115 protein-coding genes (1 of these 115 only partly in view) are annotated in these 109,449 nt (G+C 73.2%); 40 read left to right on the top strand and 75 right to left on the bottom strand.

What is annotated here, in order from left to right; translation table 11 throughout:
• A protein-coding gene (locus ACFQ11_RS05150; protein ID WP_378296653.1) for a pyridoxal phosphate-dependent aminotransferase crosses the window boundary here: on the bottom strand, positions 1–693 show its 5' portion. 468 nt of this gene lie to the left of the window's left edge; 693 of the gene's 1,161 nt are visible here — the first part of the coding sequence; it begins with the start codon at positions 691–693; its stop codon lies beyond the left edge, outside the window.
• 95 nt (positions 694–788) lie between these two features.
• Between ACFQ11_RS05150 and ACFQ11_RS05145 the strand changes: the two genes are divergently transcribed.
• The 3 genes from ACFQ11_RS05145 (at position 789) to ACFQ11_RS05135 (ending at position 2,549) form a co-directional block, all read left to right on the top strand.
• Complete coding sequence (locus ACFQ11_RS05145) at positions 789–1,307, top strand: helix-turn-helix domain-containing protein (protein ID WP_378296652.1); 519 nt, start codon at positions 789–791, stop codon at positions 1,305–1,307.
• 96 nt (positions 1,308–1,403) lie between these two features.
• Positions 1,404–1,949, top strand: coding sequence for a putative immunity protein (locus ACFQ11_RS05140; protein WP_378296651.1), 546 nt, complete (start codon positions 1,404–1,406; stop codon positions 1,947–1,949).
• Positions 1,950–2,120: 171 nt separating this feature from the next.
• Positions 2,121–2,549, top strand: coding sequence for a VOC family protein (locus tag ACFQ11_RS05135; protein WP_449193544.1), 429 nt, complete (start codon positions 2,121–2,123; stop codon positions 2,547–2,549).
• Positions 2,550–3,080: 531 nt separating this feature from the next.
• Here the strand turns inward: ACFQ11_RS05135 and ACFQ11_RS05130 are convergent.
• Together ACFQ11_RS05130 and ACFQ11_RS05125 are read right to left on the bottom strand one after the other, a co-directional pair.
• Positions 3,081–3,245 (bottom strand): DUF397 domain-containing protein, encoded by a 165-nt coding sequence (locus ACFQ11_RS05130; RefSeq protein WP_378296698.1) that lies wholly within the window; start codon positions 3,243–3,245, stop codon positions 3,081–3,083.
• Between the two features lie 8 nt (positions 3,246–3,253).
• Positions 3,254–4,027 carry a helix-turn-helix domain-containing protein gene (locus ACFQ11_RS05125; protein WP_378296648.1) on the bottom strand — a complete coding sequence of 258 codons (774 nt, stop codon included), beginning with the start codon at positions 4,025–4,027 and terminating at the stop codon, positions 3,254–3,256.
• A gap of 146 nt (positions 4,028–4,173) precedes the next feature.
• On the opposite strand from ACFQ11_RS05125, the gene ACFQ11_RS05120 reads away from it, so the two are divergent.
• On the top strand, positions 4,174–4,572 hold the full coding sequence (locus ACFQ11_RS05120; protein WP_378296646.1) for an ATP-binding protein: 399 nt from the start codon (positions 4,174–4,176) through the stop codon (positions 4,570–4,572).
• Positions 4,569–4,775: a hypothetical protein gene (locus ACFQ11_RS05115; RefSeq protein WP_378296645.1), complete on the top strand. Its 207-nt coding sequence runs from the start codon at positions 4,569–4,571 to the stop codon at positions 4,773–4,775. The genes ACFQ11_RS05120 and ACFQ11_RS05115 overlap by 4 nt, the downstream gene beginning before the upstream one ends.
• Before the next feature lie 161 nt (positions 4,776–4,936).
• On the opposite strand, the gene ACFQ11_RS05110 is transcribed toward ACFQ11_RS05115, so the two are convergent.
• The 14 genes from ACFQ11_RS05110 to ACFQ11_RS05045 all read right to left on the bottom strand — a co-directional run bounded on the left by ACFQ11_RS05110 (position 4,937) and on the right by ACFQ11_RS05045 (position 19,891).
• On the bottom strand, positions 4,937–5,725 hold the full coding sequence (locus tag ACFQ11_RS05110) for a MaoC/PaaZ C-terminal domain-containing protein (protein ID WP_378296644.1): 789 nt from the start codon (positions 5,723–5,725) through the stop codon (positions 4,937–4,939).
• A complete protein-coding gene (locus ACFQ11_RS05105; protein ID WP_378296643.1) occupies positions 5,722–6,897 on the bottom strand; it encodes a lipid-transfer protein in 1,176 nt (391 codons plus the stop codon). The genes ACFQ11_RS05110 and ACFQ11_RS05105 overlap by 4 nt, the downstream gene beginning before the upstream one ends.
• Entirely contained in the window at positions 6,894–7,292 is a 399-nt protein-coding gene (locus ACFQ11_RS05100; protein ID WP_378296642.1) for a MaoC family dehydratase, read from the bottom strand. Before ACFQ11_RS05100 ends, ACFQ11_RS05105 begins: the two co-directional genes overlap by 4 nt.
• 56 nt (positions 7,293–7,348) lie before the next feature.
• Positions 7,349–8,404, bottom strand: coding sequence for an acyl-CoA dehydrogenase family protein (locus ACFQ11_RS05095; RefSeq protein WP_378296641.1), 1,056 nt, complete (start codon positions 8,402–8,404; stop codon positions 7,349–7,351).
• The gene (locus tag ACFQ11_RS05090; RefSeq protein WP_378296640.1) at positions 8,404–9,390 is read right to left on the bottom strand and encodes a bifunctional MaoC family dehydratase N-terminal/OB-fold nucleic acid binding domain-containing protein; all 987 of its coding nucleotides are present in this window, start codon (positions 9,388–9,390) and stop codon (positions 8,404–8,406) included. The genes ACFQ11_RS05095 and ACFQ11_RS05090 overlap by 1 nt, the downstream gene beginning before the upstream one ends.
• Positions 9,387–10,550, bottom strand: a complete 1,164-nt coding sequence (locus ACFQ11_RS05085; RefSeq protein ID WP_378296639.1) for an acyl-CoA dehydrogenase family protein — start codon at positions 10,548–10,550, stop codon at positions 9,387–9,389. Before ACFQ11_RS05085 ends, ACFQ11_RS05090 begins: the two co-directional genes overlap by 4 nt.
• A 13-nt stretch (positions 10,551–10,563) precedes the next feature.
• Positions 10,564–12,252, bottom strand: coding sequence for a steroid-22-oyl-CoA synthetase (casI, locus tag ACFQ11_RS05080; protein WP_378296638.1), 1,689 nt, complete (start codon positions 12,250–12,252; stop codon positions 10,564–10,566).
• Positions 12,245–13,444, bottom strand: coding sequence for an NADH:flavin oxidoreductase (locus ACFQ11_RS05075; RefSeq protein WP_378296637.1), 1,200 nt, complete (start codon positions 13,442–13,444; stop codon positions 12,245–12,247). The genes casI and ACFQ11_RS05075 overlap by 8 nt, the downstream gene beginning before the upstream one ends.
• Before the next feature lie 116 nt (positions 13,445–13,560).
• Complete coding sequence (locus tag ACFQ11_RS05070) at positions 13,561–13,908, bottom strand: hypothetical protein (RefSeq protein ID WP_378296636.1); 348 nt, start codon at positions 13,906–13,908, stop codon at positions 13,561–13,563.
• A gap of 7 nt (positions 13,909–13,915) precedes the next feature.
• Entirely contained in the window at positions 13,916–14,617 is a 702-nt protein-coding gene (locus ACFQ11_RS05065) for an ABC transporter ATP-binding protein (protein WP_378296635.1), read from the bottom strand.
• Positions 14,614–15,363 (bottom strand): ABC transporter ATP-binding protein, encoded by a 750-nt coding sequence (locus ACFQ11_RS05060; protein ID WP_378296634.1) that lies wholly within the window; start codon positions 15,361–15,363, stop codon positions 14,614–14,616. Before ACFQ11_RS05060 ends, ACFQ11_RS05065 begins: the two co-directional genes overlap by 4 nt.
• Positions 15,350–17,584, bottom strand: a complete 2,235-nt coding sequence (locus tag ACFQ11_RS05055; RefSeq protein WP_378296633.1) for a branched-chain amino acid ABC transporter permease — start codon at positions 17,582–17,584, stop codon at positions 15,350–15,352. Before ACFQ11_RS05055 ends, ACFQ11_RS05060 begins: the two co-directional genes overlap by 14 nt.
• Positions 17,585–17,639: 55 nt before the next feature.
• Positions 17,640–19,052 (bottom strand): ABC transporter substrate-binding protein, encoded by a 1,413-nt coding sequence (locus ACFQ11_RS05050; RefSeq protein WP_378296632.1) that lies wholly within the window; start codon positions 19,050–19,052, stop codon positions 17,640–17,642.
• Between the two features lie 77 nt (positions 19,053–19,129).
• Positions 19,130–19,891 carry an SDR family NAD(P)-dependent oxidoreductase gene (locus tag ACFQ11_RS05045; protein ID WP_378296631.1) on the bottom strand — a complete coding sequence of 254 codons (762 nt, stop codon included), beginning with the start codon at positions 19,889–19,891 and terminating at the stop codon, positions 19,130–19,132.
• A 257-nt stretch (positions 19,892–20,148) separates the two neighbouring features.
• On the opposite strand from ACFQ11_RS05045, the gene casG reads away from it, so the two are divergent.
• Positions 20,149–21,777 (top strand): steroid-24-oyl-CoA synthetase, encoded by a 1,629-nt coding sequence (casG, locus tag ACFQ11_RS05040; RefSeq protein WP_378296630.1) that lies wholly within the window; start codon positions 20,149–20,151, stop codon positions 21,775–21,777.
• A 9-nt stretch (positions 21,778–21,786) separates the two neighbouring features.
• On the opposite strand, the gene ACFQ11_RS05035 is transcribed toward casG, so the two are convergent.
• Positions 21,787–22,563 (bottom strand): AraC family transcriptional regulator, encoded by a 777-nt coding sequence (locus tag ACFQ11_RS05035; RefSeq protein WP_378296629.1) that lies wholly within the window; start codon positions 22,561–22,563, stop codon positions 21,787–21,789.
• A 64-nt stretch (positions 22,564–22,627) separates the two neighbouring features.
• On the opposite strand from ACFQ11_RS05035, the gene ACFQ11_RS05030 reads away from it, so the two are divergent.
• On the top strand, positions 22,628–23,311 hold the full coding sequence (locus ACFQ11_RS05030; protein WP_378296628.1) for a TIGR03086 family metal-binding protein: 684 nt from the start codon (positions 22,628–22,630) through the stop codon (positions 23,309–23,311).
• Here ACFQ11_RS05030 and ACFQ11_RS05025 read toward each other — a convergent pair.
• On the bottom strand, positions 23,286–24,077 hold the full coding sequence (locus tag ACFQ11_RS05025; RefSeq protein ID WP_378296627.1) for an ABC transporter permease subunit: 792 nt from the start codon (positions 24,075–24,077) through the stop codon (positions 23,286–23,288). The two genes, ACFQ11_RS05030 and ACFQ11_RS05025, sit on opposite strands and share 26 nt — an antisense overlap.
• A gap of 23 nt (positions 24,078–24,100) precedes the next feature.
• On the bottom strand, positions 24,101–25,003 hold the full coding sequence (locus tag ACFQ11_RS05020; protein ID WP_378296626.1) for an ABC transporter ATP-binding protein: 903 nt from the start codon (positions 25,001–25,003) through the stop codon (positions 24,101–24,103).
• Positions 25,004–25,090: 87 nt separating this feature from the next.
• On the opposite strand from ACFQ11_RS05020, the gene ACFQ11_RS05015 reads away from it, so the two are divergent.
• Together ACFQ11_RS05015 and ACFQ11_RS05010 are read left to right on the top strand one after the other, a co-directional pair.
• The gene (locus ACFQ11_RS05015) at positions 25,091–25,543 is read left to right on the top strand and encodes a GbsR/MarR family transcriptional regulator (protein WP_378296625.1); all 453 of its coding nucleotides are present in this window, start codon (positions 25,091–25,093) and stop codon (positions 25,541–25,543) included.
• 115 nt (positions 25,544–25,658) lie between these two features.
• Positions 25,659–26,759: a serine hydrolase domain-containing protein gene (locus ACFQ11_RS05010; protein WP_378296624.1), complete on the top strand. Its 1,101-nt coding sequence runs from the start codon at positions 25,659–25,661 to the stop codon at positions 26,757–26,759.
• Here ACFQ11_RS05010 and ACFQ11_RS05005 read toward each other — a convergent pair.
• The 3 genes from ACFQ11_RS05005 to ACFQ11_RS04995 all read right to left on the bottom strand — a co-directional run bounded on the left by ACFQ11_RS05005 (position 26,756) and on the right by ACFQ11_RS04995 (position 29,756).
• Positions 26,756–28,138 (bottom strand): family 2B encapsulin nanocompartment shell protein, encoded by a 1,383-nt coding sequence (locus tag ACFQ11_RS05005; protein WP_378296623.1) that lies wholly within the window; start codon positions 28,136–28,138, stop codon positions 26,756–26,758. The two genes, ACFQ11_RS05010 and ACFQ11_RS05005, sit on opposite strands and share 4 nt — an antisense overlap.
• A 128-nt stretch (positions 28,139–28,266) precedes the next feature.
• A complete protein-coding gene (locus tag ACFQ11_RS05000; protein ID WP_378296622.1) occupies positions 28,267–29,022 on the bottom strand; it encodes a DedA family protein in 756 nt (251 codons plus the stop codon).
• 206 nt (positions 29,023–29,228) lie between these two features.
• Positions 29,229–29,756, bottom strand: a complete 528-nt coding sequence (locus ACFQ11_RS04995) for a winged helix-turn-helix transcriptional regulator (protein WP_378296621.1) — start codon at positions 29,754–29,756, stop codon at positions 29,229–29,231.
• Between the two features lie 79 nt (positions 29,757–29,835).
• Between ACFQ11_RS04995 and ACFQ11_RS04990 the strand changes: the two genes are divergently transcribed.
• Positions 29,836–30,585 (top strand): class I SAM-dependent methyltransferase, encoded by a 750-nt coding sequence (locus tag ACFQ11_RS04990; protein WP_378296620.1) that lies wholly within the window; start codon positions 29,836–29,838, stop codon positions 30,583–30,585.
• A 170-nt stretch (positions 30,586–30,755) separates the two neighbouring features.
• Here ACFQ11_RS04990 and ACFQ11_RS04985 read toward each other — a convergent pair whose 3' ends face one another.
• The gene (locus ACFQ11_RS04985; protein ID WP_378296619.1) at positions 30,756–31,424 is read right to left on the bottom strand and encodes a TetR/AcrR family transcriptional regulator; all 669 of its coding nucleotides are present in this window, start codon (positions 31,422–31,424) and stop codon (positions 30,756–30,758) included.
• Positions 31,425–31,508: 84 nt separating this feature from the next.
• Here ACFQ11_RS04985 and ACFQ11_RS04980 point away from each other — a divergent pair, with 84 nt between their 5' ends.
• From ACFQ11_RS04980 to ACFQ11_RS04965, 4 genes are all read left to right on the top strand, one after another.
• Positions 31,509–31,799: a hypothetical protein gene (locus ACFQ11_RS04980; protein WP_378296618.1), complete on the top strand. Its 291-nt coding sequence runs from the start codon at positions 31,509–31,511 to the stop codon at positions 31,797–31,799.
• Positions 31,757–32,197 (top strand): hypothetical protein, encoded by a 441-nt coding sequence (locus ACFQ11_RS04975; protein ID WP_378296617.1) that lies wholly within the window; start codon positions 31,757–31,759, stop codon positions 32,195–32,197. Before ACFQ11_RS04980 ends, ACFQ11_RS04975 begins: the two co-directional genes overlap by 43 nt.
• Positions 32,194–33,003, top strand: coding sequence for an SDR family oxidoreductase (locus tag ACFQ11_RS04970; RefSeq protein ID WP_378296616.1), 810 nt, complete (start codon positions 32,194–32,196; stop codon positions 33,001–33,003). Before ACFQ11_RS04975 ends, ACFQ11_RS04970 begins: the two co-directional genes overlap by 4 nt.
• 110 nt (positions 33,004–33,113) lie before the next feature.
• A complete protein-coding gene (locus ACFQ11_RS04965) occupies positions 33,114–34,448 on the top strand; it encodes a cytochrome P450 (protein ID WP_378296697.1) in 1,335 nt (444 codons plus the stop codon).
• Here the strand turns inward: ACFQ11_RS04965 and ACFQ11_RS04960 are convergent.
• Complete coding sequence (locus tag ACFQ11_RS04960) at positions 34,396–35,397, bottom strand: LysR substrate-binding domain-containing protein (RefSeq protein ID WP_378296615.1); 1,002 nt, start codon at positions 35,395–35,397, stop codon at positions 34,396–34,398. The two genes, ACFQ11_RS04965 and ACFQ11_RS04960, sit on opposite strands and share 53 nt — an antisense overlap.
• A 71-nt stretch (positions 35,398–35,468) precedes the next feature.
• Here ACFQ11_RS04960 and ACFQ11_RS04955 point away from each other — a divergent pair, with 71 nt between their 5' ends.
• Positions 35,469–36,461, top strand: coding sequence for a YeiH family protein (locus ACFQ11_RS04955; RefSeq protein ID WP_378296614.1), 993 nt, complete (start codon positions 35,469–35,471; stop codon positions 36,459–36,461).
• Between the two features lie 145 nt (positions 36,462–36,606).
• Here ACFQ11_RS04955 and ACFQ11_RS04950 read toward each other — a convergent pair whose 3' ends face one another.
• Positions 36,607–38,001, bottom strand: a complete 1,395-nt coding sequence (locus ACFQ11_RS04950) for an MFS transporter (RefSeq protein WP_378296613.1) — start codon at positions 37,999–38,001, stop codon at positions 36,607–36,609.
• A 92-nt stretch (positions 38,002–38,093) separates the two neighbouring features.
• On the opposite strand from ACFQ11_RS04950, the gene ACFQ11_RS04945 reads away from it, so the two are divergent.
• Positions 38,094–38,672 (top strand): TetR/AcrR family transcriptional regulator, encoded by a 579-nt coding sequence (locus ACFQ11_RS04945; RefSeq protein ID WP_378296612.1) that lies wholly within the window; start codon positions 38,094–38,096, stop codon positions 38,670–38,672.
• Here the strand turns inward: ACFQ11_RS04945 and ACFQ11_RS04940 are convergent.
• From ACFQ11_RS04940 to ACFQ11_RS04930, 3 genes are read right to left on the bottom strand one after another with little or no spacing between them, the layout of a single operon-like run.
• Positions 38,669–38,899, bottom strand: a complete 231-nt coding sequence (locus ACFQ11_RS04940; protein ID WP_378296610.1) for a hypothetical protein — start codon at positions 38,897–38,899, stop codon at positions 38,669–38,671. The genes ACFQ11_RS04945 and ACFQ11_RS04940 overlap by 4 nt on opposite strands.
• Positions 38,896–39,474, bottom strand: a complete 579-nt coding sequence (locus ACFQ11_RS04935) for a sugar O-acetyltransferase (protein ID WP_378296609.1) — start codon at positions 39,472–39,474, stop codon at positions 38,896–38,898. The genes ACFQ11_RS04940 and ACFQ11_RS04935 overlap by 4 nt, the downstream gene beginning before the upstream one ends.
• 9 nt (positions 39,475–39,483) lie before the next feature.
• Complete coding sequence (locus tag ACFQ11_RS04930; protein ID WP_378296608.1) at positions 39,484–40,074, bottom strand: TetR/AcrR family transcriptional regulator; 591 nt, start codon at positions 40,072–40,074, stop codon at positions 39,484–39,486.
• An 86-nt stretch (positions 40,075–40,160) separates the two neighbouring features.
• Here ACFQ11_RS04930 and ACFQ11_RS04925 point away from each other — a divergent pair, with 86 nt between their 5' ends.
• Positions 40,161–40,562 (top strand): nuclear transport factor 2 family protein, encoded by a 402-nt coding sequence (locus tag ACFQ11_RS04925; protein WP_378296606.1) that lies wholly within the window; start codon positions 40,161–40,163, stop codon positions 40,560–40,562.
• Positions 40,563–40,595: 33 nt separating this feature from the next.
• On the opposite strand, the gene ACFQ11_RS04920 is transcribed toward ACFQ11_RS04925, so the two are convergent.
• Entirely contained in the window at positions 40,596–41,357 is a 762-nt protein-coding gene (locus ACFQ11_RS04920) for a DUF899 family protein (RefSeq protein WP_378296605.1), read from the bottom strand.
• A gap of 143 nt (positions 41,358–41,500) precedes the next feature.
• Here ACFQ11_RS04920 and ACFQ11_RS04915 point away from each other — a divergent pair, with 143 nt between their 5' ends.
• From ACFQ11_RS04915 to ACFQ11_RS04900, 4 genes are all read left to right on the top strand, one after another.
• Positions 41,501–42,025, top strand: a complete 525-nt coding sequence (locus tag ACFQ11_RS04915; RefSeq protein WP_378296604.1) for a GNAT family N-acetyltransferase — start codon at positions 41,501–41,503, stop codon at positions 42,023–42,025.
• A gap of 23 nt (positions 42,026–42,048) precedes the next feature.
• Positions 42,049–42,858 carry a twin-arginine translocation signal domain-containing protein gene (locus ACFQ11_RS04910; protein ID WP_378296603.1) on the top strand — a complete coding sequence of 270 codons (810 nt, stop codon included), beginning with the start codon at positions 42,049–42,051 and terminating at the stop codon, positions 42,856–42,858.
• A 149-nt stretch (positions 42,859–43,007) separates the two neighbouring features.
• Entirely contained in the window at positions 43,008–43,766 is a 759-nt protein-coding gene (locus ACFQ11_RS04905) for a class I SAM-dependent methyltransferase (RefSeq protein WP_378296601.1), read from the top strand.
• Positions 43,767–43,815: 49 nt separating this feature from the next.
• Positions 43,816–44,181, top strand: coding sequence for a hypothetical protein (locus tag ACFQ11_RS04900; RefSeq protein WP_378296599.1), 366 nt, complete (start codon positions 43,816–43,818; stop codon positions 44,179–44,181).
• Positions 44,182–44,214: 33 nt separating this feature from the next.
• Here ACFQ11_RS04900 and ACFQ11_RS04895 read toward each other — a convergent pair whose 3' ends face one another.
• From ACFQ11_RS04895 to ACFQ11_RS04885, 3 genes are read right to left on the bottom strand one after another with little or no spacing between them, the layout of a single operon-like run.
• On the bottom strand, positions 44,215–44,826 hold the full coding sequence (locus tag ACFQ11_RS04895; protein ID WP_378296598.1) for a PaaI family thioesterase: 612 nt from the start codon (positions 44,824–44,826) through the stop codon (positions 44,215–44,217).
• Positions 44,823–47,000 (bottom strand): acyl-CoA dehydrogenase, encoded by a 2,178-nt coding sequence (locus ACFQ11_RS04890; RefSeq protein ID WP_378296597.1) that lies wholly within the window; start codon positions 46,998–47,000, stop codon positions 44,823–44,825. The genes ACFQ11_RS04895 and ACFQ11_RS04890 overlap by 4 nt, the downstream gene beginning before the upstream one ends.
• A gap of 2 nt (positions 47,001–47,002) precedes the next feature.
• Positions 47,003–48,163 carry a steroid 3-ketoacyl-CoA thiolase gene (locus ACFQ11_RS04885; RefSeq protein WP_378296596.1) on the bottom strand — a complete coding sequence of 387 codons (1,161 nt, stop codon included), beginning with the start codon at positions 48,161–48,163 and terminating at the stop codon, positions 47,003–47,005.
• Between the two features lie 198 nt (positions 48,164–48,361).
• On the opposite strand from ACFQ11_RS04885, the gene ACFQ11_RS04880 reads away from it, so the two are divergent.
• Positions 48,362–49,285 carry a 3-oxoacyl-ACP reductase gene (locus ACFQ11_RS04880; RefSeq protein ID WP_378296595.1) on the top strand — a complete coding sequence of 308 codons (924 nt, stop codon included), beginning with the start codon at positions 48,362–48,364 and terminating at the stop codon, positions 49,283–49,285.
• A 97-nt stretch (positions 49,286–49,382) separates the two neighbouring features.
• Here ACFQ11_RS04880 and ACFQ11_RS04875 read toward each other — a convergent pair whose 3' ends face one another.
• The 3 genes from ACFQ11_RS04875 to ACFQ11_RS04865 all read right to left on the bottom strand — a co-directional run bounded on the left by ACFQ11_RS04875 (position 49,383) and on the right by ACFQ11_RS04865 (position 51,626).
• Positions 49,383–50,174: an SDR family oxidoreductase gene (locus ACFQ11_RS04875; protein ID WP_378296594.1), complete on the bottom strand. Its 792-nt coding sequence runs from the start codon at positions 50,172–50,174 to the stop codon at positions 49,383–49,385.
• Positions 50,175–50,185: 11 nt separating this feature from the next.
• A complete protein-coding gene (locus ACFQ11_RS04870) occupies positions 50,186–50,935 on the bottom strand; it encodes an SDR family NAD(P)-dependent oxidoreductase (RefSeq protein ID WP_378296593.1) in 750 nt (249 codons plus the stop codon).
• 61 nt (positions 50,936–50,996) lie between these two features.
• Positions 50,997–51,626 (bottom strand): TetR family transcriptional regulator, encoded by a 630-nt coding sequence (locus ACFQ11_RS04865; protein ID WP_378296592.1) that lies wholly within the window; start codon positions 51,624–51,626, stop codon positions 50,997–50,999.
• A gap of 152 nt (positions 51,627–51,778) precedes the next feature.
• Here ACFQ11_RS04865 and ACFQ11_RS04860 point away from each other — a divergent pair, with 152 nt between their 5' ends.
• Complete coding sequence (locus ACFQ11_RS04860; protein ID WP_378296590.1) at positions 51,779–53,296, top strand: FAD-dependent oxidoreductase; 1,518 nt, start codon at positions 51,779–51,781, stop codon at positions 53,294–53,296.
• Positions 53,297–53,298: 2 nt separating this feature from the next.
• Complete coding sequence (locus ACFQ11_RS04855) at positions 53,299–54,471, top strand: serine aminopeptidase domain-containing protein (RefSeq protein WP_378296589.1); 1,173 nt, start codon at positions 53,299–53,301, stop codon at positions 54,469–54,471.
• Positions 54,472–54,582: 111 nt separating this feature from the next.
• Here ACFQ11_RS04855 and ACFQ11_RS04850 read toward each other — a convergent pair whose 3' ends face one another.
• From ACFQ11_RS04850 to hsaA, 4 genes are all read right to left on the bottom strand, one after another.
• Positions 54,583–55,788, bottom strand: coding sequence for a phospholipase D-like domain-containing protein (locus tag ACFQ11_RS04850; protein ID WP_378296588.1), 1,206 nt, complete (start codon positions 55,786–55,788; stop codon positions 54,583–54,585).
• 29 nt (positions 55,789–55,817) lie between these two features.
• Positions 55,818–56,060, bottom strand: a complete 243-nt coding sequence (locus ACFQ11_RS04845; RefSeq protein WP_378296587.1) for a DUF6411 family protein — start codon at positions 56,058–56,060, stop codon at positions 55,818–55,820.
• 90 nt (positions 56,061–56,150) lie between these two features.
• Positions 56,151–57,020 carry an alpha/beta fold hydrolase gene (locus tag ACFQ11_RS04840; protein ID WP_378296696.1) on the bottom strand — a complete coding sequence of 290 codons (870 nt, stop codon included), beginning with the start codon at positions 57,018–57,020 and terminating at the stop codon, positions 56,151–56,153.
• Positions 57,021–57,100: 80 nt separating this feature from the next.
• Positions 57,101–58,267: a 3-hydroxy-9,10-secoandrosta-1,3,5(10)-triene-9,17-dione monooxygenase oxygenase subunit gene (gene hsaA / locus ACFQ11_RS04835; protein ID WP_378296586.1), complete on the bottom strand. Its 1,167-nt coding sequence runs from the start codon at positions 58,265–58,267 to the stop codon at positions 57,101–57,103.
• A 159-nt stretch (positions 58,268–58,426) separates the two neighbouring features.
• On the opposite strand from hsaA, the gene ACFQ11_RS04830 reads away from it, so the two are divergent.
• The 5 genes from ACFQ11_RS04830 (at position 58,427) to ACFQ11_RS04810 (ending at position 62,018) form a co-directional block, all read left to right on the top strand.
• Entirely contained in the window at positions 58,427–59,587 is a 1,161-nt protein-coding gene (locus ACFQ11_RS04830) for a Rieske 2Fe-2S domain-containing protein (RefSeq protein ID WP_378296584.1), read from the top strand.
• Positions 59,584–59,826 (top strand): ferredoxin, encoded by a 243-nt coding sequence (locus ACFQ11_RS04825; protein WP_378296583.1) that lies wholly within the window; start codon positions 59,584–59,586, stop codon positions 59,824–59,826. Before ACFQ11_RS04830 ends, ACFQ11_RS04825 begins: the two co-directional genes overlap by 4 nt.
• On the top strand, positions 59,819–60,631 hold the full coding sequence (locus tag ACFQ11_RS04820; RefSeq protein ID WP_378296582.1) for an SDR family NAD(P)-dependent oxidoreductase: 813 nt from the start codon (positions 59,819–59,821) through the stop codon (positions 60,629–60,631). Before ACFQ11_RS04825 ends, ACFQ11_RS04820 begins: the two co-directional genes overlap by 8 nt.
• Positions 60,628–61,422: an SDR family NAD(P)-dependent oxidoreductase gene (locus ACFQ11_RS04815; RefSeq protein WP_378296580.1), complete on the top strand. Its 795-nt coding sequence runs from the start codon at positions 60,628–60,630 to the stop codon at positions 61,420–61,422. The genes ACFQ11_RS04820 and ACFQ11_RS04815 overlap by 4 nt, the downstream gene beginning before the upstream one ends.
• Positions 61,423–61,532: 110 nt before the next feature.
• Positions 61,533–62,018 carry an RICIN domain-containing protein gene (locus ACFQ11_RS04810; RefSeq protein ID WP_378296579.1) on the top strand — a complete coding sequence of 162 codons (486 nt, stop codon included), beginning with the start codon at positions 61,533–61,535 and terminating at the stop codon, positions 62,016–62,018.
• Positions 62,019–62,021: 3 nt separating this feature from the next.
• On the opposite strand, the gene ACFQ11_RS04805 is transcribed toward ACFQ11_RS04810, so the two are convergent.
• From ACFQ11_RS04805 to ACFQ11_RS04745, 13 genes are all read right to left on the bottom strand, one after another.
• Positions 62,022–63,665, bottom strand: coding sequence for an AMP-binding protein (locus ACFQ11_RS04805; RefSeq protein WP_378296578.1), 1,644 nt, complete (start codon positions 63,663–63,665; stop codon positions 62,022–62,024).
• A gap of 244 nt (positions 63,666–63,909) precedes the next feature.
• Entirely contained in the window at positions 63,910–64,701 is a 792-nt protein-coding gene (locus ACFQ11_RS04800; protein ID WP_378296577.1) for an ABC transporter permease, read from the bottom strand.
• The gene (locus ACFQ11_RS04795) at positions 64,698–65,639 is read right to left on the bottom strand and encodes an ATP-binding cassette domain-containing protein (protein ID WP_378296576.1); all 942 of its coding nucleotides are present in this window, start codon (positions 65,637–65,639) and stop codon (positions 64,698–64,700) included. The genes ACFQ11_RS04800 and ACFQ11_RS04795 overlap by 4 nt, the downstream gene beginning before the upstream one ends.
• Before the next feature lie 587 nt (positions 65,640–66,226).
• Complete coding sequence (locus ACFQ11_RS04790; protein ID WP_378296575.1) at positions 66,227–67,108, bottom strand: DUF4097 family beta strand repeat-containing protein; 882 nt, start codon at positions 67,106–67,108, stop codon at positions 66,227–66,229.
• Positions 67,109–67,112: 4 nt separating this feature from the next.
• Positions 67,113–67,664, bottom strand: coding sequence for a hypothetical protein (locus ACFQ11_RS04785; RefSeq protein WP_378296574.1), 552 nt, complete (start codon positions 67,662–67,664; stop codon positions 67,113–67,115).
• 275 nt (positions 67,665–67,939) lie between these two features.
• Complete coding sequence (locus ACFQ11_RS04780; protein WP_378296573.1) at positions 67,940–68,398, bottom strand: nuclear transport factor 2 family protein; 459 nt, start codon at positions 68,396–68,398, stop codon at positions 67,940–67,942.
• Entirely contained in the window at positions 68,395–69,273 is an 879-nt protein-coding gene (locus tag ACFQ11_RS04775) for an LLM class F420-dependent oxidoreductase (RefSeq protein ID WP_378296572.1), read from the bottom strand. The genes ACFQ11_RS04780 and ACFQ11_RS04775 overlap by 4 nt, the downstream gene beginning before the upstream one ends.
• Positions 69,270–70,751: an FAD-dependent oxidoreductase gene (locus tag ACFQ11_RS04770; RefSeq protein ID WP_378296571.1), complete on the bottom strand. Its 1,482-nt coding sequence runs from the start codon at positions 70,749–70,751 to the stop codon at positions 69,270–69,272. The genes ACFQ11_RS04775 and ACFQ11_RS04770 overlap by 4 nt, the downstream gene beginning before the upstream one ends.
• A 4-nt stretch (positions 70,752–70,755) precedes the next feature.
• On the bottom strand, positions 70,756–71,673 hold the full coding sequence (locus ACFQ11_RS04765; RefSeq protein ID WP_378296570.1) for a VOC family protein: 918 nt from the start codon (positions 71,671–71,673) through the stop codon (positions 70,756–70,758).
• 133 nt (positions 71,674–71,806) lie between these two features.
• Positions 71,807–72,991, bottom strand: coding sequence for an acyl-CoA dehydrogenase family protein (locus ACFQ11_RS04760; RefSeq protein WP_378296568.1), 1,185 nt, complete (start codon positions 72,989–72,991; stop codon positions 71,807–71,809).
• Between the two features lie 44 nt (positions 72,992–73,035).
• Entirely contained in the window at positions 73,036–74,064 is a 1,029-nt protein-coding gene (locus tag ACFQ11_RS04755; RefSeq protein ID WP_378296567.1) for a 2Fe-2S iron-sulfur cluster-binding protein, read from the bottom strand.
• A complete protein-coding gene (locus ACFQ11_RS04750; RefSeq protein ID WP_378296566.1) occupies positions 74,061–75,773 on the bottom strand; it encodes an FAD-binding protein in 1,713 nt (570 codons plus the stop codon). The genes ACFQ11_RS04755 and ACFQ11_RS04750 overlap by 4 nt, the downstream gene beginning before the upstream one ends.
• A complete protein-coding gene (locus tag ACFQ11_RS04745; RefSeq protein WP_378296565.1) occupies positions 75,770–76,711 on the bottom strand; it encodes an alpha/beta fold hydrolase in 942 nt (313 codons plus the stop codon). The genes ACFQ11_RS04750 and ACFQ11_RS04745 overlap by 4 nt, the downstream gene beginning before the upstream one ends.
• 211 nt (positions 76,712–76,922) lie before the next feature.
• Between ACFQ11_RS04745 and ACFQ11_RS04740 the strand changes: the two genes are divergently transcribed.
• Positions 76,923–77,513, top strand: a complete 591-nt coding sequence (locus tag ACFQ11_RS04740) for a flavin reductase family protein (protein ID WP_378296564.1) — start codon at positions 76,923–76,925, stop codon at positions 77,511–77,513.
• 17 nt (positions 77,514–77,530) lie between these two features.
• On the opposite strand, the gene ACFQ11_RS04735 is transcribed toward ACFQ11_RS04740, so the two are convergent.
• Positions 77,531–78,439, bottom strand: a complete 909-nt coding sequence (locus tag ACFQ11_RS04735) for an IclR family transcriptional regulator (RefSeq protein ID WP_378296563.1) — start codon at positions 78,437–78,439, stop codon at positions 77,531–77,533.
• A gap of 179 nt (positions 78,440–78,618) precedes the next feature.
• Here ACFQ11_RS04735 and ACFQ11_RS04730 point away from each other — a divergent pair, with 179 nt between their 5' ends.
• Both ACFQ11_RS04730 and ACFQ11_RS04725 read left to right on the top strand, forming a co-directional pair.
• On the top strand, positions 78,619–79,488 hold the full coding sequence (locus ACFQ11_RS04730; RefSeq protein WP_378296561.1) for a TIGR03619 family F420-dependent LLM class oxidoreductase: 870 nt from the start codon (positions 78,619–78,621) through the stop codon (positions 79,486–79,488).
• The gene (locus ACFQ11_RS04725; RefSeq protein ID WP_378296560.1) at positions 79,485–80,000 is read left to right on the top strand and encodes a nuclear transport factor 2 family protein; all 516 of its coding nucleotides are present in this window, start codon (positions 79,485–79,487) and stop codon (positions 79,998–80,000) included. The genes ACFQ11_RS04730 and ACFQ11_RS04725 overlap by 4 nt, the downstream gene beginning before the upstream one ends.
• Here the strand turns inward: ACFQ11_RS04725 and ACFQ11_RS04720 are convergent.
• The 13 genes from ACFQ11_RS04720 to ACFQ11_RS04660 all read right to left on the bottom strand — a co-directional run bounded on the left by ACFQ11_RS04720 (position 79,990) and on the right by ACFQ11_RS04660 (position 93,126).
• The gene (locus ACFQ11_RS04720) at positions 79,990–80,793 is read right to left on the bottom strand and encodes a maleylpyruvate isomerase family mycothiol-dependent enzyme (protein WP_378296559.1); all 804 of its coding nucleotides are present in this window, start codon (positions 80,791–80,793) and stop codon (positions 79,990–79,992) included. The genes ACFQ11_RS04725 and ACFQ11_RS04720 overlap by 11 nt on opposite strands.
• A gap of 150 nt (positions 80,794–80,943) precedes the next feature.
• Positions 80,944–83,004 carry an elongation factor G gene (gene fusA / locus ACFQ11_RS04715; RefSeq protein ID WP_378296558.1) on the bottom strand — a complete coding sequence of 687 codons (2,061 nt, stop codon included), beginning with the start codon at positions 83,002–83,004 and terminating at the stop codon, positions 80,944–80,946.
• A gap of 149 nt (positions 83,005–83,153) precedes the next feature.
• Positions 83,154–83,804: a GntR family transcriptional regulator gene (locus ACFQ11_RS04710; RefSeq protein WP_378296557.1), complete on the bottom strand. Its 651-nt coding sequence runs from the start codon at positions 83,802–83,804 to the stop codon at positions 83,154–83,156.
• Positions 83,805–83,926: 122 nt separating this feature from the next.
• Positions 83,927–84,886, bottom strand: a complete 960-nt coding sequence (locus tag ACFQ11_RS04705; protein WP_378296556.1) for a catechol 2,3-dioxygenase — start codon at positions 84,884–84,886, stop codon at positions 83,927–83,929.
• On the bottom strand, positions 84,876–85,988 hold the full coding sequence (locus ACFQ11_RS04700) for a 4-oxalomesaconate tautomerase (protein ID WP_378296555.1): 1,113 nt from the start codon (positions 85,986–85,988) through the stop codon (positions 84,876–84,878). The genes ACFQ11_RS04705 and ACFQ11_RS04700 overlap by 11 nt, the downstream gene beginning before the upstream one ends.
• Positions 85,985–86,710: a 4-carboxy-4-hydroxy-2-oxoadipate aldolase/oxaloacetate decarboxylase gene (locus ACFQ11_RS04695; protein ID WP_378296553.1), complete on the bottom strand. Its 726-nt coding sequence runs from the start codon at positions 86,708–86,710 to the stop codon at positions 85,985–85,987. The genes ACFQ11_RS04700 and ACFQ11_RS04695 overlap by 4 nt, the downstream gene beginning before the upstream one ends.
• On the bottom strand, positions 86,707–87,447 hold the full coding sequence (locus ACFQ11_RS04690; protein ID WP_378296552.1) for a PIG-L deacetylase family protein: 741 nt from the start codon (positions 87,445–87,447) through the stop codon (positions 86,707–86,709). Before ACFQ11_RS04690 ends, ACFQ11_RS04695 begins: the two co-directional genes overlap by 4 nt.
• Before the next feature lie 39 nt (positions 87,448–87,486).
• The gene (locus ACFQ11_RS04685; RefSeq protein ID WP_378296551.1) at positions 87,487–88,572 is read right to left on the bottom strand and encodes an FUSC family protein; all 1,086 of its coding nucleotides are present in this window, start codon (positions 88,570–88,572) and stop codon (positions 87,487–87,489) included.
• 68 nt (positions 88,573–88,640) lie between these two features.
• Positions 88,641–89,435 (bottom strand): VOC family protein, encoded by a 795-nt coding sequence (locus ACFQ11_RS04680; protein ID WP_378296550.1) that lies wholly within the window; start codon positions 89,433–89,435, stop codon positions 88,641–88,643.
• Between the two features lie 9 nt (positions 89,436–89,444).
• Entirely contained in the window at positions 89,445–90,239 is a 795-nt protein-coding gene (locus tag ACFQ11_RS04675; RefSeq protein ID WP_378296549.1) for a VOC family protein, read from the bottom strand.
• Between the two features lie 78 nt (positions 90,240–90,317).
• A complete protein-coding gene (locus tag ACFQ11_RS04670; protein ID WP_378296548.1) occupies positions 90,318–91,127 on the bottom strand; it encodes a VOC family protein in 810 nt (269 codons plus the stop codon).
• A 64-nt stretch (positions 91,128–91,191) separates the two neighbouring features.
• Positions 91,192–92,463, bottom strand: a complete 1,272-nt coding sequence (locus tag ACFQ11_RS04665; RefSeq protein WP_378296547.1) for an alpha/beta hydrolase — start codon at positions 92,461–92,463, stop codon at positions 91,192–91,194.
• A gap of 174 nt (positions 92,464–92,637) precedes the next feature.
• Entirely contained in the window at positions 92,638–93,126 is a 489-nt protein-coding gene (locus tag ACFQ11_RS04660) for a winged helix-turn-helix transcriptional regulator (RefSeq protein ID WP_378296546.1), read from the bottom strand.
• Positions 93,127–93,220: 94 nt separating this feature from the next.
• Here ACFQ11_RS04660 and ACFQ11_RS04655 point away from each other — a divergent pair, with 94 nt between their 5' ends.
• Positions 93,221–94,684 (top strand): MFS transporter, encoded by a 1,464-nt coding sequence (locus ACFQ11_RS04655; protein ID WP_378296545.1) that lies wholly within the window; start codon positions 93,221–93,223, stop codon positions 94,682–94,684.
• 24 nt (positions 94,685–94,708) lie between these two features.
• Here ACFQ11_RS04655 and ACFQ11_RS04650 read toward each other — a convergent pair whose 3' ends face one another.
• From ACFQ11_RS04650 to ACFQ11_RS04640, 3 genes are all read right to left on the bottom strand, one after another.
• On the bottom strand, positions 94,709–95,440 hold the full coding sequence (locus ACFQ11_RS04650) for a DUF4097 family beta strand repeat-containing protein (RefSeq protein ID WP_378296544.1): 732 nt from the start codon (positions 95,438–95,440) through the stop codon (positions 94,709–94,711).
• A gap of 98 nt (positions 95,441–95,538) precedes the next feature.
• A complete protein-coding gene (locus ACFQ11_RS04645) occupies positions 95,539–96,507 on the bottom strand; it encodes a TIGR03557 family F420-dependent LLM class oxidoreductase (RefSeq protein WP_378296543.1) in 969 nt (322 codons plus the stop codon).
• A 44-nt stretch (positions 96,508–96,551) separates the two neighbouring features.
• Positions 96,552–97,088 (bottom strand): ferritin-like domain-containing protein, encoded by a 537-nt coding sequence (locus tag ACFQ11_RS04640; protein WP_378296542.1) that lies wholly within the window; start codon positions 97,086–97,088, stop codon positions 96,552–96,554.
• A gap of 244 nt (positions 97,089–97,332) precedes the next feature.
• Here ACFQ11_RS04640 and ACFQ11_RS04635 point away from each other — a divergent pair, with 244 nt between their 5' ends.
• The 4 genes from ACFQ11_RS04635 (at position 97,333) to ACFQ11_RS04620 (ending at position 100,550) form a co-directional block, all read left to right on the top strand.
• Complete coding sequence (locus tag ACFQ11_RS04635; protein WP_378296541.1) at positions 97,333–97,626, top strand: hypothetical protein; 294 nt, start codon at positions 97,333–97,335, stop codon at positions 97,624–97,626.
• Positions 97,627–97,760: 134 nt separating this feature from the next.
• Positions 97,761–97,970: a hypothetical protein gene (locus ACFQ11_RS04630; RefSeq protein WP_378296539.1), complete on the top strand. Its 210-nt coding sequence runs from the start codon at positions 97,761–97,763 to the stop codon at positions 97,968–97,970.
• Entirely contained in the window at positions 97,967–99,337 is a 1,371-nt protein-coding gene (locus ACFQ11_RS04625; RefSeq protein WP_378296538.1) for a zinc metalloprotease, read from the top strand. The genes ACFQ11_RS04630 and ACFQ11_RS04625 overlap by 4 nt, the downstream gene beginning before the upstream one ends.
• A gap of 202 nt (positions 99,338–99,539) precedes the next feature.
• Entirely contained in the window at positions 99,540–100,550 is a 1,011-nt protein-coding gene (locus tag ACFQ11_RS04620; protein ID WP_378296537.1) for an alpha/beta hydrolase, read from the top strand.
• A 55-nt stretch (positions 100,551–100,605) separates the two neighbouring features.
• Here ACFQ11_RS04620 and ACFQ11_RS04615 read toward each other — a convergent pair whose 3' ends face one another.
• A complete protein-coding gene (locus tag ACFQ11_RS04615; protein WP_378296535.1) occupies positions 100,606–101,826 on the bottom strand; it encodes a PP2C family protein-serine/threonine phosphatase in 1,221 nt (406 codons plus the stop codon).
• Between the two features lie 257 nt (positions 101,827–102,083).
• Between ACFQ11_RS04615 and ACFQ11_RS04610 the strand changes: the two genes are divergently transcribed.
• The 3 genes from ACFQ11_RS04610 to ACFQ11_RS04600 all read left to right on the top strand — a co-directional run bounded on the left by ACFQ11_RS04610 (position 102,084) and on the right by ACFQ11_RS04600 (position 105,744).
• A complete protein-coding gene (locus ACFQ11_RS04610) occupies positions 102,084–102,944 on the top strand; it encodes a HalD/BesD family halogenase (protein WP_378296534.1) in 861 nt (286 codons plus the stop codon).
• A gap of 64 nt (positions 102,945–103,008) precedes the next feature.
• Positions 103,009–103,818, top strand: coding sequence for a class I SAM-dependent methyltransferase (locus tag ACFQ11_RS04605; protein WP_378296533.1), 810 nt, complete (start codon positions 103,009–103,011; stop codon positions 103,816–103,818).
• A 144-nt stretch (positions 103,819–103,962) separates the two neighbouring features.
• A complete protein-coding gene (locus tag ACFQ11_RS04600) occupies positions 103,963–105,744 on the top strand; it encodes a choline/carnitine O-acyltransferase (RefSeq protein WP_378296532.1) in 1,782 nt (593 codons plus the stop codon).
• A gap of 42 nt (positions 105,745–105,786) precedes the next feature.
• Here ACFQ11_RS04600 and ACFQ11_RS04595 read toward each other — a convergent pair whose 3' ends face one another.
• The 4 genes from ACFQ11_RS04595 to ACFQ11_RS04580 form a co-directional block, all read right to left on the bottom strand.
• A complete protein-coding gene (locus ACFQ11_RS04595) occupies positions 105,787–106,362 on the bottom strand; it encodes an antibiotic biosynthesis monooxygenase (RefSeq protein WP_378296531.1) in 576 nt (191 codons plus the stop codon).
• A gap of 161 nt (positions 106,363–106,523) precedes the next feature.
• Positions 106,524–107,729, bottom strand: coding sequence for an ABC transporter permease (locus ACFQ11_RS04590; RefSeq protein WP_378296530.1), 1,206 nt, complete (start codon positions 107,727–107,729; stop codon positions 106,524–106,526).
• Entirely contained in the window at positions 107,729–108,412 is a 684-nt protein-coding gene (locus ACFQ11_RS04585) for an ABC transporter ATP-binding protein (RefSeq protein ID WP_378296528.1), read from the bottom strand. Before ACFQ11_RS04585 ends, ACFQ11_RS04590 begins: the two co-directional genes overlap by 1 nt.
• Positions 108,409–109,449: peptidoglycan-binding protein (locus ACFQ11_RS04580; protein WP_378296526.1), on the bottom strand; the 1,041-nt coding region annotated here is incomplete at its 5' end. The genes ACFQ11_RS04580 and ACFQ11_RS04585, both read right to left, overlap by 4 nt.

The following is a 109,449-nucleotide window of genomic DNA, read 5'->3' as shown; positions in this document are numbered from 1 at the left end:
CACGGTGATCGTCCGGTCGGCGAGGCCGGGGTGGGCGGCCGGGTGGTCCGGGGCCCGCCCGTCGAAGCGGATCCGCTCCATCGCGGCGTCGTACAGCACCCAGCAGCCGTGCGCGTGCACCGCCGGGGCGAGCGCGTCCCAGTGCGTCCCGTCCAGGACGCCGCCGGTGGGCATGGACGGCGCCATCACCAGGACGGCGGCCGTGCGCGGCCCGACGGCGCCCGCGAGCTCCGCCGGGTCGACGCTCCAGCCGTCCGGGCCGGGGACCGACCGCACGTGCCGCGGCACGCCGCCCGCCAGCCGGATCCGGTTGACGAGCCCCGCGTAGACGGGATCGCAGACCACGACCTCGTCGCCGGGCTCGACCGTCGCGAGCAGCACGTTCAGCACGCCGTTGAGGCCGCCCGCCACGCTCACGCACTCGGTGGCCGGGTCGTGGGCGCGTCCGGAGATCCGCCCGACGTGCGCGGCCGCCGCCTCCCGCAGGGACAGGTGCCCCTGGAACGGCAGGTAGCTGTTGGCGTCGTCGTCGTCGATCGCCGCGCGCGTGACGTCCAGCGCCACCCGCGGCGGACGGACGTCGGTGTCGAGGTTCTCCAGCCGGAGCAGCTCGGGGTCGGCGGCGGCGTCGGCCGCGTCCCCCACCCGATCCACGCCGATCCCCGGGATGTGACGCAGCCGCGACACGCTCACGATGCCCTCCCTCTCGCCGCCGTTCCGTAAACAGAACGTTCCGTATGTGGAACACTAGGTCGGCGTCGTGGGCGCGGTCAATCGGCAGGAGGGGCATGGACCCGGCTCGTCAGGTGGGGCGGCGGCTGCGGGATCTGCGCGCCGGCCGGGGGCTGTCGCTGTCGGAGCTGGCCCGGCGGTCCGGGATCGGCAAGGGGACGCTGTCGGAACTGGAGGCGGGCCGCCGCAACCCCACGCTCGAGACCCTGTACGCGCTCACCTCCGCGCTCGGCCTCCCGCTCAGCGCCGTCCTCACCGTCCCGATGAGCGCCCCGATCAGCGGTGACGCGGTCGAAGCCGTCCTCACCGAGCGTTTCGAGGACGACGCGGCGGTCAGCGAGGTGCACCGGATCAGGATCCTCGGCGGGACGGTCCAGGAGTCGGCCGCGCACACCCCGGGGAGCACCGAGCACATCGTCGTCCTGGCGGGCACGGCGCGGGTCGGCGCGTCCTCGGCACCCGTCACCGTGGGGCCGGGCGGGCACGCGCAGTGGCCTGCGGACGTCCCGCACCTGTACGCGGCGCCGGACGAGACCGTGGAGGCGATCCTGGTCGTGCGGTACCCGGTGTTTTAAGGTTCCTCGGCGTCAAGGCCGTGAAATCGCGCCGAAGTCTATACCGGCGGTTCAACGATACGGTCGAAGTGACTTCGTCCCCTCTGCGGAAGGCCGATGGCCATGGCGGATGACGCCGCGACGATCGAACTCACCATGACCGAACTCCGCGAGGTCGCGGGCTACTCGGTGGCGTGCGCCGGCCCCGCCCTGCCGATCTTCGAGCGGGAACGTCCCGGGGACGGACGCCCGCGCGCCGCGCTCGACGCCGCACGGGCGTTCGCGGAGGGGGCGGAACGCACCAAGGTCCTGCGCGACACCGCGTGGGCGGCCCACCGCGCGGCCCAGGACGCCCGCGAGGCGGGGCGGACGGCGGCGAGCGAGGCCGCCCGCGCGGCCCTCGCCGCGGCCAGTGCGGCATACCTGCACCCGCTGGCGAAGGCCACGCAGGTCAAGCACATACTCGGTGCCGCCGCCCACACCGCGCGGGCGCTGGAACTCGCCGCCGGAGACGACCCGACCGTGGGAGCCGAGCACTTAGCGAAGGCGCGGGACCTCGCTCGTCCCGTCCTGGCGGACGTCCTCCGCCGCTACCCGGCGGCGCCACCGGGCGGGGCGCGGCCCGGCGAGCTGATGCGTCGGCTCGACGCGGCACTGCGCTGACCGCCCTCCCGGCGGGTCCATACCGCAAGACCGTCCCCTGAGCAGGCGCACAGACGGATTCGGGGAACTTCGCACGCTCGGCATGTCGAGAATGGGGCGTCGGCTGCGTCCTTGCTGTAGCAGCGGCCACGAGGGCCGCACGACGAGGAAGGAATCACCATGACGGTCCGGATGGACAACGTCCTCATCAACGTCGAGGACCTCGAGGCGGCCATCGCGTTCTTCGCCGAACTCGGACTGGAGGTGGAGGGTCGTGCCCAGGTCGAGGGGGATTGGGCCGGCCGTGTCGTCGGTCTGGAGAACGTGCGCGCCGACATCGTGATGATGCGGGCCCCGGACGGCAGCGGACGGGTCGAGCTGTCGAAGTTCCACACGCCATCGGCGATCGCCGCCGAGCCCCGCAACGCCCCCTCGAACACGCTCGGCATCCGACGCATCATGTTCGCCGTCGACGACCTCGACGACGTCATCGCCCGCCTCCGCCCCCACGGCGCCGAACTCGTCGGCGAGGTCGCGCGGTACGAGGACGTCCACCGGCTCTGCTTCGTCCGCGGCCCCGAAGGCATCATCCTCGGCCTGTCCGAACACCTCGGCTCCTGAGCCCCACCTCGCGCCGGAGCGGAACGTCCGGGACATCCGGGCGGCGGTGGCCCGGCCGATCGTCCCCCGGCCAGGGGCGGGCGGCTGGACACGGTGGACGTGCGCGTCCTCGGGTGCGCGGTGAGCATCAAGCTTGAGACGGCGAACCCGGTCCGCAGCTTCAAGGCTCCCGCGGCACCGAGCCGGCCGTCCTGGACGACCTCCTCCTGGTCGCCGACGACGCCGTCCTGGTGCGCGAGCCGTCGATCATCGACGCCATGCGTCTGCTGTTCGACCACGCGGGCCTCGTGGTCGAGCCGTCCGCCGCGCTCGGCATCGCGGCGATCCTCGAAGACCGCGCCCGCGAAACCGGCTGCCAATACCACCATCAGCAGCCGAGTCCAGCGCACTGTGAGCTACATCGCGCAATCGTAAGTGGCCCTCAGCCCTGCTGCACCGCGTACTGCGCGAGGCCGCGCGTTTGGTCGGGCATCAAGGACTGGACACACAACGCCCCGGCTCATCGAGCCGGGGCATGCGAGGGGGACGGAGTCAGCGCTTCAGGTCGGCCACCAGCGCCGCGAACGCCTCGCGGGGGACGACGACCCTCGGCCCGTCCGGATCCTTGCTGTCACGCACGGCGATGTTTCCGAGGACGTCCGCAACCTCCACGCAGTCACCCCCCTGAGCAGTGCTGTGTTTCGACTTACGCCACACAACGTTGATCACTTCATGTCCTCCATGTAACGCGAGATCATGTCCCGCGAGGCGCTGGCGGGCAAGGCTTCCTGGCCGATCGTTTCCCACCGTATGGCGTAGGAGAGCACCTCGGCAGATGTCGGGACGAGGCGCCCTCCGCCGGGCGCCTCCACGAACGCCACGTCGCAAGCGTCCGTGGTCATGAGCTTGAACGAACCGTCCATCCCCAGGTGGCCGCCCGCAGCGGTGGGCACGATTCGAATCGAAGCATTGGGCAGCATCGACACGTTGAGCAGGTGCTCGAGCTGCGCCCGCATGACCGCCCGGCCTCCGACCGGTACGGCTAGAGCCGGCTCCCACAGCAGCACCCACAAGATCGGCGGCTCTGATCGCCGAAGTATCTCCTGGCGTTGGAGGCGCGCTTCTACGAGCGACTCGATGTTGGGATCTCTACCACCGAGCAGGTTGGCGTGTACATACTCTGGCGTCTGGAGCAATCCGGGCACCCAGGCGAGTTCCCAGATCTTGATCACGCGCGCTCTGGCTTCAATGTCGACATGTTGCCGAAACCACTCAGGATCATGCCCCTTGCTGGCATACCAGACAAGCCGCCGAAAGTGGCCGCCCGTTTCCCAGGTCTGATCGAGAATTACCGCCTGCACCTCGGTCAGCCGGGCCTCGTTGAGCTCCAGCCTGGAAATGGAAGAGCGGCTCACATTGAGCAGCCGGGCGACCGCATGCCCGGACTGACCATGCCGAAGACGATAGAAGCGCAGGTCATGAGCAATCCAGGCCCACATCGAGGACATCGGATCTGGCGATGGAGTGGTCGGCATTGATCATTCTCCGCTTCCCAAGCTTTACCAGGATTCCCACGGAATACCGCCACACTACCGCCGCTGAGCGATTCTTTGTCGTGTTTCCCACAACACGAGAGGCGGGCACGATGACACTCACAACGCCAGCGCCCGAGGTTCCCACGCTGGTTCTGGAAGCGGACGAGCGGGCGCCGTCGGTGGCGCGGAAGTTCGTGGCGGAACAAATGCATGAATGGGGCATACGCGACGACTTCACCGCTCGGCTCGTGGTGTGCGAACTCGTCACCAACGGCTACCGGCACGGGGAGGGGCCGATCGTCGTGCGGGTGTTCCAGGACGAACGGGACGGGCTCGTGGTGATCGAGGTGTGGGACGGGGGTGCGGGACGTCCCGTGGTGCGGCCCCCGAACTACGCGGGGACGTCGGGGCGGGGACTGCTGCTGATGTCCGAACTCGTCCCCGCGTGGGGCGTCCGTGAACTGAACGAGGGCGGCAAGATCACGTGGGCGAAGCTTCCCGCGGAGTGAGCGACGGGCTGCTGCTCGTCTTCCTCCGGCACCTGCTCCCCGAGTGGACGATCACGCGCGACGTCCACGGGGTCTGGCGGGCCACGGGACGGACGCACGTCGCGGCCTCGTCCGTCGAAGGGCTGGTGGAGACGATCCGTGCGGCGGATCCCGGTGGTTGCGCGCGCGCCGTCCGGTGGCTCACCGAACCGTCCGGAAGGTGATGGACACCCGCCGTGCCACGGGCACCGTAGTCGTATCGGTGCCCGTAGTGCTGGACGCGCCGCCGCAGCGTCGACGGCCAGGGTGCGGCGTCGACGGCGGCGACCAACCGACGCTCGACGGGCCCGTCCAGCCATCGGTCCGGCGATAGGTCCCCGCCCGGTCAGCCGAAGGCGGCGCGGCCTCCCGAAAGCACCGTGCGGCCCTCGACCGCGGCCTCGAACAGCACGGCGTCGTCCTGTTCCCACGTCTCGATCGTCAGCTCGTCGCCGGGGAAGACCGGGGCGGCGAAGCGGCCGTCGAGTTCGGTCAGGCCGGCCGGGTGGGCCTCGTGGGCCTCGGCGATGGGCAGCGTGACCGCGGCGAGGGTGCACAGGCCGTGCATGAACGGGCGGGGCATCCCGGCCGCCTTGGCCGCCTCGGGGTCGATGTGCATGTGGTGCCGGTCGCCGAGCAGCCGGTAGAGCGCCGCCTGGTTCGGGGACGTCCGCAGGGTGAGGGTGCGGTCGGGGTCACCGGACGGGCGCCGCCGGGACGACGGGCCCCGTTCGCCGCCGAAGCCGCCCGCGCCGGGCGCGAAGATCGACCAGGTGGCGTCGAAGTACTCGCTCTCGACGACGACCTCGAAGACCGCGGCGCGGCCCTTGTCCCAGACCTCGCCGACGCGGGCCGTCATCGCGACGGTGCCCGCGGACGGCAGCGGCTTGCGGACGCGCAGGCGCTGCGAGCCGTGGACGGCCGTGGTCATGTCGAACGCACCCGCGGGGCCGAGTTCGTCCGGCGCCCACTGCGCGAGGGTCAGCGCGAACGTGGGGAGGACGCGCAGGTCCTTCTCGAACACCAGGTCGAGGGCGCTCGCGGGGGCGCCGACGGAGAGGGCGTAGAGGATCGCGCGGGTCTCGTCGTAGGTCGCCTCGCGGGTGCCGAGGGTCCGGCCGCGCCAGTCGCTCATCCGTCCGCTCCGAGGATCAGGCCGCTGGTCGGGACGCCGGTGCCGGCGGTGACCAGGACGTGGTGGACGTCGCCGGGCTGGTTCGGCGACGTTCCGCGCAGGAGCCGCACGCCTTCGGCGATGCCGTTCATGCCGTGAATGTACGCCTCGCCGAGCTGGCCGCCGTGGGTGTTGACCGGTAGGCGGGAACCGACTTCGAGGTTGCCGTCGGCGATGAAGTCCTTCGCCTCGCCCTTCGCGCAGAAGCCGAGCTCTTCGAGCTGGGGCAGGACGAGCGGCGTGAAATGGTCGTAGAGGATCGCGGCCTGGATGTCGGACGGCGTCAGCTTGCTCTGCGCGTACAACTGGCGGCCCACGAGTCCCATTTCGGGGATGCCGGAGATCTCGGACCGGTAGTAGCTCGTCATCATGTGCTGGTCGTTGCCCGAGCCCTGCGCGGCGCCCCAGATGAGGGCGGGCCGGTGCGGGAGGTCGCGGGCCCGCTGGGCGGACACGACGACGATGGCCTGACCGCCGTCGCTCTCCTGGCAGCAGTCGAGGAGGCGGAGGGGTTCGGCGATCCACCGGGACGCCTGATGGTCCTCGAGGGTGATGGGGCGCTCGTAGAACCAGGCGGCGGGGTTCTTCGCGGCGTGCTTGCGGTCGACGACGGCGACGCGGCCGAAGTCTTCGCTGGTGGCGCCGTACTCGTGCATGTAGCGGCGGGCGAACATCGCGACCCACTGGGCGGGGGTGTTGAGCCCGAACGGGGTCATCCACGAGTACGCGGCGCGGTCGGCGCTGACGTCCATCGGGCGGTCGGCCTGGCCGAGCCCGTAGCGGACGCCGGAGCGTTCGTTGAACGCGCGGTAGCAGACGACGACGTCGGCGACGCCGGTGGCGACGGCCATCGCGGCCTGCTGGACGGTCGCGCAGGCGGCGCCGCCGCCGTGGCCGATGCGGGAGAAGAACTTCAGCTCGCCGATGCCGAGGTTGCGGGCGATGTGGATCTCGGAGCTGGTGTCGGCGGTGAACGTGACCATGCCGTCCACGTCGGACGGCTGGAGGCCGGCGTCGGTGATCGCGGCGAGGACGGCCTCGCAGGCGAGGCGCAGTTCGCTGCGGCCCGACTCCTTGGAGAACTCGGTGGCGCCGATGCCCGCGACGGCGGCGGCTCCGGGCAGCACGCTCATGCCTTCTTCCCTTGCAGTCGGACGACGACCGTGCCGGTCACGTGGGGGCCGAGCGCGTTGACGCCCTTGACGGCGATCTCCACGTCATCGCCGTTCCTGGCGGTGACGGTGCCGGTGAGCCGCATGGTGTCGCCCGGGTAGTTGGGCACGCCGAGGCGGATGCGGATCGCCGTGACCCGGCAGGACGGCCCGGCCCAGGCGGTGACGTAGCGGTCGACGAGCCCGTTCGTCGTGAGGATGTTCATGAAGACGTCCTTCGAGCCGCGTTCGGCGGCGAGGGACGGGTCGTGGTGGACGTCCTGGTAGTCGCGGCTCGCGATGGCGGTCGCGACGATCATCGTGCGGGTGAGCGGGATGTCCAGGGGCGGCAGCTCGTCGCCGACGGACACGTTCACGGCGTCCGATTTCACTGCGTCCGATTTCACAGCGTCCGAATTCACTGCGTCCGATTTCATAGGGCGGCTCCGAGGAGTGCGAGGTCGGCGGAGGCGCCGCCGAGGGTGCCGGAGATCTGCTTGCCCCACAGGAAGTACCGGTGGATCGGGTAGTCGACGTCGACGCCGATGCCGCCGTGCAGGTGCTGGGTGCGGTGCACGACGTTGAGGCCGCCCTCGTCCGACCACCACTTCGCGACGAGCGTGGCCTGGTCGGCGTCCTCGCCCGCGGTGACGAGGGAGATCGCGTGCCAGAGGCAGACGCGGAGGGCGTCGATCTCGATGTAGGAGTCGGCGAGCTGGTGCTGGACTGCCTGGAAGGTGCCGAGCGGGCGGCCGAACTGCTCGCGTCCCGCCAGGTAGTCCGCGGTCATCCGCAGGGCGCCTTCGGCGACGCCGAGCTGGACGGCGGCCAGGGCGATACGGGTCAGCCGCAGCGCGGTGGCGAGGGCGCCGTCGCCGAGGCGTTCCGCCGGGGCGGCGTCGAGGGTGACGGTGCCCGCGACGTCGTGCGTGGTGGTGCGGGTGTTCTCCCAGGCGGCGCCGGGCGCGTCGGTGTCGGCGGCGAACAGCGCGGGGCCGTCCGGTCCGGTCGCGGAGACGAGCATGCGCCGCGCGGCGGACGCCGACGGCACGACGGCCTTCGTGCCCGTGAGCCGCCAGCCGTCCCCGTCCGGGACGGCCCGGCAGGACGGTTCGGACGGCTCGCGCAGCCCGAACTCCTCGAGCGCGAGCGTGTACCGGAGGGTGCCGTCCGCGATCTCCTGCGGGCAGGTGCCGTGCTCGGCGAGGGTGAGGCCCGCGACGAGCGCGGGCCAGAGCGGGACGGGCGCGACCGTGCGGCCCTGCTCCTCGAGGAGGATCGCGAGGCCGGAGACGCCGAGGCCCGCGCCGCCCGCCGACTCGGGGAGCGCGACGCCGAGCAGGCCCGCGGCGGCGAGTTCCTTCCAGAGCGGTTCGTCGACGCCGGTCGTCTCCGCGGCGCGGAGCCGTTCGGGGGTCGTGTGGTCGGTGAGGATCTGCCGGGCCAGGTCCCGGACCGCTTCCAGTTCCTCGCCAAGGGTGAAGTCCATCAGCTCTCCTTCGGGCGGAAGATCGGCAGGGACAGGTCGGGGTCGGCGTCGAGCCAGTCGAGGACGACGGGCATGCCGATCTCGACGTCCTCGGGGGCGACGCCCGTCATGTTCGCGATGAGGCGGGTGCCCTCGGCCAGCTCGATGACGGCGACGACGAGCGGGTAGTCGAACGCGGGGTGCCGCGGGTGGTGGTTGACGGTGAACGTGTAGACGTGCCCGTCGCCGGACGATTCGACGGTGTCCCACTCGAACGAGCCGCACTGCGGGCAGGCGGGTCCGGGCGGGTGCCGGAGGGACTTGCATTCGGCGCACCGCTGGACGACGAGGCGGTGCTCGCGGGCGGCCTCGAACCAGAAGGCGTTGTCGGGGTTGATCGCGGGGCGCGGGCGCAGCGGCTTCGGGGGCTTCTTCTCGGCCGGCCGGAACCGGAGCGTCCGCCACCGCTGCGTCGCGACGACCTCGCCGGACGCGTCCCGGTACGTCTTGACCGTGCTGATGAACCGGCCGGTGCCGAGGGCGGTCGTCTTCTCGGGGGAGATCGACTCGACGCGCTCCTCGACGCCGACGTGGTCGCCGGGCGCGAGCTCGCGGACGAACTCGAAGTCGGAGTCGGTCGCGACGACGGACGTGTAGCCGCCTTCGGCGAGCAGGTCGACGAGGTCGTCGAACGGCGAGCGGGACGCGTCCGGGCGGACGGACGCCGCGTAGCCGCGCATCGTCCACGCCTGGACCATCGAGGCGGGCGCGACGATGCCGTCGCGCCCGGTGGCGCGGGCCGCCTCGTCGTCGAGGTAGATCGGGTTGCCGTCCTCCATGGCCTCCACCCAGTGGCGGATCATGGGGACGTTCACGGGGTCCGGGCCGGGGCGGAGCGGGAGGAGCTCGCGGCCGACGAACGCCTGGAGGCGGGCTTCGTAGTCGTGGGCGGTGTCGTCGTGGGCGGTGTCGTCGTGGGCCATGTCGTCGTGGGCGGTGTCGCTCATGCGCGCTTCCCCCGGGGCAGGCCGAGGCCCTGGACGGCGACCATGTCCCGCAGGACCTCGTTGACGCCGCCGCCGAACGTGTTGACGATGCCCTGCCGGGAGAGCTGCTCGATCTGCCCGTGCAGCACGGCGCCCGGCGATTCGGGACGGATCCGGCCCGCGGCGCCGAGCACGTTCGTGAGCGTGCGTTGGACGTCGATGTGCGTCTCCGTCCCGTACGCCTTCGCCGCCCCGGCCTGCGCGCCGGTGAGGGTGCCGTGCTCCACGGCCATCGTCATCTTCCAGTTCATCAGCCGCATCGCCTCCAGCCTCGCGTGGGTGCGGGCGAGGTCGCGGCGGACCCACGGGACGTCGATGACGCCCTCCTCGCGGGCCCACGCGGCGACGTCCTCCCAGAGGCGGATCATCCGGCCGCCGAGCGCGGCGAGGCCGATGCGCTCGTGGTTGAGCTGGGTGGTGATGAGCCCCCAGCCGCCGTCGACGTCGCCGACGACGGACGAGGCGGGGACGCGCACGCCGTTGTAGTACGTCGCGGTGACGATCATCCCGCCGACGCACTGGATGGGGCTCCACGAGAACCCGTCGGCGTCGGTCGGCACGATCAGGATCGAGATGCCCTTGTGCTTCGGGGCGTCGGGGTTCGTGCGGGCGGCGAGCCACACGTGGTCGGCGGTGTTCGCGCCGCTGGTGAACACCTTGCCGCCGTCGACGACGTACGCGTCGCCGTCGCGGACGGCGCGGGTGCGCAGGGACGCGAGGTCGGTGCCGGCGTCGGGCTCGGTGTAGCCGATCGCGAAGACGACGTCGCCCGCCAGGATGCCGGGGAGGTACTTCTTCTTCTGCTCGTCGGTGCCGAACCGCATCAGGGTGGGGCCGACGGTGTTGACGGTGACGAACGGGAACGGGAGCCCGGCGCGCTGCACCTCGTCGAAGAAGACGTACTGCTCGGCGGTCGAGCGGCCCTGGCCGCCGTACTCGGTCGGCCAGCCGTAGCCGAGCCAGCCGTCGTCGCCGAGCCTCTTGACGATCTCGCGGAACCGGTCGCCGCCGACGCCCTCCTCGCCGGCGCGGCGGCGGACGTCCGGAGGCAGCAGGTTCGCGAAGTACGCGCGGAGTTCGGCCCGCAGTTTCCGATGTTCGGCGGTTTCGCGCAGGTCCATGGCGCTCTCTTTCTCAGGGGAGGAAGCGGCGGCGGCCGTTGGCGACGAACTCCTCGCGCAGTGCCGTCCTGTCGTCGTCGGTCATCGGGGCGTAGGAGGGGGCGCCGCGCCCGGTCCAGCGGTAGACGGGGTCGGTGGTGCGCCAGCCCTCGAGCTGCATCTCCTTCTTGCGCAGCTTCCCGGACCCGGTGGTCGGCAGGGCGTGCGAGACGCGCACGAACCGGGGCGCGCCCTTCGTGCCGAGGTCGTCCTGCGCGGCGAGGAACGCGGCGAAGTCGAGGTCCTCGAACGCGACGCCGTCGGGGATCTCGATCGCGGCCATCACCTGGTCGCCGGAGCGCGGGTCGGGGACGCCGAACGCGACCGCGTCGACGATCTTCGGGTGGCGGCGGACGACGAGCTGGGTGAGCAGCGCGGAGATGTTCTCGGAGTCGACGCGGATCCAGTCGCCGGAGCGGCCGCCGAAGTACAGGAAGCCGTCGCCGTCGACGTAGCCGAGGTCGCCGGTCCAGTACCAGCCGTGCCGGACGCGTTCGGCGTCGGCCTCCGGGTTCTTGTAGTAGCCCTCGAACTTCGCGGCGCCGTGCACGTCGACGATCTCGCCGACGGCCTGCTCTGCGTTGAGGACGCGCCCGTGCTCGTCCAGGACGGCCGGGGCGCACGTCTCGCGGGTCTCCGGGTTGACGATGCGGACGCCGTCGTGGGCGGGCCTGCCCAACGCGGCCGGCGGGGTGCCGGGCACCCGCTTGATCATCCCGGCGCCCTCGCTGGAGCCGTAGCCCTCGACGAGGCGGGCGCCGAAGCGGCGGTGGAACTCGGCCTTGTCCTCGGGGGACGCCTCGGTGCCGAACCCGTGCGTGAGCGTGTTGTCCGCGTCGTCCGGCTTCTCCGGGGTCGCGAGGACGTAGCCGATGGCCTTGCCGACGTAGGTGAAGAACGTCGCGCCGTAGAACCGGACGTCCGGGAGGAAGCCGGACGCGGAGAACTTCGGCGTCAGGCACACGCACCCCCCGGCGGCGAGCGTCGGCGCCCAGAGCGCCATGAGCGCGTTGCCGTGGAACAGCGGCATCGGGCAGTACGAGATCTCGTCGCGCCCGACGTCGTACTTGGCGGCGTTGTCGCGGCCGAGTTCGGCGAGCCGCCCCTGCGAGCAGCGGGCCGCCTTGGACGCCCCCGTGGTCCCGGACGTGAACAGCAGGAGCATCTGGGTGGCCGGGGTGACGGACGGGTCCGCCTCGGGCTCGCACGCGTGCGCCGCGACCCGGGACGCGTACGCGTCGTCGTCGACCAGGAGGAACCGGTCGCGGGGGACGCCGATGTCGAGGCCGTCGAGCAGCTTCGCGCCCGACGCGTCGGTCACGACGAGTTGCAGGTCGGTGTGCCGGACCTCCCGCTCCAGGTAGGAGCCGGTGCGGGTCGGGTTGACGCCGACGATGGTGGCGCCGCTCAGCGCGGCGGCCCCGAGCCACAGGACGTACTCGGGCACGTTGTCGAGCAGGACGCCGATGTGGAACGGGCGGTCGTCCAGGCGCAGCGAGCGGGCGAGCGCCGCGCGGGCCGCGCCGTCCCGGACCACCTCGTCCCACGTCCACGTCCGGTCGCGGCTGCGCAGGCCGGGGCGGTCGTCGCCCAGCCGCGCGAGCAGCAGCCCGGCGATCGTCTCGGTGCGCCCCGCGACCTCGGGCGGCGTCCCCTCAGACACGCGCGCTCCCCCAGGCGGGCTCGGTGGACAGGACGCAGTGGGTGCCGCCGTAGATCGCGGTCATGCACTTGTTGCAGTGGATGCACAGCGACTCGGTCGCGGGCTCCTCCTTGATCCGGTTGATCAGGTCGGGTTCGCGGAGCAGCGCGCGGGCCATCGCGACGAACTCGAAGCCCTCCGCCATGGCGACGTCCATGGACGCCTTGTCCGTGACCCCGCCGAGCAGGATCATCGGCAGCTTCACGGCGGCGCGGATCTGCCGGGCGTCCTTGAGGAGGTACAGGTCCTCGTAGGGGTAGGACTTCAGGAAGTGCTTCCCGACGAGCTTGATGCCGAGCTTCGTCGGCTGCTTCATGACCGACGCGAACTCGTGCAGCGGCGCGTCGCCCTTGAACAGGTACATCGGGTTCAGCAGGGAACTGCCGGCGGTCATCTGGAGGGCGTCGACCGAGCCGTCCTCCTCCAGCCAGCGCGCCACCCGGATGGCCTCGTCGAGCCAGAACCCGCCGGGCACGCCGTCGTCCATGTTCAGCTTCGCGGTGATCGCGATGCGGTCGCCGACGGCGTCGCGGACGGCGCGGCCGATGTCGCGCGCGAGCCGGGCGCGGTTCTCGAGCGAGCCGCCGTACTCGTCCTTGCGGTGGTTCACCTTCGGGCTGAGGAACGCGCTGGTCAGGTAGTTGTGCCCCATGTGGATCTCGACGGAGTCGAACCCGGCCTCGATCGCCTTCTTGCCCGCGTGGCCGTGCGCCTTCACGATCCGGTCCAGGTCCGCGCGGGTGGCGGCCTTGGCGACGGTCTGGGTCGTCATGTGGAAGTGGCGGCTCGGCGCGAGCGCGGGCAGCCGGTTGCTCTTGGGGTTGGCGACCGGCCCGGCGTGGCCGATCTGCGCCTGGACGGCCGCGCCTTCGGCGTGCACGGCGTCGGTCAGCCTGCGCAGGCCCGGCAGCGCCTCGTCCCGCCAGTGGATCTGCCGCCGGTCGGTGCGGCCCTCCGGCGCGACCGCGCAGTACGCGACCGTCGTCATCCCGACGCCGCCCCGGGCGTGCCGCACATGGAAGTCGATCAGCGCGTCGGTGACCTGGCCGTCCTTGGTGAGGCCCTCGTAGGTCGCGGCCTTCACGATGCGGTTGCGGAGCGTGACGGGTCCCAGCTTCCCGGGGGCGAGCACGTCGGGAACTTGCGATGTCATCAGATCCTCCGTCACCACGTGATGCAACTGGCTCGAACGTAATGAGCGGGATGCCCGGACGGTCCGGGCATCCCGCTCACTGGGAGCGACGGGCGCCGCCGCGCGGCCTCGCCGGGTCAGCCCTTGAGGGCGGCGGCGAGCTGGTCGGCGCGGGCCTGCGACTCGACGAGCTGGCGCAGCAGCCACAGCCGCAGGACGCGCGCGAGCGCGGCGGCGACGTACAGCGCGGCGCCGAGGACGGTCACGCCCACGAAACCGGTCGCCATGATGTGCAGCGACCCGACGTTGCGGATGTCGTCCTGCGCGAGCGAGATGTTGTAACAGACGAACGCGCCGACCACCCCGGTGATCATCAGCAGCGCGCCGGCGATGCGCAGCGCGCCGTCGTGGCGGGACCGGTCGGTCCTCAGCCGCTCGTCCGCCACGTCCTTCTTGAACTGCTCGCGTCGTTCCTCGGTGAGCATGGTTCCGTCAACCTCCCAGGTAGTCGCTGGACAGCCGGTCTTCGATGTCGGCGGGCGCGCCGGCCGCGACGACCCGCCCGTGGAGCATGAGCGCGGCGGTGTCGGCGATCGGCAGCACCGCGCGGGCGAACTGCTCGGCGACCAGCACCGACAGGCCGCCCTCGACCAGTTCGGCGACCGTCTCGTACATCCGCGAGACGATCATGGGCGCGAGGCCCATGGACAGCTCGTCGAGCAGCAGCACCGCCGGTTCGGTGCCGAGGGCGCGCGACAGCGCGAGCATCTGCTGCTCGCCGCCGGACATGGACCCGGCGAGCTGGTCGCGCCGCTTCGCCAGGATCGGGAAGCGGGCGAACGCCTTCTCCTCGACGTCCTCGCGGCGGGCGCCCGTCCCGGTGGCGGCCCACAGGTTCTCCCGGACGGTCAGGTTCGGGAAGACGCCACGGCCTTCCGGGATCGAGCAGACGCCGAGCCGCGCCGCCCGCTGCGCGGTGACGCCGTTCATCTTCCGGCCCGCGAACCGCAGCTCCCCCCGGGTCGGCGCGTGCAGGCCGCCGCACACGCGCATGGTGGTGGACTTCCCGCCGCCGTTGGGGCCGAGCAGCGCGAGCAGCGAGCCCGGGCGGAGCGCCAGGTCCACCCCGTGCAGGACCTCGATGGCGCCGTAGGCGGCGTGGACGCCGCGCAGTTCGAGCAGCGGCTCGGTCACGCTGCTTCCTCCGTCCCGATGTAGGCGGCGATGACCTCGGGCGACTCCTTGATCTCGGCCGGGGTGCCGGACGCGATCAGGGCACCGTAGTCGAGGACGTGGATCGTCGAGCACAGCTTCATCACGAGCGGCAGGTCGTGCTCGACGAGGCAGATCGCGAGCCCCTCGGCGGCGAGGCCGGTGAGCATCTCCGCGAACGCCTCGGTCTCCTGTTCCGTCTGCCCGGACGCGGGCTCGTCCAGCAGCAGGACGCGCGGGGACGTCATCAGCGCGCGCGCCACCTCGACCACGCGGGCCCGGCCGATCGGGATGTCCGACACGTCCCGGCCGGCGATGTCGGTCAGGCCGGTGCGTTCCAGGATGCGGTCGGTCTCCGCTTCGAGGTCGAACCGCCCGCGGCGTCCGCTGCCGCGCCGGATGTCCCCGGCGACGCGCACGTTGTCGCGCACGGACAGCGACAGGAACAGCTCGAGCCGCTGGAACGTGCGCGCCATGCCGCGCCGCGCGCGCTTCGCCGGGGGCAGTTCGGTGATGTCGGCGCCGTCCAGCAGCACCTGACCGGACGCCGGCTTCTGCAGGCCCGTGACGGTGTTGAACAACGTCGTCTTTCCCGCGCCGTTCGGGCCGATCAGCCCGGTGATCCGCCCTTCGGCGACGGTGAGGCCGACGTCGTCCACGGCGGTGTTGCCGCCGAACCGGACGGTGACGCCCCGTGTTTCGAGCAGCGGTGCTTCACGCGGTGACACCGGCGCCTCCCTTCAACGTTCCGGCGGTGACCGGCAGCCCGAGTTCCTGGTCCAGGCGCGCGCGCAGGTCGTCGGTGTAGGGCTCGTCCACGCCGAGCAGTTCGAGCGGCGTCCCCCGCTTGCGTCCCTCCTCCAGGTACGCGCGGCCGACGACCGGCAGGAGCATGACCACGCAGAGGGCGATGAGCGAGAACGTCCACGAACCGATCACGCCGGTCACGGCGAGGACGTACAGGACGGCCCCGAACGCGGCCGCCCCGTAGAGGAGCGGCTTCGCGCCGCGCATCGCCCGGTAGCCCTCGACGACGTCGTGGACGACCCCGCTGGGGTTCCGGCCGACGCCCATCCCGACCAGCGCCGTCAGCACCATGACGAGATGGCCGAGCGCGGTGAAGATGTCCGCGGGCCCCTCGTGCTCGAGCGCGAGGTCGCCGAACGTCCCCACCAGCACGGCGCCGCCGACGCCCGCCATCAGCCCGCCGAACAGGGCGCCGCTGATGTAGCCGATGCCCGCGACGACGACGAGCATCAGCAGGCTGAGGCTCACGGTGAAGGCGAAGTTCTCCTGCGCGACGGTGCCGGTCGCGGCCGACATCAGGATGCCGCCGAGCCCCGCGATCGCCGCGGAGATCATGAAGACGCCGAGCTTGAGCCGGACGAGGTTCTGCCCGAGCATCGCCGTCGCCGCCGGGCTGTCCTTCATCGCCGCGAGCCGCCGCCCGTACCCGCCGGCGCGCAGGGCCGCGAGGCCGAGCGCGATCAGCGCGAACAGGACGGTCGCCGTCATCAGGAACGTGGTGCCGTCCCGCAGGTCGACCGGGCCGAGCCTCGGCGGCGGGACGACGAGGGAACCGCCGGGGAACAGCGTGAACTTCACCCCGAACAGCTCGTGCTGCGTGGTGTCGCGCAGCACCATGTTCGACAGGAACACCCCGAACGCCATCGTCGCCAGCGCCAGGTACAGGCCGCGCAGGCGCAGCGCCGGGAGGGCGATCAGCCCGCCGACGACGGCCGCGGCGAGCACGCCCAGCAGCACGCCCTCCACCCCGAGCCGCGCCGCGAGGCCGCTGCCCCGCACCCCGACGTGGAACGCCACGATCGTGGCGACCGCCCCGAACGCCAGCGGCGCGAGGTTCAGCTCGCCCGCGTAGCCGGTGAGGACGGTCAGCGACAGCGCGATGATCGCGAACGACATGCCGAGCGCGAGCGTCGAGACCCCGCCGTCCGACAGCAGCAGGCTGTAGAGGTAGACGACCGCGACCAGCACGGCGCCCCACACCGCCGCCGAGCGCACCGTCGGCGGGCGGTACCGCTCCCGGGTCCGGACGGCCGCGCCCCGCAGCCGGTCCTGCGGCAGCACGACCAGCACGACGAACAGCAGGATCATCGGCAGCGACACCCGCAGGTTGCCCGCGAACGTCCCGGCGGACGGCAGGTACGCGAGGACGTAGTTGGCCGCGAGGCCGAGGACGATCGCGCCCGCGAACGTCCGGGGGATGCTGCGCAGCCGCCCGAACATCGCCGCCGCGAACGCGTCGATCACCAGCAGGGTCAGCATGTTCGCGTCCAGGCCGCCGCCGCTGATCGGGACGATCAGGACGCCCGCGAGGACGGCCAGCGTGGACCCGAGGGCCCACGCGAGCATCGCCGCGCGTTCGGGGTCGTGCCCGTTGAGCCGCACGAGGTCGGGGTCGTCGACGGACGCGCGCATCACCACGCCCGTCCGGCTGCGGGTGAACAGGAGCCGCAGCCCGACCGCGATCGCCACGGCCGCGGCCAGGCACACGATCTCGTGCCAGCGGACCACCACCCCGGCGACGGTGATCTTGGCGCCGCCGCCGAAGAACATGTCGACGGTGTACGCCTCGTCCGGGTTCCACGCCCACTGGGCGAGATAGACCGTTCCAAGGAGCACCGCCACCGTCACGATGATCTTCGTGACCTCGGCGGTGCCGCGCAGCCCCTTCATGATCACCGCGTGCAGCGCGGCGCCCATCGCCGGGCCGACCACCCCCACCACGACGACCAGCGCGAGCCAGACCGGCCAGCCCCACCGGCTGGTGAACTGCCAGTAGAGGAACGTTCCGAACATCGCTTGCGCGCCGTGGGCGAAGTTGAAGATGCCCGAGGTGTTGTAGGTGAGGACGAGCCCCGAGGCCGCGATGAAGTACACCGCGCCCAGGACGAGCCCCAGGATCGTGTACGTCAGGAACGTCGTCATGCGCGCGTCCCTCCCGTGGGTCGTGCCCCGCGCGCGCACCGGGCAAGGGTGCGCCTCACGAGGTCTGCGGCTTGATGACGTCGTCCGTCAGGAACTTCGTGGAGATCCGGTCGTCGTTCAGCTCGGTGCCCCACGTCTTGGCGTCGGTCTCCACCACGTAGTCGTCGCCGCAGGAGAACTCGCCGGTCTCCTTCGGGAATGCCTGCTCCCACTCGTCGCCGGTCAGCTTCACGACCAGCGCGCAGCTCGCGGGCTTGTTGGCGCCCGGGTCGGTCGGGGCGTGCAGGCCGCCGCCCGTCCACTCGTGCACCTTCGACAGCTCGTTGACCATGCACTGCCGGGTCAGGTCGGACCCGCACTCGTCGGCGGCCGTCGCCCACAGCAGGAACGACGACGTCGCCTGCATGCCCAGCAGCGCGATCTTGCCGTTCTTCGCCTTGACGATGTCCATGTACTGCTCGACCGCGGGCACCTCGCCGGCGTTCTCGAACGGCTGGAAGATCATGCCCGCGTGCAGGCCGTCCCCCGCGCCCGAGCCCTTGTTCCACTCGGAGACCTTGGTGCTGTACCAGGTCGCCTCCATCAGGTACTTCGGCTCGGCGCCCGCCCGCTTCACCGACTCCAGCAGGCTGAACTGGCCCGGGTCGGGGCTGTCGGACGACCACAGGTACCCGGCGCCGCACTCCTTGATCTTCTGCGCGAACGGCATGTAGCCGCTCTCGCCCGCGTCGTTCAGCCGGACGCCGCACTCCAGCGGCTCCACGCCGATCTGCTTCATCGCCGACTTGACCTTGTTCGTCCCGGTCGTCACCGCGGGCGACGTCGACAGCAGCACGTCCGTCTCGTCCTCGAAGTCCGGCCACATCTCCTGCGCGATGCGCAGCGCCCCGATGTTCATCCGGTCCACCGGGTACGGGACGGCCTCGAACTTCATCGGGCCCATCGCCGCGTTCGGGCCCACCGTGAACCCGGCGACCGTCGGCAGCTTGCACGCCACCCGGTACTGCTCGGCGGCGTCGTCCATCGCGAAGCCCTGCCCGACGAGCATGAAGTCCTGCTCGCAGGACTCCTGCATCACCTTCGCGGCGTGCATGTAGGCGCCGTCGTACTGGTTGCCCTTGATCTTGCGGCCGTTGATGCCGCCCTGCTCGTTGCACCAGTCGATCAGCGCGGAGACGGCGTCGCCCATCTCCTTCGACAGGCCCGGCGCGGACGCGAAGCCCCGGTCGTCGCCGTAGCCGATCGTGATGGCGTCGTCGGTGACGCCCTGGTCCGTGGCGCCCTTCGCGTCGCCCGGCCCGCAGGGCGACGGCAGCGTCCCGAACTTCTCGGCGGACGCGGCGGCCTGCCCGCCGGCGTCCGCGCCGCCCTGGATCAGCGCGGTCCCGGACCGCTCACTGGTACAGGACGCCACCAGCGCCACGGCGAGGGCACCCGCCGCGAGGCGTCCGATCTTGTCGACCTTCATCCGGTCGGTCTCCTTTGGAGTGGGTGGGGGTGGTGATGGCGGGGGGCGAAGTCGTGCGCCCGGCGGCGCCGCCGGGATCAGCCGAAGAACGCCTGGCCGCCGTCCAGCGGGATCGTCGCGCCGGTCAGGTAGCGCAGGCCGGGCTGGACGAGCGCCAGCACCGCCCGGCCGATGTCCTGCTCGCAGTCGCCGATGTAGCCGAGCGGGATCGTCTTGCGGAACTCCTCGGCGGCCTCGGGGAACGCGTCGGCCCACCCCTTCAGGCCGGGCGAGAGGGCGTGCGGCGCGATCGAGTTCGCGCGGATGCCGTCCGGGCCCCACTCGGCCGCGGCCGTCCTGGTCAGCGAGCGGAGCGCCTGCTTGGCCGCCGCGTACGCGCCGTACGTCGACGGGTCCCAGCGGACCATCGCCGACGTCACGAGGTTGACGATGCTGCCGCCGCCGCGCGCCTTCATGTGCGGGTGGCACGCCTTCATGAACGCGAACGCCGCGAACGGGCCGGTGCGGAAGCCCTTCTGGAAGTCGGCGTCGCTCATCTCGAGCAGCGGCCCGAACTTCCCCGAGTAGGCGTTGTTGACCAGGATGTCGACGCCGCCGAGCTTCTCCGCGATCGCGTCGACCAGGCCGGGGACGGCGTCGAGGTCGGCGACGTCGCAGGCGAACGGCTCGGCGCGCGCGCCGCGTTCCCGCACGAGCCCGCACGTCGTCTCCAGCTTGGCCGCCGTCCGTCCGAGCACCGCGATCGCGGCGCCCTCGGACGCGAGTGCCAAGGCGATGCCCTGCCCCACGCCCTGCCCGGCGCCCGTCACGATCGCGACCTTGTCGTCGAGGGTTCCCATGCTGCGCTCCCGCGGTTCGATGACCCTGGTGGTGCCTGCGCCGGTCCGATGCGTTGACCAGGCGACTCGCGGTCCCGGCGAGCCGCGGCCCTGGTAGCGGCCATCGTGATGTGACGCGGCCCACGCGGTCCCCCCAGTCCCGCTCACCGGGAACCGCGTTCGCGCCCGCCCCGACGCGCCGGTCCCGCTCAGCGGAATGGCCTGGTGCCTCCGCCCGGGCGGATGAGAATCTTCGGCCACGCGAGCGAGGAGGACCCATGACGACGGCGATGGAGATCGTGCAGCGGCTGACCGGCCCCGGCGGCGAGTTCGAGCTCCGCGAGGAGGAGGTGCTGGGCTCCCGGCTGCCGGTCTTCACCGGACGGGCCCGCCACCTCGGCGCCGTCCTCGCCGCGTCCGCCGCGTTCGGCGACCGGGACTACATCGTCACCGCGACCCGCCGGATCTCGTTCGCCGAGCACGCGGCGCGGGCCGCGTCCCTCGCGAAGGCGCTGCGGGACGACCACGGCGTGCGGCCCGGCGACCGCGTCGCGATCAACGCCGCGAACTCCCCCGAGTGGATCCTCGCGTTCTGGGGCGTGCTCGCCGCGGGCGGCATCGTCGTCGCCTACAACGCCTGGTGGACGCCCGCCGAGATCGAGTACGCGCTCGGCCACACCGAGCCGGTCCTGGTCATCGCCGACGCCGAGCGCGCCGCCCGGACGACCGGGGCGCGGGTGCTGACCGTCGAGGACGACGTCCCCGCGCTGGCCGCCCGGTACCCGGACGCGACCCCCGAGACGCTGGGCGTGCCGGAACCCGCCGAGGACGACCCGGCGGTCATCCTCTACACGAGCGGGACGTCGGGCCGCCCGAAGGGCGCCGTGCACACGCACCGCAACCTCACGTCGGTGATCGAGTACCACCGGTTCAACGACGCGCTGATGCGCGCGATGGGCGCCCCCGGCGACCCCGCCGACCGCCGCTACCTGCTCGTCCTCCCGCTGTTCCACATCGCGAGCCTGCACAACCTGGCCGTCCCGCGGCTGGCCACCGGCTCCGCGGTGATCATGCACGAGGGGCGGTTCGACGTGGACGCCGTCCTCGGGCTGATCGAGCGCGAGCGGGTGACGAACTGGGGCGCGGTGCCGACGATGGCGCACCGGATCGTCGAGCACGGCGCCGCGACGAAGTACGACCTGTCGTCGCTGACCGCGTTCTCGCTGGCCACGGCCCCGTCGTCGCCCGCGTTCAAGGACCGGCTGCGGGCGGTGTTCCCGCCGGCGAAGGACGCGCTGGTCGACAGCTACGGGCTCACCGAGTCGTGCACCGGCGTCTCCATCGCGACGCCCGCCGACCTCGCCGAGGCCCCCGGGACGCTCGGCCGTCCGGTCATCGGCGTCCGGCTGGAGATCCGCGACCCGGACGGCAACGCGCTGCCGGAGGGCGTCGAGGGCGAGGTGTGCGTCCGCAGCGCCTACAACATGCTCGGCTACTGGAAGGACCGGGCGGCCACCGACCAGGCGATCCGCGCGGACCGGTGGCTGCACACCGGCGACATCGGGATGCTGGAGGACGGGCGGCTGCGGCTCACCACCCGCCGCTCCGACCTGATCCTGCGCGGCGGCGAGAACGTGTACCCGGCGGAGATCGAGAACGTCCTCGCCGAGTACCCGGGCGTGCGCGAGTGCGTCGTCCTGGGCGTCCCGCACGCCGACCTCGGCCAGGAGGTCATGGCCGTGGTCGTCTTCGCGGAGCGGGTCCCGGCGCAGGACGAGATCGCGGCGTTCGCCCGCGAGCGGCTCGCCTACTTCAAGGTGCCGTCGCGGTGGCGCCTCACGACCGAGCCGCTGCCCCGGAACGCGACGGGCAAGGTCGTCCGCCGCGAGGTCGAGACGTCCGGCTGACCCCGGCGGTCAGCGGGCGTAGCGGGCGGGGGGCTCTCCGACCGCCGCGGTGAAGTCGCGGACCAGGTGCGCCTGGTCGTAGTAGCCCAGCTCACCGGCCAGGGCGGCCCAGTCGACCGGGTCGCCCCGGTCCGCGCGCGTCGCGGCCTCGTGCAGGCGCGCCCGCCGCAGCACCCACTTCGGGCTCGCCCCCACGTACTCGGCGAAGAGCCGCTGGAGCGTCCGGGGCGAGACGTGCAGCAGTTCGGCGGCCTGCCCGACGCGGAACACGGCCGGGGACGCGGTGAGCCTCTCGACCATCTCGGCGACCTCGGCGGCGACCGGGTCGGGTTCGGGCAGCCGGGGCAGCAGGAACTCCCCGGCCAGCTTCGCCATGAGGTCGGTGTCGGTCGTGCCCAGGATCTCGCGGTTCGCGGCGCCGACCTCGGGGCCGAAGAACTCCGCGGCCGGGAACCGGCCGTCTGCCAGCTCGCTCACCGGCCGCCCGGCGAACGGCCGGAAGCACCCCGGCCGGAACTTCACGCCGAGGACCTGCCCCTCCCCCTCCAGGCGGCGGACGAACAGGTCGCGGTCGACGCCGTAGACGAGCGGCTCCGGGTCCTCGAACACCAGGTGGACGCTCGGATGCGACAGCACCTTCGTGTCGTGGGGCTCCGGGGTGCGCCACCGGACGTGCCAGTAGTGCTCCACGACCTCCCGCAGGCCCGCGCCGGGCGGCCGCCGCCGCAGATCGACGATGGACGCCTGCTTGTGCGGGTACAGCACGCCCCGCCCGAACTCGCCCATGTGCCCAGGATATTGGCGGTTTTCTCCAAGAGGCGGCCGCCCGCCCGCACATACGGTCGAACACATGAACGACAAGGACACCGAGCGCTTCCACGCGTACATGAAGGAGTGCGCGGCCGAGGCCGCGCGCGTCGCGCGGGCCGTCGCCGCCGCCGGCCCGGACCGGCTCGGCGACCCGACCCCGTGCGCCGACTACGACCTGCGGGCCCTGGTGAACCACTGGGTGCTCTACACCTCCCACGGCCTGGAGCACCGGGCGCTGCGCGAGCCGCTCCCCGAGGAGCTGACCCGGCGGGACTTCACCGCCGGCACGGCCTGGGCCGAGGAGTACGCCGCGCAGCTCGACCGCGCCGTCGCGGCCTGGGCGGACCCGGCCGTCTGGGAGGGCGACGTGGACTTCGGGGGCGGTTCCGCGCCCGCCGTCGACGTCGCGTCCATGGTCGTCAAGGAGATGGCCGTGCACGGGTGGGACGCCGCCCGCGGCATCGGGGCGGAGATCGTCCTGTCGCCCGAGGCCGGGGAGTTCGTCCTCGGCGTGGTCGAGGAGCACGGCGAGATCTACCGCGAGTACGGCGGGTTCGCCGACCCGGTCGCGGTGCCCGCGGACGCGTCCGCGTTCGAGCGCGCGCTCGGCGCGTCCGGCCGGGACCCGCGCTGGAGCGCCGGGCGGCGGGCGGGGCCTGGGGGTCAGCAGGGGCCGGAGGGTCAGCGAGGCCGGGGGGTCAGCGGGCGAGGTCGCGGCGGGTGAAGCGCCACGCGCCCGCCGCCATGACCAGCAGCGTCACCCCGGCGAGGACGGCCGCGTCCACCGGCTGGAAGCCGTTCCGCAGCGGCTCCCCGCCGATGTAGTAGTGGAACGGCGTCAGGTACCGGAGCCAGTCCGCGCCGATCTGCGGGGCGAACCCGTTGATCGCGTAGGCGGCGACGCCGATGCCCGCCGTGATGCCGAAGACCGGTGCCCGGCCCTTGCCCGTGGCGGCGCCGATGCCGGTGGCGAGGCCGCCGAACAGCAGCGTGAGCAGGGCCAGGTTGACGGCCTGCGCCGCGAACTCGCCCGCGCTCACCGAGCCCAGGTCGGCGCTCGTCCGGACCGCCAGCAGCCCGGCGAGGACGGCCGCCGCGATCACGACCGCGCCCGCGGCGAGCGCCGCGAACCGCTGGAGCAGCAGCCGGGTCCGGCCGACCGGGTGCGCGAGCAGCAGGTCGAGGTGCCCGCTCTCCTCGTCGGCGGAGATCATCCGGGCGCCGGTCGCGGCGCCGTAGAACATCGCGAGCAGCGGGACGAGCAGGCCGAACACCGGGCCCTGCAGGTATCCGGCGGCCGATGTCGTGTCCTCGAAGCCGAACCCGCTCATCGCGTCCGGCACCGAGGCGGCGGTGTCCGCCGTCATCTGCGGGTAGAACGCCGCGTACATCATCGCGAGCAGACCCGTGACCAGCGCCCACACGGCGAAGATCCGCCGGTTGTCGTAGAGGGTCTTGGAGAAGATCGAGCGGCTGAACGCGTCGGCCATGGTGGTCATCGTCGTCGTGCCTTTCAGGCCGCGGGGGCGGCTTCGCCCCGCGTGTAGTAGGTGTGGAAGAGCTCCTCGAGGTCCTGCGAGTCGGCGCGCAGGCCGACGACCGTGTGCCGGGCCGCCGCCTTGACGAGCGCGTCCGGCGAACCGTCGACGTCGCAGGTGAGGACCGTCCCGTCCACCTGGAGGCCGGTGACGCCGGGCAGCGCGAACTCCTCGGCGGGCACCGGGTCGGCGAACGTGATCCGGACCCGCAGGTACGAGCGGGCGCGCAGGTCGGCGACCGTGTCGAGGGCGACGAGGCGGCCCTCGCGGATGATCGCGACGCGGTCGGCGACGGCCTCGACCTCGCTCATCACGTGGCTCGACATGAACACCGTGCGGCCGTCCGCGCGGGCCTCGGCGACCATCTCGAGGAACGTCTGCTGCACCAGCGGGTCGAGGCCGGACGTGGGCTCGTCCAGGATCAGCAGCTCGGGGTCGTGCATGAACGCCTGGATCAGGCCGACCTTCTGCCGGTTGCCCTTCGACAGGCTCTTCACGCGGGCGCCGAGGTCGAGGCCGAGGCGGTCGGCGAGGCCGGTGATCCGCGCTGCGGGGACGCCGCCGCGCAGGTTGCCGAGGAAGGTCAGGCACTCGCCGGCCTTCTGCCTGCCGTCCACGACGAAGTCGCCCGCCAGGTAGCCGGTGCGGCGGTGCAGCTCGACGGCGTCCGCGCGCGGGTCGAGGCCGAGCACCCGCGCCGTCCCGGACGTCGGGCGGATCAGGTCCAGCAGCAGGCGGATGGTCGTCGACTTTCCCGCGCCGTTCGGGCCGAGATAGCCGAAGACCTCCCCCGCGCCGACCCGCAGGGTCAGCCCGTCCAGGCCGCGCCGGGTGCCGTAGGTCTTGGTCAGCCGGTCGATGTCGATCACCGTGTCCATGCCGTAGACGGTAGCATTATTTTCAGAGATTTCTGAAGACTCAGAGGTGTTAAGGTTTCGTATACACCGAGCAGAAGGGGGACGACCTTGGCGGACACCACGGAGGCGGCGGAACGGCTCGCCCTGGTCCTGACGCAGGGCGGCCTGCAGAAGTCGACCGCGCGGGTGCTGGCCGCGTTCATGTTCGCCGACAGCGACAGCGTCACCGCGGGCGAGCTCGCCGACCGGCTCGGCATCAGCTCCGGCTCGGTGTCCGGCGCCGTCAAGATGCTGTCGACCGTCGGGCTGATCGAGCGCGCACCGGCCCCCGGCAGCCGCCGCGAGCACTACCGCATGCGCGAGGGCGCCTGGGCGACCCTCATGTCGTCCCAGAACGGCATGGTGCAGGCCATGCTCGAGGCCGCCGACCGCGGCATCGAGGCCGCCGGCGAGGACACCCCCGCCGCGCGCCGCCTGCACGAGATGCGCGACTTCTACGGCTACATGTTCCGCGAACTGCCCGCGCTCATCGACCGCTGGCGCGCCGAACGCGACGTCTGACACCGGCCGCGCGGCACCGCCCCCGGGGAGCCAGACCGGATCCGGTACCCGCGCGGGACGACCGTCCGCACCGGGTGTTCCTAGCGTGATGATCTCCCGAACGACAGGAGACACCATGCTGCGCAGGACGATCGCCGCGACCGCCCTCGCCGGGCTGGCGGCGGCCGGAACCGCGGTGCCCGCCGCGGCCGGCGAGGACCGCCCCCGGCTCCGGCGGCTGCTGCACACGCTCACCACCGACGACGGGGCGCCCGGCGCGCTCGCCGCGATCCGGGACCGGCACGGACGGACGGTGCTCACCAGCGGCGTCGCGGACGTGCGGACCGGCGCCCCGATGCCGCGCCGCGCCCACTGGCGGATCGGCAGCGTCACCAAGTCGTTCACCGCGACCACCGTGCTGCTGCTCGTCGAGGACGGGCGCGTCGACCTCGACGCGCCCGTCGAGCGGTACCTGCCCGGACTGGTGCGCGGCAACGGCAACGACGGGCGGGACATCACCGTCCGGCAGCTGCTCCAGCACACCAGCGGCCTGCCGGACTTCCTCGAGCACCTCGGCATCGGCCGCGTCGTCGAGAACCCCCTCGAACAGCACGACCGCGCCGACCTGCTCGCCCTCGCGCTCGCCCACCCGCCGGAGTTCGCGCCCGGCACCGGCTGGTCCTACTCCAACACCGGCTACCTCCTCGCCGGGCTCATCGTCGAGGCCGTCACCGGCGACCCGCTCGCCGACGTGGTCGAACGGCGCGTCCTCGAGCCGCTGCGGCTGGACGGCACCCGCGCCCCCGGCGACGCGACCGGCCTGCCGCGGCCGCACCCCCGCGGGTACGTCCGCATGGACGGCGCGCTGCTCGACCGGACGCGGCTGAACACCTCCCCCGCGTGGGCGGGCGGCGACCTGGTGTCCGACGCGTCCGACCTCGACCGGTTCTACGCCGCGCTGCTCGGCGGCCGGGTGCTGCGGCCCGAGACGCTGCGCGAGATGAAGCGGACGACCGAGGTCAGCCCGGACTACGGCCTCGGCCTGCGGCGTTTCCCGAGGTCGTGCGGCGCGGCCGGCTGGGGGCACGCCGGCGACATCATCGGCTTCAGCACCGTCACCGGCGCGACCGGCGACGGCCGCACCGCGACCGTCATGGTGAACGTCAAACCGGGCCTGAGCGACGCCGGGGAGCAGCGCGTCAAGGACGCCTTCGACGCGGCCCTCTGCGACGACTAGCGGGCGGTCTCGACGTCGTGCAGGACGCCGAGGGCGTCGGGGACGAGGACGGCCGCCGAGAAGTGGACGCCGACCAGGTACGAGCTGATCGCGCGGTCGTCGACGCCCTTGAACCGGACCGACAGCCCCGGCTCGCGCTCGTCCGGGATGCCGGTCTTGTGGAGGCCGATGACGCCCTGGTCGTCCTCACCGGTGCGCATCGCGATGATCGAGCTGACCCCGGTGCGGCTCACCGGGATCTTGTCGCACGGCAGCAGCGGCACGTTCCGCCAGGCCGTCGCCCGGACGCCGTCCACCTCGGTCTGCGCCGGGTAGACGCCCCGGCGGGTGCACTCGCGCAGGAACGCGGCGATGCCCTTCGGGTGCGCGAGCAGCACCCGCGTCCCGCGCCGCCGCGCGAGCAGGTCGTCCAGGTCGGCGGGCGACGGCGGGCCGCCGCGGGTGGTGAGGCGCTGCCGCGGGTCGGCGTTGTGCAGGAGGCCGAAGTCGCGGTTGTTGACCATCTCGTGCTCCTGGCGTTCCCGCAGCGCCTCGATCGTCAGCCGGAGCTGCTGCTCCACCTGGTCCATCGGCCTGCTGTAGAGGTCGTCCACGCGGGTGTGCACCCGCAGCACCGTCTGCGCCAGGCTCAGCGGATACTCGCGCGGCTCCGCCTCGTACTCGACGAACGTGCCCGGCAGCCGCGCCTCCCCCGCGTGCCCGGACGCGACCTCGACGGACGCCTCACCGCGCTTGTTCACCTTCGGCGGCCCCGACTCCCGGAACCGCGCGAGCTGCTCCTGCAACGCCGCCGAGTTCCGCGTCACCTCCGCGAACGCCTCCCGGGTCAGCGACAGCACCGTGCAGCCCGTCGCCGCCTTCGCGGTCGCGCCCCACACGGCGTCCTCGTCGGTGAGGGCCTCGGCGCCGAAGTACTCCCCGCCGGCCAGCGCGCCCAGCCGCGCGGGCGTCCCGTACGCGCCGTCCCCCAGCCGGACGACCTTCCCGTGCACGATCAGGTGCACCCGGTCGGCCGGGCGCCCCGCCTCCGCGATCACGTCACCGGCCGCGTACTCCGCCTGCACGCACCGTCCCGCGAGCACCTCCAGCACCCGCGCGTCCGCGAACCCGCGCAGCGGCGCCAGCTCGGCGAGCTCCGACGGGATCACCCGGACCTGCGCGCCCGTGTTGACGAACGTCACCCGCCCGTCCGCCACCTGGTACGCGAGCCGCCGGTTCACCCGGTACGTCCCGCCCGACACCTGCACCCACGGCAGGACCCGCAGCAGCCACCGGGACGAGACGCCCTGCATCTGCGGGCGCGTCTTGGTGGTCGTCGCGAGGTTCCGCGCGGCGTCCGTCCCCAGGCTGAGCCGCGTGTCGGGTGCACCGTTCGTCATCGGTCGCCTTCCGTCGCATCACCATGTGCCACGGAGAAGCTACGCTGCGCGTTCGCGGGGGCTCTATGGCCGACCGGCGCGGGCAGGCGCACCCGCGGGACACCCACATGTCACCGCGGGGACGGCCGTCAGGCGGACGCGGCGTCCGAGCACGGCACCTCCACGGCCGCGACCGATTCCGCACCCGGCTCGCGGGCCGGCTCGGCGGTCGGTTCGCGGGCCGGTTCGCGGGCCTCGGCGCCGGCCCGGTCGGGGGCCGGTTCCGGGGCCCCGGCGCGGCGAGCGCGGCGGCGGAACAGGAGCACCGCGGCGGCGAGGGCCGCCGCCAGGCCGAACAGGACCCAGGCGCCCCATCCGAGGAGTTGCTCCAGGCGGGACGCGGAGGCGCCCGCGAACGCGCCGAGGCTGACGAACACCCCCGACCACAGCAGCGACCCGGCGAGCGACGCGAGCAGGAACCGGCGGTACGGGACCTTCGCGACCCCGGCCGCGGCGGGCGTGAGCGTCCGCACCACCGGGACGAGCCGGGTGACGAACACGGCGGCGGCGCCGTACCGGCGGAGGGCCGCCGTCGACCGGTCCCAGTGCCGGACGCCGAGCCGCCGCACCGCGCGCGTCTCCCGCATCCGCTCGCCGTGCGATCGTCCGAGCCAGTAGCCGACGTGATCGCCCGCCGTCACGCCCAGCGCGACGACGAGCAGCATCACCGGGTAGCGGGCCGGGTCGGCGGCCGCGGCGCCGAGGATCAGGACGGCCGTCTCCCCCGGGACGACCGACCCGAGCCCCAGGCCGGACTCGGCGAACGCCAGCACCCCCGCCACCGCCAGCAGCAGCGGAAAGGGCAGGTCGCTCAGCCCCCGCACCCACTCGGTGATCCATTCCATTCGTCCCATCGTCCGCGAAGTCCGGCTTGCCGGAATCGGCCGGGAAGACGATGTTCCGCCTCGGCCGGAAGGCGGACCGCCCCCTCCCCGCCCCCGACCAAAGGCGGGGTTGCGGGTCTCCGGCACCACCCTCCAGAACTACGCCCCGGACTCCGGCACGCCCGCCCCGGCCACGGCACGGCGCAGCCGTCCTGCGGCCGGACGGTTCAGGTGCGAGGCGGTCGGGGTTCCTCGGCCGCGCGGGACAGAAGGAGGGGGCCGAGGACGCGCGTCGCGGGACCGATGCGGCCGCCGGGGCCGGGGCGCTGGTCGGTGTTGTCCACGGTGAGCGGCTCCCCGCAGTGGAAGCAGGCGAGCACGGGCGTGGCGTCGTGCCCGCAGTCGCGGTGGCGGACGCGCGCGGGCGGGCCCGCCTCGCCCGCGTACCAGCGGTCGCCCCAGTTCATCAGCGCGAGCAGGACCGGGTAGAGCTCCTTGCCCTTCTCGGTCGGCCGGTAGTGCGCGCGGGGCGGGTGGTCCTGGTACTGCTCGCGGGTCAGGACGTCCTCCTCGACGAGGCGCGCGAGCCGTGCGGCGAGGACCTTGCGGGAGATGCCGAGGTCGCGGGCGAGGTCGTCGAACCGGGTGATCCCGAGCAGGACGTCGCGCATGATCAGCGCGGTCCAGGCGTCCCCGAACAGGTCGGTCGCGCGGGCGATCGAGCAGGCGGCGTCGGACAGCGGGGTGCGGGTCATGCCCCGCAGGCTACCCGAAGTTCCTTGAGGGAACTCAGTGGGTATCCTGAGGGAACTCACGATGGAGAGGACGCCCGGCATGGGAACCGCACCGCTCATCGAACTCGACTCGACCCGCCCCGGCGCCGTCGACGGGCGCCGCCTGCGCGCCGTCGCCTTCCAGGACGTGCGCATGGCCTACCTCGCGGAGCACAGGCTCGCGCGGGGCCGCGCGCTCGTCCTCGGCGGCGGCACCGGGGAACTGCCGCACGGCATGGCGCGCGCCGGCATGGACGTGACGGCGCTCGACCCGTCCCCGGCCGCGACCCGCATCGCCGAGGCCGCCGCCGGGGACCTGGCCGTCGTGCACCGCACCGCGCGCGCCGAGGACTCCGACGTACCGCCCGCGTCCTTCGACCTCGTGTACGCGGCCGACACCTTCGAGATCACCGGCGACCTCGACCGCGTCGTCGAACTGGCCGCCCGCGCCCTGCGGCCCGGCGGCGCGCTCGCGTACGACACCGTCAACCGGACCGTCCCGGCGAAGCTCGTCTACCTCGGCGCCTTCCAGCGCCTCCCGTGGACCCGCATCATGCCGCCCGGCCGCTACGCGAGCGCCCGGCTGCGGCGCCCGTCCGACGTCGCCGCCGTCCTGTCCCGGCACGGCCTGCACCCCGAGGACGTCTGCGGCTTCAAGCCCGCGAGCGCGATCGGCCTCGTGAAGACCGTGCTGTCCCGCCGCCGCGGCGCCATCGGGGACGCCGAGGTCGCGGCGATGGCCGGGTTCGTCCTGGATCCGGACGGCCCCCCGGTCGTCACCTACCTCGGCCACGCCCGCAAGCCCGCCTGACCGTCACCGGCGGCGCCCGAGCGCCTTGGCGCGCCCGTGCGCCCACCCCGCGAGCAGGACCCCGGCGAGGGTCGCGACGAGGCGGGCGCGTCCGTGGCCGCCCGCCCCCTCAACGGGCGCGACGTTCTCGGCCGTCCCGGGCCCCGCCTCGGACGGGCCGGGCGCCGCCGCTACGAGCTGCGGTGGCGGGCGTGTTCGGCGGCGCCGTTCCCCGTGATGAGCCACAGGGTGGTGAGGTCGTCGATGAGGGTGTCGAGGGGCACGTCGAGGGTGCCGTTGACCCAGGCGAGGATGGTCTCGGCGGTGCCTCCGACGACGAACGGGGGCGCGACGCGGGCGAGGCTGTCGACCGCGAGTTCGACGCCGTGGATGGTGCGGGCGTGATCGACGAGGATCCGGGTCAGGCCCTGCACGACGGCGGTGCGGTGCCGCAGGACCTCCGGCGGCCCGGCGGTGGCGCCGAACAGGACCCGGGCCTTGCGGGGGTCGTCGGCCAGAGCGTGCACGACGGCGCCGATGCTGGCGCGGGCCTGGTCGCGCAGCGGGCGGTCGGCGGACGCGGCGAAGGCGGTGACGGCGGCGTGGCCGACCTCCTCGGCGATCTGGTCGAGCGCGGCCGAGGCGAGCTCGTCGAGGCTGGTGAAGCTCTCGTAGAAGTAGCGCTTGTTGAGCCCGGCCGCGGTGCACAGGTGGGCGACGGTCGCCGACCGCCATTCACCGGCCGCCATGGAGGTGAGGGCCACGTCGATGAGCCGCAGACGCCGTTCGGTCTTGCGTTCGTCCCCGGACCGCCCCCCGTAGGCGCGCGGCCGAGCCGTCTCGTATGCCACGTGGTCCATGCTCGCATCCGGCGGGCCCGGCCTTGACAGCTCCGGATCCTTATCTGGTACAAAAAAGTACCAGATAAGGACCTGGAGGTTCGCATGACCGCTGGACGTGTCCCCGCCGCCGTGCCCCGCCCGGGCGGCGCGGCCGTGGCGTCGGGTGATCCGCTGCTGGACGAGTTGCGGGGGCTCGCGGCCGACTCGCCGTCCCGTGCCCGCGTCGCGGGATGGGAGTACCTGCGGGAACTGTCGCGCAAGGACGACAGGGCCGCGATCTCCGCGCTGTTCGCCCGCGGCCTTCCCCGGGAGAGATCGACGGGAGGCTGGAAGGGCTCATCGTGGGCCGGTTGTTCGGAGTGCCGGAGGCCGCGCTCGCGAACCCGCTCATAGCGATCAACCCGACCTGGACGGGCAAGACCTTCGACGCGGCGTCCGGGAAGGGCTTCAACCGGCTGGTGCCGCTGGCCCGGTACGCGATGCGGGTGGTCGCCCCCGCCTACGGCGGGCTGCGCAGGGTCGGCGACGCGATGGAGGGGTTCGTTTTCACCTACGCGCCGGGCACCGGACTGATCGAGCCCCGCATCCCCGTCGTGGCGCTGGACTACGGCGTCCCGGAGTACCGCAACCCCAGCGTGCGCACGTTCCCGATCAAACGCACCCGCGACGAGCTCGTCGAGCTGCTGCCGGGCCTGTATCTGGGCCGTGCGCTGCTGACGATGCGCGGCGGCGAGATCCGCACCATCGCCCACTTCGCCCTGCGCGAGCCGGTCGCCGGGCTGCGGGCATGATCGCCCTGGACGGCGCGGTCGTGTGCGTGACCGGCGGCGCCCGGGGGATCGGCCGCGCCACCGCCGCCCTGCTGGCCGCGCGGGGCGCCCGGGTGTGGATCGGTGACGTGGACGCCGCCGCGACCGCCGCGACCGCCGCCGACCTCGGCGTCACCGGCCACCACCTGGACGTCACCGACCCGTCGTCCTTCCGCGCCTTCCTGGACGCCGCCCGGACCGACGGGCCGATCGACATGCTGGTCAACAATGCCGGGATCATGCGGCTGGGGCCCTTCGCCGACCAGGCGCTGGCCGGCCACCACCGCGAGATCGCCGTCAATCTGACCGGGGTCGTCAACGGTGTGCATCTCGTCCTGCCCGCGATGATCGCACGCGGGCGCGGCCATATCGTGAACGTGGCGTCCATGGCGGGCAAGGTGACCACTCCGGGGATCGCGGTCTACTGCGCCACCAAGGTCGCGGTGGTGGCGCTGTCGCGGGCGGTGCGCGCGGAACTGCGCGGTACCGGGGTCACCCTCACCACGATCCTGCCCGCGGCGACCCGGACCGAGCCGACCGCGGGCGTGTCCCTGGATCTGCAGCCGATCCTGACCCCCGAGGACGTCGCCGAAGCGATCGTCGCCAGCGCCCGGCACCGCCGCCGCGAGGTCACCGTGCCGCGCTGGCTCGCCCCCGTCGGCGTGCTGGAGCAGGCCCTCCCCGAACCCGCTCTGGAGACCCTCAAACGGGTCGTCACCCGCCACCGTCCACCCGGTGACCACGACGCGGACCTGCGCAAGCCCTACCTCGACCGCGCCGGGCCCTGACCGGGGACCGCCCGGCCGGGACGGAGGCCGGTTTCCGCCCCCCGATGGAGGACGGCCCGACCGGAACCCGGGCCATCGACGATGCACGCGAACAAGGAGCGGCCATGCCGATGCCGATGACCGACCCCGCCCACATCGACCTCAGTGATCTGCGGTTCTGGGGCAGGCCGCTCGCCGAACGGGACGCGGCGTTCCGCGACCTGCGGGGCCGTCCCGGCCTCACGCGGTACGCGCTGCCCAAGGTGCCGTTCCTGCGGCGGAGCCCCGGCTACTGGGCGGTGGTGAGGCACGCCGACATCGTGGAGATCAGCCGGCGCCCCGAGGTGTTCAGCAGCGAGCCCAGCGCCACCAGCCCGACCGACATGCCCGCCTGGATGGGCAGGTACTTCACCTCGATGATCGACATGGACGACCCGCGGCACGCCAAGATCCGCCGGGTCGTCGCCCGCGCCTTCAGCCCCAGGATGCTCGCGAAGACCGAGGACGACATCGCCCGCCGCGCCACCCGCATCGTCGACGAACTCATCGCGCGGGGACCGTGCGACTTCGTCGCCAACGCCGCCGTCCGGCTTCCGGTCGAGGTCATCTGCGACATGCTCGGCATCCCGGCCCGCCACCACCGGCGGGTGGTCGCGCTCACCGACATCATCGTCGGCTACACCGATCCCGAGTACGTCGGCACCGCCGTGGCCTATGACCGGGACACCCTCGCCGTGAGCCGGGCGGGGACCGTCCGGATGCTCGGCACCGTCGCCCGGGCGGGCTGGGAACTGCACCGCCTCGCCGCCCGGATCGGCCGTCGGCGCCGCGACCGCCCCACCGGCGACCTGACCTCGGCCCTGGTCAACGCCGACATCGACGGGGAGCGGCTGTCACCGCGCGAGTTCGCCGCGTTCTTCCTGCTCCTGGTCGTCGCGGGGAACGAGACCACCCGCACCGCCCTGGCCCACGGCCTGAAGCTTCTCACCGACCACCCCGACCAGCGCGCCCTGCTCCTGGCCGACTTCGACCGGCGCATCGGCGGCGCGGTCGAAGAGATCGTCCGGATCAGCACGCCGGTCATCTTCATGCGCCGGAACGTCACCCGCGACCACGAACTCGGCGGGCACCGGTTCCGCAGGGGCGACAAGGTCATGCTGTTCTACGGGTCCGGCAACCGCGACGAGACGGTCTTCCCCGACCCCGACCGCTTCGACATCACCCGCTCCCCCAACCCCCACCTCGGATTCGGCGGTCCCGGCCCGCACTTCTGCCTCGGCGCCAACCTCGCCCGCCGCGAGATCACCGTCATGTTCCGCGAACTGTTCACCCGCCTCCCCGACATCACCGCCGGTGAACCCGACCGGCTCCTGTCCGGATTCATCAACGGCTACAAACGCCTGCCCTGCACCTTCACCCCGCCCCGGGCGGCTCAGATCCCCGCCCCGCTGGAGAGCGGCCGGTGACCGATCGGTCCGCCCCGGGGCACGGTTCGCTCTGACGGCCTGCGCCGGACCGGCGGGGGCGGCGGGCCCGGGCGAGGAGGGCGGCGGCGGGGCCGGTGGGGGTGGTGCCGGTGCGCCAGACCGCGCGGAGGGAACGTTCCAGCGTCATGCCCTCGATGGGGATCTCGGCGAGGGTTCCGGCGGCGAGGTCGGGGCCGACGACGAGTTCGCTGATCAGGGCGGGTCCGGCGCCGGCGGCGACGGCGTTGCGGACGGCCGTGCCGGAGCCGAGTTCGAGCAGCGGCGGGGCGAGTTCGAGGCCGCGGGCGGCCATCGCCGAGACGGCGGCCTCCCGGGTGCCGGAGCCCGCCTCGCGGCTGATCAGCGGGGTCGCGGCGACCTCGGCGGGCGGGACCGGACGGGCGCGGCGGGCCCAGCGGTGGCCGGGCGGCGCGACCAGGACGAGCCGGTCCCCCGCGACGGCGCGGCTGCGCAGGCCGGACGGGCGGCCGGGCGACTCGATGAAGCCGATGTCGACGTCGCCGTGCCGCGCGAGTTCGCAGACGCGGGACGAGTTCGTGACCTGCATGCCCACGTGGAGTTCGGGGTCGTCGCGGCGGAGGTCGCCGATCCAGGCAGGCAGGAGGTGCTCGGCGACGGTGAGGCTGGCGGCGACCGTGAGGCGTCCGCTGCGTTCGCGGCGGAGGGCCTCGGCGCCGTCGGTGAGCGCGGTGAGGTCGTCCAGGACGCGCCGCGCCCACCCGGTCACGAGGCGGCCGGCGGGGGTGAGGGCGGAGCCGCGGCGGGTGCGCTCGACGAGGCGCAGGCCGAGGCGGCGTTCGAGGCGCGACAGCCGCTTGCCGGCGGACGGCTGGCTGACGCGCAGTTCGGCCGCCGCGGCGGTGAGGCTGCCGTGCTCGGCGACCAGGACGAGCAGCCGCAGCGATTCGACGTCCGGCGGCGCGGTCATGCCCCCAGGTTATGACGTGAGGTCGAACCGGCCGGTACCGGGATCGTCCGGACGGGCGGAGGCTCGACCGCATGGACGGCGAGCGAATGCGTGGCTGGTGGGGGTCCGCGGGGCCGGGGGTGTCGGTGGCGGCGACCGGTGCGGGCGCGGCGCTGGTGCTCGGCGGGTTCGTGCCCGCGGTGAGCGCGCTGACGATCGCGGTGCTGCTGGGCGTCCTCACCGGCGGGGTCCTGCCGGGCGTGACGGCGCACGGCCTGGAGTGGGCCGCGCGCAGGTGCCTCAGGCTCGGGGTGGTGCTGCTCGGGTTGCAGCTCAGCCTCGCGGAGGTGCTGCGGCTCGGCCCCGGGATGCTCGCCGTCGTGGTGGTGACGGTCGCGGCGGGGTTCGCCGGGACGATCGCGCTCGGGCGGCTCGTCGGGGTGTCGCGGGGGCTCGGGCTGATGGTCGCGACGGGGTTCTCGATCTGCGGGGCGTCGGCGATCGCGGCGATGGACGGGGTGACGCGGACCGAGCGGGAGGACGTCGCGGGCGGTGTCGCGCTCGTGACCATCTACGGGAGCGCGGCGATCCTGCTCGTCCCGTTCCTCGGCACCCGGGTGTTCGGCCTGGACGGCGAGGCGCTCGGGATGTGGGCGGGGCTGAGCGTGCACGAGGTCGCGCAGGTGGTGGCGGCCGCGTCGCCCGCGGGCGCGGCGGCGGTGGGGACGGCCGTGGTCGTGAAGCTCACCCGCGTGGTGCTGCTCGCGCCGATGGTCGCGGGGATGGGCGTCCTGGAGCGGCGGTCGGGGGCCGCGGCGGCGCGGCCGCCGATCGTGCCGCTGTTCGTCGCCGGGTTCCTGGCGGCGATGGTCCTGCGCTCCGCGAACGTCCTGCCCGAGGCCGCCCTCGCGGGCGCGAGCGACGTCTCGACGGTGCTGCTGGCCGCCGCGATGTTCGGGCTCGGGACGTCCGTGCGGATCGGGACGCTGCTGCGGACGGGACGGCGCGGCCTCCTGCTCGGCGCCCTGTCGACGGCCCTCGTGGGCGGCGTGTCGCTCGGCGCGCTGACCGTCCTCGGCGCGTGATCGCCCGGCGCGCCGTCCGGCCGCAGCCGGGTCGGCGCGTGGAGGGAGCGGCGGAGCCGGTCGCCCGGTATGGACGACCGGCTCCGCTTCCTCACGGCGACGGTGCTTCCCGGCATCCCTGCCCCGCCCGCGGCTTCGCGCTCGCCTACGCGGGCTCGGGCGCGCGGCCCGGGGTCAGGGCGAGGGCGGCGGCCGCGCCGACGGCGGCGGCCACGGCGGCGAGGGTGAACGCCTGCGTGAAGCCGTCCAGGGTCGTTCCGGCGAGGCTCGCGGCGGCGACGCTGGAGACGACGGCGGCGCCGAACGACGCGCCGAACTCGTGGAACGAGCTCACGATGCCCGAGGCGATCCCGGCCTCGTGGGGCGCGACGCGTCCGAGCGCGGTCGCCGAGGCGACGACGAACAGGGCGCCGGTGCCCGCCGCCGCGACCGACACGCCGCCGACGACGACGGCGGGGTGCAGCGAGACCGCGGGGGCCGCCAGGCCGGCCGCCGCGACCAGCAGCCCCGCGACGGCCGGTGCGCGGCCGCCCCACCGGCCGATGACCCGCCCGGTCGCGTTGGCGCCGAGCATCGTCGCCAGCGCGACCGGCAGGAACAGCAGGCCCGTCCGGAGGGCGCCGTAGTCCCGGGCGTGCTGGAAGTAGAACGTGCCCAGGAAGAACACCGCGATCATCAGGGCCGTCGCCGTGAAGATGAGGAACGCGCCCGTCGCGACCGGGCGCCGCACCAGGAGACGGACGTCCATCAGCGGCGACGCGGCCCGCCGCTGCCAGAGCACGAAAGCGGTGTACCCGGCGGCGGCCGCGAGGACCAGCCATCCGGTGCGCGCGGTGAGCCAGCCGTCCTCCCCGGCGGCGATGAGCGCGTAGATCAGCGCGGCCGAGGACGCCGTGACCAGGACGGCGCCCGGCACGTCGACGCGGCCCCGTGCGGCCGCCGGGGGCTGCGCGGGGAGCAGGACGGCGAGGGCCGCGGCGATCACCAGGCCGATCGGGACGTTGACGTAGAAGACCCACGCCCAGCCGGGACCCGCGGTGAGCAGGCCGCCGAGCAGGACGCCGAGGGCCGCCCCGCCGCCGCCGAGCGCGGACCACACGCCGAGGGCCTTGTTGCGCTCGTCCCCGTCGAACAGCGCCACCACCAGGGAGAGCGCGGCGGGCGACAGCAGCGCCGCGCCGGCGCCCTGCGCGACGCGCCCGGCCAGCAGCACGGCGGCCGACCCGGCGAGGCCGGTGACGAGGGACGCGACGGTGAACAGCAGGAGCCCGGCGAGCACGACGCGCTTGGCGCCGACCAGGTCCGCGATGCGCCCGCCGAGCAGCATCAGCCCGCCGAACGTGAGGGTGTAGGCGCTGACCGTCCAGGTCAGGGTCTCGCGGCCGACGCCCAGGTCGGTCTCGATGTGGGGCAGCGCGATCGCCACGACCGTGACGTCGAGGATCAGCATGAGCTGCGCCACCCCGAGGAACCCGAGCACGCGCCACCGTGCCGGGTGCGGCGAGGTCGGGTGCGGCGATATCGCCGGCGACTGGGTCATCGGGTCCTCCCGGAGCAATAACTCGTACATCTGAATACGAGTTCTGCTCGCCACCATAACTCATACATCGCTGTACGGGTTAGAATGTCTTCATGGTCACACCCTCCGCCCGCCCGCGGCGCCGGGCCGACGCCGAGCGCAACATCGCCCGCATCGTGTCCGCCGCCCGGACCCTGCTGAGCTCCGACCCGAACGCGAGCACGGACGACATCGCCCGTGCGGCGGGCGTCGGGCGGATGACGCTGTACGGGCACTTCCGCACCCGCGCCGACCTGGTCGAGGCCGCGCTCACCGACGCCCTGCGGGACGGCGAAGCGGTCCTGTCGGCCGTCGACCTGTCGGGGGACCCGTGCGCGGCGATCGGCAGGCTGCTGGCGTCGAGCTGGGAACTCGTGGCCGAGTCGGCGGCGCTGCTGGCCGCCGCGGAAGGGGTGCTCCCGGCGGGCCGGGTGCGCGAGCTGCACGACCCGCCCGCCCGGCGCATGGCCGAGCTCGTCCGCCGGGGCCGCGACGAGGGCGTGATGCGCACCGACCTGCCCGAGGCCTGGCTGGCGAACGTCGTCCACTACATCGTGCACGGCGCGGCCGACGAGGTGCGCGCGGGACGCCTCGCCGCCGAGGACGCCGCGGACGCGGTGACGAAGTCGGTCCTGTCCGTCCTGACGGGCTAGCCCCGCAGTCGGCCGCCGCCACGTACCGCGATCCCCGCGGGCCGGGACGCTACCCGCACGTCCACAGCGTGCCGAGGCCGTGCCGCCCGGTCGGGATCGCGGAGGCGCCGGGCGGGCGCGGCGTCGAGGATCTCCCGCAGCGTCCCGTCGTCGACGTCCTCGCCGGTGAACCATCGCGTCGCGCGCACCGCACGGAGCGCGGCGAGCGGGTCGGGCCGGTCCGTCACAGCGAGCGGACCACCCTCGCCGGGGTGCCCACGGCGACGACGTCCGGCGGGACGTCCTTCGTGACGACCGCCCCGGCGCCGATCACGCTGTTCGCGCCGATCGTCACCCCGGCGAGGACGATCGCGCCGCCGCCGATCCACACGTTGTCCCCGATCACGATCGGCGCGGCGCCCTCGATCTTCGCCCGCCGCTGCGCGGGGTCGAGCGGGTGCGTGGGGGTGAGCAACTGGACGTTCGGGCCGATCTGGACGTCGGCGCCGATCGTGATCGGCGCGACGTCCAGCGCGGTCAGCCCGTAGTTCGCGAACGTGCCGGAGCCGACGGTGATGTACGAGCCGTAGTCGACGTACAGCGGCGGCCGGATGTGCGCGTCGGGGGCGATCGAGCCGAGCAGCTCCTCGAGGACGGGCCGGGCGGCGTCCCGGTCGGTGGCGTACACCTCGCCGTACCGGTGCGCCAGCGCGATCGCGCGCCTGGACGCGGCCTCCAGCTCGGGGTCGTCGGCGATGTACGGGTCGCCGGCCAGCATGCGCTCACGGTTGCTGCGGGCGTCCCCGGCGAAATGCTCGATCATGCGGCGAGCCTAGGCGCCGCGTGCACCGAGGAGGCGCAGCAGGCTGGTGCGGAGCACCTCGTCCGCCTCCGCGCCGGGCAGGCGTCCGGCGTCCCGTTCCGCGCTCGCGGCGTGGCTCAGCCGGATGACGGCCGCGACGAGCCAGTCGACCGGGAGCCGGTCGTCGAACTCGCCCATCTGCCGGCCGCGCCGGATGATGCGCCGGAGCCGGTCGGCGATCTCGGTGTGGCGTTCCGCGTCCTCGTGCGGGTCGGCGGGCAGCTCGCTGATCTGCCGCATCAGGACGGGGTAGCGCCCGGCCGTCCGGGCGCCCGCGTCGAGGAGCCGCAGCAGCGCCTCGGCGGCCGGTCCCGCGTCGAGGTCGGCGGCGTCCATTTCCGCGACGGTCTCCGCGGTGAGCCGGTCGAGGACCGCCGAGAGCAGCCGCTCCCGAGTGGGGAAATGGGCGTAAACGGTCTGGCGGGAGACGCCTGCCGCCGCGGCGATGACCGCGACGCCGGCGCCGGGCCGGGCGTTCAGCACCTGGACGGCCGCGTCCAGGATGGCCGTCCGGCTGCGCCGGGCGTCGGCGCGGCGGTTACGGTCCGGGGACGCCGTCATCTCTTACACCTTGTCAAAATTGTCGGCCGACACATATCGTACAACGTGTAAGAGTTTACGGCCGAGCCTCACGCGGCGGGAGTGCCATGCGTCCATTCAGCGACACCGACCCCAAAGAGTTCATCGCGGACTTCTTCACCTCCATGACCGAGGACCTCCTACACGACGACGAGGATCCGGCGGTGATCATCGACCGCTACCACACCCCGGACGTCGTCGAGGTCGCCGACGGCCACCACATGGACCGGGACAAGCTCATCGCGCACACCCGCCCGGTGCGCAAGCACCGGCCCGAACATCGCATCGAAGTACACGAAGCGCTGCTGAACGGCGACCAGATCGCCGCCCGGTACACACTGCACGTCCGGCAGCGCCAGAAGGACCTCCACATCGAGGTGTACTTCTTCGGAACCTTCACCCCCGACGGCCGCCTCCACCGCGCGCACATGCTCACCCGCACAGTCCCCAGCCCGGACAAGACGGCCTGACCACCCGGCCAGAGAACGGGCCGCGGCAGGCGGTCAGTGCCACGGCCCGTGGCGGCCGAGGGTTTCCACGGGGGTCGCACCGGGGCGCGTCCACTGCGGCACCGGGCGGCTGGTCTCGCCCCAGGTGGCGTTACCGTCCGCGTCCGAGCGCCAGTACCAGCACGGGACGTCCCCCTCCGGCCAGCCCTCCGGATTGTCCTGCCACGCCTCGCCGCGGCCGTAGGGCGTCATGTCGAGCAGGGCCATGGAGCCGTTGACGGGCTCGGTGCCGCGACCCGTCGTGGAGTAGGTGAGGAACGTGCGGTCGCCGTCGCGCAGGAAACTGGTGGCGTACCCCATGACGCCGCCGACCGGCTCGTCCACGCCCCGCACCGAGTACCAGGGCTCGGTGTAGCCCATGAAGTCGACGTAGGAGGCCACCTCCTCCCACCGGCCGGTCGTCAGCACGGCGTACGAGACGCCGCGGGCGTTGAGGTAGACGGCGTCCTTCATGTGCCACACCGTGGTGGTGCAGCCCTCGCACTGCCCCTGCGGGGGCGCGTCGTCGTACCACATGTGCTTGTAGACGACGAGTTCCTCGCGGCCCTGGAACAGGTCGATGAACGGCACCGGGCCGTCGGGCCCGACGATCTCGACCGTCCCGTCGAACTCCACCATCGGCAGCCGCCGGCGCGCGGCGGCGATCGCGTCCCCCTCGCGGGTGTGGGCCTTCTCCCGGGCCAGCAGCTCGTCCCGGGCCGCCTGCCAGGTGGCCAGGTCGACGACGGGCGGACGCCCGGGCAGGTCGTCGGTCATGGTGTCCTCCGTGATCTCTCGTACGGGTGCTCGACGGGACAGACCTACCCCGCGCCCCGGACTCATCGCGGCCGGCGAGTCGACGGCCCCGGCGATCGGGGAGAGACTCGGTTCCGAGCGGCCCCGACCGGAGAGGAGCGCGGATGACCGCCGTCGTGGTGGAGCTGTCCGCCCGCGACCTGACGCACGCCGACCTGGAGTCCTGCGCGTGGGCCGGATCACCCGTCCACCTCGCCTCCGTGGCGAGGCAACTGGACCGGGCCCGGCTCGGCGAGGTCGACTACCTGGCGGTCTGCCCGCCGTCCGGCCTGCCCGTGGCGATCGGCGGAGTCGACTACCGGGCCCGGGAAGGCGTCGGCACGCTGTGGCAGCTCACCGTTCACCCGGCGCTGCGCTCGTGCGGGATCGGCACGTTCCTCGTCCACGCCGCCGAGGGAAGGGTGCGGGCCCGCGGTCTCCGCCGGGCCGAACTCAGCGTGGAGGAGACCAACCCCCGCGCCCGGGCGCTGTACGACCGCCTGGGCTACGTCGCTTCCGGCCGCCGTCCCGAGTCGTGGGACGAGCTCGCCCCGGACGGTTCCGTCCGCCACTACGAGACGGTCTGCACGGTGATGAGCAAAGACCTCGAAAGCGGCGTTCCCCGGCGCTGGACCCACGAAAGTGACTAGCTTCGGATCATGGGGACGACCGCATGAAAGAGGTGACACGACGGGGCTTCCTGGTCACGGCGGGGGCGCTGGCGGCCGGTGGGGGCGTCGCCGCGCTGGTCGAAGCCGGTGTCCTGCCGGGCAGGGAACGCGCGGCGCGGGCCCTGGGCCGGTGCGGCGAGCTGCCCGCTCCACCACCGCGCCCGCCGGGGCCGGTGGAGGAGCACACCCTGCGCGCGGGCGGCGAGACCGTCCGCGCGGTGATCGGCCGTCCGCCCGGCGCCCGTCCCGGCCCGCCGCTGCCGGTCGCCGTCCTGCTGCACGGCGGCGGCGGGAACGCGCGCACCCCCTTCGACGTGTACGCGATCCAGAACTACCTGGCCGACGCCGTGGCGGAGGGCACGCCGCCCTTCGCCGTGGCCTCCGTGGACCGCTGGTTCCTCGACGGCCTCGTCACGGACCGCCTGCTCCCGTTCCTCGCCGATCGGGGACTGGCGACCGGACGCTTCGGCCTGCTCGGCTGGTCGATGGGCGGGGACGGCGCCCTGCGCCTGGCGGCGGAGCAGGGCCGCGCGCGGGTGGCCGCGGTGGTGGCGACGTCACCCGCCGTCGACGACACGGACGCCCGGTCGTACGCGCGGCGGCTGACCGGCATCCCGGTGTGGGCCGGATGCGGCGACCACGACTCCTTCGCCGAGCCGACCGAGGAACTCCTCGCGACCCTGCGCGACGCGGGCGAGCGCCCGCAGGGCGGGATCTACCCGGGCTGCCACGACGCGGCGTTCCGCCGCAGGATGCTCCCCCGCCAACTCCCGTTCCTGGGCCACCGCCTGGCCGGCGGGACGGACGACTGACCGCCCACCGTCACCCCCCGAACTCGCCCCGCTTCCCCGGGACGAGAAGGACGGCGAACGCCGCACGGTCGAGCGCAAGGTGCCCCGCCTCCGGCGCCTTGAGGAGCGGCCGCGCGGAAATCGGTTGCGGCCGTGGGGATGATGGGCGGATGCGCGAGTTCGATGATCTGGTCGCGGAGGCGGAGGCGGCGCCCGTCGAGGGGTGGGACTTCTCGTGGTTCGAGGGACGGGCCACCGAGGAGCGGCCCTCGTGGGGGTACCAGCGGTCGATGAGCGCCCGGCTGGCCGGGGTGGACGCCGCGCTGGACGTGCAGACGGGCGGGGGCGAGGTGCTCGCGGGGGCGGAGTCGTTCCCGCGGACGATGGTGGCCACGGAGGGGTGGCCGCCGAACGTCGCGAGGGCCACGCGGCTGCTGCATCCGCGCGGGGTCGTCGTGGTGGCGGATCCGGACGAGCCGCCGCTGCCGTTCGCCGACGGGGCGTTCGACCTGGTGACGAGCCGGCATCCGGCGACGGTGTGGTGGGACGAGATCGCGCGGGTGCTGCGGCCGGGCGGGACGTACTTCGCGCAGCACGTCGGGCCCGGGACGGTGTGGGAGCTGGTCGAGTACTTCCTCGGCCCGCAGCCGGACGCGAAGCGCAGGCGGCACCCGGACGTCGAGCGGGCCGACGCCGAGGCGGCGGGGCTGAAGGTGGTCGATCTGCGGATGGAGCGGCTCCGGATGGAGTTCTTCGACGTGGGCGCGGTCGTCCACTTCCTGCGGAAGGTCGTGTGGACGGTCCCGGGGTTCACGGTCGAGAAGTACCGGGAGCGGCTGCGGGAACTCGACGCGGGCATCCGCGCCGAGGGCCCGTTCGTCGCCCATTCCACGCGCGCCCTGTTCGAGGCCCGCAAGCCCGGCGGCTGACGCGGGGCCGCCGTCTCGTTCCCGCACAGGCCCTGTAGCGTCCGGTGGCATGGTCTTCCCTCCGCTGAGACGGCTGGGCGTGCTCGTGCTGCTGCCCTTGTGGGCCACGGCCGCATGTGGGTCGGGGCACGTGAACGCGACCGTCGATTGCGAGCGCCGTTTCGGCCTCTCCCCGACACATCCGTGCACGGTGACGTTCGAGCGGGGGCACGGTCCGGCCAGCGCCTCCGTCGTGGGCGCCGAGATCGAACTGCTCGACGTCGCGGGCGATCACGTCGTCATCCGCGTCGACGGGCGCGAGCGCCGTGTTCTGGTGGAGCAGGGAGAGCCGCAGGAGTTCGGCCTGCATTACTCCGTCGAGGCGCTCACCGACGACGCGGTCGTTCTCAAGGTCAGAGACCTCCCGGTGCTCTGACGCGGCTCCGGGCGGGTGCTCGGAGCCGTTCGGTCAGCGGGGGCGGGGCGGGTACTTGGCGATGAAGAGGCCCTCGGCGGTGACGCAGTCGCGGCCGTCGTGGCGGATGGCGCCGACCGTGCGGATCTTGCGGCCGTCCACCGAGACCTGGCGGGCGGAGATGGTGAGCGGCTCGAACAGCGGCGTCAGGCGGTGGTAGCGCAGGGTCAGCTCGGCGGTCATGCCCGAGACGCCCGCCCAGCCGTTCGCGACGCCGAGGGTGTGGTCGAGCAGGAGGGACGAGACGCCGCCGTGGACGCTCGACGGGGGTCCCTGGTACGGGAGGTCGAGGGTGGTCGTGGCCTCGATGCCGCCGTCGTCCGCGGGCTCGTACTCCAGGGGCGGGGCGATGGGGTTCTCGGGGCCGGTGGCCGGGTCGTGGCGGGTGTTGCCGTCGCCCCGCCACATGTCGACGAGCCGGTCCTCCAGCTCGGGCGCCGCGGCCTCGAGGTCGTCGGCGACGGCGTTGAGGCGGTCGGCGACGTCCGCCATGTCGGCGGCCGAGATGTCCCCGGCGCGGACGAGCGCGGCGATGACGCGGCGCGCGGCGGCGGAGGCGGCGTCGACGCCGCGGCGGCGGGCGGACGCCTGCAGGTCGATCGTCACGCGGGCCTCCCCGTGGGCTGCGGGTCGCGGGGCAGGCCGAGGATGCGTTCGCCGATGATGTTCAGCTGGACGTCCGTGGTGCCTCCGGCGATCGACATGTTGCGCGAGTTCAGGAACATCCAGGTGGGGTCCTGCATGCCGCCGGGGCCCTCGCCGGTGAGGGCGTCCGGGCCGATCCAGTCGACGGCCGTCTCCCAGACCTGCTGGATGTGCTCGACGCCGATGAGCTTGCCGATGGACGACTCGGCGCCCGGCTGCCCGCCGGCGAGCGAGCGCAGGGTGGTGCGGAGGCCGAACAGGCTGCTCGACTGGGCGTCGCAGAGGATGCCGCCGAGGGTGGCGAGGCGCTCGGCGCGGCCCTCGGGATCGTCCGTCCGGACGAGTTCGAGCAGGGCCTCGCCGCCGCTGCCGAGGGACGAGTCGTTGGACAGCGACACGCGCTCGTTCGCGAGGGTGGTGCGGGCGAGCCTCCAGCCGTCGCCGGGACGTCCGACGAGGAGGTCGTCCGGGACGAAGACGCCGTCGAGGAACACCTCGTTGAACAGGGTGTCGCCGGTGAGCTCCCGGAGGGGGCGGACGTCGATGCCGGGCGATGTCATGTCGAGGAGGAAGTACGACAACCCCTTGTGCTTGGGGACGGACGCGTCGGTGCGGGCGAGCAGGATGCCCCAGCCGGCCTCGCGGGCCATGGACGTCCACACCTTCTGCCCGCTGATCCTCCAGCCGCCGTCGACCTTCTCGGCGCGGGTGGTGAGCGCGGCGAGGTCGGACCCGGCGCCGGGTTCGCTGAACAGCTGGCACCAGCGGACGTCGCCGCGCAGGGACGGCGGCAGGAAGCGTTCGTGCTGCGCGGGCGAGCCGTGCGCGATGAGCGTCGGCACCACCCAGTTGCCGATGATCATGTCGTGCGCACGCAGGCCGGCGGCGCGCATCTCCTCGGCGATGACGAGCTGGGCGACGGCGTCCGCGCCCTTGCCCCAGGGGGCCGGGAGGTGCGGGGCCGTGTAGCCGTGGTCCGCGAGGTAGTCGATCCGGTCCTTGCCGGTGAGGGCCTTCGCCGGTTCGAGTTCGGCGCGGATCCCGGCGCGGACGGTCGCGGCCTCGGGCGGGAGCTCGACGGACAGTTCGCGGCGGACGCCGTCGAGGGTGAGGTGCGCGACGCGGCGGCGCCAGTCGTCGGTGGAGCCGAGCAGGACGCGGAGCGTCTGCGTCCGCCGCAGGTACAGGCTCGCGTCGTGCTCCCACGTGAAGCCGATGCCGCCGAGCGTCTGGATGCAGTCCTTCGCGGTGGTGAAGGCGGCGTGCGGGGAGGTGGCCCCGGCGACGGCGGCGGCGAGGGACGCCTCGCGGGCGCCGGCGGTGTCGTGGGCGCGGGCGGCGTCCCACGCGCACGCGCGGGCCTGTTCGGCGTGCGCGAGCATGCGGGCGCAGCGGTGCTTGACGCCCTGGAACTGGCCGATCGGACGACCGAACTGCTCGCGGACCTTCGCGTACTCGGCGGCGGTCGCGGTCGCCCAGTCGGCGAGGCCGGACGATTCGGCGGCGAACAGGACGGCCGCGAGGTCGAGCACGGTGCGAGCGTCGATGCCGAGCGTCGCGTCCGGGACGGCGCCGTCCGCGTGCAGGCGGCCGAGGCGGCGGGTCAGGTCGTGGCTCGGGAGCTCCTCGGCGGACGCGCCCGACAGGACGGCCCACACCGTGCGGTCGCCGTCGCGGGCGGGGACGACGAGGACGTCCGCGAGGTGCGCGCCCATGATCGGCTCGGACGTCCCGTGCAGCGTCCCGCCGGCGCGCAGTTCGAGCCCGCCGGGGCGGAGGCCGACGGCGCCGATCGCCGCGCCGGACGCGAGTCCCGCGAGGTGGTCGCGGTGGCCCGCGCGGTGCAGGACGGCGCTCGCGAGGACGGTCGGGAGGAACGGCCCGGGGGTCATCGCGCGGCCGAGCTCCTCGAGGACGACGGCGAGTTCGAGCAGCCCGTACCCGGCGCCGCCGAGGTCCTCGGGCAGGTGCAGGCCGAGGAGGCCCTGGGCGGCGAGGTCGTCCCAGAACGGCGGGACCTGCTCGCGATCGGCGTCCACGGCGGCGCGCACGGCGGGCTGCGTCACCCGCCGGGCGGTGAAGGCGCGCACGGCGTCGCGGAGGTCGCGGTGCTCCTCGGTCAGTCCGATGGTCATGCTCAGATCCGTTCGATGATGGTGGCGGTGGAGTGCGCGCCGCCCGCGCACATGGTGACGAGGGCCGTGGCCCGGTCGGAACGTTCCAGCTCGCAGACGGCCTGCGTGATCAGCCGGGCGCCAGTGGAGCCGACGGCGTGCCCGAGGGCGATGGCGCCGCCGTTGACGTTGACGCGGTCCAGGTCGGCGCCGAGGACGCCCGCCCACGACAGCACGACCGACGCGAACGCCTCGTTGATCTCGACGAGGTCGATGTCGGACAGCTTCATGCCCGCGCGGCCGAGGACGTCGCGGGTGGAGTCGATGGGGCCGTCCAGGTGGTAGTGCGGGTCGGAGCCGACCATGGTGGACGCGACGATCCGGGCGCGGGGCCGCAGGCCGAGTTCGGCGGCGCGCTCGCGGGACATCAGCAGGACGGCGGCGGCGCCGTCGCTGATCTGCGAGGAGTTGCCCGCGGTGTGGATCCCGTCCGGGACGACCGGGTTCAGGGCGGCGAGCTTCTCCGGGGACGTGTCGCGCAGGCCCTGGTCGCGGGTGACGGTGGCGGTCTCGCCGGTCGGGCCCTCCTTCGTCATGACGGGCGCGTCGATCTCGATGATCTGGCCGGCGAAGCGGTCCTCGGCCCAGGCGCGGGCGGCCCGCCGCTGGGACTCGAGGCCGAGCGCGTCGGCGTCCGCGCGGGTGATCCCCCGGTTCCTCGCGATGCGCTCGGCGGCGGTGAACTGGTCGGGGTAGTCGAAGTCCCAGCCGTCCGGCATGGGGCTGCCGGTCTCGGGGGTGAGGGCCTGGCCGAGGAAGACGCGGCTCATCGCCTCGACGCCGCAGCCGACGCCGGTGTGGATCGTTCCCGCGGCGATCAGCCCGGCGACGAGGTGGACGGCCTGCTGGGACGAGCCGCACGCGCAGTCGATGCTGGTGCAGGCGGTCGTGTACGGGAGGCCCGCGTACAGCCAGGCGTTGCGGGTGACGTTGTTCGCCTGCTCCCCCGCCTGGGTGACGCAGCCGCCGACGACCTGCCCGACCGTGGCGGGGTCGACGCCGAGCCGGTCGAGCAGCCCCTTCTGGGTCGCGCCGAGGAGCTGCGCCGGGTGCAGTCCCGACAGGGCGCCGTGCCGCTTGCCGACCGGGGTGCGGGCGGCGTCGACGATGACGGCTTCAGGCATGGGGGGCTTCCTTCCTGACCGGTGAGAACGCGGCAAAGTTAGAATTGATTCTCGACCCCGGGCAAGATCGGTCCCACTGAGTGGTTCGCTGCGGTCGGAGCGGAGATTCCCGGCCCGCTGAGCGGGACCGGGACCCCCGGAAAAATAGAATTCGTACTAACTTCCGTCGCGTCATCGTGAACACCGACGGGAGCACCGATGAACGCTGACCTCACCCTGGCGGAGCGCACCGCCGTCGTCACCGGCGCGGGCGCCGGGCTGGGCCGCAGCGAGGCCCTCGCGCTGGCCGGGCAGGGCGCGGCCGTCGTCGTCAACGACATCGGCCCGGCCGCCGAGGACGTCGCCGCCGAGATCCGCGCGGCGGGCGGCCGGGCCGTCGCCGTGGCCGGGGACGTCGGCGACTGGACGCTCGGCGAGAAGCTGGTGCAGACGGCCGTGGAGACGTTCGGGAGCCTGGACGTCGTCGTCAACAACGCCGGCGTCCTGCGCGACAAGATGCTGTTCAACCTGTCCGAGTCCGACTGGGACGACGTGATCCGCGTGCACCTGAAGGGGCACGCGGCCGTGTCCCGTGCGGCCGCCGTGCACTGGCGGGCCGCGAGCAAGGCCGCGGGCGGCCCCGTGTACGGACGGGTGATCAACACGGCGTCCGAGGCGTTCCTGTTCGGCTCCGCCGGGCAGCCGAACTACTCGGCGGCGAAGGCCGGGATCGTCGCGCTGACCCTGTCCACCGCGCAGGGCCTCGCCCGGTACGGGGTGCGGGCGAACGCGATCTGCCCGCGTGCGCGCACGGCGATGACCGAGGCGTCGTTCGGCGAGGGCACCGCACCCGGCGGCCTGGACGCCATGGCGCCCGAGCGCGTCGGGACGTTCGTCGGCTACCTCGCGTCCCCGGCCGCCGAGAAGATCAGCGGGCAGGTGTTCGTCGTGTACGGCGACATGGTCGCGCTGATGGCCGCGCCGACCGTCGAGCGGAAGTTCACGGCGGAGAACGGGGTGTTCTCCCCCGATGAGTTCGCCGCGCAGGTCACCCCGTACTTCGACGACCGCGACCCGCGCCGCACGTACGCCGCGTGGGACGTCGCCGCGCTCGACACGACGGGGACCAATCAGCCCCGGTGACCACCGGACCGGCGGCCGCCCCCGCATCGCGCGGACGGGGGCGGCCGTTCGCGTTCCCGCACACGCCGGTCAGTACACGCCGGTCAGTGCACGCCCGTCAGTACACGTCCGGCCCGCGCAGCGACGCCTCCGCGCCGCCGTCCACGTAGACGACCTGGCCCGCCATGTGCGAGTTCGCCGGGGAGATCAGCCAGGCGATCGCCTCCGCGATGACCTCCGGGCCGGCGTACCCGTTGAGCGGCATCGGGACGGCCCGGTCCATCACCGCGCGCATCTTCGGGTCGGCGAACAGCGGCTCGCTCATCGGCGTCCGGACGACGCCCGGCGCGACCGCGTTCAGCGGGACGCCCGCACCCGCCCACTCCGGCGAGACCGACGCGGCGCGCAGCCAGCGGGCCAGCGCCGACTTCGACGACGGGTACAGCCGGTTGCCCTCGCCGCGCTCGATCACCTTCGCCGCCGCCGCGAGCGCCGCGGGCTCGTCGCCGTCCAGGCAGGCCCGCAGGACGTCCTCGTCCAGCGGCTGGGTCCCGGAGATCGACCCGACGGCGGCGGCGCGGGGCCGCTCGGCGCGGGCGAGCGCGGGGCGCAGGCCGTCCAGCAGGGCGACGGCGCCGAAGTGGTTGACGGTGACGGTCAGCGGCGTCGGGCCGGACACGCCCGCGCACGCCACGACGCCGTCGAGCGTCCCGCCCGCCCGGTCGAGGACGCCGGCGACGGCGGCGTCCCGTCCCTCGGGGGTGCCGAGGTCGGCGCACACGTCGGCGTCGCGCAGGTCGACGCCGATCACCGTGTCGCCGCGCTCGCGCAGCATCTCCGCGAGGGTCCGGCCGATGCCGGAGGCGGTGCCGCTGATCGCGACCGTGCGTCCCGTGCTCGTTGCGGCCATGGGGGTCTCCTTCACATGTGGGAGCCGCCGTCGACCCGCAGGTCGACGCCGGTCTGGTAGGCGGCGTCGGACGAGCCCGCGTACGCGATCACCGCGGCGATCTGCTCGGCCCGGCCCGGCCCGAACGGGGGCGCGAGACGCCCGAAGTACGTCGGGTCGACGCCCTCGGGGAACATGCCGGGCGCCCTGGTCAGCGGCGTGTCGACGCCGCCCGGCGAGATCGACAGCACCCGGATCCGGCGCGGGCTCAGCTCGGCGGCGAGGCTCAGCGAGAACGACAGCACCGCCCCCTTCGACGCCGAATACGCCGACATGTACGGGTTGCCCTGCACCGCCGACAGGGACGCGACGTTGACGATCGCGCCCGTCCCGTCCGGCAGGTGCGGCGCGGCCTCGCGGCAGAACAGCGCGGTCCCGACCACGTTCACCTGGAACAGGCGGGTGAGGTCGGCGACGGTGAGGTCGGCGAGCGGCGTCGTCTTGTGGATCCCCGCGACGTTCACCAGGACGTCGATGCCGCCGAGCGTCCCGGCCGCGTCCCGGACGGCGTCGATCACCGCGGGCTCGTCGGTGACGTCGGCGACGCGCGTCGCGATCGTCCCGGGGCCGGTGATCGCGGCGGCCGTCCCGGCGAGACCGTCCGCGGAGAGGTCCACCCCGTACAGGCGGGCGCCCTCGCTCGCGAGGCGGATCGCGGTGGCCCGGCCGATGCCCGACGCGGCCCCGGTGAGCAGGACTTTCACCCCGTCATAGCGCTTCATGATCGCACGGTAGCGACGGCCCGGACGGGACGGCCGGTGCGGTCCCGGCCATCGGGAGCGGTCAGCCGGACGCGCCGGGACCGGACGCGTTGGAGCGGGGCGCGAGCAGCAGCCGGCACGCCATCCGGATGTCGCTCTCCACGTCCGCCATGGACGCGCGCCCGTTCAGGCTCATCTGCAGCACCCCGTACCAGCACTGCATGAGCAGCCGCACGAGCCGGACGTCCTGCGCCGTCGGCACCTCGATGCCGGTGGCCAGCAGCACGATCTCCTGGAACGTGGTGTCGATCTTGGCGGTGTCGATGACGGTCGCGACGTTCGCGCTGTTCGCCGCGTGCAGCATCGACGCCGACAGCAGCGGCTGCGCCATCAGGGTGCGGCTGGCGGCGACCAGCAGGTCGGCGACCGCGTCCTCCGGGTCGACGCCGGGCGGGGGCGGGCCGACGCCCTCCCCGAACCGGTCGACCTGCGCGGCCATCACCGCGGTGAACAGGTGCACCTTCGAGGGGAAGTAGCGATAGAGGGTGCCGATGGCCACCCCGGCCGCCTTGGCGACCTCGTGCATCTGGACGCGTTCGAGGGGCTTCTCGCCGCCGATGCGCATGGCGGCGCGCAGGATGCGCTGCCGCCGGTCGTGCTGCTCCGGCGAGCTGGGCTCGGCCGACAGCCTGGCCGACGCGATCCTCGCCACGATCTCCCCCTCCGACTCCTGTCCTGCCACGACCATATCTAGCCGTCCGGCGAGGTCCGCCGCAGATTGATACCGCTCAGTGGGACGAGGGGGTCCGCCCGGCCGTGGCGCCCGCTTACGTTTGCCGCCCGAACTCGCGAAGGGGACGTCACGTGGGCGAATGGACCGACGAGTACGACGTGGTGGTGGCCGGCTCGGGCGCCGGGGCGCTGGCCGGGGCGCTCGCCGCGGCCGCGGGCGGGCGGCGCACGGCCGTCCTGGAGAAGACGGGGCTGCTGGGCGGGACGACCGCCTACTCGGGCGCGTCGATCTGGCTGCCGGGCACCCGGGTGCAGGAACGCGCCGGAGTCGGCGACGACACGACCGAGTCGGCGCGGGCCTACCTCACGGCGCTGCTCGGCGACGGCCCCGCCGCGCTGCGCGAGGCGTTCCTCGAGGCCGCGCCGCAGGTCGTCGAGTTCCTGGAGGGCGACCCCGACATCGAGTTCGAATGGCAGGCGTTCCCCGAGTACTACGACGCGCCCGGCCGCACCGCGATGGGCCGCTCGATCGTGCCGCTGCCCGTGCCCGCCGAACGGCTCGGCGAGCTCGCGGCGCTCGTCCGTCCGCCGGTCGACCGGGACCGCGCGGGGCTGTCGCACGACCCGTCCGAGCCGCTGGTGCAGGGCCGCGCGCTGATCGGGCGGCTGCTGCTGGCGTTCGCGAACACCGGGCGCGGCGACGTCCGGACCCGGACGGCGCTGACCTCGCTCATCGTCGAGGACGGGCGGGTCGTGGGCGTCGCGGCGGAGTCGGCGGACGGGCCGGTGCGGCTGCGCGCCCGGCACGGCGTGCTGCTGGCGGCGGGCGGGTTCGAGTCGTCCGCCGGCCTGCGGGCCGAGCGCGCGGTGGCGGGCTCGGCGGAGTGGACGATGGGCCCGGACGGCGCGAACACCGGCGACGCGATCACCGCGGCGGTCGCCGCCGGGGCCGCGACCGGCAACCTGAACGAGGCGTGGTTCTGCCCGGGCATCCTCAACCCGGACGGGCGGGCCGCGTTCACGCTCGGGTTCCACGGCGGCCTCATCGTCGACGGGACGGGCCTCCGGTTCGCCAACGAGTCGCTCCCCTACGACCGGATGGGCCGCGAGATGGCCGCCGCGCGGGGTCCCCTGCACCTGATCTTCGACGCGAAGACCGAGGCCGCCCCGGCCATCGTGATCCCCGCCGTCGCCCCCGAGGAGCACCTCGCCGCCGGCACCTGGGTGAAGGCCGACACCCTCGACGAGCTCGCCGCGAAGATCGGCGTGCCCGGCACGGCCCTCGCCTCGACCGTCGAGCGGTTCAACGGGTTCGCGGCCAAGGGCGTCGACGAGGACTTCCACCGCGGCGAGGACCTCTACGACCGGTTCTTCACCGGCGGCGGGCCCGGCCTCGTCGCCGTCGACGAGGGGCCCTTCTACGCGGCGCGGATGGTGGTCAGCGACCTCGGCACCAAGGGCGGGCTCCGCATCGACCCCGACGCCCGCGTGCTCGACGCGGCGGACCGCCCGATCCCCGGCCTGTACGCGGCGGGCAACACCACGGCGTCCTTCACCGGCCCGGTCTACCCCGGGCCGGGCGTCCCGATCGCCACCGGGATGGCGTTCGCGTACCGGGCCGTGCGGCACATGGCGTCCGAGGAGAAGTGACCATGACATCGATCAGGACGCGGGCCGCCGGGCTCGCCGCCGCCGTGGCGTGCGCCGCGACGTTCGGGACGGCCGTGCCCGCGCAGGCGGACGTCCCGCCCGGTCACCGCGGCCGCCTCCTGGCCGCGGGCCCGGTCGCGGGCACCGCGGCGCTGCCGAGCGCCGCCGCCAACCGCACGGTCACGTACACGTCGGAGGGCGCGAACGGCCGGCCGATCACCGTGACCGGCACCGTCGCGATCCCCCCGGGGACGCCGCCGCGCGACGGCTGGCCGGTGCTGAGCTGGGCGCACGGCACGACCGGGACCGCCGACGTCTGCGCCCCCTCCGCCGACACCGCGGACGGCCCCGCGCACGACTACCTCGCGGTCACCGAGCGGTACCTCGACCGGTGGGTCGCGCAGGGGTACGCGGTCGTGCAGACCGACTACGAGGGCCTCGGCACCCCCGGCGGGCACCCGTACATGCACGGCCGCAGCGAGGCGAACGCCGTCGTCGACATCGTCCGCGCCGCCCGCGACCTCGACCGCCGCATCGGCCGTGACTGGTACGTCGCCGGGCACAGCCAGGGCGGGCACGCGGCGCTGTTCACGGCCGCCGCCGACCGGACGCCCCGCGACGTGCGGCTCCGGGGAGCGCTCGCGCTCGCCCCCGGCTCGCAGACGAGCGCGACCCCCGAGTACGTCCGGGCCGGGCTTCCGGGCGCCCGGGCGGCGATGCCGTTTCTGTTCGTCCTGCTCACCGGCGCCGAGGCCGCCGAGCCGTCGATCGTCCCCGAGGACCTGCTGACCGACGGGGCCCTCCCGATGCTGGAGGCGGCGCGCACGTCCGCGTGCACCTACGGGCTCCGGCGGATGGCCGAGGGCTTCGACCCCGCGAAGGTCTTCAGGCCCGACGCCGACCTGCGCCCGCTCGTCGCGTACCTGCGCTCGCAGGAGCCCGCGGGCCTGCACCTGCGCGTGCCGACGCTCGTCCTGCAGGGCACCGCCGACACGCTGGTCTCACCGGAGGCGACGAAGCTGCTGCTCGGCGACCTCTGCGAGCGGTACGGCACGATCGCCCACCGCGAGTACGAGGGCGCCGACCACCGCGCGCTGCTCGACGCGTCGTTCACCGACGGCCTGCGGTACGTCGAGGGCCTCCGCAAGGGCGAAAGCCCGCCCAGCGACTGCTGACCGCCCGCGACCGCGCCGCCCGTCCCTCCTGGGACCGGGCGGCGCGGTCGCGTTTCGCGACGGCAGGGCGTCCGATCTCGCTCGTCCGTAGGGGCCGGGCGCTTCGGACGGTCACAGGAAGCGGCGGACGGGAAGGATCGAGGCTTCCTTCGCGCGGTGCAGGACGGGGCGGTGACGCCAGCGGACGGGGTCGATGCGCTCGCTGACCGCCAGGTCTTCGGTGAAATGGTCGTCGAGGCGGGCGGTCACGGCGGAGTCGATCGCGGCGAGCATGATCTCCTCGTCGTGGTCGAGGGACCGCCGGTTGAAGTTGGTGGAGCCGATCAGGGACGCGATGCCGTCCATCGTGATGACCTTGGTGTGCATCATGGTGGGCCGGTACTGCCAGATCTGCACGCCGGCGTCCAGGAGAGCGGCGTAGTGGTACTGGCCGGCGAGCCTGCTGACGCGCTTGTCGGCGTGCGGGCCCGGCAGCAGGATCTGGACCGTGACGCCGCGGCGGGCGGTACGGCACAGCAGGTCGGCGAAATAGGCGTCGGGCGCGAAGTAGGCGGTGGCCAGCCGGACGCGGCGCCGCGCCAGTTCCAGCACGACCCGGATCAGGGTCTGCATGTCCTGCCAGCCCATGCCGGCCGAGCCCCGCACCACCTGGACGACGGCGTCACCGCATTCGTCCTGCGCGCAGAAGCGGTCGCGGTCATCGAACAGGTCGACGTCGCACTCCGCCCAGTTCTGCGCGAACCCCGCGGCGATGCCGTCCACGGCGGGGCCGCGCACGCGCACGTGGGTGTCGCGCCACTCGTCGACGTTGCGGGCGTCGCCCTTCCACTCGTCGGCGATGCCCACCCCGCCCGTGAAGGCCGTGTGCTCGTCGATGATCAGCGCCTTGCGGTGGCAGCGGTGGTTCTGCTTGAACGGCGACAGGTACGGCGGCCTGCGGAACCAGGCCACGGTGACGCCCGCCTCCTCCATCACGTCCAGCAGCTCCCGCTCGATCGGGTGACTGCCGAAGCCGTCCAGCAGCAGCCGCACCCGCACCCCGGCGCGGGCGCGGTCGGCCAGCGCGTGGGCGAACCGGCGGGCGATGTCGCCCCGCCAGTACACGTACGTCATCATGTCGACGGTGTGCTCGGCGGACGCGATGGCGGCCAGCATCGCCGGGAAGATCTCGTCGCCGTTGCGCAGCGGCTCCACCGCGTTGCCCTCGGTCGCGGCGACGCCGAGCAGCCGCTCCAGCCGCCGCCGCAGCCGCACGCCTTCCGCGGCCGGGTCCCCGGCCGCGGAACGCTCGGCCCGGTCGGGGGTGATCGACGTCATGCGTCCTCCCGCATCATCGGCGTCCGCGATCAGAACGGGGACCGGAAACGCGCGCGGCGCCCCGCGGACCCGCTGCGGCCGACGGCCCGCGACGAGGACCGGAACGGCTTGCTCAGCAGGCGCCCGAGCGGGCCCGGCGCCGAGGACCCCGCCCGCGATCCGAAGCCCAGCGCCCGCTGGGTGCCCCGCTGCGGATGCCGCGAGAGCCTCGGCAGCAGGAACGCCAGGACCAGCAGCACCGCACAAACGCCCACAATGGCAACGACCGCCATGTTCTCGCCCCTTCCGGAGATTGCGTCAACGTCTGGCGACGCTTTACCCCGGACAGAGGCGGACATTCCGCCACGTTGACCACAGCCCCGTCACCGGTCGCGGCGGCCGAGGAACCCGCCGATCGCGGCGGCCACCTCGCTCGGCGCCTCCTCGGCCATGTGGTGGCCCGAATCGATGGGGCCGCCGCGGACGTCCTCCGCCCAGGCGCGCCAGATCTTCACCGGATCGCCGTACAGATCCTCGAGGTCGTCCCGGCGGGACCACAGCACGAGCGTCGGGCACCGTACGCGGCGGCCTGCGGCGCGGTCCGCCTCGTCGTGCCGGCGGTCGACGCCCAGGCCCGCCCGGTAGTCCTCCAGCATCCCGTGCACGGTCGCCGGATCGTGGATCGCGGCCCGGAAGTCGTCCCATGCCTCGGGGGCCATGTGCTCGCCGGTCGTGGCGTACCACGCGTCGGGATCCGCGTTGATGATCCGCTCGGCGGGCTTGCCGGTCTGGCCGAAGAACCACCAGTGCCACCAGGCCGCGGCGAAGCGGGCGTCGCAGCGCTCCAGATGCTCGACGACCGGCAGCCCGTCCATCGCCACCAGCGCGGTGACCGCACCGGGATGGTCCATCGCGGTGCGGAACGCCACCAGCGCGCCGCGGTCGTGACCGGCCACCGCGAAGGTGTCGTGCCCGAGTACGCGCATCAGCGCGACGACGTCCCCGGCCATCGCGCGCTTGGAGTAGGGCGCGTGCTCGGCGTCGGTCGGCGGCTTGCCCGATCTCCCGTACCCGCGCAGGTCCGGGCACACGACGGTGAACCGCTCGGCGAGCAGCGGCGCCACCCGGTGCCATGTCGCGTGCGTGCGGGGATGACCGTGCAGCAGGACGAGCGGCGGACCGGAACCCCCGTGCCGGACGCGCAGCTCGACCTCGCCGACATCGACCCTCTCCAGGGTGAAACCTTTGAAGATCATTGACGCGCACTACCCGCCGACCCCACCGTCAACCACGGCGGGCGGGGGGCGGGCCGGGGGCCGCGGACGGGGGCCGGTCAGACGAGGTTGTCCTCCACGGCGAGGCCGAATTCGCCCCGGCCGTACATGGAGAGGGCGCGTTCGACGTCGTTGGCGACGTGGACGCTGCCCGCGTGGGCGTCGCGCCAGGCGCGCTCGATCACGTGGCCGCGGCGCAGCGAGTTGCCGCCCGCGGTCTTGAACAGGATGTCGATGGCCTCGATGGCGCGTTCGGTGCCGCGGACCTGGTCGCGGCGGGCGCGCAGGCGCAGCTCCATCGGGATCTCGGTGCCGCGCACCGCGTGGGCGTGCACGTCGCGCATGTTGCGTTCGGTCTGCAGGACGGCCGCGTCGATCTCCGAGGCCGCGCGGGCCACGGCCACCTGCGCGAACTCGTCCTCGACGAAGCGGCCGCCGCCGAGGCTCAGCCGGATCCGGTCGCGCATCTGCGCCACGTAGGAGCGGTAGCAGCCCGCGGCCATCCCGATGACGCTGGACGACACCGTCGTGGTGAAGATCGTGCCGAACGGGAGCCGGTAGAGGGGGCCGGTGTTGACCTTGCGGCCGGGGGCGCGCAGGCGCGCCTGGTCGTAGTTGCGCATCGCGCGGTGCGCCGGGACGAACGCGCGCTCGACGACGATGTCGTCGCTGGCGGTGCCGCGCAGGCCCATCGAGTCCCAGACCCGGCGGATCTCGTAGTCGGCGCGGGGCAGCAGGACGGTCATGAAGTCGACGGGGCGGCCCTCGGCGCCGACGACGAGGCCGCCGAGCAGCACCCAGGACGCGAACTCGCAGCCGGAGGAGAACGCCCACCGGCCGGAGATCTCGAAGCCGCCCTCGACGGGGACGAGCCGGCCGATCGGGGCGTAGGACGACGCGACGAGCACGTCCGGGCCGGCGTCCCACACCTCGCGCTGCGCGGCGTCGGGGAACAGGCCGAGATGCCACGAGTGGACGCCGAGCACGGCCGTCACCCAGCCGGTGGAGCCGCAGGCCCCGGAGATCTCCCGGACGGCGGCGTAGAAGTCGACCGGGTCGGCCTCGGCGCCGCCGTACCGGGCGGGCTGCAGCATGCGGAACACGCCCGCGTCGGTCAGCCTCCGGACGGTGTCGGCGGGGATGCGGCCCTTCTCGTCCACGGTCCGGGCCCGCTCGGCGATGCCCGGCAGCAATGCGCGCACGGCGTCCAGGACCTCACTGCTCATCCGCCCGTTCCCCTCCTCCTCGTCCGGTTCGTGCAGGACACCACGGGGGGCCGGACGGGCGGGCGGAGACGTCCCGGCCAGCGGGACACGGCCCCGGACGGCGTGACCTGCGACATAGCGTGCGAATCATCTCGTCCATAGCCGAAGGGATGATCCACCGTGACCGCTGCCGAGTCGGACGCGATCCGCCGCATCGAGGCCGAGGCGATTTCCAGCCGGTTCGCCCGAGGATGGCACTGCCTGGGCCTCGCCGAGAAGTTCAAGGACGGCAAGCCGCACACGATCAACGGGTTCGGCCAGAAGCTCGTCGTGTTCATGGGCGAGGACGGCAAGATCAACGTGCTGGACGGCTACTGCCGCCACATGGGCGGGGACCTGTCCCAGGGCACCGTCAAGGGCAACACGATCGCGTGCCCCTTCCACGACTGGCGCTGGGGCGGCGACGGCCGCTGCAAGGGCATCCCGTACTCGCGTCGGGTGCCGCTGCGCGCGCGCACGGCCGCCTGGCCGACCATGGAGCAGGACCAGCTCCTGTTCGTGTGGAACGACCCGGAGGGCAAGCAGCCGCCGGAGGACGTCACGATCCCCGTCATCGAGGGCGCGACCCGCGACGACTGGACCGACTGGCGCTGGACGGAACAGACCGTCCACACGAACGCGCGGGAGGTCATCGACAACGTCGTCGACATGGCGCACTTCTTCTACATCCACCAGTCGTTCCCGACGTACTTCAAGAACGTCTTCGAGGGCCACACGGCCACGCAGATCATGAAGGGCGTCACCCGGGAGGACTCCCGGCGGGAGCGCGAGGGGAGCAGTGGAGGCGGCGGGCCGCGGATGCTCGGCAACACCTCCGTCGCGACCTACCACGGACCCTCATTCATGATCGACGAGCTGACGTACCACTACGACGGCTACGACCTGAAGTCGATCCTGATCAACTGCCACTACCCGATCGACGAGAACTCGTTCTCGCTGCACTCGGGGATCATCGTCCAGCACAGCGACGCGCTGCCGCCCGCGGCCGCCGAGGCGACCGCGGAGAAGCTGTCGTCCTTCATCCTGACCGGCTTCCAGCAGGACGTCGAGATCTGGAAGAACAAGACCCGCATCGACAACCCGCTGCTGTGCGAGGAGGACGGCCCGGTCTACCAGCTCCGCCGCTGGTACGAGCAGTTCTACGTGGACGTCGCCGACGTCAAGCCCGAGATGACCGACCGGTTCGAGTACGAGATCGACACCACCCGCCCGGTCGAGTCGTGGAAGAAGGAGGTCGAGGAGAACCTCGCCCGCCTGGACGCGGCGGAGGCCACGGCGTGACGGTGCGGTCCGACGAGCGGCTGGACGGGGCGCCGCTGCGTCCCGTCCGCTGCCGCCGCTGCGCCGCCGAGGTGCTGGCGCGCAAGGCCAGCTGGGAGCAGACCAGCATCCAGTGGACGGCGGAGGCGCGCGCCGCGTGCACCGGCCTGGACGAGGACGAGCACGGGACGTGCCCGGCGCTGCGTTCGGCGATCCAGGAGGCCGCGCTCACCGGCGACATCACGGTCCTCGATGACTGACCCCGCGCACGGCAGGCTGGCCGGGCGCGTCGCGGTCGTGACGGGCGCCGGGGACGGCATCGGCCGGGGCGTCGCGCGGCGGTTCGCCGCCGAGGGCGCGCGCGTCCTGGTCGCCGACCTGGACGCCGGCGCCGGCGCGCGGGTCGCCGCCGCGCTCGCGGACGAGTTCGGCGCCGAAGCCCGCTTCGTCCACACCGACGTGACGGTGAGGGCGCAGGTCGAGGCGATGATCGCGACGGCCGTCGACACGTGGGGCGCGGTGGACGTCCTGGTGAACAACGCGTGGGGCGCGGGCACCGTCGGGCGCGTCGAGCACAAGACGGACGAGCAGCTCGCGCGGGGGTTCGCGATGGGCTACTACGGGCCGCTGTGGGCGATGCGGGCCGCGTTCCCGCACATGAAGGCGCGCGGCTGGGGCCGGGTGATCAACATGTGCTCGCTGAACGGCGTGAACGCGCACATGGGCACGCTGGAGTACAACTCCGCGAAGGAGGCGCTCCGGACGCTGACCCGGACCGCGGCGCGCGAGTGGGCGCCGACGGGCGTCGTCGTCAACGCGATCTGCCCGGGCGCCAAGAGCGCCGCGTTCCGCCGGATCTCCGCGGAGCACCCGGAGATCGAGGCCGCCGCCGACGCCGCCAACCCGATGGGCCGGCTCGGCGACCCGGAGGACGACATCGCGCCGGTCGCGTTGTTCCTCGCCAGCGAGGACGCCCGCTACCTGACCGGCAACACGCTGTTCGCGGACGGCGGTTCGCACATCAACGGGGTCGCCTGGGCCCCCGATCTGGACGGAGAAGGATGATCGACAAGTACGGGCCGTGGGCCGTCGTCGCGGGCGGCTCGGAGGGCGTGGGCGCGGCGTTCGCGCACCGGCTGGCCGACGCGGGCGTCAACCTCGTGCTCATCGCCCGCAAGCCCGGCCCGCTCGCCGAGACCGCCGCGTCCGTCCGGGCGAAGGGCGTGCAGGTCCGGACGCTCGAACTCGACCTCGTCGCCCCGGAGCCGCTGAAGGCGGTGCGGGAGGTCACCGACGACATCGAGGTCGGGCTGCTGATCTTCAACGCGGGCGCGAACAGTTACGGGCACGAGTTCGTCACCGGCGACCTCGACCGGTTCCAGGACGTCATCGACCTCAACATCACCGCGCAGCTCGCGCTGACCCACCACTTCGCGGCGCCGATGAAGGAGCGGGGCCGCGGCGGCATCCTGCTGGTGGGGTCGCTCGCCGGGTACATGGGGCAGGCGCAGATCAGCGTGTACTCGGCGGTCAAGGCGTTCGGGCGGGTGTTCGCCGAGGGCCTGTGGCTGGAGCTGCGCGAGCACGGCGTGGACGTCCTCGAGCTGGTGCTCGGCGTCACCCGGACGCCCGCGATGGAACGCGCGGGCCTCAACATGGACATCCCGGGCCTGAACGTCGCCGATCCGGACGACGTCGCCCGCGAGGGCCTCGAGCACCTCGGCGACGGGCCGGTCCGGGTCGCGGGCGGCAACTACGAGGCCGCGCAGAAGCGCAGCGGGTTCCCGCGCGCCGCGAAGGTCGCGGGCGCGCACGAGGCGATGAAGCGGATGCTCCCGGCGGCGTCCGGCGGGTAACGCACGACGCGTACGCAGGGTGATCGGTTGACGACTGAGCGTATTGACAGTCAAGGTCACTCCGGGGTGTGATTCATGGTGATCAGCAGTTCAAATCCGGAGGTGTCACCATGCGTTTCCGCCTGCCCATCGCCCTGTCCGCGCTGCTCGGGGGCGCCGTCGCGCTCGTCCCGTCCGGGCCCGCGGCGCACGCCGAGCCCTATCCGCCGGGCGAGTACCGGATCATGACGGACCACGGCGGCCGCTGCCTGAACGGCCCCGCGGCGGCCGACGCTCGCGCCACCGTCGGGCCGTGCGGCACGGTCTGGCGCCTCCGGCTCATGTCGGACGGCGTCCAGATCATCCGCGCGGCTCCGGACGACTGCCTGGGCGTCTCCCGCCGGGACGTGCGGCCGCGCAACCTCGCGATCCGCTCCTGCGAGAAGGAGCCGACGCTCTGGTACGCGACGCACGCGGGCGACGGCCGCTACCTGATCTCGCTCGCGAGCGACGGGCAGCTCCTCACCTGGCACGAGGACGAGGAGTACGCCCACCTGGTGCCGGAGCGGCCCGACCACGGCCACCAGCTCTGGACGTTCGAGCCCGCCGGGAACTGACCGTCACCCGGTCGCGGACGCCTCCAGCCGGACGAACGCACCCGACCGGCGCACGTACACCGGGTCGCCGGTGTTCCACGCCGCGTCCCGCAGCGGCCGCTTGACGACCTTGTTCGTCGGGGTGCGGGGCAGTTCCGCCAGCACGCGCACGTACCGGGGCGCCTGCTTGGTGCCGAGGTCGGGCTGCCCCGCCAGGAACGCGGCGAACGCCTCCGGGTCGAACCGGCGGCCGGGCGCGAGCGTCACCGCCGCCATCACCTGGTCGCCGACCCGCTCGTCCGGGACGGCGTACACGGCGACGTCGGCGAACGCGTCGAACCGGGCGAGGAGCCGCTCCAGCGGCGCGGCGGCGAAGTTCTCGCCGTCCACGCGGAGCCAGTCGTCGCCGCGCCCGGCGAAGTACCAGTAGCCGTCGGCGTCGCGGTAGGCGAGGTCGCCCGACCACACCCACCCGTTGCGGACGCGCTTCGCCGTGGCCTCCGGGTTCCGGTAGTAGCCCTCGAACCTCGCGGCGCCCCGCGTGTCGACGATCTCGCCGACGGCGTCGGCGGCGTTCGTCAGGCGGCCGTGCTCGTCGAACTCGGCGCGCGGGCACTCGCGCAGCGTCTCCGGATCGACGACGATCACGCCCTCCTCGGCGACGCCGAGCGACCCCGGCGGCGTCCCGGGGACGCGGCCGATGCGGATCTCGCCCTCGCTCGACCCGTACGCGTCGATGACCGTGCAGCCGAACCGCGCGGCGAACGCCTCGATGTCGCGCTCCGCCGCCTCGTTGCCGAACGCGATCCGCAGCGGGTTGTCCGCGTCGTCCGGCTTCTCCGGGGTCGCCAGGATGTAGCTGAGCGGCTTGCCGACGTAGTTGAAGAACGTGACGCCGTACCGGCGGACGTCCGGCAGGAACCCGGACGCGGAGAACCGGCGCCGCAGCACCAGCCGGCCGCCGGTCGCGACCGCCGGGGCGACGCCCGCCATCAGCGCGTTCGAGTGGAACATCGGCATCGCGACGTAGAACACGTCGTCGCGCCCGAGGTTCCGCCGCGCCGCCTGCTGGACGGCGATCCGCCCGAGCCGCCCCTGGCTGCACACCACGGCCTTCGGCGCGGACGTCGTCCCGGACGTGAAGACCAGGCAGAACACCCGCGCCGGATCGTCCCCGGGGACGCCGTCGAGCGGCTTCGCGCGCGCGACCCGCTCGGCGTGGTCGCCGCGGTCGACGACGAGCACGGGCACGCCCGGGTCGGCGGGCAGGTCGTCCAGGAGGGGAACGCGGGCCGATTCGGTGACGATCGCGCCGCAGTCGGTGTGCGCGATGTCGCGGGCGAGTTCGGCGCCGCGGCGGGTCGGGTTCGGCTCCACCACCGGGACACCGGCGAGCGCGGCGCCGAGCAGCCAGAACAGGTGCTCGGGGCCGTTCTCCAGGAACAGCCCCACATGCCACGGACCCGGGCCCGGCCCCGCCAGGTCGCGGACGAGTCCCGCCCGCAGCCGCGCCTCGGCGACGACCTCGCGCCACGTCCACGTGCGGTCCTCGAACGACAGGCCCGCCCGGTCGTCCGCGCCGCGCGCCGCGACCAGCGCCGCGAACGTCGGGTCGTCCGCCGGGCGGTCGTCGCCCAGCACCGCGCCCGCCACCGTGTCCTCGGCCATGCTCCTCCTCCCCGCCCGGCCGCGCCGGTGCGTCTACGCAGGGTCGGCCAGGACGCCCGGGCGCGGCGCCGGCCGATCCCGCTCAGCGGGACCGGCCCCCCTCGCCGGCGCCCGTGCCACACGCCCCAACCCCCCGAATCCGTTCCACCCCCGCGAAAAGCGCAGCGGCGCTTCGCGGAGGCACGTCGGCGTCGGCCGCGGGAACGCCCCGCGCGGCGGCGGGGCGTCCCCGTGGCCGGGGTGGTCAGCGGGAGGTGGGGCGGTTGAAGCGGTACTTCGACCAGACGTAGCCGAAGACCGTGATGCCGACGCACCAGGCGGCGGCCTGGACGGCGCTGTCGCCGATCGCGTCGCCCATGAGGAGGCCGCGCAGGGTCTCGGTGAGGGGCGTAAAGGGCTGGTACTCGGCGAACCAGCGCAGCGCGGCGGGCATCGTGTCGGTCGGGACGAAGCCGCTGCCGAAGAACGGCAGGAGCATCAGGATCATCGGGGAGTTGCTGGCGCTCTCCACGGTCCTGGCGGCGAGGCCCAGCCCCACGGACAGCCAGGTGAGGGCGAGTGCGAACCCGGTGACCAGGCCCGCCGCGGCGAACCACTCGACCGGGGACGCGTCCGGCCGGAAGCCGATCGCGAGGGCGACGCCGACGACGACCACGATGCCCAGGAGGGCTTGGACGACGCTGGCGATGACGTGCCCGGTGAGCACCGACGGGCGCCAGATCGCCATGGTGCGGAAGCGGTCGATGATGCCCTCGGTCATGTCCATGGCGACCGAGACGGCGGTGCCCTGCGCGGCGGCGGCCATCGCCATCAGGATGATGCCGGGCGCCACGTAGTCGACGTAGGCGCCGCGGCCGCCGGAGCCGCCGCCGATGCCGTCGCCGAGGGTGGCGCCGAAGACGTAGACGAACAGCAGGAGGAAGACCACCGGCATGCCGATGAGCATCAAGGTCATCGACGGGTAGCGCAGCATCCGCCGCAGCTGGCGGCGCAGCATCGTCGCCGAGTCGGGAAGGGAGTGGGCCACGGTGTTCAACGCTGGGGCTCCAAGTCGTTCCGGCCGGTCAGGGTGAGGAAGACGTCGTCGAGATCGGGGGTGTGCACGGACATCTCCGCGACGTCGATGGACAGGTCGTCGAGGCGGGCGAACAGGTCCCGCATCGAGCGGACGCCGCCGTCGCTCGGCACCCGCAGGGACAGGCCGTCCTCGCCGAGGGCGGCGTCGGCCAGGGCGTGGACGGCGGTGGAGACGGCGGCCGGGTCGGTGAACCGCAGCAGGATGTGGCCGCCGGGGATGAGGCGCTTGAGCTCGTCGGCGGTGCCCTCCGCGATCAGCCGCCCGCCGTCGAGGACCGCGATCCGGTCGGCGAGCTGGTCGGCCTCCTCCAGGTACTGGGTGGTGAGGAAGATCGTCACGCCGCCCGCCACGAGGTCCCGGATGGTCTTCCACATGGTGCGGCGGCTGCGGGGGTCCAGGCCGGTGGTGGGCTCGTCCAGGAAGATGACTTCCGGGTCCCCCACCAGGGTCATCGCGAGATCGAGCCTGCGCCGCATCCCGCCGGAGTAGGCGCTCGCCGGTTTCCGGCCCGCTTCGACCAGGTCGAACCGCTCCAGCAGCTCGTCGGCGCGGCGCCGGGACGCCCTCCGGCCGAGATGGTGCAGGTCGCCCATCAGGGCGAGGTTCTCCCGCCCGGTCAGCAGGTTGTCCACCGCCGAGTACTGGCCGGTGACGCCGATCGCCGCGCGCACGGCATCGGCGTCCCGGGCCGGACCGTGTCCCGCGACCCGCATCTCGCCGCCGTCCGCGGCGAGCAGCGTCGACAGGATCTTGACCATGGTCGTCTTCCCCGCCCCGTTCGGCCCGAGCAGCGAGAAGATCGTCCCTCTGGCGACCCGCAGGTCGATGCCGTCGAGCACGACCTTGTCTCCGTACGCCTTGCGCAGTCCGGTGACCGCGATGGCCGGTTGTGTCATGGTTACTCTCCGTGTTCGAATGGAGGTACAGGAGGTCGGCACGAGACCCACAGGCGGCCCGGAACGAACGCATCACGCCGTTCCCGGCACCTGCCGGTCGGTGCTGTTGTTCTCAGTGACTGATGTCGGCCGATGAGCCCGACCGATGAGGGCGAGCAGTGACCCCGGCCGATGAGGCCCCCGACTGAGCGCGGCCGGTGAGCGCGGTCGGTGAGCGCGGTCGGTGAGCCCGGCTGCTCAGCTCAGCCGGCGGGCCTCGGCCGATGGGGTCGGCCGATGGGGTCGGCCGATGGGGTCGGCCGATGGGGTCGGCCGATGGGGTCGGCCGATAGGCCCGGCCGATAGGCCCGGCCGATAGGCCCGGCCGATAGGCCCGGCCGATAGGCCCGGCCGATGGGTACGGCCGATGGACGCGGCCGATGGTGTCGGCCGATGAACGCGGCCGATGGTGTCGGCCGGTCGGGTCGGCCGGGTTGGGGCGGTCGGTCGGCTCAGAGAGGGCGTGGGTGGGACTGGGGCGTTGTGTTGGTGGTTTTGGGCAGGTCGGTGGGGGCGCTGGTGGAGCGCCGGGGTGGGGTGCGGGGTGGTCAGGCTCGGCGGACGAGGATGTCGGCGAAGCGGGTGCGGGCGCGGATCTCGACCATCTCGGCGGCTCCGCCGGGGTCGTCGGCGGCTTCCAGTTCGCTCCGCACGTTGCCGTAGTCGGAGCTCACCTCCAGCCAGGCCGCGGTGCCCTCGGGGACGCCGACCTCCACCTCGCCGAAGCCGGTTTCCAGCGTGGCGCTCCCGCTGACCGCCTCGCCGATCCGGACGCTGCCGTGCGCGGTCTTCGCGTGGAGTTCGGCGCGGGACCGGCCGATCAGGACGTCGCCGTTCGCGTTGACGAGACGCGCGTCGCCCGCGACATCGCCGATGGTGATGTCGCCGTTGGACGCCTTCACCGACGCGGTGCCGGTGATCTCGCCGAGCCGGATCTTCGCGGCGGCGGACACCACCTCGATGTGGCCGGACGCGCGCTGGACGGAGATCTCCCCGGCGGCGGCGCGCACCTTCAGGCGTCCGGTCTCCTGGAGCCGGACGAAACCGGCCGCGGTGTCGAGGTCGGTGTCGCCGAGCCGGCCTTCGGCGCGGAAGTGTCCGCCGCTCTTGGCCTCGACGTGCGACCCGGTGGGCAGGTCGATGGTGACCTCGACCGACGGCGGGCTGCCGACGAGCGAGCGGACCGTGTAGCGCGGGGTCTTGACCGAGAGCCGTCCCGCCTCGAACTCGACGCGGGTCTCCTCGGCCGCCTGGACGTCGAACTCCCGTGCGGGGTCGCTGGGCCGCACGTCCACGACGGTGTCGGCGCGGTCCGCGGCGCGGAACCGCACGAGGCCGCCCGCGGTCTCGACGGCGGCGGCGATCTCGTCGGGGGTGTCGAACGTGTACACGTGGACGTTCTTCTCGTGTCCCTTGGAACTGGTCTGCATCTCGTCAGCGCACCCATCCGGTGTAGTTGCGGCCGATCGGCCGTCCCTCGCCCCTGTCCTGCGGAGGCCCGCCGGGGTCGAGGGCGGCGGTCACCGCCCGGACGAGCCAGGCGTTGACCGACAGGCCCATCCGGCCGGCCGCCTCCTCGATCCGCGGCTTGAGGTGCTCGGGCAGGCGGAGCGTGATCCGCGAGGTGCCGCCGCTCTCCTCCGGCTCGGGCACCGGGGCCCGGACGCCCATCGAGACCTCGATGGCGCCGGCCAGCGCCTGCCGCAGGCCGCCGGGCGGCGCCTCCGCGGGCGCGGGCTCCGCGGGCGGCGGCGTCACCACGAAGTCGGGATCGCGGCCGCGCAGCCGGACCTCGACCGAGCCGGGCGCCAGGTCCCGGGTGATCTCGTCGGCCGCGTCCGACAGCGCCTCCAGCAGGACGAGGCGGACCGCGGCCTCCAGCGGCGAGGTGAGCCGCTCCGCCAAGGCGCGGGCGTCGTCACCCCCGGCCTCGGCCGCGACCGCGAGTTCGCGCCGAAGGCTGTCGACGTACATCGCGATATCCATGACGTCATGGTGGCGTCATAGGTGACGTCATGTCAAGTCGATCACTGCGGCGAGATGGCGTCAGGGCGTTGCCACCGCCCACCGTTCCTCGGCGTCCGCACGTTCTGCGACTTGTGGATGATGCCAATGCCCTGGTCAGGGGCTTGATGGCTCGATGACGTCAGTGATGTCGCGGCCGGTTGCCGACGTGTTCGATTTCTGCTGCCTCGGTGGCGTCGGTGTGGCGAGATGCCCGCTGACGCGCCGGTGACGTCACGTGCGACTGCATCGTGACGTCAGCGGTGCTTCCGGACGGGGCGGGTCTCGATCCAGTCGATCTGCAAGGACCGGCGGGCGATGCGCCACGTGCCGTCCCGGCGGGTGTACGCGTCGGTGTAGTGCAGGTGCCAGGCGAGGTCGGTGAGCCGGCCGTCGTGTTCGGTGACGTGGTGGGCGACGCACGTGACGTGCCCGGACGCCGTGTCGGGTTCGCCTCCCGAGTCGAACACCTCGCCCGCGAGTTCATGGGACGTGACGGGGACGGCCCGCAGCGTCGAGAGGGCCCGGACGATCGCGTCGCGTCCGGTGTGCGCGCGGACGGGGCCGAGGTCGGCCGGCGGGTCGGGCAGGACGAGCGTCGCGCCGGGGACGAAGAGGGCCGCGAGGGCGTCGAGGTCGCGGCGGTCGGCGTGCAGCGCGTAGCGGGCGACCAGATCTCGCAGCTCGATCCGGTCGCCCGCCGTGAGGACGGTCATGAAAGGCCGAGGCGTTCGGCGCAGGCCGACAGTTCGTCCCTGGCCTCGTCGAGGTCGCCGGTGGGGACCGGGCTGAGGACGAGACGGTCGGCGCCCTGGTCGGCGAGCCGCTGCGCCTTTTCCGGTGTGACCTTGGCCAGGCTGTGACCGAGGGTCAGCTGCAGGGCGTCCGGGTCACGGCCGGTCCGTTCGGCTTCTTCGCGCATCAGCTTGATCAGCGCCCGCAGTTCGTCTCCCGCGACGCCCAAGGGCTGCAGGCCCTGCCCTAGGCGGCCCGCGCGGCGGGCCGCCGCCTTGCTGTGGCCGCCGATGTGGATCGGGATGCCGTCCTGGACGGGCTTCGGATAGCTCATCAAGTTGCGGAACTGGAAGAACTCGCCGTCGTGGGTGGCGCCTTCGGGTGCGGTGTCGGCCCAGAGCGCGCGCAGGACGGCGATCTGTTCGTCCGCGCGGCGCCCGCGGGTGTCGAAGTCGGCGCCGCACGCCTCGATCTCCTCCCGCATCCAGCCCATGCCGACGGCGATGCGGAGCCGTCCGGCGGAGAGGGCGTCGATCGTGGCGAGGCGCTTGGCGAGGACGACCGGGTGGTGGTTCGGCAGGACGAGGACGCCCGTGGCGAGCCCGATCCGGGACGTGCGGCCCGCCAGGTGCGCGAGGAGGTCCAGCGGGTCGGGGATGTCCAGGTCGTCGGCGAGCTCCATCTTCCCGGACTCGGCGTACGGGTAGACGCTGTCGTAGCGGCTGGCGACGGCGGCGTGCTCGACGGCGACGATGGACTCGAACCCGCAGGCCTCCGCGTGCTCCGCCCAGGGGCCGATCCAGGCGGGGTCCGCGGTGACGCCGGCGGCGACGGGCGCCAGGACGGCGTACTTCACGGCCGCCCCTCTCCCGCGGCGGCGCGCCCGGCGCGGCGCCCGAAGAAGGTGCCGTCGCCCAGGGACGTCCCGCTGATGTAGCCCTCGCCGTGCATGCCGGAGGACGCGCGTCCCGCGGCGTACAGGCCGGGGACCGGGACGCCCGAGTTGTTCAGGACCTCGCCGTCGACGGTGGTGTGCAGGCCGCCGAGGGTGAACCCGGAGGCGCCGGTGCCCTTGCCGCCGCCGGCGTTGAAGAACCCCGCGCGGGGGTCGATCGCGGCGAACGGCGGTTTGAGCGGCCGCAGCCACTTCGGGTCCTTGTGGAAAAGGGGGTCCTCGCCCTTCTCGGCGTGCCGGTTGTAGGTCTCGACCGTGGCCTCCAGGGACCCGGCGGGCATGCCGAGTTCCTGCTCCAGTTCGGCGAGGGTCTCGGCCGCGTGGGCGGGCTGCAGGCCCCACCGGTCGGCCTCGGGGACGCTCTCGAACCCCTCCTCGTCGATGATCGTCCAGTAGGGGCCGGGCTGGTGCCGGACGGCGTGGACGCTGTAGTGGCCGGGGTAGACGTCCTCGTTGATGAACCGGCGGCCGAGGCCGTCGACGAGCATCCCGCGGTTGACGAACGCGGGCAGCGCGGTGAGCGCGATCTCGACGACGGACATGCGGCGGACGGCGGCGCCCGCGGCGGTGGCCATCCGGATGCCGGAGCCGTCGTCGAGGCCGTCGCTGACCTTGCCGTGCCCGAGCAGGAGGGGGGCGTGGTCGGCGAGCATCTCCTCGTTGTCCACGAACCCGCCCGTGGTGATCACGACGGCCTCGCGGGCGCGGTAGACGACCTCCCGCCCGTACTTGCGGGCGACGACGCCCGCGACGCGTCCGCCGTCCGTGACGAGCGCGGCGGCCTGGGTGTCGGTGTGCGTCACGGCGCCCGCCTCGGTGGCGGCGGCGGCGAGCTTCTCCATGAGGAGCCCGCCGGCGAACCCGGGCGCGGCGGGGCGGTGGCCGCGGGGGGCGGGCTTGGCGAGCGTGTTGTACGGCCAGGCGTTCTCCCCCAGCCACATGAGCCCGTCCTCGGTCATCGGCATCCAGACTGGCGACGGGTAGAGGGTCGGGTTGAACGGGACGCCGCGCGCGCGGAACCACTCGAAGTGCTCGACGCTCTCGTCGCAGTACAACCGGAGCTTGGCGGTGTCGGCGTGCGGGCCGAGGGCCGCCTCCAGGAAGGCGTACATGTCGTCCGGCGTGTCGTCGAAGCCGCACGCCTTCTGGAGCTCGGTGCCGCCGCCGAGGTACAGCTCGCCGCCGGACTGCGCGGACGAGCCGCCGGGGCCGCTCGCCCGCTCCAGGACGAGGACGTCCGCGCCCGCGCGGGCCGCCTCGAACGCGGCCGCGGCGCCCGCGCAGCCGAAGCCGACGACGAGGACGTCGCATTCGTGGTCGAAGCCGTCGCCGCCGATCCGGGCGGCGGCGACGGGCTCCACGGAGGAACGCTGGGTCATCCGGTCACTTCCCCGGCGGGACGAAGGCGGCGAGCGGCTCGGAGCCGGACCAGTCGTGGCCCCAGTAGCTGTCGGCGGTGATCTCTTCGGCGGTGTAGTAGGTCTCGTCGACGAGCATGCCTTCGCAGCCGTACTCGATGTCCCAGCCGCCGGGGGCGCGCACGTAGAACGACACCATCTGGTCGTTGGTGTGGCGGCCGAGGGTGGAGGAGATGGAGAAGCCGTGCTTCGTCACGTTGTCGAGCGCCCGGCCGACCGCGTCGAGGGTGTCGACCTCCACCATCAGGTGGACGAGGCCGGGGTCGCCGTCGTGCGGCGCGGGGGCGATGGCGAGGCTGTGGTGGCGCTGGTTGACGCCCATGAACCGGATCCGCATCGGCGCCTCCGGGTCGGGGCTGGCGTTGAAGGCGCCGCGCGGCAGGAACCCGAGGACCTCGGTGTAGAACTTCACCGCGTCGGGCTGCCGCGGCGTGGGCAGGACGACGTGGCCCATGCCCTGCGCGCCGGTGACGAACTTCTGGGCCTGCCCGGTGCGGACGGGCGAGTGGTCCAGGATCGGCCCGAAGAAGACCTCGACGGGGGTGCCGCCGGGGTCGCGGAACGCGATGACCTGCTCGGCGCCCCGGTCGGCGCACTCGCGCAGGGACAGTTCGTCGACCTCGACCCCGGCCTTCTCGACGTCCTCGCGGACGGCGGCGAGCGCGAACTGGTCGCGGACCTCCCAGCCGATCGCGAGGACCCGGTCGGTGTCGCCCGGCAGGACGGCGAGGCGGTGCCTGCGCTCGTCCATGCGCAGGTACAGGCCGTCCGGGTCCGGGCCGGTGCCCTCGGCGAATCCGAGCGCGTCGATCGTCAGCTCGCGCCACCGCTCGATGTGCCGCGTCTGGACCTTGAGATATCCGAGCCCACGGATGTGCGTCACTGTCCTCGATCCCTTCGAAGTCGCGGCCCGGGTCGGCCGTGCGCGGCCGTTCCCGGCCGCCACGGCCAACGTGTCAAAGCGAGCGCTCGTGCGCGCCGGGCCTTCCCGCTGAGTGAGAAGCCGTGCCGGACGCTCAGATCATCGAGCGCATCGGGCCCTGCGGGGGCTCGATGTCCAGGTCGGTGAGCGCGGACACGTGGTAGACGGCGCCGGGGACGTGGATGGCGTGCGCGAGGCCGACGTGGGCGTCCCGCCAGAACCGCTGGATCGGGTTGTCGGTGCGCATCGCGTTGCCGCCGGACCGGACGACGATCTCGTTCATCGCCTGCACGGCCCGCCACGCGGCCCGGACCTGGGTGCGGCGGCCGGCGGCGCGCTCGGCGAAGCCGATCTCCTTACCGGCCGCGACCTTGTCGTGGACGCGGGAGACGTTGTCGAGGAGCGCCGTTCGGGACGCCTTGATCTCCTCGGCGGCCTCGCTGATCGCGTACAGCACGTACGGGTCGTCCTTGATCTTCGTGCCGGTGATCTGGACGCGTCCGCGCTGGTAGTCGAGGTGGTGGTACAGGGCGCCCTCGCAGATGCCGATGACGGCGGAGGTGATGCCGAGCGGGAAGACGCAGGAGAACGGCATGAGGTAGGACGGGTTGGTCAGCCCGGCCTCGCGCGGCGCGGACCCGTCGATGACCTTGTCGAACTCGAGGACGCGGTAGTCCGGGACGAACGCGTCGCGGACGATGACGTCCTTGCTGCCGGTGCCCTTGAGCCCGGCGACGTTCCAGGAGTCCTCGACGATCTCGTAGTCGGAGCGCGGCAGGATCAGGTGCAGCATTCGGGGCGGCTGCACGGGCCTGCCCTCGGTGTCGCCGAGCATGCCGCCGAGGAAGATCCAGTCGCAGTGGTCGGTGCCGGAGGAGAACTGCCAGCGGCCGCTGAAGACGTACCCGCCGTCCACAGGGCGGGCCACGCCCATGGGCGCGTACGGGGACGCGATCCACGTGTTGGGGTCCTCGCCCCAGATCTCCTCGCGCACCTTCGGGTCCGCGTAGGCCATCTCCCACGGGTGGACGCCGACGATGCCCGCGCACCAGCCGGACGAGCCGTCCAGCGCGGCGATGCCCATGACGGTCTCGGCGAACTCGCGGGGGTGGACCTCCAGCCCGCCGTGCGCCGCGGGCTGGAGCATCCGGATCGCGCCGGCGTCGCGCAGCACCTTGGCGGCCTTGTCGTCGAGCCGCCCGAGGTTCTCGTTGACGGGGCCCAGCTCGCGCAGTTCCTCCGCCCGTTCCATGATCGTGTCGAGGACGCGGTTCGTCATCGCCTGTCTCCCGTCGTGTCGTGCGCGGTGCCGGGGCGCCGCGGTCAGCCGTCGTATGTGATCTTGAGCCGGTCGCCGGCCGGCCGCGCCTGGCAGGCGAGGATGAGCCCGTCGGCGAGGTCCCGCTCGTCGAGGACGGTGTTGGCGTCCATGACCGCCTCGCCCTCCAGGACGACGCAGGCGCACGCGGCGCACGAGCCCTCGCGGCACGAGTACGGGGCGTCGACCCCGGCGCGCAGGAGCACGTCGAGGAGCAGTTCGGAGCGGGGCCAGGGCAGCGTGCGGGTCTCCCCGTCGAGCTCGACCTCGATCTCGCCGGGCTCGCCCGCGTCGCCGTCGTCCGCCGCCGGGTCCGGGCCCTCCGGCGTCTCGAACGGGTCGGCGGCGAGCGAGAAGAACCGCTCGACGTGGACGTTCATGCCGAGGCCGGTGAGCGCCGCCGCCGCGAGGTCCATGAACGCGCCGGGCCCGCACACGAACGCGTCACGGTGGGTGTGCGCGCGCGCCAGTGCGCGAAGGCCCGACTCGGTGGGGAGGCCCTGCACCGACTCCAGCCAGTGGACGACCGTGAGCCGCTCGCCGTGCTCCGCCGCGAGCTCCCGCAGTTCGTCCGCGAAGATGACGGACCGCTCGTCCCGGTTCGCGTAGACGAGGACGACCGATCCCGAGCCCCCGGCCAGGCACGACTTCAGGATCGACATGACCGGGGTGATGCCGCTGCCGCCCGCGAGGAGCAGCAGGTCCGCGTCCAGCGAGGCCGGCGTGAACGTGCCGGACGGGCGCAGCACCTCCAGGACGTCGCCCGCGGTGACGTTGTCGCAGATCCAGTTCGAGCCGAGCCCGCCCGCGACGCGCTTCACCGTCACCTTGAGCCGGTCGTCGGTGACCGGCGAGCTGCACAGCGAGTAGCAGCGCGCCGCCCAGCCGTCCGGCGCGGGGACCCGGACGGTCAGGAACTGCCCGGGCTTGTACCGGAACCGGTCGCGGTCGCCGTCGGCCGGTTCCAGGACGAGCGAGTGCGCCTCGGCCGTCTCGCGGACGACCTCGACGACCCGCGCCTTCAGTCCCGTCATGCCCGCTCCGCCTCCGCGGCGGCCGCCCCCGCCCCGGCCTCGGCCCGTCCGGCGGCGTGCCGCGCGGCGATGTAGCCGAACACGATGGACGGGCCGATCGTGGCGCCCGGCCCCGCGTACTCGTTGCCCATCACCGACGCGGACGTGTTGCCCGTCGCGTACAGGCCGCCGATCACCGAGCCGTCCGCGCGCAGGACGCGGCTGTGCTCGTCGCACACCAGCCCGCCCTTGGTGCCCAGGTCGCCGACCTCGAGCCGGAACGCGTAGTAGGGCGCGGACTCGATGACATCGAGGTTCGGGTTCTTCAGGTTCGGGTCGCCGTAGTACTGGTCGTAGGCGCTCTCGCCCCGGCCGAACTCCGGGTCCTTGCCCGCGCGCGCGTACTCGTTGAACTTCGCGACGGTCTCGTTCAGCGCGTCCGCCGGGACGCCTATCTGCTTCGCGAGGTCGTCCAGGGTGTCGGCCTTGAACACGATGCCCTGGTCGTAGAACGCCTTGGGGATGGGCGCCCCCGGGAGGATCTGCGCGAACGGGTAGCGCGCCCGTGTCTTCGCGTCCATGACGAACCAGCACGGGACGTGCCCGCCCGCGAGCTGGTCGTGGACGAAGTTCACGTACGGCGACGCCTCGTTCGTGAACCGCTTGCCCTCGGCGGACACGATGACCATCCGCGGGATCGCCCGCTCGGACACCAGCGGGATCACGGCCCCGGCCGGGTGCCGCACGGCGGGCATCCACCAGGCGTCGTCCATGAAGTCCAGGGCGGCGCCGAGCCGCTCGCCGAGCCGGATGCCGTCGCCGGTGTTCTCCCGCGCGCCCATCGCGAAGTCTTCCTTGCCGCCCTCCGGCAGGTACTTCTCGCGCATCTCCCGGTTGTGGTCGAACCCGCCGGTGGCCAGCAGGACGCCCCGCCGCCCGCGCAGCCGCAGCGTCTCGCCGTCGCGCTCGACGACGATCCCGGTGACCGTGCCGTCCTCGTCCGTGACGATGTCTGTCATCTTCGTCTTGAGCCAGAGGGGGATGCCGGCGTCCTTGAGCGCCATCCGCATCCGGGCGACGAGCGCGCGCCCGCCCGTCGACATGTGGCGGCGGCGGATCAGGTTGGACGACACGCGCCACGCCGCGACCATCGACGCCCGGCGGCCCGCCCACGTCCGCTTCGCCATCGCGAGGTCGTGGTAGTCCTTCGCGGTGATCCACAGGCCCAGCGGGCCCTTCATGTTGTTCGGCCGCTGGTACTTCTCGTCCTCGCCGAGCTTGCGGGTGTCGAACGGCTTCGCCTCGATGGACCGGCCCAGCGGCCGTCCGCCCTCCAGCTCGGGGTGGTAGTCGGCGTAGCCCTTCGTCCAGAAGAACCGCATCCACTTGCTCTTGCAGATCAGTTCCATCGCCGCCGGGCCGTGGTCGACGTAGGCGTCGAGGCGGGCGGCGGGAACGCGGCCCTCGGTGAGCAGGTCGAGGTAGCGGCGGATCGACTCGCGGCTGTCGTCGTGGCCGCGCGCGCGAAGCGTCGGGTTGTTGGGGATCCAGATGCCGCCGCCGGACAGCGCGGTGCTGCCGCCGAACTTCTTGCCCTTCTCCACGATGAGGACGCTCAGGCCCTCCTCGTGCGCGGTCAGCGCGGCGGCCATCCCGCCGCCGCCGCTGCCGACGATGACGAGGTCGTACTCGTGGTCCCAGGCGCCGGACCCGTTCGCCGCCGCGCTCATGCCCGCCCCCGCTCACCGGCGGTGCGCCCGTCGACGGTGCCCCCGCCGACAGTGCCCCCGTCTACGGGGCGGGCGGGGACGGTGCGGGTGAGGAACGCCAGCACCGCGTTCTCCCAGGCTTCCTTTTGCTCGATCATCACCCAGTGTCCGCAGTTCGGGAAGATGTTGACCTGCACGTCCGGGATCGTCCGCATCGGCACCAGGGCCATGTCGACGGGGCTGACGCGGTCGTCCCGGCCCCAGGTGATGAGGGTGCGGGCCTTGAGCTTGTGCAGCATCGCCCAGTACGGGGGCTGGTCCGACTGCGCCTGCGCCTTGAAGGTCGCGGCCATCGCGGCCTTGCCGTACATGCGCCGCGCGGCGGCCAGCGTGTCGGGGTCGGTGGCCTGCTTCCACCGCTCCTCGATGAGCTCCTCGGTCACCAGCCGCGGGTCGTACACCATCGAGTGCAGCCACTGGACGAGCGCCTCGCGGGTGGGGTCGTCGGTGAACTCCATCAGCAGGTTGATGCCCTCGCCGGGCGACGGGCTGAAGATGTTCCGGCCGATGCCGCCGATCGTCACGAGGCTCCCCACCCGGTCCGGGTGCGCGAGCGCGACGTTCGTCCCGACGATGCCGCCCATCGAGTTGCCGATGACGTCGACGCGGTCGAGGCCCAGGCCGTCCAGGAACCGGATCACCGCGCCGGGCGCCGCCATCATCGGGTGCTGGTCCGTCGGGTCGCTCACCCCGAAGCCCGGGAACTCGAGGACGAGGCAGCGGAAGTACTCGGAGAACAGCGGCAGGTTGTCGCGGAAGTTGCGCCAGCCCGTGACGCCCGGGCCCGAGCCGTGCAGCAGCAGCAGGGGCGGGCCGTCGCCGGCCTCGTGGTAGCGCAGGACGCCCTGGTCGGTGGCGAGTTCCCGCAGCGTCGCGTCGTACGTCAGCTCCGTCGGCATGGCCTCTCAGTCCTTCAGGGGGCTTGTCCGGAACGTATGCCCGCGCGCCTCGACGGCACCGCCCCCGATCCCGATCAGCGGGACATCCCGGCCCGCGCCGCCCCGCGCCGCCCGGGCCGGGCACCGTTCCGCTCAACGGGATCGCCCGCGCGCGGGGCGCCGTACGGCGCTTACGTTCCGAATCAGTCCAGCGACGATCCGAGGTGCATCGATGCCAGCCGAACCAGCGCTCACCACGCCGCCGCACACCGAGCCCGCAGCCGAGCCGGACCCCGCCGAGTTCAGGCGGGCGATGGCGGAGTTCGCCACCGGCGTCACCGTCGTCACCGCGATCGACGGCGGCGAGCCGATCGGGTTCGCCTGCCAGTCGTTCACGTCGGTCTCCCTGGAACCCCCGCTGATCCTGTTCTGCGCCGACCGGCGCGGCCGGTCCTGGCCGCGGATCCGCGCCGCCGGGCGGTTCTGCGTCAACGTGCTCGGCGAGGACCAGCGCGACCTCTGCCAGCGGTTCGGGTCCAGCCGGGGCCGCAAGTTCGAGGACCTCGACTGGGACGTGTCGCCGTGGGGCACGCCCGCGCTGCGGGGCGTCCTGCTGGGCGTGCACGCGGAGGTGCGGGACGTGCACCGCGCCGGCGACCACGACGTGGTGATCGGCCGGGTGCTCGCGGTGGAGCGTCCCGAGGACCGGCTCGACCGTCCGATGATCTTCTTCCGCAGCCGGTTCGGCGTGGACGAGCCGGAGACGCCGGGCGCGCTCGACGCGCCCGACGCGTGGTGGGGCGGCCAGTGGGGATGGATGTGACGCCGCCCCCGCCCGCGTCACATCCAGTCGCCGCGGCCGTCCACGGCCAGCAGCCGGTTCATCGTCTCGGCGGACCAGCACTCCCGGTCGGACGGACGGTCGGCCGCGGGCCTGCGGGCGCGGGCCGTGCCCCGGCCGGTGCTCTCGTGCCGGGCGGGGGCCGAGCCGGGGAACAGCACCTGGGACGCCTCGCGGGCCGCGGTGACGACGAGCGGCGCGACGTTCTCCAGTGGCGCGCGGACGTCCCCGACCAGCGAGATCCCCGCGACCGGGCCCTCGGCGCCGCGGATCGCGGCGGCCACGCAGGCGATGCCGGGGAACGACTCGCCGCGCTCGAACGCCAGCCCGCGCCGCTGCCGGATCCGGTGCAGCTCCTGGTGCAGCGTGCCCAGCTCGCCGATGGTGCGGCTGGTCAGCCGGGTGATCTCCGGGCCGAGCAGCGCGTCGACCTGCTCGGGCTCCAGCCACGCCAGCATCGCCTTGCCGAGCGCGGTGGAGTGCGCCGGGGCCCGGCCGCCGACCCGCGACGGCACGGACGTGGCGAGGCGCCCGCCGAGCTTGTCCAGGTAGAAGACCTCGGCGCCGTCCAGCACGGCCAGGTGCGCGACCAGGCCGGTGGTGACCTGCAGCTCGTGCAGCAGCGGCGCCGCCGCCTCCCGGATCTTGCCGTGCCCGCCGTCCCGGCCGCCCAGCCCGAGCGCGCGCTGCCCGAGCCCGTACCCGTACGAGTGGTGCGACAGCCAGCGCTGCCGGACGAGCTGGTCGAGGATCCGGTGGGCCGTCGAGCGCGGCAGCCGGGTACGGCGCGCGACGTCCTCCAAGGTCAGGCGGGCGGACGGGCCGTTGAACGCGTCCAGGATCAGGGTCATCCGCTCGACCATCGACGGCGGCGTCTCCCGCCGCCCGGGCGCCATGAGCTCGGCCATCGCACCTCCCAGGGCACAAGACTGAAATGAATTCTTGTTAGATGGAATGTAGCAAGCGCTGGGTGACAACGGAAGGGGTCGCGTAAGAGCAGGTCAGGCAATCGTGTAGAACCACGGGCAGGTCGGGGGCCGCAGCCGCCCCGAAACTAGAACGTTTTCCTACCGAAGGGAGCCCTGCGATGCGCGTCGGCATCGTCACGCCCGTGGTGGCCCAGCCGCCGCCCGGGCACGCCGCGTGGGAGCGGAACGCGGGCATCGGCGAGATCGCCCGGATCGTCGAGACCGCCGACCGCCTCGGCTACCACCACGTCACCTGCAGCGAGCACGTCGCCGTCCCCGCCGCGGCGGCCGAGCAGCGCGGCGGCGTCTACTGGGACCCCCTCGCCACGTTCGGCTACCTCGCCGCCCGCACCGCCCGGATCCGCCTCGCCACCCAGGTCCTGGTGCTCGGCTACCACCACCCCTTGGAGATCGCGAAGCGCTACGGCACGCTCGACACGGTCAGCGGCGGCCGCCTCACCCTCGGCCTGGGCGTGGGAAGCCTGCAGGAGGAGTTCGACCTCCTCGACGCGCCCTTCAGCGGTCGCGGCGCGCGCGCAGACGACGCGCTGGCCGCGCTCCAGGCGTCCCTGTCCCGGCGCACGCCCGAGTATCACGGCACGCACTACGACTTCTCGGGCTTCGTGGTCGAACCGCACGCCGTCCAGGAGCACGTTCCCATCTGGATCGGCGGCCGCACCGCCCGGTCCCTCCGCCGGGCGCTGAACGCCGACGGCTGGGTCCCGTTCGGCCTCTCCCTGGACGACCTCGCGAAGATGCTCGCCGACGCCGACGTCCCCGCGGGCTTCGACGTCGTCCTCGCCCCGTCCCGTCCCCTCGACCCGGCGGCGGACCCGGACGCCACCGCCGCCGCCCTGCGCCGCCTGCGGGACGCGGGCGCGACCGTCGCGGGCGTCCGCCTCGTCTCCGGCTCCCCCGACCACTACCGCGAGCAGCTCGCCGCCCTGCGCGAACTCGACTGCGGCCTGACCTTCGGAGACGTCCGATGACCGAGCCCCGCCCCGGAGGGGACGACCGCCTCGCCGCGCTCGAGTCCCGGCTGCGCGCCTTGGAGGACGAACGCGAGATCACCCGGCTGATCCTGGCCTACGGCCCCCTCGTCGACAGCGGCCGCGCGCCCGAGGTCGCCGCGCTCTGGGACGACGACGGCGTCTACGACGTCGACGAACTCCTCATGCGCGGGCGAGCGGAGATCGAGGCGATGGTCCGGTCGGCGAACCACCGCCGCTGGATCGACGGCGGGTGCGCCCACGTCGTCGGCCCGCCGCACGTCACCGTCACCGGCGACGAGGCCGTCGCCGTCGGCTACACCCTCATGATCGTGAACACGCCGGACGGCTTCGTGCTGCGCCGCGCCACCGCGAACCGGTGGACCCTCCGCCGCACCCCGGCCGGCTGGCGCGCCGTCACCCGCACCAACCGCGTCCTCGACGGCCGCGCGGAGTCCCCCGGCCTCCTCGCGTCCGCCTTCCCGGAGCGGCGGCCGGGGGTCAGGGAGTGAGGGCCATGGTGGCGAGGATCCGGGTGGCGAGGTCCTTGTCGCCGTTCGTCTCGACGGTGACGGAGTCCGCGGTGCAGCGGCCGGCGGCGAGCCGGACGTAGGTCTCGAGGTCCATGGCGAGCTCGGCGGTGAACTCGGCGGGCTCGGGGTCGGCGGGGACGGCCCGGCCCTCGGGGTCGACGGTGATCGCCGAGCGGAAGGACGGCGGGCCGGTGATCGTGAAGAGGACGGACGTGCCGGGCCCGGCCTTCGCGCGGCGCGCGACCACGATGGGCAGGCCGGGGCCGAGGATGCTCCACAGGCAGTGCGCGGCGGGGGCGTCGAGGTTGCCCGGACGTCCGACCGCGCGCCGCACGTCCTGCTCGTGCGTCCAGCAGTCCATCGCGCGGAACGCCATGAACCGCTTGTAGCTTCCCTCCTTGCCGTTCGGGAGGAAGGTGGCCTGGTCGGGGTCGATCGTGGGGAGCTGGGCGAGGCGGCGGTCGAGGGCGGCGGCGAGTTCGGCGGCGACCTCGGGGCCGGGGACGTCCCGGCGCGCGTGCACGGCGACCTCGAGGGCCTGGCCGAAGTCGTTGCGGACGTGGTCGAACTCGGGCACGTCGATCGGCGGTTCGGGGTCGCCCAGCAGGGACCGTTCGATGCCGACGAGGTGGGAGAACTGGTCCTTGACCGTCCATCCCGGGCATTCGGTCGGACGGTCCCAGTCGGCGGCGTCGAACGTCGCCGCCAGCTCGAGGGACGACCGCACGGTCTGCTCCCATGCGGCGGTGTTGGTGCGCATTTCCTCGTCCATCCCGATTCCTCCCGTGATGCGACTCCGCCGCCACACTACGGGAAGGAGCGGAAGCCGACGATCACCGGCCTGCGGCGCCACCGCGCCGGAGGCCGGGACCGGCGGCCCCCGGCGTGAGGGCCCGCCCCGGGGCGGGCCCTCACGCGCGGGTCAGGCGAGGCCGGCCGCGATGTGCGCGGGGACCTCGGCGTACGAGGCGAACTCCATCGTGAAGACGCCGCGGCCGGACGTCATGCCGCGCAGGTCGCCGACGTAGCCGAACATCTCCGCCAGCGGCACCAGGGCCCGGACGACCCGGGCGCCGCCGCGCCCGCGGGTGTCCTCGACCCGGCCGCGGCGGGCGTTGAGGTCGCCGATGACCGCGCCCATGTGCTCGTCGGGGGTGGTGACCTCGACGGACATCACCGGTTCGAGCAGGACGGGCGCGGCCCGCCGGACCGCCTCGGTGAACGCGCGGGCGGCGGCCGTCCTGAACGCCGTCTCGGACGAGTCGGTGACGTGGAAGTCGCCGTCGACGAGCGTGACGCGCACGCCCGTCAGCTCGTGGCCCGCGAGGACGCCCGCGCCCATCGCCTCCTGGCAGCCCGCGTCCACGGCGGGGACGAACTCCTTCGGGACGCGGCCGCCGGTGACGCGGTCGACGAACTCGTAGCCGTCCGCGACGGGTTCGACGGAGAGCCTCACCTTCGCGTACTGCCCCCTTCCTCCCGTCTGCTTGCGGTGCAGGTGCTCGACGTCCGCGACCGGGCGCCGGATGGTCTCGCGGTAGGCGACGCGGGGCCGCCCGACGCTCGCCTCGACGCGGAACTCCTCCTTCATGCGGTCGACGAGGATCTCCAGGTGGAGCTCCCCCATCCCTCCGATGACGGTCTGGCCGGTCCCGGCGTCGGCGCGCACGCGGAAGGACGGGTCCTCCTCGGCGAGCCGCCGGACGGCGGTGCCGAGCCGGTCGGTGTCGGCGGCCGAGCGGGGCTCGATCGCGACCTCGATGACCGGTTCGGGGACGTCCATGGACTCCAGGACGACGGGGTGCCCCTCCGCGCAGAGCGTCTCGCCGGTCGTGGTGTGCTTGAGCCCCATGACCGCGACGATGTCGCCCGCCCCGGCGGCGCCGATCTCGCGGCGCTCGTCCGCGTGCACCCGGTAGACCTTGCCGATCCGTTCCCGGCGGCCCTTGACGCTGTTGAGCACCGTGGCGCCGGACTCGAGCCGCCCCGTGTAGACGCGGACGTACGCGAGCCGCCCGAGATGCCGGTCGCTCGTGATCTTGAAGACGAGCGCGGACAGCGGGGCCTCGTCGGACACCTCGCCGACGACCCCGTCCGCGACCCCGTCCGCGACCCCGTCCACGTCAAGGGGGGACGGCAGGTACCGGACGATCGCGTCCAGCAGCGGCTGCACGCCCTTGTTCTTGAACGCGCTTCCGCAGAGGACGGGCGTCACGGTCACGTCGTCCTTCCGGATCGTCAATCGGCGTATCGCCGCGTGCATCTGCCCGTGCGTCGGTTCGCCCTCCAGGTATTGCTCCAGGAACCGGTCGTCGTGCTCGGCGATCGTGTCGACGAGCCGTGCGCGCCACCGGTGTGCCTCGTCGGCGAGGGCGTCCGGAACGGGGACGACCTCGTACGCCACGTCCGTCCACACGTGGGCGCGGAGCTCGACGAGGTCGACGACGCCGGTGAACCCGGCCTCGGCGCCGATCGGCAGGTGCAGGACGAGCGGGACGGCGCCGAGCCGCCCGGCGATCATGTCCGCGCAGCGGGCGAGGTCGGCGCCCGCGCGGTCGAGCTTGTTGACGAAGCAGACGCGGGGCACGCGGTACCGGTCGGCCTGCCGCCACACGGTCTCCGACTGCGGTTCGACCCCGGCGACGCCGTCGAACACGGTGACGGCCCCGTCGAGGACGCGCAGGCACCGTTCGACCTCGATCATGAAGTCGACGTGGCCGGGCGTGTCGATGAGGTTGACGGTGTGGTCGGCGCCGTCCACGGACCAGTGGAAGGTCGTGGCGGCGGAGCCGATCGTGATGCCGCGCTCGCGTTCCTGTTTCAGGAAATCGAGAGCGGCGGCGCCGTGGTGGACTTCGCCGATGCGGTGCGAGACGCCGGTGTAGAAAAGGATGCGCTCGGCGGTCGTGGTCTTCCCGGCGTCGATGTGGGCCATGATCCCGATGTTGCGGACACCGGCCGCACCCAGGAACGTCGTGGTCATCGAAATCTGCCCTCCTCCGGGTCTCGGGAACGACGACCTGCCGCGCACGCGGATACGCCGCATCGCGGCCCCGTGACCGTAACCGCACGGAGGCGAGGAAAGCGAAGCATTTTCCCGGGCGCACAAAGCGCCCGAGCAATCCGGAATTGTCAGCGACTTTCGTCGGGCAGCACCTGCGGAAGGGCCTCCAGGACGCTCGCCAGGTGGGCGCGCGCGGCCCGTTCGGCTTCGGCGGGGTCGCGGGCGGCGATGGCCTCGATGATCGCGAGATGCTCGGGCAGGGACGTCTGCGGGCGCCCGGGTTGCAGGGCGAGCCGGAACCGGTGCCGGACGTTCTGCGCGCGGAGCCGTTCGAGGACGTCGGAGGCCGTCCCGTGGCCGCTGATCTCGCGGACGCGCGCGTGCAGCCGCTGGTTCAGGTCCGAGTAGCCGAACACGTCGCCGGACGCGACGGCGTCCCGCATGCCCGCGCCGATCTCGCGCAGGCCGGCGATGTCGGCGTCGGTGGCGCGCTCGGCGGCCTTGGCGGCGCACAGTCCCTCGAGCACCATGCGCACCTCGGTGATCTCGATGGCCTCGGCGAGGGACACGGCGCGGACGCGGGCGCCGCGGTTCTGGACGCGCTCGATGAGCCCCTCGTTGGCCAGCTCGAGCAGCGCGGCGCGCACGGCGGCGCGCCCGGCCCCGAACCGGTCGGACAGGTCGGCCTCGATGAGCCGCTGGTTCGGGACGAACTCGCCGGCGAGGATCGCCTCCCGGATGCGGGCGGCCACCGGGACGGGCGGGCGGGACTCCGGCACGGGCCCTCCAGATTGTCGCCAATTTTGTTGATGACTCAGCCTATCGGGAGACGAGCCCGCGAACGTGGATTGAGCGGGCCCCCGGCCCGCGCGGGCCGGGGCGCGCGGGCCGGGGCGGGGGGTCAGGCCACCGGGGGCGTTCCGTGGGTGTGGAACGACTCGATGGTCTGCAGGCCCCACGCCTGTCCCTTGGCGCGTTCTGCCTCGGTCCAGGTGATCGTCCGCCAGTCGGGGGCGAGGATCAGCCGGGCGCCCGGGTTGCACAGCTCCACCCGGTTCCCGCCCGGTTCGTAGACGTACAAGAAGAACGTCTGCTGGATGGCGTGCTTGTGCGGGCCCGTCTCGATGAAGACGCCGTTGTCGAGAAAGATGTCGGCGGCGCGGAGGATGTCCTCCCGGGTGTCGGTCGCGAACGCGATGTGGTGCAGGCGCCCGCGGCCGCCCGTCCGGTCGCGCGTGTAGACGATGTCGTACGACTTGTTCGTGAACGTCATCCAGCGACCGGCGATCGTGCCGTCGTCGAGCCCGATCTGCTCCGTGGGCCGCGCGCCCAGGACGTCCCGCAGGACATCGGTGCTCGGCTCCACCTCGGCGGCCAGGAAGTTGACGTGGTCGAGCCGCCGGACGCACACCCCGAGCGCCGGGTACGCCTGCGCCTGGTTCTTCAGCGACGGCGCCAGCTCGGGCGGCGCCTCGTACCATTCCGACTCCCAGTACAGCTCCAGCTCGTGCCCGTCGGGGTCGCGGAACACGTAGCCGGGGCCGAGGCCGGGGTCGCCGTCGCGCCAGCCGACGCCGAGCCCGGCGTCCTCGATCGCCCGCACGCGGCGGTCGAGCGCCTCCCGCGACGACGTCCGCAGCCCGACCCGGCGGATCCCGGACGTGGCGTGCGCGGTGAGCTTCAGCGAGTGGTGCTCGTAGTCGTCCCAGGTCCGCAGGTAGACCGAGTCGCCCTCGCGGCCGTTCTCGGTGAGGCCCATGACGCGGGTGAAGAACCACAGGCTCTTCTCCGGCTCGGGCGTCAGCAGCTCGACGTGCCCCACGTGCGCGATCTCGTGGGCGGGTGCGCGGTCAGGCGCCATGGGGGTCTCCTGGAGGTCGGGGGAAGACGGTGCCGTCGAACAGCTTGCGGGCCGTCCGGACGATCGCGGCCCGCCGGACGGCCGGGACGCCGCGCGCGCCCGCGCCGTCCGCCGCGTCGAGCCGGACGTCGACGTCGACGCGGCCGGTGGGGTGCTCGATGCCCATCGGCTCGCCGGGCGCGGGGAGCTCGGCCAGGTCGTGGCCGACGGCGCCGTCGATGAGCACGGCGGTCGCGACGGTGACGGCGCCCAGCACCCCGATGGAGGTGTGGACGCGCAGCGGGATGAACGTGCGGGTCCCGATCGTCCCGCCGGCGCGGGGCGGGGCGACGAGGGTGGTCTTCGGGACGGACGCGCCCGAGACGTCCCCGAGTCCCATCAGCTCCCCGGCCCGCAGGCGGAGCGACCGGATCCGGTCGCGCAGCCGGGCCTCGAGCTCGGCGGGGGACTCGTCGCCGGTGACGCCGAAGTCGGCGGCGGCGGCGACCACCACCGGCATCCCGTTGTCGATCAGGGTCGCCTCGACGCCGTCGACGACGTCGCGGACGCGTCCGGTGGGCAGCAGCGCGCCGCCCGTCGCCGAACCCGCGGTGCCCTCGAAGTCGAGCAGGACCGGGGCGGCCGTCCCCGGCACCCCGGAGATCGCGGTGCCGCCCGCGTACGCGGGGCGGCCGCCCGGGGTGGGGAACGTCGCGGTGGCGACGCTCCCCGAGTTCAGCATCCGGACGCGGACGGCCGTCTCCGCGCCGCCCGGCTCGACGAGGCCGCGCTCGACGGCGAACGGGCCGACCCCGGCGAGCAGGTTGCCGCAGTTCTGCCGGACGGAGACGACCGGCTCGTCCACGCCGATCTGCAGGAACAGGTAGTCGACGTCGGCGCCGCCCGGCGCGCCCGCGTCGGGCGACCGCGAGACCACCGCGACCTTGCTGGTCAGCGGGTGGGCGCCGCCGATCCCGTCGATCTGGCGGGGGTCGGGGGTGCCCATGACCCGCAGCAGCAGGTCGTCCCGCGCGGCCGGGTCGGACGGCAGGTCGTCCGCGAGGAAGTACGCGCCCTTCGACGTCCCGCCCCGCATCAGCATGCAGCGCACGCCGCCGGTCACGCGCCCGCCCCGCCTTCGGCCGCGGTCTCCGCCTCGTACTCGGCGTACGGGACGTACTCGATGCCCAGCCCGGGGAGCCGGTCGCGCAGCCCGTACCGGTCGAGGCCCAGCTCGCCGCGCCGGAACGCGGCCCGCGTCGACTCCTCCTTCTCCTCGCGCGCCCGCGCCGCGGCGACCGCCTCCGCGACGCGCCCGCGCGGGACGCACAGGACGCCGTCGTCGTCCGCGACGATCGCGTCCCCGGGCCGGACGACCTGCCCGCCGACGGCGACCGGCACGTTCACCGCGCCCGGCGTGGCCTTCACCGTGCCCTGCGCGCTGACCGCCGCCGACCACACCGGGAACCCCATCGCGTGCAGCTCCGCGACGTCCCGCACGCCCGCGTCGATCACCAGCCCCCGGACGCCCCGGTGCCGCAGGGCGGTCGCGAACAGCTCGCCGAACATGCCGTCCGTCGAGGGCGACGTCGTCGTCACGACCAGGACGTCGCCGGGACGGCACTGCTCGACGGCCACGTGGATCATCAGGTTGTCGCCGGGCCACGACAGCACCGTCACGGCCGTCCCGGCGATCCGCGACCCGAGGTGGACGGGCCGAAGGCCGGGCCCGAGGTAGCCGGTGCGGCCGAGCGCCTCGTGCACCGTCGCGACGCCGACCGCGGCGAGCACGTCCACCTGCGCGAAGTCGGCGCGCGGCGGATCGGTGACCACGACCGTCCTCATGCCAGCTCCCGCGTCGTCTGCGGGTACAGCCGGACGTACGCCTCGGCCATCGTGTCGACGGGCAGCCCCAGGTTCGGGCCCGCGTTCCGCCTGAGCTGGACGCCGCGCCGCTTCGCGAGCGCGGTGTAGTAGTCCCACATGTGCTCCTGCGCGGGCAGGCACTCCATCGCGCGCCGCTTGCGCTCGAACACCGGGGTGATGTCCAGCAGCACGTTCGGCTTGAAGTCGCACTGCTCGGGCTGGTGCGGCTCGAAGAAGAACACCGGCGGGGCGCCCAGCGGCTCGCCCGGCGCGTCGTACCCGATCGCCTGCGCCAGCACCCGCGCCTGCAGCGCCATCCGGGCGGTGGCGGGATGGTCGCCGTTGTAGGGGTCGGCGAGGGGGTGGGTCAGGACGACCGCCGGGTCGACCTCCCGGTAGACGCGCACCAGCCGGTCCACCAGGTCGTGGCTCTCGACCAGGGGGTAGTCGCCGGCGTCGAGGAACTCGATCTCCGCGCCCAGTTCGGCGGCGGCGGCCTCCGCCTCGCTCCGGCGGATCTTCTTGATCTCGTCCAGTCGCTTGCCCTCCCGCCAGGCGCGCGCGGACTCGCCGCGCTCGCCGTAGCTGAGGCACACGACCGTGGCCGGGTCGCCGCGCTCGGCGGCCAGGGCGATGGCGCCCGCCGCGCGCCAGACGAAGTCGCCGGCGTGGGCGCTGATCACCAGGAGGGGACGGGGGGCGTTCTCGGTGCTCATGGCACCTACATTCGACCGTGTAGCCCAGATTGTCAACAATTATGGCGACAAGGCGTCGAGGGCGAGGCCGGACAGCCGGAGCAGCTCCTTGCGGGGGTCCCAGATGCCGGGCACGTCGGTCCCGTCCTCGAACGGCCGCTCCAGCCCGTCCTGGAGCTCGCGGGCCCGGGACCGGGCTTCGTCCGCGACCTCGACCGACTCGCCCGACTCGCAGCGGACGACCTCGGCGAGGGCCCGCAGCAGCCCGGCGTAGTCCGCGCGGAACGTCCGGCTGAGCCGGAGCTCGCCGCTCTCCCCGTCCGTCGCCTCCCGCAGCGTCCCCGCGATCCAGTGCAGGTCCGCCGCCGCGTGCTCCAGCGTCGTCATCTGCCGCGGCGTCCCCCACTGGTCGGCCATCCGCGGGCTCAGCCGGAATCCCCACAGCCGCGCCCGGGGATTGCCGCGCAGGCTCTCCCAGCCCTGGTCGACGGCGAACCGGGCCTGCCTGACGACGTACCCGAGCCGCGGCTGCGCGTCGTCCCACCGCGTCCGCCAGTCCTCGCGCTGGTCGGCCACGCCGTCCGCCAGCTCCTCGAACGACTCCGCCAGGACGTCCCGCACCTGCCGGACCGCGTACTCGGCGCGCCGCAGGTACAGCGGCGGGAACAGCAGGACGTTCACGACGAGCCCGAACGCGAGCCCCACGGCGACGTCGTACAGGCGCGGATGGACGTACGCCACCACCTGGTCGCCCCCGACCAGCAGCGCGAACAGCGCCGTGAACGCCACCTGCGACGACTGGCTGCCGAACCCGCGCCAGCTCGACAGCATGAGCCCGACCACCAGGACGACGGCGATCCCCGCGGTGTTCGGACCGATGAACAGCCCGACCGGGATCGCGAGCCCCGCGCCGACCAGGAACCCCGCCGCGTACCCGATGCTCTCCCGCACCGACCGCGCCACCGTCGGGTACACCCCGAGCAGCGCGGCCAGCGGCGCGAAGTACGGCACCGCGTGCCCCACCAGGTACTTCGCGACGAGCCACGCGCCGACCCCCGCGACGACGCCCTTCACCGTGATCTTGACCCGGTCTTCCCAGGACCGGCGGTCCGTCCGCGGCGCCAGGCGCCGCACCCTCTCTCCCACGCGCACCGATCTTCACTGCCCGCCGTCCCGCCGTTGAACCGCCGCACGGACGGCGCCGGGACGTGACGTCAGCCGCGCAGGTCGGGAGCGAGAGTGATCATCGCGAGCCGCGCGCCGGTCGGGTCCAGGATGGTCGCGAACCGGCCGGGCCGGATGTCGGTCGGCGGGATCGCCATCCGCGCGCCGAGGTCGGTGGCCTTCCACGCCGTGGCGTCACAGTCCTCCACCCAGAAGTACGGGATCCAGTGGGCGCCCCAGTGCGGCGGCCAGTGCTCGTCCATGAACACCATGCCGCCCACCGGCCGGCCCCCGACCTCCCAGGCGGTGTACGGCGCGGCACGGTAGATCCGGTGCTCCACCGGCCGCCAGCCGAAGACCTCGCCGTAGAACCGCCGGGCGCCCTCGATGTCGCGCGACGCCAGCTCGACCCAGCACATGGCCCCCGGCTCCCGGACGATCTCCATGCCCGCCAGCTCGGTCGGCTGCCACAGCGCGAAGTCCGCCCCCTCCAGGTCGGCGTACATGGCCGCGCGCCCGATGCCCAGCCCCGCCATCGGCGCGAAGAGCTCCCGCCCGCCCGCGGCGCGCGCCGCCCGCGCGGTGTCGTCGACGTCGTCGACGCGGAAGTAGACCGTCCAGGACGGCGGCTGCGCGCCGTCCGCGAGGGCCGACAACCCCGCGACCCGGGGGCCCTGCGTCCCGCCGAGCGTGAAGATCTCGTAGTCGCCGAACGCGTCCAGCGCCATCGTGTACGAGGACCAGCCGAACAGCTCGCGGTAGAACCGCTTGGACGCCTCGGGGTCCGGGCTCGCCAGATCCAGCCAGCACGGCGCGCCCGCCTCGTGCCCGGTCACCCTCGGCATCGGCGCCCCCTACCGGTCGCCCCGCGGGCTGATCAGCCCGAGGCGCGCACCGGTCGGGTCCATGACGACCGCGAACCGTCCGGGGTCGATGTCGTCCGGCGGCACGGTGACGGTCGCGCCCAGCCCGGTGGCCCGGTCCGCCGCGGCGTCGCAGTCGGCGACCTGGAAGTACGGGATCCAGTCGCCCGGCCACTCCCGCGGCCACGTCTCGTCCATGTAGACCAGCCCGGCCACCGACAAGGTGCCGACCTTCCAGTTCGTGTACAGGTAGTCGCGGTAGTAGCGCCGTTCCACCGCGCGCCACCCGAAGACCTCGCCGTAGAACCGCCGGGCCTTGTCGACGTCCCGGGTCGCCAGCTCCACCCAGCACATCGTGGACGGCTCCCCGGTGACCTGCGCGCCCCGCAGCTCGTCCCCGTGCGGCTGCCAGACCGCGAAGTCCGACCCCTGGAAGTCGGCGAACATCGCCATCCGCCCCAGGTGGGCGACCTCCGCCGGCGCGACGAGCTCCTGCCCGCCCGCCGCCACGACGTCCCGCGCGACGGCGTCGACGTCCGTCACGGTGAAGTAGCACGTCCACGACGGCGGCTGGTCGGGGTCGGCGAGGCGCTGCATCCCGCCGACCGACGGCCCCTCCGGCCCGCCGAGCGTGAAGATCTCGTAGTCGTCCAGCGTGTCGATCGTCAGCGTGTACGACGTCCAGCCGAACAGCTCGCCGTAGAACCGCCTGGACGTCCCGGGGTCCGGGCTCGCGAGGTCCATCCAGCACGGCGCGCCCGGTTCGTACCGCGTCACCTCGGGCATCGGAGAACCCCCACTTCAGACATCGGTCCCACGCTATGGACGGGCACGCCAACCCTCCCCGCAGCGGTCTCGAAGGATTCACCCGCTTTCCGGCAAACCTTCGCCAACTCCGTGCGGAGCGATCATCGTGACCCACGCGCCGTTCGGGTCCACGACGGCCGCGAACCGGCCCGCCGCCTCGTCCCGCGGCGGGACCGCCACGCGCGCGCCCAGCTCCACGCCGTCGCGCACCGCGGCATCGCAGTCGGCGACCTGGAAGAACGGGATCCAGCCGCCCGGCCGCTTGTCGTCCATGGGGATCAGCCCGGCCACCGGCCGGCGGCCGGCCCGCCAGGTCGTGCGGTCCCCGTGCCGCACCGCGTCCCACCCGAACACCGCACCGTAGAAGGACTCCGCCGGCTCGGCCTCGTACGCCGCCAGTTCCGTCCAGCACATCGCCGCGGGCCGGCCGACGACGTCCGCGCCCTCCACCTCGTGCGGCTGCCAGACCGCGAAGTCCCACCCTTCGAGGTCGGAGTACATGCCGGTGCGCCCGAGGTGGGCGATCTCCGTCGGCGGGAGGAGTTCCCGCCCGCCCGCCGCCACGACCCGCCGCGCGGCCTCCTCGACGCTCTCGGCGTAGAAGTAGCACGTCCACACCGAGGGCTGGGAGGGGTCGGTGAGCCGCTGCATCCCCGCGACCGTCGGGCCGTTCACGCCGCCGAGCGTGAACACGTCGTAGTCGTCCAGCGTGTCGATCGTCAGCGTGTACGACGTCCAGCCGAACAGTCCGCCGTAGAACCGCCTGGACGCCGCCGGATCCGCACTCGCCAGGTCCAGCCAGCACGGCGTTCCCGGCTCGTACGGTGCGGCCTCGTACGGTGCGGCCTCGTACGGTGTGGGCTCCATGAATCCCACGCTACGTACGCGGACGCCAAGCCCTTCGCCCGCGCACGGTCAAGCGTTCACCAGGTCAGAGCTTCTTCGCGCCGATGGCACCGGCGACGAGCGGGAAGCTCTTGGCCAGCTCGGGGCGCCAGTACTTCCAGTTGTGCATGCCCTTGCCGTACAGGCTCTCGGTGACCTCGACCCCGGCCCGCTCGGCGGCCTGGAGGAAGTTGACGTTCATCCGGTAGGCGAGCCGCTCGCCGACCCGCCCCGCGTCCCAGAACGCCGCGTTCGGGTTGTCGTGCTGCCCGGGCTCGCCGTTCCCGCACGACACGTACACGCCGACGCCCTTGAGCTTCTCGACCATCACCGTCGCGTCGTGCTGCCGCCACACGTTCCGGTTCATGATCGGGTCGCCCCAGATCTTCGTCCCCGCCTCCTTGTTGATGGAGACGAGGAACATCGGGACGCCCGGGGCCGTGATGTTCAGGGCGCCGCTGTAGGACGCGACGTACTTGAACATGCCCGTGTGCCGCTGGGCGTAGGTCACCGCGCCCTGCCCGCCGGACGAAAGCCCGATCGCGGCGCGGCTCGTCCCGGCGTGGAAGTTGCGCTCCATCAGCGGGATGACCTCCTCGATGTGGAAGGTCTCCCACATCGGGATGCCGCCCTTGCCGTCGTTCCACCAGTTGCTGTACGAGCCCTGCCAGCCGCCCTCGGGCATCACGACCATGACGTCGTAGTCGTCGACGACCTGCTCGATCTGCGAGTCCTTGGTCCAGGACTGGTAGTTGTTGTTGCCGCCGTGGTACGCGTACACGACCGGCCAGGAGCGCTTGGCGCCGGCCTTCCAGCCCTTGGGCAGCAGCAGCCGCGTCTTGACCGTCGTCCCCAGCGCCGGAGAGGCGATGGAAACGTCGTACATGCGGTTGCCGACCTTCTTGACGTCGGTGATCTTCGCGCCGTCCGGGGCCGCCGCGTACTTGCCGGGCTTGCCGGCGGCGTCGGCCGGCAGCTTCGGCTTCTTGCCGTGGTTCGCCGTGTTGGTGTCGGGGTCGTTCGAGGCCGGCTTCCCCGATCCCGTGTTGAACGGGTCGGTCGTCATCGGCCGGTTCGGCACCTCGGGGATCGGCGACGCGGTCGGCGACGGCGATTCCGACCCCGTCGGGGTCCCGGGGACGCCCGGCCGCGTCGCGGGGCCGAACGACGGCACGGGCTGCGACGCCCCCGCCTGCTCCGAGTCCCGCATCGGCACGCCCACGCCCGCCTGCGCGAGCCCCACCATCAGGGCGGGCAGCAGGACGGCCGCCGTCGCGGTGCCGATGACGGCGATCTTCCGGTCGGTACGCTTTTTCATGGGCTCCCCAGCAGCCGATGGCTCCCAGCCGGTCAGGCCGTACTGCGCTCCGTGCCCCGGCCCGCTACTCACTCGCGGATGAAACTACTGTCCCGGACGTCCCATACGCAAGTATTGGCAAAGAATGCAATAGCAGTGTTACGCGGATAAGTCGACTAGCGGGAACGTGCCAATTCACGAACGCACGGCGCGGTCCAGGGCCTCCCGTTCGGCGGCCGCCCGGCGGGCCCGCTCCTCCTCTGCGGCGACGCGGGCGTCGTAGGCGGAGCGCGCCGCGGCGATCGCGCCCTGGTGCTCCTCCGTCCACGTGACGAGCGCGCGGATCGTCGAGTGCAGGGTCTCCCCCATCGGCGTGAGCTCGTAGTCGACCCGCGGCGGGACGGTCGGGTGGACGGTCCGGCGGACGAGCCCGTCGCGTTCGAGGTGCCGCAGGGTCCGGGTGAGCATGCGCTGGCTGATGCCGTCGATGCGGTTGCGCAGCTCGGTGAAACGGAGGCTGCACCGCTGGTTGAGCAGCGAGATCACCAGCAGCGACCACTTGTCGGCGATGCGGTCGAGGATCTGCCGGACCTCGCAGTCGTTGCGGGCGTACCACTGCAGGACGTCATCGTCGCCGACGGTATCCCCGCAGTAACCGGGGGACTCGAAAGTGCCTTCTTCCATGACACCCGATAGTTCCCGAAGATGGGGCCGGTTACAAGAGGGAACCGGCATCCACAAGGGGAACCGGTCCCGTCGTCGTGAAGGGAACGGGGTCATGTCCACTTCTGCCGTCCGCATGGACGGGCGTACCTGGGCGATGCTGCTGGTGCTGTGCGGCGCGATCTTCCTCGAGGGGATCGACGTCGCGATGCTGAACGTGGCGCTGCCGTCCATCCGGGCGGACCTCGGGCTGTCGACGGGGATGCTCAGCGGTGTGGTGAGCGCCTACGTGCTCGGATACGGCGGCTTCATGCTGCTGGGCGGGCGCGCCGCCGACCTGCTGGGGCACCGCCGCGTCTTCCTGACCTGGCTCGTGGTCTTCCTGCTGTTCTCCGGGCTCGGCGGGTTCGCCACCGAGGGCTGGATGCTGCTGGTCTCCCGGTTCGTGACCGGGGTGGCGTCGGCGTTCATGGCGCCGGCCGGGCTCGCGCTGGTCACCGCGGCGTTCCCGCCGGGACCGGCGCGGACGAGGGCGCTCGGGATCTACGCGGGGACCGCGGCGGGCGGGTTCACGCTCGGTCTGGTGGCGGGCGGGCTGCTCACGTCGCTCGGCTGGCGCTGGGTGTTCTTCGCGCCGGTGATCCTCGCGGCGCTGATCCTGGCGGCGGCCGTCCCGCTGGTGCGGCGACCGGACGGGCCGGAGCCGCGGACGGGCGGGTTCGACCTCGCGGGCTCGCTCGCCGTCACCGGGTCGATGCTGCTGCTCGCGTACGGGGTCGTCCGGCTGGAGCACCCCGGCGAGGGGACCGCGCTGACGGTCGGCGTGTTCGCCGCCGGGGCGCTGCTGCTCGCGGCGTTCGCCGCGATCGAGCGGCGCTCGCGCAGCCCGCTCGTCCGGCTCGGGATCCTGCGGTCGCCCGCGCTGGTGCGGACGAACGTGACCGCGCTGCTGTTCCTCGCCGCCTTCGCCGGCTTCCAGTTCCTGATGACGCTGTACCTGCAGGAACTCCGGGGATGGACGACGTGGCAGACCGGCCTCGCCCTGCTCGCCCTCGGCGCCGACGTGGTGCTGGCCCCCACGCTGACGCCGTACCTGGTGAACCGGTTCGGGAACGTGCGGGTGCTGTTCGGCGGGCTCGTCGTCGCCGCCGTGGCGTACGGGCTGTTCCTGCCGCTCGGCATCGACTGGGCCTATCTCCTCATGTTCCCGATCCTGTTCCTCATCGGGGTCGCGTTCGCGCTGGTGTACGGCCCGCTGACGATGGCCGCGACGGACGGCGTGGACGAGCGCGAGCACGGTGTCGCGGGCGGGCTGCTCTACACCGCGATCCAGTTCGGCATGGCGCTCGGGCTGTCGGCGGTGACGGCCGTCCAGGTCGCGGCGCTGGGCGACGGCACGTCGACGGGGGCCCGGCTCGACGCCCTCCGGGCCGCCCTGCTCGTCCCGTTCGGCGCGGTCCTGCTGGCGGCCGCCGTCACCGCGTTCGGGCTGCGCGCCCGGCGGCGCGCGCCCGATGCGGCGGCGCCCGCCGAGCCCGCCCCGTCCGCCGTCCCGTCCGCCGCCGAGACCGCCGGCTGAGGGGAGCGCGCGGACGGCCGTCCCTCAGGGGGCCGTGGCGGTGATGTCGCCGTTGCCGCTGGTCAGGTCGAGGCGGTGCGGGGCGGACGGGGCGGTGGGGACGTTGACGCGCTCGTCGCCGTTGCCGGTGGTCGCGGAGACGCGGTAGGGGCCGCCGGTGACGGTGACGGTGATGTCGCCGTTGGACGTCTTCGCGCGGACGTCCGCCGGGACGGACGGGACGAGCGTGATGGCCCCGTTCGACGTCTCGACGTCGATGCGGCCGGACTTCAGGTCGTGCCCCTCGATGCCGCCGTTGGACGTCCTCGCCCTGATCGGCCCCGTGACGCCCGCCAGGCCGATCGAGCCCGAGTCGGTCGTGACGTTCACCTCGCCGGCCCTGTGGAGGCGCAGGGAGCCGCTGGACGCGGCGCCGCTCACCGGGACGCCCGCCGGGACGTCGACCGTGTAGCTCGCCGAGCACTCGTCCCCGCAGCCGCCGAGGATCAGGACGCCGTTCTCGATCCGGTGGGTGGCGCCCTCCGGGCGGTCCTCCCGGTAGCGGACGGTGCGGCGCAGGTGCGGCTTCGCGTCGCCGCCCCGGACGGTCACGCTCCCCTCGCGGACGTCGATGCGCACGGACGCGATCCCCGCGGGGAGCCTCGCCTCGTCCCGGAACGTCTCCTCCGGGCCGAACGAGGCGAACGAGACGTCGCAGGCGGCCAGCGCGACCGTCCCGGCGGTGGTGAGGGCGAGGGCGCAGAGCAGCCGGAACACGTTTTCCTCCCGGGTTCGTCGGTTCGCCCCGAACCTACGAACCCGGGAACCGGATGGGCGCCACGCCGGGGAGCCATCCCCGGTGTGGCTCCCAGGTCTCAGCCGAACCGCTCCCGCAGGGCGGGCAGCAGCTCCATCTCCGCCCAGGTGCGGAAGTCCTTCTGGTGCTCGGCGCCGGATTGGCAGAACGAGATGTGCGTGAATCCGGCGTCCGCCCACTGCTGGACCGCTTCGAGGTAGTCGTTCACGTTGTTCCCGCACGGGGCCGACTGCGCCACGTCCTCGGGACGGACGGTCTTCGACGCGGCCTCGAAGTTGACCGGACCCGGCAGTTCGGCCATGACCTTCCAAGCCGGAGCGGAGAACTTCCACACGCGATGGGCCCGCTGCTTGCACTCCTCGTAGTCCTGACCGTAGGCGATCGGGATCTGCCCGTAGACGGGTTTGCCGCCGCCCCCCTCGTTGTTGAAGAGCGACACGACGTCGCCGACCGGCTGGTCGGAGATGAGGAGGTCGGCGTGGCGCGCGGCGAGCCGGCCCGCGCGCGGGCCGAACGCCGCCATGCCGATGCGGACCGGTTCGTCCGGCAGGTCGTACAGCTTCGCCGAGTCGACGGTGAAGTGGCGGCCCTTGTAGTTGACGTAGTCGCCGCCGAACAGCGCGCGGATGATCTCCACGGCCTCGGCGAACATCTCGTGCCGGACGTCCACCGACGGCCAGCCGCGGCCGACGACGTGCTCGTTGAGGTTCTCGCCGGCGCCGAGGCCGAGGGTGAACCGCCCGTCCGACAGGACGCCCATCGTGGCGGCCTTCTGCGCCACCACGGCCGGGTGGTAGCGCATGATCGGGCAGGTCACGAACGTCATCAGCGGGATGTGATGGGTCGCCTGGGCGAGCGCGCCGAGCACCGACCAGGCGTAGGCCGCGTGGCCCTGGTCCTCCAGCCACGGGAAGTAGTGGTCGGAGATGACCGAGTAGTCGAAGCCCGCCTCTTCGGCCTCCACCAGGTCGGTGACCAGCTGCTTCGGCGGTGTCTGTTCGCACAGGAGCGTGTATCCGAATTCCATGCCGCCCCGCATACCCGGCGTGTCCGGGGTGACACGGTCGCCGATCACTTTCCGAGAAGATCCATCAGGTCGTCGGCGTGCTCCTCCTCCTCGGCGAGGATGTCCTCCATCAGGCGGCGGGTGGTGACGTCGCCCTCGCCGAGCCAGCGGATGATCTCCTGGTAGGACTCGATGACGATGCGCTCGGCCACGAGGTTCTCCTCGAGCATGCCGCGCAGATCGTCGTCCTTGAACGTCTTGTACTCGGTGTGCGAGCGCCGCGCGAGCGTCTCGGGGTCGAAGTCGGGGTCCCCGCCGAGCTGGCTGATGCGCTCGGCGGCCCGCATCGCGTGGTCGCGCTCCTCCTGGGCGTGCTCGGTGAACTCGTCGGAGACCTGGGCCCGGTCGATCCCGGACGCGCTGATCGCGTGCTGGGCGTAGCGCATCCAGCAGACGATCTCGGTGGCCAGGACGTCGTTGAGGACGCCGATGACCTGTTCGGGGCTGCGCTTGTAGCCGTCGGTGACCACGCCCTCGTCCATCTTCCGGCGGGCGCGCTCCCGGATCGCCGCCACGTCGATGCTGAAGCTGTTGTCGGCCATGCCCTCTCCTCGTTCCTCGCGGATCGCCCGCTGATCAGCCGATGACGCCCCCCTCCTACCCAGCACCAGATGGTCATGCCTCGCACAAGACGGCGACACTCGGTATCGGTGCGACCACTGTGCGGCTTGGCACCCAGAGTGATGCGTGCTATACGTAGAGCTACCTCGCTGCGACCCCGCGGCGGGGCAGGGACATCCGGTATCCACCTTGGAGTCCGGGCCTGACAAGGAGAAAAGGAACCACATGAAGTCCTTCAGCTACACCGAACTGGACATGCTCGCCGGCGAGGTTCTGCCGGAGCGCGCCGTGCTGTCCACCCTTCTCGTCGGTGGCGGCGACAACGAGAACGAGAACGCCAACCTGAACCTGGGCGGCCACGGCAACGACGGCGGCGACGACACCACGGTCGTCCACAGCACCTGCACGAGCGTCAACGCTCAGCCGCAGGGCGGTCTCGTCGGGGCGCTGGGGCTCAGCTCCAACAACCCGGTCGTCTCGCAGATCTGCCAGCCGACCGCCAGCTCCACCAGCGCCTGACCCAGGTGCTACATCGCGGGCCCTGGCCCGCAACTGGAAGGGCTGGCGTGCACACGCCAGCCCTTCCCCCTTCTTTTAGGGCAAAAGAAGCTTTACGGACGAATCCCCGAAAGCGAGCTATGAACCCTCAGAAATTGACGTACGCCGACCTGGACCGCTTGTCGGGCGAGGTACTCCCCGGGCGCCTCGCGCTGTCGGGCGGCGGCGACACGATCATCTTCTACGCCTGCCAGGCGACGTACTCCCCGGGCACCACGGGCGTGCTCGGCACCGGTCTGCTCGCCCAGCCGCCGCACTCCAGCCTGACGTGCGTCCCGGCGGCCGTCATCAACAAGGGCGCATGAGCACGGGCCCGACGTCGACCGTGGACGGGGCCGAGCCGCCCGCCGTCCTCACGCTGCCGACCCTCGTCGACGGCGCCGAGCTGGTCGGCGAGTTCAAGAACTCCGGTTACCGCGAGCCCCCGCAACTCGTCAGCCTGCCGAACCGCCAGCTCGTCCGGCTGCCGCCGCTGCTGTTCCATGTCGTCAAGGCGCTGCACGAGCACCGCCACCTGGCCGGGACGACCGACGTCGAGACCGCCCTCGACCGGGTGGCCGAAGCCGTCTCGCGGGAGGCGGGCGCCCGGCTGACCGGCGAGCAGATCGTCTACCTCGTCGACCGCAAGCTGGCCCCGCTCGGCGTCACCACCTTCAGCGACGGGACGGCGCCGCCGATCGTCAAGGCGAACCCGTTCCTCGCGCTGAAGTTCAAGGTCGCCGTGATCCCCGAGTCGGTCAGCTCCCTGCTCGGCGGCATGTTCGCCTGGCTGCTGAGCCCCTTCGCGGTGATCCCGGTGATCGCGGCGCTCATCCTCAGCGAGGTCTGGGTGTTCACCTCCCAGTCCGTCGTCGACGCCCTCCGGGACTCCATCCTGAACCCCGTCGGCATCCTGGTGGTCATGGGCCTGGGGGTGCTGTCGGTCGCCTTCCACGAGGTCGGCCACGCCGCCGCGTGCCGGTACGGGGGCGTCAAACCGGGGGTCATGGGGTTCGGCATCTACCTGGTCTGGCCCGCCTTCTACACCGACATCACCGAGTCGTACCGGCTCGGCCGGGGCGGGCGGCTCCGCACCGACCTCGCGGGCGTCTACTTCAACGGCGTGTTCATCATCGCGCTGACGCTGCTGTACGTGCAGACGGGCTACCAGCCGCTGCTCGTCGCGCTGCTCTACGTGAACCTGGAGATCCTGCAGCAGCTCCTGCCGACCCTGCGGTTCGACGGCTACTACATCATCTCCGACCTGGCCGGCATTCCGGACCTGTTCAAGTACATCAAGCCGATCCTGAGCCGGACGCTGCTGCGGCGTCCCCCCGACGCGCTGCTGCGCGACCTGAAGCGGTGGCCGCAGGTCTTCGTCGCGTTCTGGGTCCTCACGGTCTTCCCCGTGATGATCCTGCAACTCGGGATCATCGCGACCCAGGTGCCCGAGCTGCTGCAGCTCGCCTGGGGAAAGGTGCGGACCCTGTTCGAGGACGCCATGGCGGGCGGCGACCCGCTGGTGATGATCGTGGCGGTGCTGCAGACGCTGCTGATCGTGCTGCCGGTCGTCGGCCTCGTGCTGATCGTCTACTCGTTCGGACGCAGGCTGCTGCGGTGGGCGATCCGCTCCGTGCGGGGGCCCGCGCCCGCCGACCGGGGGCCGGCCACCGGCCCGGTGCCGGACGCCTGATCCGGTGCGCGCCCGCCGCGCGCACGACGGCCCATCGAGCGCCGGACGCCCGCGAGCGTCCGGCGCTCACTCGTCCGCACCGGCGTATAAAATGCACCGGGCAACCGTCAATGCATTTTATACGCCTTTCCATTAACGCATTCATGGCGCGGAGCACGGGAATTTACTCGGAGTAAGTTCGTTTTCCCGGAAGGCTCCCCCATTGTTCCGCCGCAGCGCCGCCGCCGCCTGCGCGGCGATCCTCGCCCCGTTCGTCCTTCCCGTCCCGCCCGCGTCCGCGGTCCCGCGGGCGCACCCCCCGTCGCACGTCCAGTCGCACGTCCCCGCGTACACGGGAACGGGCGCGCGGGTGGTCGACGAGACCCGGGTCGCCCGCCGGACCCTCGACCTGACCATCGAGTCGCCGGCGATGGGACGGCGCGAGAAGGTGCGGCTGCTCGTCCCGGACGGCTGGTCGCGGGACGCGCGCCGCACCTGGCCGACGCTGTGGCTGCTGCACGGCGGCGTCGACGACTACACCGCGTGGACGCGCGACACCGACGTCGCGGAGCTCACCGCCGGCTCCGACGTCATCGTCGTCATGCCGAACGGCGGCCGGTGCGGCAATTACTCCGACTGGTGGAACCACGGCGAGGGCGGCCCGCCGCGCTGGGAGACGTTCCACATGACCGAGGTCCGCGGCATCCTCGAACGCGAGTACGGCGCCGGAAGGCGGCGGGCGATCGCGGGCAATTCCATGGGCGGGCTCGGCGCGATGCTGTACGCGGCGCGCTTCCCGGGGATGTTCGAGGCCGCCGCGGCCTTCAGCGGCTACCTGCACACCCTGGACGGGCACACCCCCGGCGACGACTCCACCGGCTGGGGCCCGTCCCTCGCCTGCCCGGGGACGGACTGGCGGCGCGTGTGGGGCGACCCCGACGACCAGGCGGCGATCTGGCACGCCCACAACCCGACCGACCAGGCCGGACGGCTGGCGGGGGTGCGGCTGTGGGTGGCGAGCGGCGACGGGCGGCGCGGCGACCTGGGCGGCTGGCCGTTCACCGACCCGGTCGAGGCGGCCACCTACCGGCACAGCCGCGCGTTCGTCGCACGCCTCCGCGACCACGGGATACCCGTCACGACGCGGTTCTTCCACGGGCAGCACACCTGGCCGTACTGGCAGCGCGAACTGCACGAGGCGTACCCGATGCTCATGCGGGCGCTGCGCGGCTGAGCCGCGCACGGGCCGCCCGCGCGGGCCGTCACGTCTGGGCCGCCCGCACGGGCCGTCACGTCTGCTCGATCGGCTCCTTGCCGGTGGCGGTGCCCGGGGGGCCGTGCCACTCCAGCACGAGGACGGTCGCGTCGTCGTCGAGGCGTCCCGCGTGGTGGTCCAGGATGCTGTGGATGAGCCGCCGCAGCGTCTCCGGGACCGGCAGGCCGTCGGCGTTGCGGCGGATGATGAAGTCGACGAAACGGACGAGCCCGAACTCCCGCTTGTCCGGGTCGCGGGCCTCGACGATCCCGTCGGTGTACAGCAGGAGCCGGTCGCCCGGTTGCAGCTGCTCCTCGCACACCTTCGGGCCGATGCCGAGGTCGGTCCCGAGGGGCGTGCCGGGCTGGGAGTCGAGCTGCGTCACCCAGCGCCCGCCGCGGATGACGACGGGCGCGGGGTGCCCGTAGGAGGCCCACGACAGCACGCCCGTCCGCAGTTGGAGGCGGGCCAGGACGGCGGTGACGAACCGGCCGGACGAGTCCTGTTCGAGCAGCGCCCGCTCGATCGCCCCGCCGATCGCGGCGAGCCCGGCGCCCTCGACCCGGCTGTTGCGGTACGCCGCGACGGCGAGGTTCGACGTCAGCCCGGCGCCGGTGTCGTGCCCCATGGCGTCGAACACCCCCAGGTGCACGATGTCGCCGGACAGTCCGTAGTCGAACGTGTCGCCGCCGAGCTTGTAGGCGGGTTCGAGCGCCGCACCGATGACCACCTGGTCGTTGGCGAAGGTCATCGGCGGCAGCATCCGCCACTGCATCTCCGCCGACACCGTCATGTGCCGCGTCCGCACCAGCCGGGCGAGCGAGTCGCTGGCCGGGCCCTTGCTGACGATCAGCAGCGCGACCAGGCCCGACAGCGTCTCCGCACGCGCCAGGGCGGCGCGATCGCCGTCGGACGTCACGACGCGCAGCACGCCGATCCGCTCGGTCCCGTCGAGCAGCGGCACCCACCATTCCCGGTCGCCGCCGCCGACGCGGTGACCGCGGGTCGGGGCGACGTTCTGGAACGCGCGGCCCGCGAGCGTCCCCTCGATGCGCAGCTCGGCCGGGACGCCGCCCGGGTCCCGTCCGGGCAGCAGGCGCAGGAGGCTCATCTGCAGGTCGGCGACGTACACGAGCACGTCGTGCAGCCCGGCACGCCCGGCGTGCTCGGCGACCACGCCGGGCAGTTGCTCCAGCGCGGTGAGGTGGTTGGCGGCCAGCAGGTCCCCCAGCATGCGCTCGCCGGCACCGTCCACGATCGTCCCCCCGGTCGGTGTGCGGGTACCGCAGTGACCGTGTACCCCCGACCTCGGCGCCTACCCCTGCGGCGTGAGATGGGACACACGGACGTCCCGGGCGGGCCGGGCGGCACGCGATTTTGGAACGTTTGAAAGCACAGGTCACCGGCCCCGTTCATCAGTTTCCGATGAATCACCCCAGAAAGGTACGTCGTGAATTGACACAAGGGATGTGCTAAAACCCGTCATGGGTTCGCCGAGGCGGAAGGACGTCCATGGGCGCGGCAACGGAACTGGATCGGGTGATCGACACCGGACGCTATCCCCTCGCCGCGCCGGCGAGCGCGCGATGGGACGAGGTCGTCTCCGCCACCCGGGCCGAACTGGCGAGGACCGGCTGCTGCGTGCTGCCCGACTTCGTCCGTCCCGAATGGCAGGAGACGCTGCGGGCCGAATGCGCGTCCGTCGAACGGGACGCGCATTTCGACGTCGAAACGGTGAACGCCTACAACATCGACGTGAACACGCCGCTGCCGGACGGCCACCCCGGACGGCTTACGGTGGAACGGGGGAACGCGTTCGTCGCCCGCGACCGGCTGCCGCCGCACCACATCGTCCCCCGCCTCTATTCCGAGCCGCTTTTCCGGCATTTCGTGGCGAGCTGTTTCGGGCTGCCGGAGGTGCACGAGCTGGCCGACCCGCTGTCGGGGCTCGTGCTGAACGTCGTCCGGCCCGGGATGGAGCACCCCTGGCACTTCGACACGAACGAGTTCACGGTCAGCCTGCTGACGCAGGAGGCGGAGGGCGGCGGCGTCTTCGAGTACTGCCCGAACATCCGGTCGGCGGCGGCGGAGAACTTCGACGACGTGCGGCGCGTGCTCACCGGCGAGGGCGCCCACCTCGTCCGCGGCCTCACCCTGCGGCCCGGCGACCTCCAGCTTTTCAAGGGGCGCTACTCGCTGCACCGGGTGAGCGCCGTCCGCGGCGCGACGGCCCGGCACACGGCGATCTTCGCCTACAGCGAGCGCCCGGGGGTCGTGGGCAGCGCCGCCCGCACCCGGCAGCTCTTCGGCCGCGTCCTGCCCGAGCACCTCGCGGCGGACCGCGCCGTCCGGGTGGACGCGCTCCTCGACTGACCCCGCCCCTTCCCCGTCCCGCCAGGCCCGTCCCCCGAGTCCCCGCGTGGAAGGACCGTGATCCGTGCGCGTCGACACGTCCGGAAAGATCTCGCTCGACCACATCTACACGCAGCCCGACCCCCGCGCCTACTTCACGACGCTGCGGGACCTCGACTACCACATCCCCCAGCTCGCCCGCCCGCACTTCGCCGAACTGATCGACGAATACCGCAGGGCCCGGAACGTCGCGGTCCCGACGGTTCTCGATATCGGCTGCTCCTACGGCATCAACGCGGCCCTGCTGAAGTACGGGATCACGATGGGCGAGCTGTACGAGCGCTACAGCGGCGCCGACGCCCACCGGCGGACGCGCGACGCGCTGCTGGCCCGCGACCGCGAGCTGAGCCGCCGCGGTCCGCGCACCGCACCCGCGCGCTTCATCGGCCTGGACGCCTCCGGCAGCGCCCTCTCGTACGCGCTCGACGCCGGTTTCCTGGACGGCGCCGTCCACGCCGACCTCGAGAACGACGATCCGACCGGGCCGCAGCGCGACCTGCTCGCGGAGACCGACCTGGTGGTCTCCACCGGCTGCCTCGGCTACGTCACCGAGCGGACGATCGCGCGCGTCGTCGACGCGTGCGGCGGGCGGCGCCCGTGGATGGCGCACTTCATCCTGCGGATGTTCCCGTTCGCCCCGATCGCCGAGACGCTCGCCGCGGCCGGCTACGAGACCGTCCGCCGGGAGGGCCTGTTCCGGCAGCGCCGGTTCGCGACACCGCAGGAGCGCGAGAACGTCCTGCTGCGGCTCGCGGACGCCGGCGTCGACCCGCAGGGCCTGGAGACGGAAGGCTGGTACTACGCCGAACTGCACGTGTCCCGGCCCCGCCCCTGATCCCGTGCCGGTCCCCGCGCGCCCCCGGCCCGCCTGGCCCGGAGCCGTCCCGCCGGTCGGCCTCCCGGGCCCGGGCCGGGGGCCGGCCGTCCGGCACCGACCGCACTCGCCCGCCCCCCACGATCCGGAAACCGAGGTCCGACTTTGAACGAGCTCTCCTCCCGCACCTTCGGCAACGAGGACGCGCTGCCGCGGGTGCCGCTGCCCGCGCTCGACGAGACCGGCGCGCGGTTCCTGCGGTGGTGCGAGCCCCTGCTCACCGCGGACGAGCTCGCACGCACCGAAGCGGCGCTGGACGACTTCCTCCGCCCGGACGGGCCGGGACGGCGGCTGCACGCGGAGCTCGAACGGTTCGACCGGAGCGAGGGCGTGCACAGCTGGCTCGACACGTTCTGGCCGTACCGGTACCTGGGGCGCCGCGACCGCATCGCGCTCAACGCGAACTTCTTCTTCCTGTTCCGCGACTCCGGGGAGACGCAGGTCGCGCGGGCGGCCGGGCTGATCGCGGGCGCGCTGGACTACAAGCTGCGGCTGGACGACGAGCGGGTGCCGCCGGTCGTGCAGCGGGGGCGCCCGCTGTCGATGGAGCAGAACAAGTTCCTGTTCTCGACGACGCGGATCCCCGGGGCCGAACAGGACACCGTCCGCGCGCCGTACAGCGACGCGTGGCCGGGGCCGTCGACCGCGCGGCACATCGTCGTGTTCTTCCGCGGCACCATGGTCCGGATGGACGTGCTCGGGCCGGGCGGGCGTCCGCACACGCTCGACGAGCTCGCCGCGGGCCTCGAGACGATCATGAAGGCGGAGCCGTCGCCGGAGCCGTCCCCGGGGCACCTGACCACGAAGGCGCGGGCCGAGTGGGCCGCGAGCCGGGACGCGCTGATCGCCCTCGACCCGCGCAACGCGCGGGCACTCGACGACGTGGAGACCGCGCTGTTCTGCGTCTGCCTCGAGGACTTCGTCCCGGCGTCGACGCAGGAGGCGTGCGACAACCTGCTGCACGGCGACAGCGCCAACCGGTGGTTCGACAAGGCCGTGTCGTTCATCGTCTTCGGGGACGGCTCGGCCGGCATCAACGTGGAGCACTGCGGGCTGGACGGGACGACGATCCTCAGCTTCGTGGACGCGCTGCTCGGCGAGCCCGCGGCGGAGCAGTCGTCGCGGTCGGGCGCCCGGAGCCAGGGGCTCCCGGCGGTCGAGCCGATCGAGTTCGTCCTCGACGACGCCCTGCGCGCGGACGTGCGGGCGGCGGCCGCGGCGTTCGCCGACTACGCCGCGGCGACCGCCACGGCCTGCGTCGAGTTCGACGACTTCGGCTCCCGGGACGCGAAGGACCTCGGGATGTCGCCCGACGCGTTCGTCCAGATGGCCTACCAGCTGGCGCACAAGCGCGCGAAGGGACGGGTCGGCGCGACGTACGAGTCGATCGCGACGCGCCAGTACCGGCGGGGCCGCACGGAGGCGATGCGGGTCGTCACGCCCGAGGTGCTGAGGTTCGTCGAGGTCATGGACGACCCGGCCGCGCGGGCCGGCGACCGCCGGGACGCGTTCCGCGCCGCCGCCGACGCGCACGTGCGGCGCGCGAAGGAGTGCCAGGCGGGGCGGGCGCCGGAGCAGCACCTGTGGGAGCTCCAGCTCATCGCGAAGCGGCGCGGGGACGCCGAGCCGCTGCCGCTGTTCGACTCCCCCGGCTGGACCGTCATGCGGGACGACTACCTCAGCACGAGCTCGGCGCCGTCGACGAACATCCGGTACTTCGGGTTCGGGTCGACGAGCGAGCAGTGCATCGGCGTCGCGTACGTCCTGCTCCCGGACCGCTTCAACGTGTACCTGAGCACCCCGCGCCCGGTCGCGGACGCGATGTTCGACTTCGCCGGCCGCCTCCGCGAGGCCGTCCGCGAACTGCGGGAGCTCCTTACCGGCTGACCTGGCCGACCGATCTGGCCGGCCGATCTGGCCGGCAGGCCTTCAGTGCCCCGGGCGCGCCGCCCGGGGCACCCGCCCGGCCGGGTACAGCCAGCGCCGCAGCAGCCGGCTCAGCGTCGGCATCACCAGCAGGGTGAGCAGCGGGACGATGATCGCGGGGAACAGCACGGCCCGCAGCGGCAGCGGCCAGTCCCGCGCGAGCGGGGTGACGAACATCTGCAGCAGGAGGCTGAGCGGGTAGACGGCGCAGAACGTCACGACGATCATCTTCGCCTTCGACGGCGCGGGCACCGACTCGCCCGGAAGGCTGAACCAGGTCTCGAGCCCGGTGGTGTGGTGCCGGTGCTCCACCGCGATGCCGCCGAGCCGCCCGATCACGTCGCGGCGTTCCGGCGACTCGAGCCACGTGTCGAGGCTTTCCCGGTCGTCGAACCGGACGAGCGTGTAGTAGCGGTGCCGTCCGCCCTCGGCCCGCAGCCACATGGCGTCCTCGTGCCCCGGGTACCGGCTCGCGGCCTCGTGGAGCGACTCCGTCCACCGCTCGAAGTCGCGCTCGCGCCCCGGCCTGACGTCCCAGGTGAACACGACCGTCACCGGTTCCCGCCCCCGCTGCTCCATGCCCGGAACCTCACCCCTGCGCCCCGTTCCATGCACGCGCCCCGGTCGTCTTCCGCCCCCGGACGGACCGGGGGCACGGCGCTCGCGCGGCGAAGGCCGCCCACGGGCGCGGGGCCCGGGAGCGGCCTTCGCCGCCATCGGCTCGGGCGCGGCGGCCGCCGTCAGCTCGCGAGGGCCTCGGTCGGGGAGAGGCGGGATGCGCGGACGGCCGGGTAGAGGCCCGCGACCGCGCCGATGAGGAGCGTGGCGAGGACCCCGCCGCCGACCGCCCAGAGCGGGACCACCACCGGCCAGCCCTGGTACATCGCGTACACCGAGGTGATCACGGTTCCGATGAGCGCGCCGCCCACGCCGCCGAGCGCGGACAGCAGCAGCGACTCGGTGAGGAACTGGGCGCGGATCTGGCCGCGCGTCGCGCCCAGCGACCGGCGCAGGCCGATCTCCGCGCGCCGCTCCAGCACCGAGATGACCATGGTGTTGGCCACGCCCACGCCGCCGACCAGCAGCGCGACCGCACCGACGCCCAGCAGCAGCCCGGTGAACGCCTCGCCCGCCGCCTGCCGCGCCGCCAGCGCGTCGGACGGACGCGACACCTCGACCTCGTTGGGCGCCTCGGGATTCGCGGTGGGGCCCAGCACGCCGCGGACGTCCTCGACGGCGGCGTCCCGGGACCGGGTGTAGACGGTCGTGGCGTGCCCGTCGAAGCCGAGTTCGGACGCCGCGACCGGCCAGCCGACGAGCGCGGCGGTGTCCAGCTCGGGCGCCAGCCCGGCCGGCTCCAGGATGCCGATGACGGTGAAGTGCTCGCCGCCGATCAGCACCTGGACGTCCGGTCCGGCCTTGCCGATGCCGAGCCGCTCGGCGGCCTTCGCGCCGAGGACGGTCGCCGGGAAGCGGCCGGTCGCGGCGTTCAGCCACACGCCGTCGGCGAGTTCGGCGCCGACGGCGCCGCGCAGGTCGGTGCGCGCCGCGTACGCGGCGATGCCCCTGGTGTCGCTCTCCGGGACCTTCGAGTTCCGGTACACGCCGACGTCGCCGAGCAGGCCGATCGCCGACACCTCCCGCACCGGCGCGATCCGCTCCACCATCGCCTCGGCCTTCAGCGGAAGCCGCGCCTCCTCCCCGGTCATGGTGCTGCCGGGCGCGACGGTGAGCAGGTTCGTGCCGAGCGCGTCGAGGGCGCGGTCCAGCTCCGCCCGCGACGAGGACGACACGCCGACGACCGCGACCATCGCGGCGATGCCGATCGCGATGCCGAGCGCGGACAGGAACGCCCGCATCGGCCGCGTCCGCAGCCCGACCGCACCGACCCGGACGACGTCGCGCGGCCCCAGCCGGGCGGGCCGCAGGGCCGTCCCGCCCGCCATCAGGCCACCCCCGCGGGTTCCGCCGCCGAGTCGGACCGGACCCGTCCGTCGCGCATCCGGACCCGCCGGGGCAGCCCGGCCGCGATCTCCCGGTCGTGCGTGATGACGACGACGGTCGTCCCGGCGGCGTTCAGCTCCCGCAGCAGCGTCATCACCCCGTCGCCCGAGACCGAGTCGAGCGCGCCCGTCGGCTCGTCCGCCAGCAGCAGCGCCGGTTCCCCGGCGACGGCCCGCGCGATCGCGACCCGCTGCCGTTCGCCGCCGGACAGCTCGTGCGGCTCGTGGTCGAGCCGGTGCCCGAGCCCGACCCGTTCGAGCGCCTCGGCCGCGCGGTCGCGGCGGGCACCGAGCCGCAGGCCGGTGTACAGGAGCCCGTCCGCGACGTTGTCGAGTGCGCGCGTCCCGGCCGCCAGGTGGAACTGCTGGAAGACGAACCCGATCGTGGACGCCCGCAGCGCCGACAGCCTCGCGTCCGGGAGCCGCCCCACGTCGTGCCCGCCGATGTGGACGGTCCCGGACGTCGGGCGGTCGAGGGTGCCGAGGACGTTCAGCATCGTCGACTTGCCCGACCCGGACGGCCCGACGATCGCGACGAGCTCGCCCGCCGCGACGTGCAGGGACACCCCGCCGAGGGCGCGGACGCCGCCGGGGTACTCCTTCGTCACGTCCCGCAGCTCGATCATTCCGCCGTCCCCACGACCGTGCCGGCGGTGATGCCGGGCCCGGAGATCTCGACCCTTCCGCCCGCGAACAGGCCGGTCTCGACCGGGACGAACGCCGAGGCGCCGTCCTTGACGACCTCGACGCCGAACCCGCCCTCGCTCAGCGCCACCAGCGCCGTCACCGGGACGGTCAGGACGTCCTCCTTCTGCCCGGCGGTGAACGTGACGTCGACGGACGCGAGGGCGTAGCCGGCGGCGGCCTTCGCGGCCTCGTCGGAGTCGAGCCACACCGTCACCTCCACCTTCGTGGTCGGCTCCTCGCCCTGCCCGCCCTGGTCGATCACGGTCGTGACCTCGTCGATCTCCGCCCGGACCGGCTCGTTCTCCGGCAGGGCGACCTCGACGGCCGCGCCCTTCCTCGCCATCCGCTGCTCGGACGTCTCGAGCTCGACGGTCACGGCCTTCACGGTGCCGGTGTAGGCGAGCACCTTCGCGCCCGGCCCGACCGGCTCGCCGACGCTCGCCTGCAGGCCGTCCACCCGGACCGCGCCGTCCGCGAACACCACCCGTCCGGGCTCGACGATCCCGGTCTCCGCGACGCCGATGTCGTCCTGCCATTCCCGGACGGCTTCGGCGGTCGCGCTCGTGTACGCGTCGTCGACGGTGAACCCGCCGTAGCCGAGCGCGCTCAGGTTGGCCTCGAACCGCTTCACGTCCGCGCCCTCCGTACCGGTGCGCAGCGGCCGGTAGGCGGGCTTCGACCCGTACATCAGCACCACCGGGTCGCCGTCCACCTCGTACAGTTCCCGCCCGCGCTCGATCTCGGCGCCGCTCTCGGGCAGGTCGGTGAGCGTGCCCTTGAGGCCGCAGGCGGCGATGCGGGCCGGGCCGTAGCCGAGTTCGCCGTCCACGGTCTCGGTGTCCTTGAGCGTCTGCCGGGTCACCTCGACGGTGTGCGGCGGCAGGCCCGTCGCCGCCGCCTCGCCCGGCCGCCCGCCGCCGCCCAGCGCGACGTACGCGCCGCCCCCGCCGGCCGCCGCGACGGCCGCCGCGGCCGG

Origin of the sequence: Actinomadura sediminis (assembly GCF_042675525.1) — a bacterium.
Taxonomy (GTDB): Bacteria; Actinomycetota; Actinomycetes; order Streptosporangiales; family Streptosporangiaceae; genus Spirillospora; species Spirillospora sediminis.
The sequence above is the reverse complement of the archived record's forward strand: the minus strand, read 5'-3'. Positions and strand labels throughout refer to the sequence as shown.

Coding starts and splice junctions, on each gene's coding strand:
- ACFQ11_RS05145 (WP_378296652.1), top strand. CDS start 789: ATGGACCCGGCTCGTCAGGTGGGGCGGCGGCTGCGGGATCTGCGCGCC.
- ACFQ11_RS05140 (WP_378296651.1), top strand. CDS start 1,404: ATGGCCATGGCGGATGACGCCGCGACGATCGAACTCACCATGACCGAA.
- ACFQ11_RS05135 (WP_449193544.1), top strand. CDS start 2,121: ATGGACAACGTCCTCATCAACGTCGAGGACCTCGAGGCGGCCATCGCG.
- ACFQ11_RS05125 (WP_378296648.1), bottom strand. CDS start 4,027: ATGTGGGCCTGGATTGCTCATGACCTGCGCTTCTATCGTCTTCGGCAT.
- ACFQ11_RS05120 (WP_378296646.1), top strand. CDS start 4,174: ATGACACTCACAACGCCAGCGCCCGAGGTTCCCACGCTGGTTCTGGAA.
- ACFQ11_RS05110 (WP_378296644.1), bottom strand. CDS start 5,725: ATGAGCGACTGGCGCGGCCGGACCCTCGGCACCCGCGAGGCGACCTAC.
- ACFQ11_RS05105 (WP_378296643.1), bottom strand. CDS start 6,897: ATGAGCGTGCTGCCCGGAGCCGCCGCCGTCGCGGGCATCGGCGCCACC.
- ACFQ11_RS05095 (WP_378296641.1), bottom strand. CDS start 8,404: ATGGACTTCACCCTTGGCGAGGAACTGGAAGCGGTCCGGGACCTGGCC.
- ACFQ11_RS05090 (WP_378296640.1), bottom strand. CDS start 9,390: ATGAGCGACACCGCCCACGACGACATGGCCCACGACGACACCGCCCAC.
- ACFQ11_RS05085 (WP_378296639.1), bottom strand. CDS start 10,550: ATGGACCTGCGCGAAACCGCCGAACATCGGAAACTGCGGGCCGAACTC.
- ACFQ11_RS05075 (WP_378296637.1), bottom strand. CDS start 13,444: ATGACATCGCAAGTTCCCGACGTGCTCGCCCCCGGGAAGCTGGGACCC.
- ACFQ11_RS05070 (WP_378296636.1), bottom strand. CDS start 13,908: ATGCTCACCGAGGAACGACGCGAGCAGTTCAAGAAGGACGTGGCGGAC.
- ACFQ11_RS05055 (WP_378296633.1), bottom strand. CDS start 17,584: ATGACGACGTTCCTGACGTACACGATCCTGGGGCTCGTCCTGGGCGCG.
- ACFQ11_RS05050 (WP_378296632.1), bottom strand. CDS start 19,052: ATGAAGGTCGACAAGATCGGACGCCTCGCGGCGGGTGCCCTCGCCGTG.
- ACFQ11_RS05045 (WP_378296631.1), bottom strand. CDS start 19,891: ATGGGAACCCTCGACGACAAGGTCGCGATCGTGACGGGCGCCGGGCAG.
- casG (WP_378296630.1), top strand. CDS start 20,149: ATGACGACGGCGATGGAGATCGTGCAGCGGCTGACCGGCCCCGGCGGC.
- ACFQ11_RS05035 (WP_378296629.1), bottom strand. CDS start 22,563: ATGGGCGAGTTCGGGCGGGGCGTGCTGTACCCGCACAAGCAGGCGTCC.
- ACFQ11_RS05030 (WP_378296628.1), top strand. CDS start 22,628: ATGAACGACAAGGACACCGAGCGCTTCCACGCGTACATGAAGGAGTGC.
- ACFQ11_RS05025 (WP_378296627.1), bottom strand. CDS start 24,077: ATGGCCGACGCGTTCAGCCGCTCGATCTTCTCCAAGACCCTCTACGAC.
- ACFQ11_RS05020 (WP_378296626.1), bottom strand. CDS start 25,003: ATGGACACGGTGATCGACATCGACCGGCTGACCAAGACCTACGGCACC.
- ACFQ11_RS05010 (WP_378296624.1), top strand. CDS start 25,659: ATGCTGCGCAGGACGATCGCCGCGACCGCCCTCGCCGGGCTGGCGGCG.
- ACFQ11_RS05005 (WP_378296623.1), bottom strand. CDS start 28,138: ATGACGAACGGTGCACCCGACACGCGGCTCAGCCTGGGGACGGACGCC.
- ACFQ11_RS05000 (WP_378296622.1), bottom strand. CDS start 29,022: ATGGAATGGATCACCGAGTGGGTGCGGGGGCTGAGCGACCTGCCCTTT.
- ACFQ11_RS04995 (WP_378296621.1), bottom strand. CDS start 29,756: ATGACCCGCACCCCGCTGTCCGACGCCGCCTGCTCGATCGCCCGCGCG.
- ACFQ11_RS04990 (WP_378296620.1), top strand. CDS start 29,836: ATGGGAACCGCACCGCTCATCGAACTCGACTCGACCCGCCCCGGCGCC.
- ACFQ11_RS04985 (WP_378296619.1), bottom strand. CDS start 31,424: ATGGACCACGTGGCATACGAGACGGCTCGGCCGCGCGCCTACGGGGGG.
- ACFQ11_RS04980 (WP_378296618.1), top strand. CDS start 31,509: ATGACCGCTGGACGTGTCCCCGCCGCCGTGCCCCGCCCGGGCGGCGCG.
- ACFQ11_RS04970 (WP_378296616.1), top strand. CDS start 32,194: ATGATCGCCCTGGACGGCGCGGTCGTGTGCGTGACCGGCGGCGCCCGG.
- ACFQ11_RS04965 (WP_378296697.1), top strand. CDS start 33,114: ATGCCGATGACCGACCCCGCCCACATCGACCTCAGTGATCTGCGGTTC.
- ACFQ11_RS04960 (WP_378296615.1), bottom strand. CDS start 35,397: ATGACCGCGCCGCCGGACGTCGAATCGCTGCGGCTGCTCGTCCTGGTC.
- ACFQ11_RS04955 (WP_378296614.1), top strand. CDS start 35,469: ATGGACGGCGAGCGAATGCGTGGCTGGTGGGGGTCCGCGGGGCCGGGG.
- ACFQ11_RS04950 (WP_378296613.1), bottom strand. CDS start 38,001: ATGACCCAGTCGCCGGCGATATCGCCGCACCCGACCTCGCCGCACCCG.
- ACFQ11_RS04945 (WP_378296612.1), top strand. CDS start 38,094: ATGGTCACACCCTCCGCCCGCCCGCGGCGCCGGGCCGACGCCGAGCGC.
- ACFQ11_RS04935 (WP_378296609.1), bottom strand. CDS start 39,474: ATGATCGAGCATTTCGCCGGGGACGCCCGCAGCAACCGTGAGCGCATG.
- ACFQ11_RS04930 (WP_378296608.1), bottom strand. CDS start 40,074: ATGACGGCGTCCCCGGACCGTAACCGCCGCGCCGACGCCCGGCGCAGC.
- ACFQ11_RS04925 (WP_378296606.1), top strand. CDS start 40,161: ATGCGTCCATTCAGCGACACCGACCCCAAAGAGTTCATCGCGGACTTC.
- ACFQ11_RS04920 (WP_378296605.1), bottom strand. CDS start 41,357: ATGACCGACGACCTGCCCGGGCGTCCGCCCGTCGTCGACCTGGCCACC.
- ACFQ11_RS04915 (WP_378296604.1), top strand. CDS start 41,501: ATGACCGCCGTCGTGGTGGAGCTGTCCGCCCGCGACCTGACGCACGCC.
- ACFQ11_RS04910 (WP_378296603.1), top strand. CDS start 42,049: ATGAAAGAGGTGACACGACGGGGCTTCCTGGTCACGGCGGGGGCGCTG.
- ACFQ11_RS04905 (WP_378296601.1), top strand. CDS start 43,008: ATGCGCGAGTTCGATGATCTGGTCGCGGAGGCGGAGGCGGCGCCCGTC.
- ACFQ11_RS04900 (WP_378296599.1), top strand. CDS start 43,816: ATGGTCTTCCCTCCGCTGAGACGGCTGGGCGTGCTCGTGCTGCTGCCC.
- ACFQ11_RS04890 (WP_378296597.1), bottom strand. CDS start 47,000: ATGACCATCGGACTGACCGAGGAGCACCGCGACCTCCGCGACGCCGTG.
- ACFQ11_RS04885 (WP_378296596.1), bottom strand. CDS start 48,163: ATGCCTGAAGCCGTCATCGTCGACGCCGCCCGCACCCCGGTCGGCAAG.
- ACFQ11_RS04880 (WP_378296595.1), top strand. CDS start 48,362: ATGAACGCTGACCTCACCCTGGCGGAGCGCACCGCCGTCGTCACCGGC.
- ACFQ11_RS04875 (WP_378296594.1), bottom strand. CDS start 50,174: ATGGCCGCAACGAGCACGGGACGCACGGTCGCGATCAGCGGCACCGCC.
- ACFQ11_RS04870 (WP_378296593.1), bottom strand. CDS start 50,935: ATGAAGCGCTATGACGGGGTGAAAGTCCTGCTCACCGGGGCCGCGTCG.
- ACFQ11_RS04855 (WP_378296589.1), top strand. CDS start 53,299: ATGACATCGATCAGGACGCGGGCCGCCGGGCTCGCCGCCGCCGTGGCG.
- ACFQ11_RS04850 (WP_378296588.1), bottom strand. CDS start 55,788: ATGACGTCGATCACCCCCGACCGGGCCGAGCGTTCCGCGGCCGGGGAC.
- ACFQ11_RS04845 (WP_378296587.1), bottom strand. CDS start 56,060: ATGGCGGTCGTTGCCATTGTGGGCGTTTGTGCGGTGCTGCTGGTCCTG.
- hsaA (WP_378296586.1), bottom strand. CDS start 58,267: ATGAGCAGTGAGGTCCTGGACGCCGTGCGCGCATTGCTGCCGGGCATC.
- ACFQ11_RS04820 (WP_378296582.1), top strand. CDS start 59,819: ATGACTGACCCCGCGCACGGCAGGCTGGCCGGGCGCGTCGCGGTCGTG.
- ACFQ11_RS04815 (WP_378296580.1), top strand. CDS start 60,628: ATGATCGACAAGTACGGGCCGTGGGCCGTCGTCGCGGGCGGCTCGGAG.
- ACFQ11_RS04810 (WP_378296579.1), top strand. CDS start 61,533: ATGCGTTTCCGCCTGCCCATCGCCCTGTCCGCGCTGCTCGGGGGCGCC.
- ACFQ11_RS04805 (WP_378296578.1), bottom strand. CDS start 63,665: ATGGCCGAGGACACGGTGGCGGGCGCGGTGCTGGGCGACGACCGCCCG.
- ACFQ11_RS04795 (WP_378296576.1), bottom strand. CDS start 65,639: ATGACACAACCGGCCATCGCGGTCACCGGACTGCGCAAGGCGTACGGA.
- ACFQ11_RS04790 (WP_378296575.1), bottom strand. CDS start 67,108: ATGCAGACCAGTTCCAAGGGACACGAGAAGAACGTCCACGTGTACACG.
- ACFQ11_RS04785 (WP_378296574.1), bottom strand. CDS start 67,664: ATGGATATCGCGATGTACGTCGACAGCCTTCGGCGCGAACTCGCGGTC.
- ACFQ11_RS04780 (WP_378296573.1), bottom strand. CDS start 68,398: ATGACCGTCCTCACGGCGGGCGACCGGATCGAGCTGCGAGATCTGGTC.
- ACFQ11_RS04770 (WP_378296571.1), bottom strand. CDS start 70,751: ATGACCCAGCGTTCCTCCGTGGAGCCCGTCGCCGCCGCCCGGATCGGC.
- ACFQ11_RS04760 (WP_378296568.1), bottom strand. CDS start 72,991: ATGACGAACCGCGTCCTCGACACGATCATGGAACGGGCGGAGGAACTG.
- ACFQ11_RS04755 (WP_378296567.1), bottom strand. CDS start 74,064: ATGACGGGACTGAAGGCGCGGGTCGTCGAGGTCGTCCGCGAGACGGCC.
- ACFQ11_RS04750 (WP_378296566.1), bottom strand. CDS start 75,773: ATGAGCGCGGCGGCGAACGGGTCCGGCGCCTGGGACCACGAGTACGAC.
- ACFQ11_RS04745 (WP_378296565.1), bottom strand. CDS start 76,711: ATGCCGACGGAGCTGACGTACGACGCGACGCTGCGGGAACTCGCCACC.
- ACFQ11_RS04740 (WP_378296564.1), top strand. CDS start 76,923: ATGCCAGCCGAACCAGCGCTCACCACGCCGCCGCACACCGAGCCCGCA.
- ACFQ11_RS04735 (WP_378296563.1), bottom strand. CDS start 78,439: ATGGCCGAGCTCATGGCGCCCGGGCGGCGGGAGACGCCGCCGTCGATG.
- ACFQ11_RS04730 (WP_378296561.1), top strand. CDS start 78,619: ATGCGCGTCGGCATCGTCACGCCCGTGGTGGCCCAGCCGCCGCCCGGG.
- ACFQ11_RS04725 (WP_378296560.1), top strand. CDS start 79,485: ATGACCGAGCCCCGCCCCGGAGGGGACGACCGCCTCGCCGCGCTCGAG.
- ACFQ11_RS04720 (WP_378296559.1), bottom strand. CDS start 80,793: ATGGACGAGGAAATGCGCACCAACACCGCCGCATGGGAGCAGACCGTG.
- fusA (WP_378296558.1), bottom strand. CDS start 83,004: ATGACCACGACGTTCCTGGGTGCGGCCGGTGTCCGCAACATCGGGATC.
- ACFQ11_RS04705 (WP_378296556.1), bottom strand. CDS start 84,886: ATGGCGCCTGACCGCGCACCCGCCCACGAGATCGCGCACGTGGGGCAC.
- ACFQ11_RS04695 (WP_378296553.1), bottom strand. CDS start 86,710: ATGAGGACGGTCGTGGTCACCGATCCGCCGCGCGCCGACTTCGCGCAG.
- ACFQ11_RS04690 (WP_378296552.1), bottom strand. CDS start 87,447: ATGAGCACCGAGAACGCCCCCCGTCCCCTCCTGGTGATCAGCGCCCAC.
- ACFQ11_RS04680 (WP_378296550.1), bottom strand. CDS start 89,435: ATGCCGAGGGTGACCGGGCACGAGGCGGGCGCGCCGTGCTGGCTGGAT.
- ACFQ11_RS04675 (WP_378296549.1), bottom strand. CDS start 90,239: ATGCCCGAGGTGACGCGGTACGAACCGGGCGCGCCGTGCTGGATGGAC.
- ACFQ11_RS04670 (WP_378296548.1), bottom strand. CDS start 91,127: ATGGAGCCCACACCGTACGAGGCCGCACCGTACGAGGCCGCACCGTAC.
- ACFQ11_RS04665 (WP_378296547.1), bottom strand. CDS start 92,463: ATGAAAAAGCGTACCGACCGGAAGATCGCCGTCATCGGCACCGCGACG.
- ACFQ11_RS04660 (WP_378296546.1), bottom strand. CDS start 93,126: ATGGAAGAAGGCACTTTCGAGTCCCCCGGTTACTGCGGGGATACCGTC.
- ACFQ11_RS04655 (WP_378296545.1), top strand. CDS start 93,221: ATGTCCACTTCTGCCGTCCGCATGGACGGGCGTACCTGGGCGATGCTG.
- ACFQ11_RS04645 (WP_378296543.1), bottom strand. CDS start 96,507: ATGGAATTCGGATACACGCTCCTGTGCGAACAGACACCGCCGAAGCAG.
- ACFQ11_RS04640 (WP_378296542.1), bottom strand. CDS start 97,088: ATGGCCGACAACAGCTTCAGCATCGACGTGGCGGCGATCCGGGAGCGC.
- ACFQ11_RS04635 (WP_378296541.1), top strand. CDS start 97,333: ATGAAGTCCTTCAGCTACACCGAACTGGACATGCTCGCCGGCGAGGTT.
- ACFQ11_RS04625 (WP_378296538.1), top strand. CDS start 97,967: ATGAGCACGGGCCCGACGTCGACCGTGGACGGGGCCGAGCCGCCCGCC.
- ACFQ11_RS04610 (WP_378296534.1), top strand. CDS start 102,084: ATGGGCGCGGCAACGGAACTGGATCGGGTGATCGACACCGGACGCTAT.
- ACFQ11_RS04595 (WP_378296531.1), bottom strand. CDS start 106,362: ATGGAGCAGCGGGGGCGGGAACCGGTGACGGTCGTGTTCACCTGGGAC.
- ACFQ11_RS04590 (WP_378296530.1), bottom strand. CDS start 107,729: ATGGCGGGCGGGACGGCCCTGCGGCCCGCCCGGCTGGGGCCGCGCGAC.
- ACFQ11_RS04585 (WP_378296528.1), bottom strand. CDS start 108,412: ATGATCGAGCTGCGGGACGTGACGAAGGAGTACCCCGGCGGCGTCCGC.